This is a genomic window from Pseudomonas sp. NFX15, from assembly GCF_049132105.1.
Taxonomy (GTDB): Bacteria; Pseudomonadota; Gammaproteobacteria; order Pseudomonadales; family Pseudomonadaceae; genus Aquipseudomonas.
Window position 1 is genome coordinate 117,844 of sequence record NZ_JAFMPV010000005.1, and the last position, 112,589, is coordinate 230,432.

Sequence of the window (112,589 nt, forward strand, 5' to 3'; positions counted from 1 at the left end):
GTTCCGGCGTTCGCCACTGCACCGGCGCTGCTGTTCGTCGCCGTGTTGATGACTTCCGGCCTGGCCGAAGTAGATTGGGACGACATCACTGTCGCCGCGCCGGTGGTAATCACCGCGCTGGCCATGCCGTTCACCTATTCCATCGCCAATGGCATCGCCTTCGGTTTCATTTCCTGGACCGCCATCAAGCTGATGTCCGGTCGCGGCCGTGAGCTGAACCCGGCACTGGTGATCCTGTCGGTCCTGTTCGTGATCAAGTTGGGTTGGTTCAACGCATGACTTTTGATTCCCAGGCCTACGCCGTTCAGCTCGAAGAAAAGGTCACGCGACTGCGGGACCTGCTGGCCCCGTTCGATGCACCGGAGCCGGCCGTATTCGATTCGCCGCTGCAGAATTTTCGCCTGCGCGCCGAGTTCCGCCTGTGGCGCGAGGCCGGTGAGCGTCACTACGCGATGTTTTCCCAAGAAGACAAACGCACACCGATCCTGATCGACGAGTTCCCGATTGCCAGCCTGCGCATCAATGAATTGATGCCCAAGCTCAAGGCTGCTTGGCAAGCCAGTGCGCCCCTGAGCCACAAGCTGTTCCAGGTGGAGTTCCTGACCACCTTGGCCGGCGACGCGATGATCACCCTGTGCTACCACCGCCCGCTGGACGAGCACTGGCACGCAGCGGCGTCGAAACTGGCGGCCGACCTGAATGTCAGCATCATCGGCCGCTCCAAGGGCAAGCGCGAAGTCATCGGCCACGATTATGTGGTCGAGAAGCTGGACGTCGGCGGCCGAACCTTCAGCTATCGCCAGCCGGAAGGCGCATTCACCCAGCCTAACGGCATTGTGAACCAGAAGATGCTCAACTGGGCATACGATGCACTGGGCGACCGCACCGATGACTTGCTGGAGTTGTATTGCGGCAACGGCAACTTCACCCTGCCGCTCGCCACCCGCGTGCGCAAAGTGCTGGCCACCGAAATCAGCAAGACCTCGGTCAACGCTGCACTGAGCAACCTCAGCGAAAACGCCGTGGATAACGTCACGTTGGTGCGTTTGTCAGCCGAAGAGCTGACCGAAGCCCTGAACGAAGTGCGCCCGTTCCGCCGTCTGCACGGCATCGACCTCAAGCGCTACGAGTTCGGAAGCGTGTTCGTCGACCCGCCGCGCGCCGGCATGGACCCGGACACCTGCGAGCTGGCTCGGCGCTTCGACAACATCCTGTACATCTCCTGCAACCCGCAGACCCTGGCGGCCAACATCGCCCAACTGCACGACACCCACCGCATCACCTGCTGCGCGATGTTCGACCAGTTCCCATGGACCCATCACATGGAGTCCGGGGTGATGTTGACCCGGCGTTGATTTGCATCTGCAACACACAAAAAGCCGTCCTCGTGACGGCTTTTTGGGCATTTATTGATTTTCTGGGGGGCATCTACCGCGCTGAAGAGCGAAAGCGTCCGATCACCGCACACAAAGCGCCGGTGTGTTCCTCCTTCAATTGACCTTATTAACCACCTGGTACATTTTACCTCCACAGGTCGAAACCATCGGCCGATACCAACAATAAAAAGTGGAGAAACGCGATGTCCCCCATTGTTCTGGTGCTCAACGGCCCGAACCTGAACCTGCTCGGCACCCGTGAACCGGAGACTTACGGTCACGAAACCCTGGCAGACATCTCGGCCTTGTGCGGGCGCGCCGCTGAAGAGTTCGGCCTGGCGGTGGAGTTTCGCCAGACCAATCACGAAGGCGAGCTGCTCGACTGGATTCACGCCGCCCGTGGCCGTTGCGCCGGGATCGTGATTAATCCGGCGGCATGGACTCACACCTCGGTGGCAATCCGCGATGCGCTGGTCGCCAGCGAACTGCCGGTGATTGAGGTCCACCTGTCCAACGTCCACGCCCGCGAACCTTTTCGCCACCACTCGTTCGTTTCCGCCATCGCGACTGCTGTGATGGCCGGCTTCGGCAGTCACGGCTATCGCCTGGCACTGGAACATTTGCGCCACCGTTTGCAGGGGTGATCGCCGTGACTCACAACCACGTGATTTTGGCCGGGCTGATCGGCGCCGGCATCCAGGCCTCACGCACGCCAGCCCTGCACGAGCATGAAGGCGACGCCCAGGGCTTGCGCTACGTGTATCGGCTGATCGACCTCGATCAATTGCAACTCGACAGCACCGCCCTGCCCGACTTGCTGACGGCGGCCGAGCGCATGAACTACACCGGCTTGAACATCACCTTCCCGTGCAAGCAGGCGATCATCCCGCTGCTCGACGAATTGTCGCCGCAGGCCCGCAGCATCGGCGCGGTCAACACCGTCGTGCTCAAGGATGGCAAACGCATCGGTCACAACACCGATTGCCTGGGCTTTGCCGAAGGTTTCCGCCGCGGCCTCGAAGGCGTTGCCGTCGAACGAGTCGTGCAGATGGGGGCCGGCGGTGCAGGTGCCGCGGTCGCCCACGCGCTGTTGAGCGAAGGCGTTCAACTGCTGAGCATTTTTGACGTGGACATCCGCCGTGCCCAGGACCTGGCCGACAACCTCAATCAGCATTTCGGTGCGGGCCGTGCCATCGCCGGGTATGACCTGTGGAGCACGATGGCCCAGGCTGACGGCCTGGTGAACACCACGCCGATGGGCATGAAAAAGCTGCCGGGCATGCCGGTGCCGGTCGAGCTGTTGCGGGCAGAACTATGGGTCGCGGAGATTGTTTATTTCCCGCTTGAAACCGAACTGTTGCGCAATGCCCGCGCCCTCGGTTGCCGGACGCTGGACGGCGGCAATATGGCGGTGTTTCAGGCGGTGAAGGCGTTCGAGTTGTTCAGCGGCGTAATGCCGGATGCGCGGCGGATGCTGGCGCACTTTCAGAGTATGAAAGCCTGACGAACTGTAGGAGCCGGCTTGCTGGCGAACCAGACGACGCGGTGTGTCAGTTGAGCCGCCTTCGCTGGCAAGCCAGCTGCTACAAGATGTTCACAAGTCCTGTAGGAGCCGGCTTGCTGGCGAACCAGGCGACGCGGTGTCTCAAGCCTGCAAGTAACGCAATACCGACTCGCAGATCATCTCGCGATGACGCTGCTTGATACCTTCGTCCGGCAAGTCGATCTGGAAGATCTCGCCCACGGTATGGCGGTTCGAGACGCGATAGAAGCAGAACGAACTGATCAGCAGATGCACGTCCAGCGCCACGAGCCCGGCGCGGAACACACCCTCTTCAACACCTCGACGCAAGATCACATCAAGGGAATCGAGAACGGTATTGTTCATTGCCCTGATCGCCTCGGAGCGCTTCACGTACTCGGCATTGTGGATGTTTTCGATGCTGACGATACGCACGAAATCGACGTTGCGATCGTGGTGATCGAAGGTAAATTCCACCAGGCGCCGAATGGCCTCCACCGGCGCCAGCTCGGTCAGGTGCAGGCGGCTTTCGGTGTGGCGGATATCGCCGTAGAGCTTCTCCAGCACCTCGACATAGAGCTGCTCCTTACTGCCGAAGTAGTAATAGATCATGCGCTTGGAGGTGTGGATGCGCTCGGCGATGGCATCGACACGCGCCCCGGAAAGGCCTTGCTGGACGAACTCGACGATCGCCTCTTGCAGGATGTTTTCGCGGGTTTTTTCCGGGTTGTTCTTGCGACTCTTGCGCGGCTCGACAACAGGTTCGATGGGGGCTGCGGAGAGTTCTGAGGTCATTGTCATTGCGGGCTCACGGCCATCACTGCACAGGCTGGCGATTATGGGCCGAGCGACTCGGTGAAGGAAGTCGCTCGGCCCACGTTTAATCCCCGCGGTTACGAAATTCCTACAACTTCGTCTGACGCACCGCGCCGCTGCGGGATTTGGCCATGGCCGTCAGGCGCACCGCCACGTTGGCCGCACCGTAACCGCCATAGCCGTTCTTGCGCTGGATTATTTCGAAGAAGAACCGCCCTTCGAACGGCTCGGTGTACACATGGAACAGCTCGCCGCCCTGGGCATCGCGGTCGTACAACACATTGTAGTAGGCCAGTTCGCTGAGGAACTCATCGTCGAAATCGAAGCGCGCCGCCAGGTCATCGTAGTAGTTGAGCGGGATATCCAGCAGCGGCACGCCCGCCTCTTTGGCCCGGCTGACCTGGGCAAAGATGTCGTCGCAATCAAACGCAATGTGATGCACACCGCAGCCGCGATAACTCGACAGCGCGTGAGAGATCGCGGTATTGCGGTTTTCGGAAATGTTCAGCGGCAGGCGGATCGAACTGTCGCGACTGCGCAATGCACGGCTCTTCACCAGGCCATACGGATCGGGCAGCACCACTTCGTCATCGGCCTCGAAATCCAGCAGGCTTTTGTAAAACAGCACCCAGCTGTCGAGGCTGTCGGCCGGCAGCGCCATGGCCATGTGATCGATGCGCTTGAGACCACCGCCGGTCGCCACGTCCGGGAACAGGTTGAAGTCGGTGCCGTAGACGTCGGCGCGTTGATCCACCAGATAAATCAGGCTGCCATCCGGCGCCCGCACGGCCGCCAGTTCCAGTTCGTTGGGGCCAACCAGTCCGCGATACGGCTGGCCCTTGAAGGCGACGGCACGCGCCAATGCGCTCGGGCTGTCCTTGACCCGCAAGGCGGTGGCACACAATGACGGACCGTGGGCCTCGAAAAAACTGTGGCCGAACGAGTAAGGCTCGGCGTTGAGGATCAGGTTGATATCGCCCTGGCGCATCAGGCTCACGCTCTTGGAACGATGCTGCCCGGCCTTGACGAAACCCAATTGCTCCAGCCAGTGGCAGAGCTTGGCGCCAAGGCTTTCGTCGACGGCGAATTCGAGAAACTCGATGCCGTTGTACTCACTGGCCTTGGGCGTTTCGAACAGAATCTCTGGGTGCGGCGCCGGCTTGGCTTCCCGGGCCAGACGCTCGCGGGTTTTCTCTTCGAGGTACAGCAACGAGCGCAAACCGTCGGCTGCATTGGCCCGTGGCGGCGCGGCGCGGAAGCCGTCGTTGAAGATTTCCAGCGACAAAGGACCGGTGTAGCCGCTCTGGAGGATCGGCGCGAGGAATCCCGGCAAATCGAACTCGCCCTGCCCCGGGAAACAACGGAAATGCCGGCTCCACTCCAGCACGTCCATGGCCAGGATCGGAGCGTCGGCCATTTGCACGAAGAAGATCTTGTCGCCGGGAATCTCGGCAATAGCGCTCGGATCGCCCTTGAGCGACAGGGTGTGAAAGCTGTCCAGTAACACGCCAAGGCTTGGGTGATCGGCCTGACGCACGATGTTCCACACCTGTTGCCAGGTGTTCACATGCCGGCCCCAGGCCAGTGCTTCGTAACCGATGCGCAGGCCACGTGCCCCGGCGCGTTCGGCCAGCAGACGCAGGTCATCGACTAAAATCTGTTCATCGCCCACAGATTCGGCCGAGGCATTGCTGCACACCAGCACCAGGTCCGTGCCCAGTTCCTGCATCAGGTCGAACTTGCGCTCGGCGCGCTCCAGGTTGCGCGGCAATCGATCGCGGCGGCAGCCCTCGAAATCGCGGAACGGTTGAAACAGGGTGATGGCGATCCCGAGATCAGCACACCGCTGTTTAATTTCCCGCGGGCTACCGTCGTAGTAGAGAAGGTCGTTCTCGAAAATCTCCACACCGTCGAAACCGGCGGCGGCAATGGCGTCGAGTTTTTCCGGCAGGGTACCGCTCAAGGACACGGTGGCAATGGAACGCTGCATGTTTCGACTCCCGGTGGAGGCTTCGGCTACAGGGAATTGCGCCGCTTTTAAAAGAGTGAGCCGATTATTGAGCCGGTGGGTCCGTTGGGCAATTCAAAGTGTACTACCCGGTTAGTTTTGTGTTCGATTATCGAACACAATGGCCTTCAGCGAATTGACGATTTTTTGTCCACTGCCCAACATCGACTGCACATTGAGTCCGGATACACACCACCGGCCGCGATGTTAAAAACACCAATAACAAATTCAAAAACGGGTGGTACAGATGATTCCTTCCCAAAGCTCACGCATGGCTGCGGCCATGAGCGTCACTGCCGGCGGCATCGGCGATAAAATCCGCGGCGCCATGGCAGTCGGCAAAACCCGTTGGGGCATGCTGGCGCTGGTGTTTTTCGCCACCACCCTGAACTACATCGACCGCGCCGCCCTCGGCGTCATGCAGCCAATCCTGGCCAAGGAAATGAGCTGGACGGCGATGGACTACGCCAACATCAACTTCTGGTTCCAGGTCGGCTACGCCATCGGCTTCGTGCTGCAGGGCCGGTTGATCGACCGGGTTGGCGTCAAGCGCGTGTTCTTCTGCGCCGTGCTGCTCTGGAGCCTGGCGACCGGGGCCCATGGCCTGGCCACCTCGGCGGCGGGTTTCATGGTCTGTCGTTTCATCCTCGGCTTGACCGAAGCGGCCAACTACCCGGCGTGCGTGAAGACCACACGGCTGTGGTTTCCGGCCGGCGAGCGTGCCGTGGCTACCGGGATTTTCAACGCCGGGACCAACGTCGGTGCGATGTTCACCCCGATGCTGTTGCCGCTGATCCTCCACACCTGGGGCTGGCAAGCGGCATTCCTGTGCATGTCGGCCCTGGGCGGGATCTGGCTGGTGTGCTGGGCCCTGAAGTACTTCAACCCGGAAGACCATCCGCGCGTCAAACAGTCGGAGCTGGATTACATCCAGAACGAAGTCGAGCCGGAACAAACCCGCGTGCCGTTCTCGAAAATCCTGCGCATGCGCGGCACCTGGGCCTTCGCTCTCGCTTACTCGATGACTGCGCCAGTGTTCTGGTTCTACCTGTACTGGTTGCCGCCGTTCCTGAATCAGCAATACAACCTGGGCATCAATGTGACCCAGATGGGCATTCCGCTGATCATCATCTACCTCACTGCCGACTTCGGTAGCGTTGGCGGCGGCATCCTCTCCTCGTTCCTGATCGGTCGTGGAATCAACCCGATCAAGGCGCGGTTGATGTCGATGCTGCTGTTCGCCTGCTGCATCATCGGCGTGATCATGGCCGCCGGCTCCAGCAACCTGTGGGTCGCGGTGTTTGCCATCTCCCTGGCCATCGGCGCGCACCAGGCCTGGACCGCCAACATCTGGAGCCTGGTGATGGACTACACGCCCAAGCACATGATGAGCACGGTATTCGGCTTCGGCGGCATGTGCGCGGCGATTGGCGGGATGTTCATGACCCAGTTGGTCGGCCATATCCTGACCGTCACTAACAACAATTACACGGTGCTGTTCACCCTGATCCCGGCGATGTATTTCATTGCCCTGACCTGGATGTACTTCATGGCACCGCGCAAGATCCCTACCGTCACCGAGTAAATTTCTTCCCGCCCTGTAGGAGCGAGCTTGCTCGCGAAGGCAGTACGTCAGTCACATCAATGTTGAATGACAGTCCGTCTTCGCGAGCAGGCTCGCTCCTACAAGTCCCTCATCTCCGACCTTTCAGCGACGGCTCTGCTGCCACGCCGCCGCCAGCCCACTGCAACAGATCACGGCGATACCAAGCACGGTGGTCAATGTCGGTGTGTGGGAAAACAGCAACCAACCCAGCAGGCCGGCAAAGATGATCTGGCAGTAACTGAACGGCGCCAGTAATGCCGGCGCCGCGAGGCGGAAAGCCTGGGTCAGGAACAGGTGTGCCGTCATGCCGCAGGTTCCCAGCGCCAGCATCATCGCGCCATGCACCAGGCTCGGTGTCTGCCAGAAGAATGGCACCAACGCACTCATCACCAGCGTGTTGCACAAGCCGGCGAAGAAGTTGCTGGTGGTCGGGCTGTCGATCTCGCTGAGCTTGCGCGTCAGCAGTTGATAGAAGCAGAAAAACAGCGCCGAACAGAACGGCAGCAACACGGCCGGGGTAAACAGGTCGCCGCCGGGGTGAACGATGATCAGCACGCCGATGAAACCGCAAATCACCGCCAGCCATTGCCCGCGTGTCACACGCTCCTTCAGCAGCGGCACCGATAACGCCGTGACCAACACCGGAGCCAGGAAGTTGACCGACGTGGCCTCGGCCAGCGGGATGTACATCAACCCCGTGGTAAAAAACAGACTGGTGCCCAACAGGCACAGCGCCCGAATCAACTGCAGCAAGGGCCGTTTGGTTCGCAACACCCGCAACCCGGATTGCGGCAGGAAAATCCCGGCCATCAACAAGGTGTGAACCATGTAACGCGCCCAGACCACCATGACAATCGGATAAAAACCGGACAGGTACTTGGAAAAGGCGTCATGGCTGGAAAACAGGAATGTCGCGACAACGATCAGCAAAATCCCTTTGAAGGGCTGATTGACGCCGGAAAGCGGAGTACTGCTGGGCGACGTCAAGACGAAGTCCTTTTTATGAAGGGAGACGATGTTTGAATAATTTAGAATCCAGTTCCACTTTATGACATTGGCGACCGGCGAAAGTGGGCGAATACCGCACGCTGTTTATTCAAGCAGACATCCCGCTCAACTGAACAACTCTGACGCCTGACTGGCCAATGAAAGCTCCTGGGTGTACCGCAACAGGGTCGGCGCCAACTCATGCAACCGCGCTCCGGGCATGCGTGCGCTCGGCCCGGCGATGCTGAGCACGCCGATCACCCGGTCATCGAGCGGATGACGGATCACGGCGGCAATCGCTGAAGTGCCCACCGCCGAACTTTCCTCGACCCAGGCGTAGCCTTGCTCGCGCGCCAGGCGCAAGCGCTCCAGCAATTCAATGTTCGAACGCGGCGCATTCGGCCCGATCTCCCGCGGCAATTCGGTGCCCTGACGCTCGACCAGCGACAGCGCCTCGGCATCGCTCATGCACGCCAGCCACGCATGCCCGGACGCCGTGTAGAACAATGGCGCATCGCGGCCCATGTCAGGATCGTAACGCAGTCCCGAACGGGCGCCCTGAGACTTGGCGATCCAGACCTGGCGCTCGCCCGAAAGGACCCCGAGGCGCACCAGTTCACCGGTTTCCCCGGCGAGGCGATCAAGCACCGGCTGGACGATATCCGCACCACTGCCGGACAGGTAGCGAAAGCCCATGGCCACCAGTTTGGTCGACAGGTGATAGCGCAAGGTATCCGGATTCTGCCGCACGTAGCCCAGGCGAATGAGTTCGGCGAGCAGCCGGTGCGTCGCACTCTTGGGAATCTCCAGGCGCTCGGCCAGGGTCTGCATCGGCAACCCTTGCGGTTCACCGGTCAGGCTTTCCAACACGCTGAAGACACGTTCGATCTGACTGCCAGCCATGCTCGGCTCCCCCTGAAATTTGGCTGATTCTAGAAGAGAAGCCTGACGAAGCAAAATCCGGAACCAGTTGCGCTACCGGCAGTCTGACGACCGGACTGGCGCCGCTCCCACACAGCAGCAACACTCATCGCACGGAGCTTTACCCCGAACAGAAGAGGAATTCCCACATGCTATGGAAAAAAGGCCGACGCAGCGACAACGTGGTCGATGCCCGTGGCGACGACACGGGTGGCGGTGGCGGCGGGATGCGATTCGGCGGCGGAAAGGGCTTGAGCCTGACGGCTATCCTCCTGATCGTCGGCATCGGCTGGATCACCGGCCAGGATCCACTGCAAATCCTCGGGCAACTGACCGGGCAGGTGGGCCAGCAATCGGCACCGGCCACCAACCAGACGCGCAAGGCGCCGCCAGCCAATGATGAAGGTGCAGAATTCGTCCGCTCGATCCTCGGCGATACCGAGGACACCTGGGGCGCGATATTCCAGCAGGCCGGCCGCCAGTACAAAGACCCGACCCTGGTGCTGTTCAGCAACCGGGTGAATTCGGCCTGTGGCCTCGCCACCTCGGCGACGGGGCCGTTCTATTGCCCGGCCGACCAGAAGGTCTACCTGGACATGGCGTTCTTCCAGGAAATGTCCCAACGCTTTTCCGCCGCGGGCGACTTCGCCCAGGCCTACGTGATCGCTCACGAAGTCGGACACCATGTTCAGACTTTGCTTGGGGTTTCCGCGAAAATTCAGGCAGCCCGCCAACAAGGCCGGCAAATGGAAGGCGACGGCGGTTTGCTGGTGCGTCAGGAACTGCAAGCCGATTGCCTGGCGGGCGTCTGGGCCAACAATGCGCAGAAACGCTTGAACTGGCTGGAACCGGGCGATATCGAAGAAGCCTTGAATGCGGCGAACGCCATTGGCGACGATCGCTTGCAGCAACAGGGCCAGGGCCGCGTGGTCCCGGACTCGTTTACCCACGGTACGTCGGCGCAACGGGTGCGCTGGTTCAAAACCGGTTTCGCTCAAGGCCAGGTAAGCCAGTGCGACACCTTCGCGGCGAAAAATCTGTAAATGAAGAAGTGGTTGTTAGCGGTATTGATCATTAGCGCAGGTGCCCAGGCGGCCGAGCATGAGGTCAAGGAACTGAGCCCGGGGCGATTGCTGTTGAAGGAAGGTGAAATGGCGGTGGGCATCAGTCCTGCGCCGGCACGGATCGAGCGGGTGCTGATCATCCTCCACGGGCGCTTGCGCAACGCGCAGACCTATCTGCAAAGCGGCGAACACGCGGCCGAACTGGCCGGACAGAGCGCAACGACACTGGTGATCGCGCCGCAATTTCTCAATGAAACCGACGTCGCGGCGCACCCGGTGGCCGACACGGTGTTGCGCTGGCAAGGCAATGACTGGATGGCCGGTGGCGAATCCACGGCGCCGTTCCGGCTGAGTTCCTACCAGGCACTGGACGAAATCATCGCCCGACTGGCTGATCGTCAGCAGTTTCCGGACGTGAAGCAAATCGTCATTGCCGGACACTCCGGCGGTGCCCAAGTGGTGCAGCGTTATGCGTTGCTCAGCCACGCGCAGCCCGCGCTCGAAGCGGCCGGCGTGCACGTGCGTTACGTCATTGCCAATCCGTCGTCCTACGCCTATTTCGATGAACGTCGCCCCGTTGCGTTCAGCCATGCGGGGTGCCCGACGTTCAATCGCTGGAAGTATGGGCTGACGGATTTACCGGCCTACGCTGACGGGCAATCGGCCGCACAGTTGCAGGAAAACTACCTCAAGCGTGAAGTCGTTTATCTGCTCGGGCAGCAGGACATCGACCCCAATCACCCGGCGCTGGACAAGCGCTGTGAGGCCGAGGCGCAAGGGCCTTATCGATTGGCGCGCGGGCGCTTTTACTTTGATTACCTGAAGCGGCTGCAACCGCAAGGGTTTAACCAGCAACTGATTGAAGTGCCCGGGGTCGGCCATAACGGCGACGGGATGTTTACTTCGCCGGAAGGGCAGAAGGCTTTATTCGGGCAGTAGGTATCAGGGTGTCTGGATTGACGCCTTCGCTGGCAAGCCAGCTCCTACAGGTAATTCGCAGATCTCTGTAGGAGCTGGCTTGCCAGCGAAGGGGCCCTCAAGCCGACAGCATCTGCCGCAACTCGACACAATCCGCCGCATGCCAATCGGTCAATTCCGGCCACGGGTTGTCCGGCAGATTCACCAACACCGTGCGTGCTCCGGCAGCACGACCACAATCGAGATCAAAACGGTAATCACCGACCATCACCATCTCGCTCGCCGGTACCTTCCACGCCTCTGCCAGTTTCAGCAAACCACCCGGATGCGGTTTCGGCGGGGCATCATCGCGACCCAACACATCCTCCAGCGCAAAGCAGTCGGCCAGGCCAATGGCCTGCAGCGTGACATGCGCCAGCTCCCGGGCATTACGCGTGAGGATGCCCAAACGATAACCGCGCCCGGCCAAATCTCGCACCAACTCCACAGCGCCCGGCGCCGGTTTCGAACCCAGCGCCAGGTCCCGTTCGTGCTCCAGCAACCAGGCATGCTTGGCCGCGGCTTCCTCGGCCGGCAACGCGGCGAGATGAGTCAGGATGTCGTCTTCGGCAGGAATCGCCAACGCCACGCGAATCGCTGCAAAATCGTGCACCGCCACCGTCAGGGTGCCGTCCATGTCGAACACCCAGTGACGCACATCGGCCAGGCTCATGCCCAATCCTTGCGGTGGCGGATCAAACCTTCCTGCGTGACCGAGGCCACCAGTTGCCCGGCGCGGTTGAACACGCTGCCACGGGTGAAGCCACGGGAGTTGCCGGCCCACGGACTGTCCATCGCGTAGAGCAGCCAGTCATCGGCGCGCAGATCCTGGTGGAACCACAGTGCGTGATCGAGGCTGGCGACTTGCATATCCTTGTGCCACACCGACTTGCCATGGGGCTGCATCGAGGTGGTCAACAAGCCAAAGTCCGAGGCATAGGCCAGCAAATACTTATGCAGCGCCGGCGAGTCGGCCAAGGCACCGTCGGCGCGAAACCAGACGTATTTGATCGGGTCGGAGGGCAGCGGGTTGTAAGGGTCTTTTTCGGTCACCGGGCGGAATTCGATCGGCTTCGGACACAGCAGTTTTTCCCGCATGTGCTCGGGGATCAGGTGCGCGCGTTGCTGGGTGATTTCCAGTTCCGACGGCAGGTTTTCCGGACCGACCACTTGCGGCATTTCAGTCTGGTGCTGGAAGCCTTCCTCGTCGTACTGGAACGACGCGCTGCAGGTGAAGATCGGGTGGCCCTTCTGGATCGCCGTCACCCGGCGCGTGCTGAAACTGCCGCCATCGCGCACACGGTCAACCGAATACACCACCGGCAACTTGGCATCCCCCGGACGCAAGAAGTAGCCATGCATCGAATGCACATGGCGCGCCTCTTCAACGGTCTGACTGGCCGCCGACAGCGACTGGCCGAGCACCTGGCCGCCAAACAGCTGGCGAAAACCCAGGTCCTGGCTGCGACCGCGGAACAGGTTTTCTTCGATTGGTTCCAGGCTCAGCAGATCGACCAGATCTTCCAACACTTGGCTCATTCAGACTCTCCTCACGCAAAACAATGCCGCGCAACCTTGGCTGCAACGGTCGATTCGGTTTCTGGCACGGGCCAAGACAATGGCCATTGTAAACGTCTGTGCCCGCTTATCCATGCAGGGTTTGCAACCATTGCTCGCGGCTGATGCGGTACAGCAGGTGCCGACGCAACGGATGACCGGCGTCAAGCCGTGGATGATCGAAGTCGTCGGCCGGGTCGTGATGCATGCCAATCGCCTGCATGACTTTCTCGGACGACAGATTGGATTGCGCCGTGAAGGCCACCACTTCTTTCAGCGGCAAACGGTCGAACCCGCAGCGCAGAGGGTCCAGGCCGCTTCACTGGCGTAACCCAGGCCCCAATGTTCACGCGCCAGGCGCCAGCCGATTTCCGTGGCCGGGGTGAACGGCGCGTCGAAGCCGACCACGCCAAGCCCGGTGAAACCGATAAACTGGCCGGTGTCCTTGCGCTCCAAGGCCCAGAGACCAAAACCATGCTCGGCGAAATGTCCGCGGATTCGCCCGATCAATGATGCACTTTCCAGTCGGCTCAACGGCGCGGGGAAATAGCGCATCACCTGCGGGTCGGCGCACATCGCGGCAAACTCCGGTAGGTCTTCATCGCACCACTGGCGCAACAGCAGTCGTGCACTTTCCAGTTCCAGTATGGGCTCCATCGTGCCCTGCCCCTCCATTTCAATGTCGCCAGTCTACAACGCTGGTAGGATCGTTCTCTCATTCCGATATGAAATGACCATGCCACTGCCGCTGATTTATCACGAAGACTACAGTCCCGAGTTTCCCGCGGATCACCGCTTCCCGATGGACAAGTTTCGCCTGTTGCGCGATCACCTGGTCGACAGCGGCCTGACCCGCGACGCCGACTTGCTGCGTCCTGAACTGTGCCCGGCAGAGATTCTCGCGCTCGCCCATGACCCTTCGTATATCGCACGCTACATGAGTGGCGATTTGTCCCGCGAAGACCAGCGACGCCTCGGCCTGCCGTGGAACGAAGCCCTGGCCCGGCGTACGGTGCGGGCGGTCGGCGGCTCGATATTGGCGGCCGAGCAGGCACTCGAACATGGCCTGGCCTGTCACCTGGCTGGCGGTACACACCATGCGCACTACGACTACCCGGCGGGGTTCTGCATCTTCAATGACCTGGCGGTGATCAGCCATTACCTGCTGGAAAGCGGGCGAGCGAACCGGGTGTTGATCTTCGATTGCGACGTGCATCAGGGCGACGGGACCGCACGCATATTGCAGAACACCCCGGAGGCGGTGACCGTTTCCCTGCACTGCGAGAAGAATTTTCCCGCACGCAAGGCCGAAAGTGACTGGGACATTCCGCTGCCCAACGGCATGGGCGATGCCGATTACCTGAAGGTGGTGGACGATGCGCTCAACTACCTGCTGCCGCTCTACCAGCCAGACCTGGTGCTGTATGACGCCGGGGTTGATGTTCACAAGGACGACGCCTTGGGTTACCTGAAGCTGACCGACGAAGGCGTCGCCGCCCGCGATGAAAGCGTGATGCGCCATTGCCTGGGCCGCGACATCCCGGTGGTCGGAGTCATCGGTGGCGGCTACAGCAAAGACCGCCAGGCCCTGGCGCGCCGGCACGGCATCCTGCATCACAGCGCGCAGCGCGTCTGGCAGTCATCAGGCTGTCACTGAGCTGTGGATGCCTTACCCACAATGCCTGTGGAGCTGCCTGTGGATAACCTGAGTGAAAGGGCCTACAGCCCCTGCCGTGTATGGACCACAGAACGATGATCGTTTTTTAACCAGCAGTTATAAACAACACAAACCCTCTGTAGGAGCGAGCCTGCTCGCGATAGCGGCGGCACATTCAACATCCGTGTGTCTGACACACCGCCATCGCGAGCAGGCTCGCTCCTACAGGGAAGGGTGCTGCTAGAATGCCCGGCTTAACTCAGCCAGACCGCAGTGCACCCCCATGATCCCATCCTCGCCAGCCCTCACCCCTCACGTCGCCATCATCGGCGGCGGCCCTGCCGGTCTGATGGCGGCCGAAGTGTTGAGCCAGGCCGGGATCAAGGTCGACCTGTACGACGGCATGCCTTCGGTGGGGCGAAAATTCCTCCTGGCCGGCGTCGGCGGCATGAACATCACGCACTCCGAAACCTACCCGGCGTTTCTCTCGCGCTACGCCGAACGCGCCCCGCAGATCGCCCCGCTGCTGCGCAGCTTCGGCGCCGAAGCGCTGTGCCAGTGGATTCATGACCTGGGCATCGAAACCTTCGTCGGCAGTTCGGGCCGGGTGTTCCCCACCGACATGAAAGCCGCGCCGCTGCTGCGCGCCTGGCTCAAGCGCCTGCGCGACAACGGCGTGGTTATCCACACCCGCCATCGCTGGCTCGGTTGGGATGAGCGCGGTGGTTTGCGCATCGCCAGTCCGGAAGGCGAAAAAACCGTGCACGCCGACGCCACCCTGCTCGCCCTCGGCGGCGGCAGTTGGTCGCGCCTGGGTTCGGACGGCGCATGGATGCTGCCGCTGGAGCAACACGGCGTAGGACTGGCGCCGCTGCAACCGAGCAATTGCGGCTTCGAAGTGCAGGCCTGGAGCGAGTTGCTGGTCAGCAAATTCGCCGGGGCGCCGCTGAAAAATATCGCCATCGGCCTCAACGACGACGTGCCACGGCTTGGCGAATGCGTGATCACCGCCACCGGGATCGAAGGCAGTTTGATCTACGCCCTGTCGGCGCCGATTCGCGAAGCAATCAACCGACACGGCTCGGCCACGATTCATCTGGACCTGTTGCCCGGCCGGCCTGTGGATAAAGTTCAGGCGGCAATGAGCAAACCCCGGGGCTCACGCTCCATGGCCAAGCACCTGCACAGCCAGTTGGGTATCGACGGGGTCAAAGCGGCGTTGTTGCGTGAACTGACCAACGCCGACTGCTTTGCCGACATGGCCTTGCTGGCCCGAGCGATCAAGGCGTTGCCGATGACACTGGTGAAAACCCGCCCACTGGACGAAGCCATCAGCAGCGCGGGCGGTGTGTTGTTCGAGGCGATGGATGAGCGTTTGATGCTCAAGCAAATGCCTGGCGTGTTTTGCGCCGGGGAAATGCTGGATTGGGAAGCGCCGACGGGCGGCTATCTGCTGACGGCGTGTTTCGCCAGTGGGCGAACGGCGGGGTTGGGGATGGTGGAGTGGTTGCAGCGCAAGGGTTGAAACCGGGGGCGCATCCATCGCGAGCAGGCTCGCTCCTACAAAGGATTCACAATTCCCCTGTAGGAGTGAGCCTGCTCGCGAAGGCGCCCTGACAGACGCCGCCAATATTAAGGCTTGCGCTTACGCGGCCCGGTATTGAACACCGGCACCTTGCGCACAGGCTTGATCGAAGGCTCCGCCGGCGCCACTTCGCCGCTGTCCACCCACTTACCGAGATTGCGCTTGCCACCGCCACCACCGGACACCTTGGGTTTTTTCGGTTTCTTCGGCTTCTTCATCACCTGGCCGCTGGCATCGGTGTCCGGCACACGGTGCTCAGGCTCGAAGTCCGGCTCGTTCTGACGCTTGAGCGTCTGGCGGGTCAGCATTTCGATGGCCGACAACAGATTCACTTCATCGGCACACACCAGGGAAATCGCCTCGCCCGTCGCACCCGCACGGCCGGTACGACCGATACGGTGGATGTAATCCTCGGCGACGATCGGCAAATCGAAGTTGACCACCAACGGCAGGTCTTCGATGTCCAGGCCACGGGCCGCGACATCGGTGGCGACCAGTATCTGCACCTCACTGGCCTTGAACCGGTCCAGCGCACGCTGACGGGTCGCCTGGGGTTTGTCGCCGTGGATACCATCGGCGTTGATGCCCAGGCCCTGGAGCTTTTCCACCAGCGCGTCCACGCCGTTGCGGGTCTTGGCGAACACAAGCACTTGCTTCCACTTGCCCTTGCGCATCAGGTGCACGAACAGTTCCGGTTTGCGCTTCTTGTCCACCGTCACGATCCATTGCTTGACCGTGCTGGCGGCAACGTTGCGCGGGCTGACTTCAATGCTCAGCGGATCGTTGAGCATCTGCCCGGCCAGCAGGCGGATGTCATCGGAGAACGTCGCGGAGAACAGCAGCGTCTGGCGCTTCTTCGGCAGTGCGCGGTAAATGTTCGCCAGCTCCTCGGAAAAGCCGAGGTCGAGCATGCGATCGGCTTCGTCCAGCACCAGGGTTTGCAACTGGTTGAACTTCAGCGCGTTCTGGCGGAACAAGTCGAGCAGGCGACCCGGGGTGGCCACCAGCAGGTCGACGCCGCTGCGCAGTTTCATCATTTGCGGGTTGATGCTGACGCCGCCATACACCGCGTAAGTGCGCAGCGGCAGGTTTTCGGCGTACTGGCGTATGGCTTCGTGAACCTGTTCGGCCAGTTCGCGAGTCGGCACCAGGATCAGCGCGCGGACCGAGTTGGCGGTGACTTTCGGCCCTTCCATGGCCAGCAGTTGCAACAGCGGCAGGGCGAAACCGGCGGTCTTGCCGGTGCCGGTCTGGGCCGCGGCCATCAGGTCACGACCGGCCAGCACCGCCGGAATGGCTTGCGCCTGAACCGGCGTCGGAGTCTGGTAGCCGAGCGTCTCGAGGGAGCGCAGCAAGGGTTCGATCAGGCCAAGGGTGGCGAAAGTCATGGGAGTACCGTAGGAAAAATCAGCGCGGGTTGTTCAAAACAAGTGTGCATAACCAGATGCAATGCCGCGCAGTTTACCCTAATTCACACGGGATTCTGTCGGCACGGCCGTCACCACGGGCTGAATCGGCTGAACCGGCTTACGCCGCCACTGCGGCAGTCCGATCAGCACCACGGCACTGATGATCACCGCCATCGCCAAAGCTTCCTCGATACCGATGGTTTCACCGACGAACACGATGCCCAATAACACTGCCACCGCCGGGTTGACGTAGGCATAACTGGTGGCCGCTGCCGGGCGCACGTGTTTCAACAGGTACATATAGGCGTTGAAGGCGATGATCGAGCCGAACACCGTCAGGTACGCCAGCGCCGCCCAACCTTCGATGGGGGGCATGTTCTCCAGGTGCTCGCCGCTCACGGCGCTGCCGATCAGCAGCACCACGCCGCCCACCAGCATTTCCACGGCACTGGCCATCGCGCCCTGAGGCAACGGCAAATGTTTGCTCCACACCGAGCCGAAGGCCCAGGTCGCCGCCGCGAATATCAGCAACGCCGCGCCCAGCGGGCTCGATTGCAGGTTGGAGCCGAGGTTGAGCATGCCGATGCCGATCAGCCCGAGCACGATCCCGGCCCATTCGAGACGGGTATTACGCGCGCCCCAGAAATAGCCACAAAGCAAGGTAAACAGCGGCACCGTCGCCACCGCCAACGCCGCCACACCCGACGCCACGCCGGTGTGTTCGGCCACGCTGACCGCGCCGTTTCCACAGGCCAGCAACAAGATGCCGATGATCCCGGCGGCTTTCCACTGCGCCCAGGTCGGTGCGGGTGCGCCACGCCAGCGCAGGAAGCTGTACATCAAGGCGCCCGCGATGACGAAGCGAATCCCCGCCAGCAGCAGTGGCGGCCAGTATTCCACGCCGATGCGAATCACCAGGTAGGTCGAGCCCCAAATCACATACAGCGCGAAGAAGGCAGCGATCAGCGGTAAGGGAAAGCGACGTGGGCCAGGCATGGGGAAGCTCGCAGGCAGTACAAGAGAACAGCTATTCTAGAAAGGCCAACGGCGGAAAATAAGTTACAAAACCTGTTTATCGCACCAGTACACTTTTCAAAACACGGAGATTCCCGCGATAAACCGTGTTTTCGAAAGCCAGTCATTTTCAGGAGTCGCCCCATGGACAAATACGACCGCATGTTGCTCAGCGCCCTGCTGGAAAACGGTCGCGCGTCCTACGCCGACCTGGCGCGCAAAGTGAATCTGTCTGCACCGGCGGTGGCCGAGCGCGTAGCCAAGCTCGAGGCCAGCGGCGTGATCACCGGATATCAGGCGAAGGTCGACATGGCCAAACTCGGCCTGCCGATCCAGTGCGTGATCGAACTGCGCCTGAACCAGCACGGCAATCAGAAAGCCTACGACGACCTGATCAAAATCCCGCAATTGACCGAGTGCCATCGGGTGACCGGCGATCCGTGCGTGATCATGCAGGCAGCGGTGGGCTCGATGCCGGAGTTGGAGGAATTGATCAACCGGATTGCCACGTTCGGCTTCAGCAAGACGTCGATCGTGTTGTCCAGTGCCATCGAGAAGCGGGTGCCGTTGGGGCATATCGAAAGCAACGGCAATAGATGACCTGCAGGAGCTGGCTTGCCAGCGAAGGCGGATTCACATTCCAACACAAGTGTTGGCCGATCCGACGCTTTCGCCGGCAAGCCGGCTCCTACAGGGGGTTTGCGGTGTTTTCAGAATCCGCGATAGCGCTTGAGGTGCTCGCCCACTTTCGCCGCCGGGACTTTCTGCAACTTGCACAGCAGGTCGTGGGACAACTCGCGCAGGCCGTGCTTCTGGCGCAGTTCTTCGGCTAGGTGCGCCGTCAGGTTGGCCGCCATCTCGGCATCGGCCATGGCCCGGTGGGCCTTGCCGGTGTGGGGCAGGTTGGCAAATGTGGTCAGGGTGCCGAGCTTGTGGTTCGGCGCGGCCGGCATCAGGCGGCGGGCCAACAGCAGCGAACAGGCGAAATTCTGCAAGCGGGTGCGCTTGATCCGCCCCAATTCGAAGTCCCAGAACTTCTGGTCGAACGCCGCGTTGTGCGCCAGCAACGGCGTGGTACCGACGAATTCATTCACTTCGTTCATCACCTGCTCCGCCGACGGCGCGGTGCGCAGCATGGCGTTGCTGATGCCGGTGAGTTGCTCGATGAAGGCCGGGACACGCACGCCGGCGTTCATCAGGCTTTGGTAACGCTCGACGATGCGCCCCTGTTCAAGGATCACCACGGCGATTTCCGTGGCCCGGCAGCTGCTGCTCGGGGAGATCCCGGTGGTTTCAAAGTCGATGACTGCGATGCGTTCCAAACCTGGTTCAACTCCGTAAAAATCAATTCTTGAGCAGCAACGCGCCTTCGATCGGCACGTAGCGGCTGGCGGCGCGGATCAGCGAGTTGGCGGTCAGGCCCGGCACGCCGTAGGCCACCGCTTGGACGCCGTGCTTGCTGATGATGCGTTCGAGCAGCATGTCAAAATCGCCGTCGCCAGAGGCCAGCACGATTTCGTCGACGTGATCGGCAGCGTCCATGATGTCGAGGGTGATGCCCACGTCCCAGTCGCCCTTGGCCGAACCATCACTGCGCTGGATGTACGGCTTGAGCTTCACGGTGAACCCGAGGTTGCGCAGGATCTGCTGGAACTGCTGCTGCTTGCTGTCGCCCCGATCGATGGCGTAAGCGTAGGCTTCGACGATCTCGCCCTGTTTGCTGATGTCAGCCCACAGTGCGGCATAGTTGAAGTGACAACCATAGGCCTGACGCACGGTGTAGTAGAGGTTTTGGACGTCGGCGAACACTGCGATTTTTTTCACCGGTTTTCCTCAAGGCTGAATCAGGCCCCAGGCCCGAAAAGGCGCCCAGTATGCCAGCCTCGAGGATTGTTCCGCGAATAATCGGCTATGTGGCAAGGGAGCCGGCTCCCTTGCCACAGATGGCTTAGACGAAGGAGTCGTCGTCACCACCGAAGAACGATGAGCTGTCATCGCTGTAGTCGGCGTCACTGAAGCCGCCCTGATTGTTGCCGTCGTAGTCGTTACCGGCCATGCGCTGGTCATCGCCCCAGCCGTTGTTGCCCTGGTCGTTGACCTGGGCCGGCTCTTCCTTGATGACTTCGACGATTTCCGGCTGCTGGTTGTGGTGGAACAGGCTGCTGATGCCTTGTGCCAGCATCACGCCACCCGCCACGCCGGCAGCGGTTTTCAGCGCACCACCGAGGAAGCTGCTGCCGGCGGCTGCCGGCGCTTGTGGTGGTGGGGCATAACCTTGCTGTGGATAGTTTTGCGGCGGGGCGCCGAAGTTCTGTTGGGGCGCTGGCGCACCGAACGACGAACGGCCCGGCTCACGCCAGCCACCGCTCGAGGGCGGCGCGCTCTGGGTGGGCGCTGGCTGCGGCTCACGCGGGCTGCCGCCGAAGATGCTCGACAAGAAACCACCGCTGCTAGGGGCCGGCGCTGCGGTCTGTGACTTGGCCTGTTGCAATTCGGCCTGCAACTGCTGGACTTGCTGGGTCAGTTGCTGATTCTGTTCATTGAGGCTCTTGATCGCCGCCTCTTGCACCAGAATCGCCTGGGTCATGAAATAACCGGCCGCGGGTTGGCGCACCAGGTGTTCCTTGATCCGCGCCTCGGCCTGGGCGTCGCGCGGGGCTGAGTCCGTTTCGGCCTGTTGCAGCCGGGAAAACAGTCCATCGATCAGGGTTTGTTCGTCGTTGTTCATGGCGACCTCGTAGATTGCCGGGGGAAATCGTTGCCCTTTCCCAGAGAGGATAAGGTACCCGACCTTAATGGAGCCTGAAACACCATGTTTCAATGTCCTTTACCGAACGTTTACGTTTGCTTACGCCTGCACATCATCGGTTACAGTGTGTTACTGCTTATGACCGTGATGCCAAACGATGAATCCGTTAGATGTACTGCGTGACTCCCTGTATTTCTTCAAGCGCAATCTGGGCCAGATCGTGCAGCTGTGCCTGCCGCTGGTGATCCTGGAAGCGCTGCTGCAACAAGTGGTCGACCACACCACCGAGCCGGACAGTTTCCCCGGCATCAGCGTGATCGTCGGCCTGCTGGTGTACCCGCTGTACACCGCCGCGCTGATACTGTTTCTCGATGCCCGCAGCCGGGGCGAGTCGCCCAGTAACCGCGACTTGCTGGCGAGGGCGGCGAGCCTGTGGCCACGCTTCGCCCTGCTGACCGCGCTCAATACCGTGCTGATCCTGCTGGGCCTGTCGCTGTATTTCCTGCCGGGCATCTACCTGATGGTGGCGCTGGCCTTCAGTGAATACCTGCTGGTGCTGCGCGGCCTGGCACCGCTGGCCGCCATGAAGGAAAGCCTGCGCCAGACCCGCGGCCATTTCCTGCGCATCCTGCTGTGCATCCTGTGTGTGATGGGGCCGCTGTGGCTGCTCAAGGGGGCAACGCTGGCGGCGTATCCGGAGCCGCAAAACCCGGTGATTTCGGTCCTGATCGACAGCGCCCACAGTTTCTTGCAGCTATTCACCAGCGTGGTGTTGTTCCGTCTGTTCATGCTGATCAATCCGCTGCCCGAAAAAAATGACAGCGCGCTCTGACCTTGGGCGCAACCCTCGCTCTCGGGTATGCTCGGGAACAATTTTGTAACACCAATAAGCCGAGCCATGACCCGTCTACTGCGCTACACCCTGCTGGGCCTGTTGATCGTGATCGGGCTGATCGTCGTGATGATCTACAGCCTGACCTGGCGCCCCGACGCCAAGGAAGTGCTGCCGGTCAGTTGCAATGCCCAGGCACCGACGCTGGTGCCCGGGCAAGCGCTGAAGGTGATGACCTGGAACGTCCAGTACCTGGCCGGCAAGCGCTACGTGTTCTGGAATGACCTGGCCGCCGGCACAGACGAACGTCCCACGCCGGAAGACATGGCCTTTAGCCTCGACGAAGTGGCGCGGGTGATTCGCGACGAACAACCGGACATCGTGCTGCTGCAGGAAGTGGACGACGACGCCAAGGCCAGCGATTACCAGCACCAGCTCAAACTGCTGCAGGAACGGCTCGCCGACTTATACCCCTGCACCGTCAGTGCCTTCGACTGGAAGGCCGATTTCGTACCCGATCCGCACATCTTGGGCAGTGTCGGCCGGCAACTGGCGACCCTGAGCCGTTACCAGATCGAGCACGCCCAGCGGCTGCAACTGCCGGTGACGTCAGGCAACCTGATCAGCCGCCCGTTCAAACCCAAGGATGCCTTGCTGGTGAGCTATTTGCCCCTCAGTGATGGCGGGCAGATCGCCGTGCTTAACACGCACCTGGACCGCGCGACCGAGGCCGACGACGGCTTGCAAAGCCAGGTCAACGCCGTGGCCAGGATCCTCGACAAATACGAAGGCCGTGGCACGCCGTGGTTGATCGGTGGGGACTTCAACTTGTTGCCGCTGGGCCAGTATCGACGCCTGCCCGACAACCAGCGCACGCCCTACTCCGCCGACAGTGCCTTGCACGTGCTGTGGGACAAGTACCCGATGATCCCGACCAACAACGAGGCCGGCGGCATCGACCGCGAGCGCTGGCTGACGCACTACCCGAACGATCCCGGGCTGCACGGCCCGGACCGGACCGTTGACTACCTGTTCTACAGCCCACGGATCAAACGGGTCGAAGCGCAAGTCCGGCAGGACGATACATTGCGCATCTCCGATCACCTGCCGGTGATTGCACGGTTCCTGTTGCCGGCTGCGCCGTAGTTTCGAATCAACACAAAACCTTGTAGGAGCTGGCTTGCCAGCGAAGAGGCCAGCACATCCAGCATCAATGTCGTGTGTTACACCGCTTTCGCTGGCACGCCAGCGCCTACAGGGGGTGTGCATTTTCGGGTTAATGCACCTCTTCCAGATCGTTATGCAGCAACCCGAAGATCTCACGCTTCATCTCGATGAACGAGCGCTCCATGACCATGTCCAGGTTGCGTGGGCGTTCGATCGGCACATCGAGGATCTGCTTGATCCGCCCGGGCTTGGCCCCCATGACATAGACCCGGTCGCCGAGCAGGATCGCCTCGTCGATGTCATGGGTCACGAACAGCACGGTCTTCTTGCTGTTGCCCCACACCCGCAGCAACAACTGCTGCATTTGCAGGCGCGTCTGGCTGTCGAGGGCGCCGAAGGGTTCGTCCATCAGCAAAATCTGCGGGTCGTTGGCCAAGGCGCGGGCGATGGCGACGCGCTGCATCATGCCGCCGGACAACTGCTTGGCGTAGTTATCGGCAAAGCCGCTCAGGCCCACTTCATTGACGTAGTAATCGACGATGTCCTTGCGCTGTGCCGCCGGCATGCCGCGCCGCTTGAGGCCGAACTCGACGTTCTGGCGCACGGTCAGCCACGGGAACAGCGTATAGCTCTGGAACACCATGCCGCGATCGGCGCCCGGGCCTTCCACTTGCTGGCCGCCGACGTAAATCTCGCCGGAGGTCGGTTCGGCGAGACCGGCGGTGAGGTAAAGCAGGCTCGACTTGCCGCAACCCGACGGCCCGACCAACACCGCGAATTGCTGGTCCGGCACTTCGAACGACACTTCTTCCAACGCGGTAAACGTACCGCCATCGGGTTTCTTGTAACGCAGGCTGACCTTGTCCACTTGCAGTCGAGGCGCGCTCACCGGGGTTGCCTGAGGGGTAGCAAAACGATGAGTGGCGGCGGTTACTGAGCCCATGCGGTGATCCTCAGGCGAAGGAAACGGAACAGTTGATCGGTGACCAGGCCCAGCAGGCCGATGATCGCGATGGCGAGGAAAATCACATCCACCTGGAAGCCACGCATGGCCTTGAGGCTCAGGTAACCCAGGCCACTGGAAGCGGCAACCAGTTCAGCCACCACCAGGTACGTCCAGGCCCAACCCATGGTCACGCGCAGGGTATCGAGCACCCCCGGCAATGAGGCTGGGGCGATGACATGCAGCACCGCATCACGACGGTTCGAACCCAAGGTGTAGGACGCGTTGATCAGGTCCTTGGAGATGCCTTTGGACACGTCCGCGATCATCACCAGTTGCTGGAAGAACACGCCGAAGATAATCACCGAGACGCGCTGCTCCAGACCGATGCCGATCCACAGGATGAACAGCGGCACGAACGAGGTCACCGGCAAGTAGCGGATGAAGTTGACCATCGGCTCGAGGAACGCCTGGACGATGCGGAAGCTGCCCATCAGCAACCCCAGCGGCACGGCCACCAGGGACGACACGATGAAGCCGACCATCACCACTTCGACGCTGGCCCACACATGCTGGCCGAGGGTGCCGTCGCGACCCAGGCGCACGGCGGCCTCGACCACCGCGCCCGGCGTCGGCAGGAACATGCCCGGGACCACGCCGCCGTAGGACAACCCGGCCCACAGGCCGACCAACAGCACCCAGGCCAGGCCGCTCGCGCTCCAGATCACCGAGACCGGCAAACCGGTCTTGGGCGTGATGCAGCGGCTCAGCCATGAATTGCGCTTGAACATGCAGCCTCCTAGAGCGGGGTGACGAAGCGGTTGTCGATCAGGTCGTCATTGCTGACGTTGTAAGGTTTGCCTTGCAGCTCGCTGGCGGTCTCGTTGGCCAGTTTGATCAGCGGCGCGCTGTCACCCGGCTTGCCCGGTGCGCCCAGCAGTTTTTCGCTCATGGCCTGATCGTAGAAACGCACGCCCTGGGCGGCTGCTTCCAGTTCCTTCGGATCGGCCAGGTAACCACCGACGCCCTTGGCCATGATTTTGTAGGCTTCCTGTGGATGCTCCTTGGTGTACTGCACGGCTTTGTACAAACCAGCCACCAGTGCTTTGACGTCTTCCGGTTGTTTTTCGATGACGGTGCAGTTGAGCGCAACCACGTCGACGATCACCCCCGGCGTGCTGCTGCTGTCGATCAGCACCTTGCCTTGCTTCTTGTCGCGGACCATCGACAGGTGCGGTTCCCATGTCACGGCGGCCGGTACGCGACCGGCAATGAACGCGGTGGCGGCATCGTCGGCCGTCATGTTCTGCACGGTGATGTCGCTCATTTTCATGCCGTTCTTTTTCAGCAGGTACGACAGCCAGAACTGCGAAGTCGAGCCTTCGTTGACCGCCACGGCCTGGCCCTTGAGCTCTTGCAGGCTCTTGACGTCCTTGCCCACCAGCACGCCGTCGCCGCCATGGCTGTCATCCAGCGCAGCCACAGCCTTGAAGCAGAATTGCGGGCGGTACTTGAGCACTTCGTCGATGGTCGACGCCGAGCCGGACAACTCGCCGGAGGCTTGTGCGGCCATGTACATCGCCGCTTCTTCGACCACCGGCAACTCGACGGTCAAACCGTTTTCCTTGAAGTAGCCCAGGTCCTGGGCCAGGTACAGGGTGCCGTAGCCGACCCAGGTGGTATGACCGATGGACAGGGTGCCGGCCTGGGCGCTGGTAGCGACCGTCGCGGCGATGGCGGTAATCGCCAGTGGATGGGCAACGCGGGTAAGCAAGGACTTGATCATGGAGCACTCCCAAAGCTGTTGATTTAGTTTTGTCATGGGCAGTACGGCGAGCCCTGAATCGGCTGCGACCTGTGGTCTCTGGAGGACCCTTCGGCGGGCAGCATTCGGCGGGCTGGCAAGATCGATGGTGGCCCAAGGACGGGCTCAGGAAAATGAGGAAATATGTGGATGCGAGTGATGAAAAAACTGCTTAGCGCGCACTGCTAAAAGGCGGCAATGGCGAAGATGCACAAGGTCAGTGCAAGGCATGAAAAATGTGTTGAATCGGCCATAGCATTCGCGAGCAAGCCCGCTCCCACAGGGGATCCGTGTCAGACACAAATCCAATGTGGGAGCGGGCTTGCCCGCGAAGAGGCCCGCAAAAACGCAACAAAGTCAGAGCCGGCCGTATTCCTGCGCCGTACGATCCATCGCCTTCAACGTCTTGGCAATCAACTCGTCAACCTCTTCACGACTGGCAATCAACGCCGGCGCCATGATCATCCGACCCAAGGTGGAACGAATGATCACCCCCTCCTCGAAACCAATCGTACGGCAGCGCCAGGCGATGTCGTTCTCGTTGGCAAAACGCTTGCGGGTGTCTTTGTCTTCGGCCAGTTGCAGCGCCGCGACCATGCCGGTGCCCTGGATATCCCCCACCAGCGGATGCTTGCCGAACACTTCGCGCAGGCACTGTTGCAGGTACGGGCCGATGTCGTCCTTGACCCGCGTCACCACGCCTTCATCGCGCAGGGCCTTGAGGTTGGCAATCGCCACCGCCGCCGCCACCGGGTGCCCGGAATAGGTCAGGCCGTGGGCGAATACACCGCCCTGCTCGACCAGCACCGAGGCCATTTTCTTCGACAGGATCAAGCCCCCCATAGGGATGTAGCCCGAGGTCAGACCCTTGGCGATGGACAGGGTGTCCGGCTCGAAACCGAAGTACTCGTGGGCGAACCATTCGCCGGTGCGACCGAAGCCGCCGATCACTTCATCGGCGCACAGCAGCACGTCGTACTGACGGCAGATGCGCTGGATTTCCGGCCAGTAGCTTTCCGGTGGGAAGATCATGCCGCCAGCCCCCTGGAACGGTTCGGCAATAAAGCCTGCAACCTTGTCGGCACCCAGTTCGAGAATCTTCGCTTCCAGTTGCTGCGCGGCGCGCAGACCAAATTCGGCCGGCGTCAGGTTGCCTTCGTGGGCGAAGAAGTACGGCTCGTCGATGTGCTCGATGTCCGGAATCATGCCGCCCATTTCGTGCATGAATTTCATGCCGCCCAGCGCCGTCGCGGCCAGGGTCGAACCGTGGTAACCGTTCCAGCGGCCGATCATGATTTTCTTCTCGGGCTTGCCGAGTACCTGCCAGTAACGACGCACCGTGCGGATCAACACCTCGTTGGCTTCGGAACCGGAATTGGTGTAGATCGCGTGGCTGTAGTGACCCGGCAACAGGCTGAACAGCAGCTCGGATAACTCGATCACTTGCGGGTGAGTGGTGTGGAAAAACATGTTGTAGTACGGCAGTTGTTCCAACTGCTGGCTCGCCGCCAAGGCCAGGTCCTTGCGCCCGTAACCGAGGTTGGTGCACCACAGCCCGGACATGCCGTCGAGGTAACGTCGGCCGTCGTTGTCCCACAGGTGCAGGCGCTCGCCACGGACCATCACCCGTGGCCCCTCGTCGTTGAGGGCTTTCTGATCGACGAATGCGTGGATGTGGTGCGCAGCGTCGGCGGCCTGGTAGTCGCGGGTGTCACGTGGGGTGGTCATCGCCAGTTCTCCGTTTTGTTATCAGCGCAATTGAAACCAGGTGGTCTTCAACTGGGTGTATTTATCAAATGAGTGCAACGACAGGTCGCGGCCAAAACCCGATTGCTTGCCGCCGCCAAAGGGTACGGTCACGTCCAGCGCATCGACGCTGTTGACCGACACGGTGCCCGCTCGCAATTGTCGCGCCACCCGGTGGGCGCGATTGAGGTCGTCGGTCCACAGCGAAGCCGCCAGACCGTAGACGCTGTCGTTGGCCAATTGCAAGGCGTGGGCTTCGTCGTCGAACGCAGTGACGGCCAGCACCGGGCCGAACACCTCATCGCGAAACAGCGGCATGTCCGGCATCACGCCGGTGAAAATGGTCGGCTGGATGAAGTTGTCCGAGCCGTTGAAAATCGCCTGCCGACCGCCACAAACCTTGGTCGCGCCCTGCTGTTCAGCCTGCTGGATGAACTTCATGATGCGCGCGGTCTGACGGCTGTCGACGATGGCCCCGGCGGCGCTCGACGGGTCCAGTGGATCGCCCGGCAACCAGCGCTCGGCCTGGGCCTTGAGGCGTTCGACGAACGCATCGTGGATCGAGCGCTGCACCAGCAACCGCGAGTTGGCCGAGCAGACTTCGCCCTGATTGAAAAAGATACCGAACGCGGCTTTCTCGGCCGCCAGATCCAGGTCCTGACAATCGGCGAACACCAGGTTCGCACTCTTGCCGCCGCACTCCAGCCACACCTGCTTGAGGTTCGACTGAGCCGAGTACTGCATGAAATATTTGCCGACTTCGGTCGAGCCGGTGAACACCAGGCAATCGACATCCGGGTGCAGGCCGAGGGCTTTGCCGGTCTGCTCGCCGAGGCCCGGCAACACGTTCAGTACACCGGCCGGAATACCCGCCTCCAGCGCCAGCTCGGCCAGACGCAAGGCGGAAAACGGCGATTGTTCGGCGGGCTTGAGGATCACCGAGTTACCGACGGCCAGGGCCGGGGCGAGTTTCCACGCGGCCATGTCCAGCGGGAAATTCCAGGGCACCACGGCCGCCACCACGCCGAGGGCTTCGCGGGTGATGGTCGCCAATACGTTCTGCGCACTCGGCGCGACCTGGTCGTAGAGTTTGTCGAGGCTTTCGGCGTACCAGCGAAACACGCCAGCGGCACCGGGCACGTCGATGTTGTAGGCGTCCGCAACGGGCTTGCCCATGTTCAATGAATCGAGCAGCGCCAGTTCTTCACGGTGTTCGAGGATCAATTCAGCCAAACGCAACAGCACCTGTTTACGTTCGGCCGGCGAACGTGCCGCCCAGGTGCCCGCTTCAAACACTTGCCGCGCATTGCGCACCGCCGCGTTCACGTCGTCTTCGCCGCAGGCGGCCACGTTGGCCAGGCATTGCGAGGTGGCGGGGTTGATCGCGGCGAAAGTCTGCCCCGACTGCGCCGCACGGCGCTGGCCGTCGATCACAGCCTGGTCGGGAAACCGCAGGGAAGCGGCCTTGCGTTGCCAATACTCAAGCTCGAACACGTTCAGATGCTCCGATGGACATTCTTGTGTATTGGATAGTCGCTCAGGCCCGAGCGGTGGAAAACCAGTAAAAATGTGTTCGCAGGCCAAGAAAAAACTACGTAGCCAATCTCCCTTCTGGCGCCGCATGTGGTTATTGTTCAAGCACAACAAATCGCTGCCCGAGCGGATAGGGGTGGCGCGCAAATTGCCTGGATGCCTGATTCGTTCTCCCCCGAGGTTTGCTGTGGCTGCCTACAATCTGCGTCAACTGAAATACTTCATCACCACCGTCGAGTGCGGCAGCGTCGCCGAGGCCTCGCGCAAGCTGTACATCGCCCAGCCTTCGATCTCCACGGCCATCAAGGGGCTGGAAGACAGCTTCGGCGTACAACTGCTGATCCGCCACCACGCCCAGGGCGTGTCGTTGACGCCCAGCGGTGCACGCTTCTACCGCAAGGCCCAGGAACTGCTGCGCATGGCCAAGGAGTTCGAACAGAACGCCCTGGCCGACAATGACGTGGTGTCCGGGCAGATCGATATTGGTTGCTTTGAAACCGTTGCGCCGCTGTACCTTCCGCAATTGATTGCCGGGTTTTCGGCGTTGTATCCGGGGGTGGAAATCCGTATCCGCGATGGCGAGCAACAGGAGTTGGTGCAAGGCCTGACGTCCGGTGCCTTCGACCTGGCGATCCTCTATGAACATGACCTCGACGGCACCATCGAAACCGAACCGCTGATGCCGGCGCAACGGCCTTATGCGCTGCTGCCGGCGGATCACCGTTTTGCCCAGCAGGCGCAGGTGTCGCTGCGGGACCTGTGCCTGGAGCCGATGATTCTGTTGGACGTGCAACCGAGCCGGACGTACTTCGTCAGTCTGTTTGAAGAACTGGAGCTGACCCCGCGCATTGCCTTCAGCTCCCCTTCCATCGAGATGGTGCGCGGGATGGTGGGCCAGGGGTTCGGTTTCTCGATCCTGGTGACCAAGCCGCACTCGGAGTGCACCTACGACGGGCAGAAAGTGGTGTGCGTGGACATCGCCGAAAACGTCACCGGCTCCGGGCTGGTAGCGGCCTGGCTCAAGCGCGGGCAACTGACCAAACCGGCGCAGTTGTTCGCCGATTATTGCCGCGAACAACTCACCGCCAAATCCGAACGCACACACACCCACCTGTAGGAGCTGGCTTGCCAGCGAAGGCGTCATCAAGGCTGATGCAAGTCTCAAGGGCCTCTTCGCCGGCAAGCCGGCTCCTACAGGGTATGAGGTGTTCAGTTTATTTACGGGGCTTGATGCGTGCGGTGGCTTCGGCCACCAGCGGATCATCCGGCCAATAGTGCTTGGGATAGCGCCCCTTCAAATCCTTCTTCACCTCGGCGTAGGTGCTGCGCCAGAAGTTGGCCAGATCCTGAGTCACCTGCACCGGTCGCCGCGCCGGTGACAGCAAGTGCAGCTTGACCACTTGCCGCCCCCCGGCGATTCGCGGGGTCTCGGCCAGGCCGAACAGCTCCTGCAAACGCACCGCCAGAATCGGTGGCTGCTCGCTGTAGTCAAGACGAATCGACGAACCCGACGGCACGCTCAAATGATGTGGCGCCAGCTCGTCCAGCCGCTGCGGCAGCGGCCATGGCAGGAGGTTGCGGACGATGCTCGACAAGTCCAGATTGGCGAAGTGACTGAGCCGCGACACCTTGCCCAGATAAGGCATCAGCCACTGCTCAAGCTGTTTGAGCAACGCAGCATCGCCCACATCCGGCCATTCGCTTTCACCTTTGCTGCTCATGTCCAACTGGCGCAACAACGCGACCCGCGCCTGCCACTGGCGCAACTCCGGGGTCCACGGCAACAGCTCCAGACCTTTACGCCGCACCAGGTTCACCAGCGCCTGACTGCGCGCCGTTTCGTCGAGGCCCGTCAGTGGCTCGCGGCTGAGGATCAGCTCCCCCACCTTGCGCTGACGCTCGGCCCGCAGCACGCCTTCTCGCTCATCCCAATCCAGTTGATCGACGCAGCGCACCTGCTCGGCCAGCACCGAATCGAACAGCGCCGGATCGAAGTCCGTGGCCAGGTAAATCCGCTCCTCACGCTGGCCCTGACGACTGCCCAGATCGGCGATCACCAGCCACGGCTGTTTCATCAGGCTGTCGGCCTCGGCGAACAGCGCAGCGCGACCGTTGGCCAAGCGATATTCCGCGCCACCGGGGCGCCGTTGCTGGGCGACGCGGTCGGGATAGGCCAGCGCCAGCAACGCGCCGAGCCAGCGCGGGTGATCCGGGTCGCTGACCGGCTGCGATGCCTTGCCGCGCAGATAACCACGATACTGCCGCGCCAGTTGTCGTGCCCGTTGCACGCCACCCTGAGCCCCGCGTGCGGCGCGCTCTTCACCCGACAGCAGCACCAATCGGCTGTGCAAATCCGCTCCGGCGCCGCGCAAGATATCGCGCTCACCGAGCAACGCCGCGACGTCACAGGCCATGTCCGCCAACCCCAGCGCCTGTCCACGCAGCAGCAAATGCGCGATACGCGGATGTGCCGGCAGCTCAGCCATGGCCTGACCGTGACGGGTCAGTGCCTCGCCGTCCAAAGCGCCCAAGCGTTCCAGCAAATCCTGGGCCTGTGCATAAGCCGCTGCGGGAGGCACGTCGAGCCACACCAATTGCCCGGGTGTCACACCCCAACGATCCAACTGCAAGGCCAGACCGGCGAGGTCCGCCGAGAGGATTTCGGCACTGCCATAGGCCGCCAGTTGCTCGTGCTGATCCTGGGACCACAGGCGATAACACACGCCAGGCTCCAGCCGCCCTGCCCGGCCCGCACGCTGAGTGGCGCTGGCCTTGGAAATGCGCTGGGTGTCGAGGCGGGTCATACCGCTGCCGGGGTCGAAACGCGGCACCCGCGCCAGCCCGGCATCGATCACCACCCGCACGCCGTTAATGGTCAGGCTGGTTTCGGCGATGTTGGTGGCCAGCACCACTTTGCGCTGGCCCGCCGGGGCCGGATCGATGGCGGCCCGTTGCGCGGCCAGGTCCAGTTCACCGTGCAACGGGCAGAGCAGAACCTGCGGGTCATCACCCAACGCATCGGCCAATTGCTGATGCACGCGGCGAATCTCCGCCTGCCCCGGCAGGAACACCAGCACGCTGCCGGTCTCATCGTTCAAAGCCTCAAGGATGGTCTGCACCAAGCGCGGCTCGATGAACTCACCGGGCTGGAACGGCCGCCCCCAACGCATCGCCACCGGGAACATGCGCCCTTCACTGCGCAGGATCGGTGCGTCGTCGAGCAGCCCGGACAGGCGTTCGCCTTCCAGCGTGGCCGACATCAAGAGGATTTTCAGCGGCTGATCGTCACGGAACAGTTCACGGCCATTGAGGCTCAGGGCCAGCGCCAGATCAGCGTCGAGACTACGCTCGTGGAACTCGTCGAAGATCAGCAGGCCCACGCCTGCAAGCGACGGGTCATCCTGCAAGCGCCGGGTGAGAATGCCTTCGGTGACCACTTCGATGCGAGTATTGGGGCCAACCTTGCTGTCGAGCCGAATGCGATAGCCCACGGTGTCGCCGACCTTTTCCCCCAGCTCGCTGGCCAGGCGTTCCGCCGCGGCACGCGCGGCCAACCGGCGCGGTTCAAGCATCAGGATGGTCTGCCCGGCCAGCCACGGCTCGTTGAGCAAGGCCAAGGGCACGCGGGTGGTTTTACCGGCGCCGGGCGGAGCTTCGAGCACGGCTTCGTGGCGTGCAGCGAGGGCTTCACGCAGGGCGGGTAAAACTTCATCAATCGGCAAAGAAATCATGCTGGCTCCAAAACAGAGCGGCGAGTATAACGGCGAACTGCGTGGCGTTAATCACGGTCCTAATTCATACCAACGACGTTTCGTTTCGAGATTACCCAGGAGATTCATATGCGTGCTCCCTTTCGCCTGATTGGCGGTGTTCTGGTCGCAACCTTGCTGACTCAAGTGACGGCTTGCGGTTCGATCTTCTACCCGGACCGTCGCGGCCAGATCGACGGCAAGATCGACCCGGCCATCGCCGCGCTCGACGCCGTGGGCCTGCTGTTCTATATCATCCCCGGCCTGATCGCGTTTGCGGTGGACTTCGCCACCGGCGCGATTTATTTCGAGCCGGGCAAGACCGCCCAGATCGACCCGCAAAAACTCAAGGATGCCATCGGTCCCGACGGCAAGGTCGATAACCGCAAGTTGCAGACTATTCTGGAAAGCGAACTGGGCCGCAGCTTCCCGCTGGACGATCCACGCCTGATCCAGAGCAAAGGCAGCGCGCAGCAACTGGCGATGTTCGGTCTGCAACCCGCCGCGTAATGGGTGCCTTCAAAGGACAAACCGCACTGATGACCTCCAGTTCCGAACACGCCCGCCTGCTGCGGCTGGCGACCCGCGCCTCGGTGGCGGTGGCGTGCACGCTGATCGTCGCCAAAGCCATCGCCTGGTGGCTGAGCGGCTCGGTGAGCATGCTCGCCGGGCTCACCGACTCGGCGCTCGACGGGATAACGTCGATGCTCAATCTGCTGGCGGTGCACTACGCCTTGCGCCCGGCCGATGACGATCATCGCTACGGGCACGGCAAGGCCGAGTCGCTTTCGGGCATGGCCCAGGCGCTGTTCATTGGCGGCAGTGCGGTGCTGATTGCCTTGCAGGCCTGGCACCGGCTCAAGCACCCGGAACCGGTCGGTGCACCGTGGATCAGCATCGGCGTGATTGTGTTCTCGCTGGCACTGACCGCGGCGTTGCTGACGTTGCAACACCGGGTGATCAAGGCCACCGGTTCCAACGCGGTACGCGCCGACTCGTTGCACTACCGCTCGGACATGATGCTCAACGGCAGCATTCTGGTCGCGCTGGTCCTGGCCGGGTTTGGCTGGGATCAGTTCGATGCCTGGTTTGGCCTGGGGATCGCCGCCTACATTCTGTGGAGTGCAATGCAGATCGCCCGGGAGAGTTTTGCGGTGTTGATGGATGAAGAACTGCCGCCGGATGTCAGCCAGCACATGCTGGAACTGGCGTGCAGCGTGCCCGGTGTGTTGGGCGCGCATGACTTGCGCACGCGGATCTCCGGTAACCAGTGGTTTGTGCAATTGCATCTGGAGCTGCCGGGGGAGCTGACGCTGTCAGTCGCCCACGGCATCAGCGATCAAGCCGCCGAGGCCATTCACAACGCTTACCCACGAGCCGAAGTGCTAGTGCACGCCGACCCGCAGGAAGTGGTGAAAGCCGCCAGGGTTCAGTAACTGACCTGATAACCGCGGCTGCTCAGGCAGTTACCCTGGGCCTGTCGGTAGGCTTGCACCACCGACGGGTCTGGCTGGTAGGTGGCGGTGCGAGGGTCGAGACCACTCTGCTGCACTGCGTACTGATAACACTCGTAACCATCGCGACTGACCTGCTCCGGCGACTGGCCGTTGGCCGGGTACGCCTCCACGTCATAACCATTGCTGGCGCCCGGTGGCTGCTGTTGCGGTTGCGCCTGCGGCTCGCCCTCCGGCGGTTCGACCACGACGTAATCCTGAGTGCTTTCCTGATAGGCGTAGTACGAGCCCGCCGCCAGGAACAACATCGCGCCACCGATCCACACCTGCTGGGCGTAATCGGGCAGGTAGCTGACGCGAATCCCCCGTGGCGGCTCTACCACCACATAACGCGGGCCCAACGGGCGATACCAGTAGCCACCGGAATAGAAGTAATCCATGCCACGGTACGGCACGCGGTAGTCGCGTTCGGGGAAACGGTCGATCACCTGGCCGGGACGATACCGCGGTCCCGAGCCCCAGCCATTGCCGTGCCCTTCAGGGCGGCCTTGCCAGTGATTGTCGTTGTTGGGGGCGCCGGTGTAGCCATTCCAGTGCGGGTTGTTATCGTTGCGGTGCGGCTGGTCCTGGTAATGACCGCGTTGCGGTTCCTGGGTCTGGCGCACGGTATCCGGACGAGGCTGAATCGGCAGGTCATTGGCCGGCAACTGCGGCGGTGGTGGCGGTGAGCGCACCCGGCTGTTGTAGTCCGGCGCCGGATGGTTGTTGTTCTGCCATTGACCGTTGTTCTGATGCGGGTTCTGGCCGTTGTGTTCGTACTGACGATTGTCATTGTTCTGCGGGCGTGGCTGATTCTGCTGCTGACCGTTTTGCGGGTGCGGCTGATTGTTGCCACCATGGCCCTGATTGTTGCCCTGATGCCCTTCCTGGCCGTGTTGTCCACCGTCGGGACCCCGGTTTTGTGGCTCATCGGCCATTGTTTGCGCAGTGACACTGACACACAGCAAACCAACACCGGCCAAACGCCAGATGCGCGAATTCATGCTTTTCCTCGTTGCGGGTAAGGGCCTGTACGTAAGACTGGGAAAGCACCGGCCGGTTCTGCAACAGGTTATCAGTCGCGCAACTTATTTATTAAGGGTCGGGGGAAAAATGACGGCAAGAAAAAGGGGAGACCCGTCGGCCTCCCCTTGGAGAACTTCGTCCTGGCTCGACGCTTGTGGCGCCGGCTCACCTCACGCCGTCTTCTGGACAGTGTGTAGCTCGGGGGCCGGCACATCCCCGGTGGGGGTGGCGGCCGCGACTGGCCTGATTGGGCGAGTCGCAGTGGACTGTTTGTCCGAGCAGTGATTCTGGTGATAAGAATAGGCCGGTGACGCCGGCAGAGGATTGCGAAGATTGCTGAATTAAACATCACTTGCGCAATTTTTAACCCTGGATAGATAATCTGTCGCAATAGTTAAGACAAAGGACTGAATGATGAGCAAGCTCGACCGTTACGACCTGAGTATTCTGGCGGAATTGCAGCGCGATGCGCGCATCTCCAATCAGGAGCTGGCCGAGCGCATCGGCCTGTCGCCTTCGCCATGCTCACGGAGGGTCAAGCAACTGGAAGACGACGGCTACATTTCCCGTCAGGTCGCCCTGCTCGATCGCAAAATGCTCGGCTTGAGCCTGACCGCCTATGTGCTGATCGGCATGGACCGGCACACACCGGAGCGTTTCGAAAATTTCGAGCAGGCCATCCGGACCCTGCCCCAAGTGCTCGAATGCAGCCTGGTGACCGGGATGGATGCCGACTATCAACTGAAAGTCGTGGTGCCGGACATGGATCACTACCAGAAGCTGCTGCTGGGGCATTTGACCCGTATTGAAGGCGTGACCAGCGTGCGGTCGAGTTTTGTGCTGAATCAGGTGTTGAACAGTACTGAACTGCCTTTGACTCATTTGCGCAGCTAAGTACGCCTTCGCTGGCAAGCCAGCTCCTACGGGTTTTGTGTCAGCCACACGATAGCGGTTAATGCAAAACCTTGTAGGAGCTGGCTTGCCAGCGAAGAGGCCCGCACAGGCGACCCATGACTGCGACACACCGACGCAGGTCAATACGGATCGCAGCCTGCGAGGCGTATAATCCTTGCGCCCTTTTAGCCGCGCCTGCGCCGGAGAACTTCGATGGATCCTGCCGTTTTTGAAGAGTGGATGATGACCGGCCTGGTCACGATCCTGATCATTTTCATGGGTTTCATCGTCTGGGATCTGGCGAAGAAGTCCAAGGCCGGGCGTTTCGGCTCGATGATTCTGTTTTTTGTGCTGGGCCTGGGCGTGGCCGCATTCATCATCAAGAGCGTGGTGATCGGCCTGATCGAATCCGGCGCCTTATAAGCGCGCTGGCACTTCTTTCCACTGGCCCTGATCGAGCCCTTCGATCGTCCAGTCGCCAATCCTGACCCGCACCAGGCGCAAGGTTGGCAACCCGACCGCTGCCGTCATGCGCCGCACCTGCCGGTTGCGCCCCTCGCGAATCACCAGTTCCAGCCAGCTCGTCGGCACGCTTTTGCGAAAACGTACCGGCGGGTTGCGTGGCCACAACTCGGGTTCGTCCAGTTGCCGTGCCTCGGCGGGCAACGTCATGCCGTCGTTCAATTCGACGCCGTCACGCAAGCGCTGCAATTGCTCTGCGCTCGGCTCACCTTCGACCTGCACCCAATAGGTCTTGGCCAGTTTGTGTTTCGGATCGGCGATTCGCGCCTGCAACTGGCCGTCGTTGGTCAGCAGCAGCAAGCCTTCGCTGTCGCGGTCCAGTCGCCCCGCCGGATAAATACCCGGTACATCGATGTAATCCTTGAGCGTCGCGCGCCCTTCGCCGTCGCTAAACTGCGTCAGCACGTCGAACGGTTTGTTGAACAGGATCAGTTTCGGCTCGGTCGGTGGTGCCTTGGCGACACGACGCGGGGCCGATGGGGAGGGTTTCGCGCCGGGGCGACGGGAAACGGGGCGTTGAGGCGGACGAGACATGAGCAAGGAACATCTAGCGGTCAGGGCTGCCAATGCTAGTGCCCCAACCGCCAAATGACCACGACTAACCGTTAGCGGAACGGCGGCTCGTCGAAGCTGCGCAGTTTGCGCGAGTGCAGCGAGTTGAGTTCGGTGCGCAACAGATCCACCGCCTCGATACCGATCTTCAAGTGCTGGCTGACCGCACGCTCGTAGAAGGCGTTGGCCGAACCCGGCAACTTGATTTCACTGTGCAGCGGCTTGTCCGAGACGCACAGCAACGTGCCGTACGGCACCCGCAAGCGATAACCTTGCGCGGCGATGGTGCCGCTTTCCATGTCCACCGCCACGGCGCGGGACAAGTTGATCAGTGGGCGTTCCTGGGCCCAACGCAGCTCCCAGTTGCGGTCGTCGTAGGTCAGCACGGTGCCGGTGCGCAGGCGCTTCTTCAGTTCGTCGCCCTTCTCGCCGGTGACGTTCGCCGCCGCTTGCTGCAAGGCCATCTGCACTTCGGCCAGCGCCGGAATTGGAATGTTCGGCGGCACCACCCGGTCGAGAATCCCGTCGCGACGCATGTAGGCGTGGGCCAGCACGTAGTCGCCAATGGTCTGCGACTGACGCAGGCCACCGCAGTGACCGATCATCAGCCAGCAATGCGGACGCAGCACGGCGAGGTGGTCGGTGATGTTCTTGGCGTTGGACGGGCCGACGCCGATGTTCACCAGCGTCACACCGTGGCCGTCGCTGGCGATCAGGTGATAGGCCGGCATCTGGTAGCGGTGCCAGACCACGCCCGCAGCAATCGCCGAGGCTTCGCCGTGATCCATGCTCTTCTCGATGATCACGTTGCCCGGCAGCACCATGCGCACGAAACGCGGGTCTTTGCGCAGCTGTTCCAGGCCATGGACGATGAACTGGTCGACATAGCGGTGATAGTTGGTCAGCAGGATCCACGGCTGCACATGCCGCCAGTCGCTGCCGGTGTAATGCACCAGGCGGCGCAGGGAGAAGTCCACGCGCGCGGCATCGAACAGCGCCAGGGGCAACGGATCGGTGTTTTCCCAATCGTACAAACCATCGGCGATGCCGTCGGTCGCGGCCGACAGGTCGGTGCTCGGAAACACCCGCGCCAGCACGGCAGCGGTGACGCCGGAACCCGCCAGCTCATCGCCCTGCTCGACTACATATGGGTACGGGATGTTCTGCTCGCTGACACCGACTTCGACGGTCACGGTGAAGTCGTGCATCAACGGCACTAGCTGTTCCAGCAGGTATTTACGGAAAGCCGACGGATGGGTGACGGTGACGCTGTAGGTGCCCGGCAGCTGGACCTTGGCGTACGCACGAGTGGTCTGCGGGACTTCGCCCTGGCAGTGGTAGGTCAGGCGCAGTTCGGGATAACGAAACATCGAGCGCTGTTCGGCATCAGGCTCGACGCGGTCCTTGAGGTAGCGCTTGAGCGCCTGGCTCAGCGCGGTGGTTGCACGATTGTGCAAGAGTGCCAGCCGATCCACGGCTTGCTCGGCGGTTTGAACGACAATAAAAGCTTCGGTCACGATCAGCATCCTGTGTTCTGACTTGCAGGCCTTCATCTTGCCTGCATCGTCGCTTCACGGGAACAGTGGCATTGAGTATGTACACACAACAATTGTAGGAGCGAGCCTGCTCGCGATAGCGGTCTGTCTGACACATCAGTATTGAATGTGCCACTGCTTCGCGAGCAGGCTCGCTCCTACAGGAGGCCGGTGTTGTTTAGAAGCCTTGCGGGGTTGAGCGGGCGACGATGGCTTCCACGTCCAGGCCGCGTGGCAACGCGCCGTAGACTCGACCGCCGCCATTCAGACGGCTGGCGATGAAGGCATCACTGACAACAGCGTTACCCGCCTCCAGCAACAACTTGGCCTGCAACCCCAACGCAATGTCCTCGGTCAGTTGCCGGGCACGGTACTGAATGTCGCTGGTATCCTTGAAGGCCGCCTGCAATTGACTGATGTGTGCCGCCAGGCGCTTGTCGCCATGCCCATCGCCCAATTCGCTGAACAATGCATCAAGCACCCCCGGCTCTTTCGACAGGGCGCGCAGTACGTCGAGGCACTGCACGTTGCCGGAGCCTTCCCAGGTCGAATTCACCGGCGCCTCGCGGTACAGCCGCGGCAGGATGCTGTCTTCGACATACCCCGCACCCCCCATGCATTCGGCCGCTTCGTTGATCATCGCTGGCGCCCGTTTGCAGATCCAATACTTGCCCACCGCCGTCACCAGCCGGGCGAACCTGGCTTCCTGCGAATCGTCCAGATGATCGAGTGCCCGGCCCATGCGCAGGCTCAAGGCCAGGGCGGCCTCGCTTTCCAGGGCCAGGTCCGCCAATACGTTCTGCATCAACGGCTGTTCGCTGAGCAGCTTGCCGCCCACCGAACGGTGCGCGCAGTGATGGCTGGCCTGGGTCAGCGCCTGGCGCATCAGCGAACTGGAACCGACCATGCAATCGAAACGGGTCATGGCGACCATCTCGATGATCGTCGGCACGCCTCGGCCCTCTTCACCGACCATCCAGGCCAGTGCGCCGCGAAACTCCACTTCGCTGGAGGCATTGGAGCAATTGCCGAGCTTGTTCTTCAGGCGTTGGATATAGAACTGATTGCGCGTGTCGTCCGGGCGATGGCGCGGCAGCAGGAAACAGGTCAGGCCCTTGTCGGTTTGCGCCAGCGTGAGAAACGCGTCGCACATCGGCGCCGAGCAAAACCATTTGTGCCCCACCAGTTCATACGCCTGGCCCGGACCACTGGCACCGACCGGATAGGCTTTGGTCGTATTGGCGCGCACGTCGGTGCCGCCCTGCTTCTCGGTCATGGCCATGCCGATGGTGACCCCGGCCTTGTGGGCCATGCCGACGTTGCGCGGGTCGTATTCGGTGGCGAGGATTTTCGGCAGCCACTGTTCGGCCAGGTCCGGTTGCAGGCGCAGGGCCGGAACGCTGGCGAAGGTCATGGTCAACGGGCAGCCACTGCCGGCTTCGGCCTGGCTGTGCAGATAGGACATAGAGGCGCGGGCGACATGGGCGCCGTCCTGCGGGTGCGCCCAGGGCAGCGACGTCAGGCCATGCTCGACCGCGGTGCGCATCAATTGGTGGTACGCCGGATGAAACTCCACCAGGTCAATGCGATGACCAAACCGGTCATGGCTGTTGAACACCGGTTTGTTCTGATTGGCCAGGAACCCGGCTTCCATCAACGGGCCACCGGCCAGCGCGCCGTAGGCGTCGATCCGCGATTCGGCCCAACCGGCCCCGAAGCGCCGCGACCATTCCTGCAACGGCAAGTCGATTCGGTACAGGTTGGTGCCGTCCAGTGACGGTGGCTGGTTGGTGACTTCGTGGGTTTCGGCGAACTGATGCAGGTTCATGGCGGGGCTCCTTTGGTCGGCCAAGGGGATTTCAGTTAAGCACTGCCCCTCGATCGATCAAAGTGTCATATCCGCCTAATTGTCGGCGCTTTCGCCCTGTTGCGAGCAGAGTACACGGCGATAGAGCGCGGCCTGCAAGTCTTCGAATTTCACCGGTTTGCTCAAGTAATCGATCAACGCCCCGGTCGGGCAGCGTTCCCGGTCACCGCTCAGGGCAATCATGAACAACGGCAGTTCGGCATACCTTGGCAACTCGCGGATGCGGCAGCACATTGACTCACCGTCTTGCAGCGGCAACTGACAATCGACCAGCACCGCGTCGAATACTTCGCGCTGCAAGAGATCGAGCGCCACCTCGGCGTTGTCCGCCGTGCGCACACGGAATCCCAGCTTGAGCAACATGCCGCGCATCACCAATTGGCTGATGCTGTTCTCATCGATCAGCAGCACGGCACAGTCCTGAGGCAAGCGCAGGCGCGGGAAGTCCCGGGGCATCAGGGGCGTCACCGGACGCTCCGCCGCCGGCAACTCGACCTCGACATCCAGCTGGAAACGGCTACCACGGCCAGGTTCGGAGCGATGGGTCAGGCGTCCGCCGAGCAATTCCACCAGTTGCCGGCAGATGGCCAGGCCAACGCCAAGGCCGCCGTATTCACGGGTCATCGAACCATCGAGCTGGAAGAACCGCTGGTACATCGTCGCTTCGCCCAGATCGGTGAAACCGATGCCGGTGTCGATCACGGTAAAGGTCAATGCCAAGCGGTCGGGCTCCATCGCCTTGCCGGTCACGCGCAACGCCAACCCCCCGACCCGGGTGAACTTGACGGCGTTATCCAACAGGCATTCCAGGCACTGTGCGATCTTGATGTTGTCACCGTGCAGGCGATCCGGAACGCCGGACGCGACATCGATCTTGAAGTCCAGCGATTTGCTTGAGGCATTGCCCTCAAACTGGGTGCGCAGCGCCTCGATCATTGCACGCAAACTGAAGGTGCCTGCCGAGGCCTTGAGCTTGCCGGCCTGCAATTCGGTGAGGGTAAGGATGCCGTTGACCATGCGCATCATGTCCCGCGCCGACCCCGAAGCCGTCTGCTGGTACTGCTCGAGTTCCGGGTCCATGTCGACCGTTTGCATCAGCTCCAGCGAACCGATCACTCCATTCATCGGGGTGCGCAGCTCGTGGGTCAGGGTGGCGAGGAATTCGTCCTTGAGCTGGTTACTGCGCGCCAGTTGTTGGTTGAGAACCTCAAGCTTCTGGCTGGCATCGAACAGGGTTTGCGCCTGTTGCTCGCGCATGGCGTTGATGCGGTCGGCCAACGCCAGGGACAACAGCGCCACTTCAATGGCCGAGCCGATCTGGCTGGCGTACATGGTCAGGAACACATTCGGCAGGTAGCCCAGCACCATTAGCGTATTGACGATGCCGCCAAGCAAAAACGCCGACCAGGCAATGATGAAGTACCGCGCGACGCGCAGGCCGCGCAGCCAGGCAAAGATCCCGGCGGCAAAAATCACCACGGTGAACGTCAACGCCAGCGCCGTGGCCAAGCGCAGGGCCAGGGCGTAACTGGTCATCAAGGACAGCCCGACCACCAGCGCACCGAAAGCCACCAGCGCCAGCAACAAACGGTCGAGCCAGCGACTGTGGGTGGCCATTTGCAGGAAACTGCGGGCGAACTGGCTGCCGAACAACCCCGCACAGCCGATAAAAAACGGCGTCGCAGCGTTGGCCCACCACGGGTTGTCGGGCCAGAAATACTGCACCGCCGCACCGTTCACCGACAGCTGATACAAGCCGAACGAGGCGATATAGAAGATGTAGTAGAGGTAACTGGTATCGCGCACGCTGAGGTAGATGAACAGGTTGTAGACCAGCATCCCCAGCAGCACGCCGTAGATCAGCCCCAGTACGTAGAGGCGCACGGGCTGCTCTTCGAGGTAGGCGGTGCTTGACCATAAGGTGACCGGCGCCTGGATCGAGCCTTCGCTTTGCAGGCGCAGGTACACGGTTTCGGCCTGGTCAGGTTTGAACGTCAGGTCGAACAAGTAGTTGTTCTGGCGAATCTCGCGGCTGGCGAACGGCGTGGCATCGCCGGTCTGGCGAATCAACTGATAGTTGCCGGCCGCATCGGGCAGGTAGAGGTCCAGATGGTCGAGGGGGGGATAGGCCAGTTCCAGCAGCCAGCTGCGTTGCGCGGCTGGATCGGTCGGGCGGTAATGCAGGTCGATTTTCAGCCAGAACACCGAACGCGAGTAACCCGCGTTGAGGGTGTCCTTGTGGTGCGGCATGAAGTTGCCGGCCGCCGCTTGCGCGCGGATGTCCGCGATGGTCGCCTGACCGCCGGCGTCTTCATAGACTTGCAGGGATCGGCCCAAGGGCAGGCTTTGAGTGAACTCGTCAAATTCGACGGCGTTTGCCAGGAGGGGCAAACACAATAGCAACATCAGCAGATAGCGCATTGAAGCCCCAGCGTGGCCTGTCCGGTTCTGTCAGCTAGCCCCCCATTCCCTTTGAGCAGACGTAAAACCGGTATCACCTGTTATTGATTTGGATCCACTCTAGCATAGCCGTTGACGGCCAATAAACACCATTGAATTCTTTCCTACAAAGGCTCTAGAACGGGCGTTCCAGAGCAGCTCTGGGAAGGCATTTTGTGGTTGGCAAGTCACTGTGGCGAGGGGGCTTGCCCCCGTTCGACTGCGCAGCAGTCGTCAATCCGGTCGACCCAGATGAACCAAACTGATTATTGGGGCCGCTTCGCGACCCAACGGGGCAAGCCCCTCGCCACAATGTGTCGAACAACCGCACTGGCACAACACCCGAAAAACAGGTTTGGTGGTAAGCTCGCGCACCATGAATATCTACAGCTCTCGCCCCGTTGTCCTCTGTCTCTCCGGCCACGACCCAAGTGGTGGCGCCGGCTTGCAGGCAGATATCGAAGCCCTGCTCGCCCAGGGTTGCCATGCGGCTCCGGCCGTCACCGCCCTGACCGTGCAAGACACGGTCAATGTCACTGACTTCCGCGTCCTCGACCGTGAGTGGGTACTGGCACAGGCCAATGCCGTGCTCAACGATTCTGAAGTCGCGGCAGTCAAACTGGGCATGCTCGGTTCCCTGGAAATGGTCGACACCGTCGTCGAACTGCTTTCAGCACACCCGCACTTGCCCGTGGTTTGCGACCCGGTGCTGCGCGCCGGTGGCGGCGGACGCCTGGGCAAGGACGAAGTCGGCTACGCCATGCGCGAACGCCTGCTGCCCTTGTCGATCATTGCGACCCCCAACCTCCCTGAAGCCCGTATCCTCGCCGAACTGCCCGAAGGCACCGCGGACCAGTGCGCAGAAAAACTCCTGCCGTACGTCAAACACCTGCTGATCACCGGCGGCCATGGTGACGAAACCGAAATCCACAACCGCCTTTACAGCCGCGACGGCCTGCGCGAGACCTTTACCTGCCAGCGCCTGCCCGGCAGCTATCACGGTTCCGGTTGCACCTTGGCCAGTGCGCTGGCCGGTCGTCTGGCCCAGGGCGAAAACCTCGCCAGCGCCGTACAGACCGCGCTTAACTACACGTGGCGCACCCTGCGTGACGCCGAACAACTGGGCAAAGGCCAGTTTGTGCCACGTCGTTTGCCACTGGATTTCTGCTCGTAACTTCTATGTGTATGCGCTGAGGCTTGTTCGATGAAACTACGTGGCCTGTACGCCATTACCGACAGCCATTTGCTGGACGGCAAGTTGCTCAAGTACGTGGAGGCGGCGCTGGAAGGCGGCGTCACCCTGCTGCAATACCGCGACAAGAGCAGCGACGAGGCCCGTCGCCTGCGTGAGGCCGAGGCCCTGCGCGAGTTGTGCGAACGCTACAAGACCCGCTTGATCATCAATGATGACGCCGAGCTGGCCGCACGCCTGAATGTCGGCGTGCACCTGGGCCAGACCGACGGCCCGTTGTCGCCTACCCGCGCACTGCTCGGTTCCAAGGCGATCATCGGTTCGACCTGTCACGCGCAACTCGAACTGGCCGAACAAGCGACCAAGGAAGGCGCAAGCTACGTCGCCTTCGGCCGCTTCTTCAATTCGAACACCAAGCCCGGCGCACCGACCTGCAGCCTCGACCTGCTCGACCAGGCACGCCAGCAATTGCACCTGCCGATCTGCGCGATCGGTGGCATCACCCTGGATAACGCCGCCCCGCTGATCGCCCACGGCGTTGATCTGCTGGCGGTGGTGCACGGCCTGTTTGGTGCCCAGAGCACCGCTGAAGTGACCCGTCGTGCCCGCGCCTTCAACGAACTGCTTTCCATTTAATCAGCCTAAACTCTGAGAACCCGATCATGTCCCGTTCCGAAACACTGTTTGCCAATGCCCAGAAACACATTCCCGGTGGCGTGAACTCGCCCGTGCGCGCCTTCAAGAGCGTCGGCGGCACACCGCTGTTCTTCAAGCACGCCGAAGGCGCCTATGTCACCGACGAAGACGACAAGCGCTACGTGGATTACGTCGGTTCCTGGGGCCCGATGATCCTCGGCCACAGCCACCCGGACGTGCTGGACGCGGTACGCAAGCAGCTGGAACACGGTCTGTCCTACGGCGCCCCGACCGAGATGGAAACGCAGATGGCTGACCTCGTCTGCTCGCTCGTGCCGTCGATGGAAATGGTGCGCATGGTCAGCTCCGGCACCGAAGCGACCATGAGTGCCATTCGCCTGGCCCGTGGCTTCACCGGCCGCGACAGCATCATCAAGTTCGAAGGCTGCTACCACGGTCACTCCGACAGCCTGCTGGTCAAGGCCGGTTCCGGCGCTCTGACCCAAGGCATACCGAGCTCGGCCGGCGTGCCGGCAGCATTCGCCAAACACACCCTGACCCTGCCGTTCAACGACATCGACGCCGTTGAAGCCATGCTCGCCGAAGTCGGCCAGGACGTGGCCTGCATCATCGTCGAGCCGGTGGCCGGCAACATGAACTGCGTACCCCCGGCTCCGGGCTTCCTCGAAGGCCTGCGGACCCTGTGCGACAAGCATGGCGTGGTGCTGATTTTCGACGAAGTGATGACCGGTTTCCGCGTCGCCCTCGGCGGTGCCCAGGCGCACTACGGCGTGACCCCGGACCTGACCACCTTCGGCAAGATCATCGGTGGCGGCATGCCAGTCGGCTGCTTCGGCGGCAAGCGCGAAATCATGCAGCGCATCGCCCCGCTGGGCCCGGTCTACCAGGCCGGTACCCTGTCCGGTAACCCTTTGGCGATGGCCGCTGGCCTGACCACTCTGCGCCTGATCAGCCGTCCTGGCTTCCACGCCGAACTGACCGACTACACCACGCGCCTGCTCGACGGCCTGCAGCAGCGCGCCGATGCGGCGGGCATTGCGTTCGTCACCACTCAGGCGGGCGGCATGTTCGGCCTGTACTTCAGTGGCGCTGACGACATCGTCACCTTCGATGACGTGATGGCGAGCGACGCGGCCCTGTTCGGTCGTTTCTTCCACTTGATGCTCGAAGGTGGCGTGTACCTGGCACCGAGCGCATTCGAAGCCGGCTTCACCTCGATCGCTCATGGCGAAGCCGAGTTGAAGCTGACCCTGGACGCCGCCGAACGCGCCTTTGCCGCCTTGAAGTAACGCTGTACCGCTGACGTTGGCCATAACCAGCGTCAGCTTTCACCTACACGCCCGCCTGCATTCCTGCACTTTCAGCAAAAATCCCCTGTAAAACCGGTGATATATTTCCCGCGCAGCAGAAAAACGAGTAAAGACTTTGTAAGGTTGGCCCTGCTTATTTCATAATGCGCGCTTATTGGATCCCTCGATGGGTCCGCGCGCCCTTCAGAGGTAAGTCGATTCCCATGAACCGCACCGGCCGCACCCTTGCACTGGGCTGCCTGTTGCTTCTTCAGCCCCTGCTCGCGCACGCACAAGCAGGCGGCAACTCGTTGTTGATCCCAGCGATGGGTCGCTGCACCCTCAATACCCAGCCGCAAGACCTGGCACAAGCGCTCGCCGCCTGCCAGAAAGCGTCGGATGAAGGGGATGCACAAGCGCAATACGAGTTGGGTGAGTACTACTACGAAGGCAAAACCACGCCGCGCGACCTCAATCAAGCCCTGAGCTATTTCGAGAAGGCGTCGTTGCAAGGCCACGCCCAGGCGCAATTCAAACTCGGCACCATGTTCTTTCACGGCGAAGGTGTGCCGGCCAATAACGTCCAGGCATATATTCTGCTGAAGATGGCGGCGGTCAATGGCGACGAAGATGCGCTGGATACCGCGGATGAAGTCACCGAGAAGATGCCCCGCGAGGAACTCGAAGTCGCCACCCAGGTGCTTGGGCAAATTTTCCGTAAATACCTGATGGAATTGCAAAGCGCCGACGGCCGTACGCCGTTCGCGCCACTGCCCTGACTAATTGTTTCGGCGCATTCGCCGGCAAGCCAGTTCCTACAGGTACACGCGGTCCTTGTAGGAGCTGGCTTGCCAGCGAATGCCGCGACTCGATTCCAAATCTTACTTCTCAGGCATCGGCATCGGGAACGGCATGACATTGCCGACCGCGCCACGGGCTTCGCTGATTTTCGGAGTGCCCAGTCGTTCGACTTCGTCGATACGCACGATCGAATGCATCGGCACAAAGCTGCGCACCACGCCCTCGAACTGAGCCTTGAGCTTCTCTTCGCTCGGATCGACGACCACCTGCGTGCGCTCGCCAAAGACGAACTCTTCCACTTCCAGGAAGCCCCACAGATCACTTTGATAGATCTGTTTGGCGTACATTTCGAACACCTGGCCCTGGTTGAGGAAAATCACCTTATAGATTGGAGCTTCACGTTTGGTCATGGTGGGCGGGTAACACATCAGGGTAAAAATGAGGGCGCGAACTATAGCACGTCCGCCGGACGCACAGCGGTAGGAACCGCGGGACATGTTCCCTATAATGCGCGGTTCTTTGAATCAGGTGATGACTCTTTCCATGGCCAAGAAGCTTTACATCGAAACCCACGGTTGCCAGATGAACGAGTACGACAGCTCGCGCATGGTCGATCTGCTGGGCGAACACCAGGCCCTGGAAGTCACCGCCCGAGCCGAAGACGCCGACGTGATCCTGCTCAACACCTGCTCGATCCGCGAACGCGCCCAGGACCGCGTCTACTCTCAGCTCGGCCGCTGGCGCGAGCTGAAATTGGCCAATCCGGACATGGTGATCGCCGTCGGCGGTTGCGTGGCCAGCCAGGAAGGCGCCGCCATCCGTGATCGCGCGCCGTACGTCGACGTGGTCTTCGGCCCGCAGACCCTGCACCGCCTGCCGGAAATGATCGACGCCGCGCGCACCAGCAAACTGCCGCAAGTCGACGTTTCGTTCCCGGAAATCGAAAAGTTCGACCACTTACCCGAGCCCCGCATCGACGGCCCGAGCGCTTACGTGTCGGTGATGGAAGGTTGCAGCAAATACTGCACGTTCTGCGTAGTGCCCTACACCCGCGGCGAAGAAGTCAGCCGACCGTTCGACGACGTGCTGGCCGAGATCATCCACCTGGCGGAAAACGGCGTGCGCGAAGTGACGCTGCTGGGGCAGAACGTCAACGGCTATCGCGGCACCACCCATGACGGGCGCCTGGCTGATCTGGCCGAGCTGATCCGCGTGGTGGCAGCAGTCGATGGCATCGACCGCATCCGTTACACCACCTCGCACCCGCTGGAGTTCTCCGACAGCCTGATTCAGGCCCACGCCGACGTGCCGGAGCTGGTCAAGCACCTGCACCTGCCGGTGCAATCGGGCTCGGACCGCATCCTCGCGGCGATGAAGCGCAACCACACCGCGCTGGAGTACAAATCCAAGCTGCGCAAACTGCGCGCAGCGGTGCCGGGGATCTGCATCAGCTCGGACTTCATCGTCGGCTTCCCGGGCGAGACGGAGAAAGACTTCGAACAAACCATGAAGCTGATTGCCGACGTCGGTTTCGACTTTTCCTACTCGTTCGTCTACAGCCAGCGCCCGGGCACCCCGGCCGCCGACTTGGCCGACGACACCCCCGAAGCGCTGAAGAAAGAACGCCTGAATGCGCTGCAACATCGCCTGAACCAGCAAGGTTTCGAGATCAGCCGACAAATGGTCGGTTCGATCCAGCGCATCCTGGTAACCGATTACTCGAAAAAAGACCCGGGCGAGCTGCAAGGGCGGACCGAGAATAACCGTATCGTCAACTTCCGCTGCGACAATCCGACCCTGATCGGCCAGTTCGCGGACGTGCACATCGATGCCGCGCAGCCGCACTCGCTGCGGGGTTCGCTGATCCAGTAACACAAACATTCGGTAGGAGCTGGCTTGCCAGCGAAGAACGATTATGCGGTGGTACTGACAGACCGCAGCGCCCCCTTCGCCGGCAAGCCGGCTCCTACAGAATCGATGTGCGACAGGCCGAGTCATTTAAGAGCTTTCGCACCCACGCCACTGGCGTTATCCTTGATTTCATCTCAATTGCCCCAGGGCGGCTAAATACGACCTTGAACGCACCCATCGAACCACATCGTTTCATCCTCGAGCCCTTTGAAGCTCGCCGCTTCGCCAATCTGTGCGGGCAATTCGACGAGCACTTGCGCCTGATCGAACAGCGCCTGACCATCGAGATCCGCAATCGCGGCAACCAGTTCGAGCTGATCGGCGAACCCAAACACACCTCCTCCGCGGAAAACATCCTGCGCCGGCTGTACCGGGAAACCAAGGGTACCGAGCTGTCGCCGGACATGGTCCACCTGTTCCTGCAGGAATCGGCCGTCGAGCAGTTGGACAACCACTCCCCCGCCGAAGCCTCCGTCGCCCTGCGCACCAAGAAAGGCATGATTCGCCCTCGCGGCTTGAATCAGCTTCGCTACGTGAAGGAAATCCTCGGTAACGACATCAACTTCGGCATTGGCCCGGCCGGCACCGGTAAGACCTACCTGGCGGTGGCTTGCGCGGTGGATGCCTTGGAACGCGAGCAGATTCGCCGCATCCTGCTGGTGCGCCCGGCGGTCGAAGCGGGTGAAAAGCTCGGCTTCCTGCCCGGCGACCTCTCGCAGAAAATCGACCCGTACCTGCGCCCGCTGTACGACGCACTCTACGAAATGCTCGGCTTCGAATACGTCGCCAAGCTGATCGAGCGCCAAGTGATCGAAGTCGCGCCGCTGGCCTACATGCGCGGCCGGACGCTGAACAACAGTTTCATCATCCTCGACGAAAGCCAGAACACCACGGTCGAACAGATGAAGATGTTCCTGACCCGGATCGGCTTCGGCTCCACGGCGGTCATCACCGGTGACATCACCCAGGTCGACCTGCCACGCGGCACCAAATCCGGACTGCACCACGTAATCGAAGTGCTCAAAGATGTGCCGGGCATCAGCTTCACCCACTTCCAGCCCAAGGACGTCGTGCGCCATCCATTGGTGCAGCGGATTGTCGAAGCCTACGAGCGCTTCGAGACCAAGGCGGCCGATGATGCAGCCGCCAAGGATAGCCGCCGCGATGCTTGAGCTTGACCTGCAAATCGCTACCCAAGCGCCAGCCCCCAGCGAAGCCGAGTTCCGCCAGTGGTGCGAACTGGCTTTGCGCCAGCGCACCGCCGACTCCGAGATGACCATTCGCCTGGTCGACGAAGCCGAAGGCCGCGAGCTGAACCACACCTGGCGGCAAAAGGATTACGCAACTAACGTCTTGTCATTCCCGGCCGATGTGCCCGATGAGTTTCTCGACATCCCGCTGCTGGGCGACCTGGTGATCTGCGTGGCCGTGGTCGAGCGTGAAGCCGCCGAGCAAGGCAAGGCACTCAATGCCCATTGGGCACACCTGGTGATTCATGGCTGCTTGCATCTATTGGGTTACGACCATATTGATGACGAGGAAGCCGAGGAAATGGAAGCACTGGAACGAACGTTGCTTGCTGAACTGGGCTTTCCCGATCCGTACGCGGACGACGAAACCAACGTATCTCCTAACGAAACAACAAAGGATTCAGAGTAATCGCTATGAGCGAAGATCGATCGAGCAACGGGCAGAAGTCTTGGCTGGGTAAGCTCACCCAGGCTTTTGCCCACGAGCCGAAAAACCGCCAGGAGCTGCTGGAGCTGCTGCGCGACGCACACCAGAACAAACTGTTGGACAGCGAAGCGCTGGCCATCGTCGAAGGCGCAATCCAGGTGGCTGACCTGCAAGTCCGGGACATCATGGTCCCGCGCTCGCAAATGGTCAGCATCAAGGCGACCCAGACACCCCGCGAATTCCTGCCAGCCGTGGTCGACTCGGCCCACTCCCGCTACCCGGTGATCGGCGAAAGCCACGATGACGTGATGGGCGTGTTGCTGGCCAAGGACTTGCTGCCGCTGATCCTCAAGGAGAATGGCGACAGTTTCAACATCAAGGACCTGCTGCGCCCGGCCACCTTCGTGCCCGAGTCCAAGCGCCTTAACGTGTTGCTGCGCGAGTTCCGCGCCAACCACAACCACATGGCCATCGTCATCGACGAGTACGGCGGCGTGGCGGGCCTGGTGACCATCGAAGACGTGCTGGAACAGATCGTCGGCGACATCGAAGACGAACACGACGTCGAAGAAGACAGCTACATCAAGCCACTGCCGAGCGGTGACTTCCTGATCAAGGCCCTGACGCCGATCGAGAACTTCAACGAGTTCTTTGACAGCGAGTTCTCCGACGACGAGTTCGACACCGTTGGCGGGCTGGTGATGAGCGCGTTCGGGCATTTGCCAAAACGCAACGAAATCACTGAAATCGGCCCCTACCGTTTCCGCATCCTGAACGCCGACAGCCGTCGGATTCACTTGCTTCGCCTGACGCCCATTGCTCGCTAAGGATTGAAATGCGCTGGACAACCCGCCCCGGCTGGCCCGGTAACCTGCTGGCCGTGGCGGCCGGTGCAATCACCACCCTGGCCCTGGCGCCGTTCGATATCTGGCCATTGGCATTGCTTGCCGTCGGTCTGTTCTATGCCGGCCTGCGTGAGCTGAGCCCCCGCCAAGCCTTGGGTCGCGGCTGGTGTTTCGGCTTCGGCCTGTTCGGCGCGGGCACCAGCTGGATCTACTACAGCATCCACCATTTCGGCGGCGCCTCGGTGCTGCTGGCCGGTTTCCTGATGCTGATCTTTACGGCGGCGATTGCCTGGTTCTTCGCCCTGCCCGCCTGGCTCTGGGCGCGTTGGTTGCGCCGCAACGAGGCGCCGCTGGCCGATGCCATGGCGTTCGCGGCATTGTGGGTTGTCCAGGAAGCCTTCCGCGGCTGGTTCCTGACGGGTTTCCCGTGGCTGTATTCCGGTTATAGCCAGCTCGACGGCCCGCTGGCCGGGCTCGCCCCCCTCGGCGGGATGTGGCTGATTTCCTTCACCCTGGCCCTGACGGCCGCGTTGATCTACAACGGCCTGCGCCTGGTGCGTACGGGCCGCAAAGGCTTTATCGCGGCCGGCGTATTGCTGCTGGTCGGCCCGTGGCTGATCGGCATGGCGCTCAAGCATCATGCCTGGACCACCCCTTCAGGCCCGCCGCTGAGCGTCGCGGCCATTCAGGGCAATGTCGAGCAAAGCATGAAATGGGACCCGGCGCAGGTCAACGCGCAACTGGCGCTGTACCGCGACATGAGTTTCAGCTCCAAGCGAGTCGATCTGCTGATCTGGCCAGAAACGGCGATCCCGGTGCTCAAGGAGTCCGCCGAGGGCTACCTGAACATGATGGGCAACTTCGCCGCCGAGCGTAAATCGGCATTGATCACCGGCGTCCCGGTGCGCATGGAAGTGCGCCACGAGAAGCGTTTCTTCAATGGCATCACCGTGACCGGTGAAGGCGACGGCACTTACCTGAAGCAAAAACTGGTGCCGTTTGGCGAATACGTTCCGTTACAGGACATGCTGCGCGGGCTGATCGCCTTCTTCGACTTGCCAATGTCGGACTTCGCCCGCGGCCCGGCCGAACAGCCATTGCTGCAAGCCAAGGGTTATCAGATCGCGCCATTCATCTGCTATGAAGTGGTCTACCCGGAGTTCGCCGCCAGCCTGGCCGCCCGCAGCGACCTGCTACTGACCATCAGCAACGACACCTGGTTCGGCACCTCCATCGGCCCGCTGCAACACCTGCAAATGGCACAGATGCGCGCGCTGGAAGCCGGCCGCTGGATGATCCGTGCCACCAACAATGGCGTGTCCGGGCTGATCAACCCGTTCGGGCAGATCACCGACCAGATCCCGCAGTTCGAACGCGGCATCCTGTACGGCGAAGTGGTGCCGATGCACAACCTGACGCCGTACCTGCAATGGCGTTCGTGGCCACTGGTCATCGTTTGCGTGTTGCTTTTTGGCTGGGCCTTGATTGCCAGCCGAATGGCCAAGACCGTCTGACCCGACACCGCATAAACCTGTAGGAGCTGGCTTGCCAGCGAAGGCGATGGTTGCCGTGGCACCGCTTTCGCTGGCAAGCCAGCTCCTACAGGGTGTGGGTAGACTTTCGGTTATTGGTAGAAAAGCGAATACCCGACCTGCCCCACCGCCTCATTCAACAACTGCCCGTTCTGCCAGATCGCCTTGTACTCCGGCATCCAGCCGCCCAGCGGTCGCGCATTGTCTCCTGCGAGAAACCCGACCGGCGCGGCCACTACGTCAAAGCCTGCCTTGCGAAAACTCCAGAGCGCACGCGGCATGTGTGCCGCTTGTGTCACGACCACCACACGCTTGATGCCTTGCGGCAACAACAGTCGGGCCGTGAACTGCGCGTTTTCCCAAGTGGTGCGGCTCTCGCCTTCCTGCCAGCGCACCGTCACGCCGAAATCATCGCGCAGCGAGTCGGCCATGATCTGCGCCTCGCTCGGCGGTGTGCCGTAATGCAAACCGCCGCTGGTCAGCAGTGGCAGGCCAGAGGCCTTGGCCAGGCGTGCCGCAAAGCGCTGACGCTCAAGGCCAATGCCCGTCGGCTGGTCACTGCCCCAGGCGATGTCACCGCGCTCACGGCCGGAGCCGAGCACCACGATGGCGTCTGCGCGCTGGCCCAGGGTTGCCCATTCGTCGCGCACCAGCGGCGGCTCACGCTCGAGCAATCCGGCACTCCACTGCACGACCACCGGCAGGCTCATCAGCCATAAGCCACCCAGCCCCAGGGCAAAGCACACGCCGGCCAGCCGCGGCCTTGAGCGACGCAACCACCAGGCGAGCAACAGCAGCAGCAAGAGAATGCCGGGCGGCAACAGCAATTGTTTGACGAAATAACGAAAAGGCATCGAGCATCTCCTGGAGATGCCCGAAGCCTAAGTGGGTTGGCGCGATACGACAATCAATACACAAGCACTATGCTTCATGGAGCATGTGCTACGCCCTATTTGAACTGCAAAGACCGGACCTTTACCGCGTCTCTACCGGGAACCTTGTCCTTGAGCCAGATGATCTTGGCCGAACGTGGTGCATCAAGTTGCTTGATAGCTTCAGACAAGCATCCGTGTGTCTCACGCTCACTGCGATCCAGATACGCCTTGACCAGTGCAAACTCTGCGGGGCTCAGGCCACGCAGCTCCAGTTCCAAGGGGCGTTCGTCGCGCAGGCGGCCAGCGGTTTTAGCCGCTTCCAGGGCCATGCCCAGACGATCGATCAGTCTTTCGTACAGCTCCGGTTTTGTAGCTTTTCGCTGTGACTCAACCATCCCTCACCTCATTGGAAGATAAGACCTACTCCCCAGTTAGAGCTTAGCTTCCATGAACAAACCGGCTGAACGCCGCGACCAACGGCCCTCGCAGCCATTTTTGCCGGATACGCGGCAGCAATCAGGGTTTCCCTCGGCGGAGCGCGGTCATGTATGCTACGGCGCTTCCTGTAACTCCACTTCCAGCTCGGTTGGGCAGCGAAAACGCCATTGCGGCGAGATCAGCGTCCAGCGATGCATTGAAGAGGATTAGGCCACCCCTATTCAGTTCAAAAGTAGCCATGCACGAACAATATCAGCCCCGTGAAATCGAAGCCGCCGCCCAGTCGTTCTGGGACGAGCAAAAGTCCTTTGAAGTCAGTGAACAGCCAGGCAAGGAGACTTACTACTGCCTGTCGATGTTCCCTTACCCCAGCGGCAAGCTACACATGGGGCACGTGCGCAACTACACCATCGGCGACGTGATCTCCCGCTACCAGCGCATGCAAGGCAAGAACGTCCTGCAACCAATGGGTTGGGATGCCTTCGGCATGCCGGCGGAAAATGCTGCGATGAAAAACAACGTAGCGCCCGCCAAGTGGACCTACGAAAACATCGCCTACATGAAGTCCCAGCTGCGTAGCCTGGGCCTGGCGGTGGATTGGTCGCGCGAAGTGACCACCTGCAAGCCGGACTACTACCGCTGGGAACAATGGCTGTTCACTCGCCTGTTCGAAAAAGGCGTGATCTACAAGAAAAGCGGCACCGTGAACTGGGACCCGGTCGACCAGACCGTCCTGGCCAACGAGCAAGTGATCGACGGTCGCGGCTGGCGCTCCGGCGCGCTGATCGAAAAGCGTGAAATCCCGATGTACTACTTCAAGATCACCGCCTACGCGGATGAGCTGCTGGAGAGCCTCGACGAACTGACTGGCTGGCCTGAACAGGTCAAGACCATGCAGCGCAACTGGATCGGCAAGTCCCGCGGCATGGAAGTGCAGTTCCCGTACAACGTCGATTCCATCGGCGAAGCCGGCACCCTGAAAGTCTTCACCACCCGTCCGGACACTCTCATGGGAGCGACCTACGTCGCCGTGGCCGCCGAGCATCACCTGGCCTCCCTGGCCGCGCAAAACAATCCTGAGCTGCAAGCGTTCATCGCTGAATGCAAGGGCGGCAGCGTCGCCGAAGCCGACGTCGCCACCCAGGAGAAAAAAGGCCTGCCGACCGGTCTGTTCGTCGAGCACCCGCTGACTGGCGAAAAACTGCCGGTATGGGTCGCCAACTACGTGCTGATGCACTACGGCGATGGCGCGGTAATGGCCGTACCGGCCCACGACGAACGTGACTTCGAATTCGCCCACAAGTACAACCTGCCGGTCAAATCGGTGGTGCGCACCAGCACCGGTGACAGCAACCCGGCCCCGTGGCAAGACGCCTACGGCGAGCACGGCACGCTGATCAATTCCGGCGAGTTCGACGGCCTCGATTTCGCCGGCGCCTTCGACGCCATCGAAGTCGCGCTGATCAAGAAAGAGCTGGGCGCCTCGCGCACCCAGTTCCGCCTGCGCGACTGGGGCATTAGCCGTCAGCGCTACTGGGGCTGCCCGATCCCGATCATCCACTGCACCACCTGCGGTGACGTGCCGGTGCCGGAAGATCAACTGCCTGTGGTGCTGCCGGAAGACGTCGTACCGGACGGCGCCGGTTCGCCTTTGGCGCGCATGCCCGAGTTCTACGAGTGCAGCTGCCCGAAATGCGGCGCACCGGCCAAGCGCGAAACTGACACCATGGACACCTTCGTCGAGTCCTCGTGGTACTACGCTCGCTATGCCTCGCCGCACTTCGAAGGCGGCCTGGTGGAAAAATCCGCGGCCGACCATTGGTTGCCGGTGGATCAGTACATCGGCGGTATCGAACACGCGATCCTGCACCTGCTCTATGCGCGCTTCTTCCACAAGCTGATGCGCGACGAAGGCCTGGTGAGCTCCAACGAGCCCTTCAAGAACCTGCTGACCCAGGGCATGGTGATCGCCGAGACTTACTACCGTCGTGAAGCCAACGGTGCCTACACCTGGTTCAACCCGGCGGATGTCGAACTCGAGCGTGACAGCAAGGCCAAGGTCATCAGCGCCAAGTTGAAAGCCGACGGCTTGCCGGTGGAAATCGGCGGCACCGAGAAGATGGCCAAGTCGAAGAACAACGGCGTCGACCCACAGTCGATGATCGACCAGTTCGGCGCAGACACCTGCCGCCTGTTCATGATGTTCGCCTCGCCACCCGACATGAGCGCGGAATGGTCCGACTCCGGCGTCGAAGGCTCGCACCGCTTCCTCAAGCGCGTCTGGCGCCTGGCCCAGGCACACGTCACCCAGGGCCTGCCGGGCAAACTGGACATCGCCAGCCTGACTGACGAGCACAAAGCCGTGCGCCGCTCGATCCACCTGGCCATCAAGCAAGCCAGCCAGGACGTCGGCCAGAACCACAAATTCAACACCGCCATCGCCCAGGTGATGACGCTGATGAACGTACTGGAAAAGGCCGCCCAGGCCACCGAACAAGACCGCGCGCTGGTTCAGGAAGGCCTCGAGACCGTGACTCTGCTGCTGGCACCGATCACGCCGCACATCAGCCACGAGCTGTGGAATCAACTGGGTCACGCCGATCCTGTGATCGACGCCGGCTGGCCGGTGGTGGATGACAGCGCGCTGGTACAGGACAGCCTGCAACTGGTGATCCAGGTCAACGGCAAGCTGCGCGGCCATATCGAAATGCCGGCCAGCGCCAGCCGCGAGGAAGTCGAAGCGGCTGCCCGCGCCAACGAGAACGTGCTGCGTTTCGTCGACGGCCTGACCATTCGTAAAGTGATCGTAGTGCCCGGGAAACTGGTCAATATCGTCGCCAGTTAATTGGATCAGGCGCCGGGTCAGCCTGGCGCCATGTAAAACCTTTCGGGCCGCCTGATCGGCCCCCATGGTTTCAAGGGGAGCAACAAGATGATCAAACGCAATCTGCTGGTGATGGGCCTCGCGGTTCTGCTGAGCGCCTGCGGTTTCCAGCTGCGTGGCACCGGTACCAACGAACTGGCGATCAAGGAACTCGACCTGAGCGCCCGTAACGCCTACGGCGAAACCGTGACCCAACTGCGCCAGGTACTGGAAGGCAGCGGCGTCAAGGTCTACACCGGTGCACCTTACAAACTGGTGCTGACCGATGAGCAGGAAAGCCAACGCATCCTCAGCTACGCCGGTGCCGGCCGTGCCGGTGAATACCAGGTCACGACAGTGCTGAACTACGACATCCGTGGTCGCGGCGACCTGCCACTGATCAGCGACAAGCTGCAAGTGGAAAAAGTCTTCATGCATGACGGCAACAACCTGGTGGGTTCCGACCAGGAAGCCGCCACGGCTCGCACGGAAACCCGTCGTGAAATGATTCAACGCATGATGCTGCGCCTGCAACAACTGACCCCGACCCAACTGGATCAGTTGCAGCAGACGGCCGAAGCCAGGGCCAAGGCCGAAGCCGCGGCACTGGAAGCGGCACAGAAGGCTGAAGCGCAAACGCCGCGTCAGTCGCCCATCGAACTGCCGAAGCAGTAAGACTTACGGGGCGCTCAGGCGCCCCGTTCGCCCTTTCTTATGAAGCTCGCCCCCGCCCAACTCGCCAAACACCTGCAAGGTGCCCTCGCGCCGGTCTACATCATCAGCGGCGATGACCCGTTGCTGTGCCAGGAGGCCGCCGACGCGATTCGCGCCGCCGCTCGCCAGCAAGGCTTCGATGAACGCCAGGTGTTTGCCGCCGACGCCAATTTCGATTGGGGTACATTGCTGCAAGCCGGTGCCAGCATGTCGCTGTTCGCCGAAAAGCGCCTGCTGGAACTACGCCTGCCTTCGGGCAAGCCCGGGGACAAAGGTGCCGCCGCACTGATCGAATACTGCTCGCGCCCGGCCGACGACACCGTTCTGCTGATCAGCCTGCCGAAACTCGATGGCAGCGCGCAGAAAACCAAGTGGGGCAAGGCACTGGTCGAAGGACAGCAGACCCAGTTCGTGCAGATCTGGCCGGTCGATGTTGCCCAGTTGCCAGGCTGGGTTCGTCAGCGCCTGTCCCAGGCCGGACTTTCCGCCAGCCAGGACGCTGTTGAACTGATCGCGGCGCGGGTCGAAGGCAACTTGCTGGCGGCCGCCCAGGAAATAGAAAAGCTCAAGCTGATGGCCGAAGGCGGCCAGATCACCGTCGAAACCGTGCAGGCGGCGGTAGCCGACAGTGCGCGTTTCGACGTTTTCGGCCTGACCGATGCGGTCCTCAATGGTGAGGCTGCCCACGCGCTGCGCATGCTCGAAGGGTTGCGCGGCGAAGGTGTCGAACCGCCGGTGATCCTCTGGGCCCTGGCCCGTGAGTTGCGCCTGTTGGCCAATATCTCGCTGCAATACAGCCAGGGCACGCCGCTGGACAAGGCTTTCAGCCAGGCCAAACCGCCGGTCTGGGACAAACGCAAACCGCTGATGAGCAAAGCCCTGCAACGCTACTCGGCGCAACGCTGGGCCCAACTGCTGCTCGAAGCGCAGCGCATCGACGCACAGATCAAGGGCCAGGCGGCGGGTTCGCCGTGGATGAGCCTGAGTCGGTTGACGTTGTTGATGGCAGGTCAGCGCCTGACCCTGCCCGCTGAATAACCCCCGCCCCCTGTAGGAGCGAGCTTGCTCGCGAAAGACTTGAGGGCGCTGCGTTAAATCAGAATGCCTGCGTTATCGTTAACGACCTTCGCGAGCAAGCTCGCTCCTACAGGGGGCGGCGTTTTTTTCAGACGGACCGGGACTGGACAGCCTTTCAACTTCGGCCGATGATTCTCCTCGCAAAATCCACTCACTTGCGAGCAATCACCATGAGCAAAAAGCCGTCCCGACACGGCCCCAACAAGGCCAAATCCATCATTGCCCAGCCACTGTTCCGCAGTCGCCAGGAGCGCCCCGCCAAGGGCAAAGGCAGTTATCGCCGCGAAGCCTTCCAGTCTGACAGCTGGGAGGCTTCTTACTTTCTGGCCGCGTAAAGCAGAACACCCCCTCGTCATGTTAAGGTCTGTACCTGATTCGTATTCCCTGGACCCGTGCATGCCCTTTTGTCTTCCCCGTCGTTGGCACCTGCGCCAATTGATCGCTGCCTCCAGCCTCGTTTTGCTTGTCGCCTGCGCGGAAAAACCGACCGCCGCCGACGCCCAGCCGCTTCAGACGTCTCCCGTCGCCACCGCCCCGGCGGTCGTTCCACCTGTGGTTCCGACCGGTGAGAACCTCGACATTCAGCCGACCCAGACCTTCGCCGAATGGCAAGCAGGTTTCCGCAAGGACGCCCTGGCCGCCGGTATCCGCGCCGACGTGTTCGACCGCGCCTTCGCCAATGTCAGCTTCGATGACAGCGTGATCCGCGCCGACCGCAGCCAACCGGAATTCGCCAAACCGGTGTGGGAATACCTCGACGGCGCCCTGTCGCCGCTGCGGGTGCGTAAAGGCCAGTCGCTGATCAACCAATACGCCGACATCCTGCAAAGCATCGAGCAGCGTTACGGCGTTGATCGTCAGGCGCTGGTGGCCGTGTGGGGCATGGAAAGCAACTTTGGCCAGTTCCAGGGCAACAAGTCGGTGATCAACTCGCTGGCGACCCTGGCCTATGAAGGCCGTCGTCCCGGCTTTGCCCAAGCGCAATTGATCGCCGCCCTGCAAATCCTCCAGCAAGGCGATATCGAACCCGAGAAAATGCTCGGATCCTGGGCCGGTGCCATGGGCCAGACCCAGTTCATCCCGACCACCTACAACACCCATGCCGTAGATTTTGACGGCGACGGGCGCCGCGACATCTGGGGCAGTTCGGCCGATGCCCTGGCCTCGACCGCGCACTACTTGCAAAGCTCGGGCTGGCAGAGAGGCCAGCCATGGGGTTTTGAGGTCCAGCTGCCGAGCGGCTTCGATTACGTGCTGGCCGATGGCACGATTCGCAAGACTGTCGCTGAATGGCGGCAACTGGGGATCACCTTGCCCAACGGTCGCCAGGCTCCGGCCGGCTCCGAACAACTGTCCGCCGCCCTGCTGCTGCCGGCTGGTTACCGCGGCCCGGCATTCCTGGTGCTCGATAATTTCCGGGCGATCCTCAAGTACAACAACTCGTCGTCCTACGCCCTGGGGGTGAGCCTGCTGGCAGAGCGCTTCAACGGTGCAGGCCTGATCAGCGGCACGTGGCCCAAGGATGACCTGCCGCTGAGCCGTACCGAGCGGATCGAACTGCAGAACCTGCTGAGCGCACAGAGTTACGACGCTGGCACCGCCGACGGGATCATCGGCGCCAACACTCGCAAGGCGATCCGCAGCGCCCAGCAGTCGTTTGGCTGGCCGGCGGATGGCTACCCGACGCACAAGTTGCTCGAAGGGTTGCGTAGCCGCTAACAGCATCGCGAGCAGGCTCGCTCCTACAGTGGTTTGTGTCGCTCACAAGTCCATTGTAGGAGCGAGCCTGCTCGCGAAGACTGACGTTCAGGCAATGAACATCTACTGCCTGAGCACCACATCCTGCTCCAACATCAATTCCTGATTCCCCGCATCCAGCCGCACCAGCGCCCCCATGGGCAACGTCAGGTTCGGATCGCAATGCCCGCTGCGCCAGCCGGACAACACCGGAATCTTCAACGGCTCGAAGGTCTGCTTGAGCAGCCTGTTCAGCGCCGCCCCCTCAACCCCCGCCACATCCCCGACCAACACGCCTCGCAACTTGTGCAACGTGCCCGCCAGCCGCAACTGGGTCAGCAGCCGGTCGATGCGGTACAGCGGCTCGTTGATGTCCTCGATCAGCAGAATGACGCCCTCGGCATCGATCTCGTAAGGCGTGCCCATCGTCGCCGCAATCATCGCCAGGTTGCCGCCGAGCAAGCGCCCATGTGCCACGCCAGGCTCAATCGTGGTCAACGGGTAGGCCACCGGATGCGCCAGCACCGAGCCTGCGCTCACCTGCCCGCGCAGCATGTTGAAGAAGGAAGACTCAGTCGGCTTCTGCCTGTTGCCCAGCAGGTCGGCATTGAGCAGCGGCCCATGAAAGGTCACGAACCCTGCATAGCGGCTGATCGCCACATGCAGCGCAGTGATGTCGCTGTAGCCGACGAACGGCTTGGCGTTGTCACGCAGCAAGCTGAAATCGATGCGATCGAGCAGCCTCGGCGTCCCGTAGCCGCCGCGCAGGCAGATGATGGCATCCACCTCGCTGTCAGCGAAGGCCGCGTGCAGGTCATTGAGCCGCACGTCGTCGCTACCCGCCAGATAACCATCCTTCTCGTAGACCCCGGGGAACACTTTCAACGCATAGCCCCGGGCGCGCATCCAATGCGCGGCTTTGTCGGTACCCAGGGGCGCGGGACCCGCGGGCGCAATCACGCCGATCACCCCTTGCGAGGGCAGCGCCGGTACGGGCGCGTGAGGACATAACATCTGGGTCGGTCGAACGGTCATCCGTGAATCTCCCTGCGTAAACACTTCAGCACACAGTAGTCAGGAACGGGGACAAACAGAAGAGGGTCAGTCGCCCCGCAGGTTGCAGGAAAAAGCCGCGATTGCCGTAGACCAGGCAAAAAAACGCCCGCAAGGCAGACTGCCGTGCGGGCGACTTTCATTGCACGGGTCAATCAGGACGACATCAGCTCGGCCTTGACCAGCTTGGCCTGTTCGTCGGCATGGTACGAGGAACGCACCAGTGGCCCGGAGGCCACGTTCTTGAAGCCCATCTTGTAGCCTTCCTCGGCGAACCAGGCGAAGGTGTCCGGGTGCACGAAACGCTGCACCGGCAAGTGGCTGCGGGACGGTTGCAGGTACTGGCCGAGGGTCAACATGTCGATGTCGTGCTCGCGCATGCGCTTCATGACTTCGATGACTTCTTCGTCGGTCTCGCCCAGGCCCAGCATCAGGCCGGACTTGGTCGGAATGTGCGGCATCATCTGCTTGAAGCGTTGCAGCAGGGTCAGCGACCACTGGTAATCGGAACCCGGACGCGCAGCCTTGTACAGGCGCGGCACGGTTTCCAGGTTGTGGTTGAACACATCCGGTGGCTCGGCAGCGGTGATTTGCAGGGCGATGTCCATGCGGCCACGGTAGTCCGGGACCAGGGTCTCGAGTTGCACGTTTGGCGACAACTTGCGGATTTCGCGGATGCAATCGGCAAAGTGCTGGGCACCGCCATCACGCAGGTCGTCGCGGTCTACCGAGGTGATCACCACGTACTTCAGGCGCAGGTCGGCGATGGCGATGGCCAGGCTTTGCGGCTCGTTGACGTCCAGTGGCTTCGGGCGGCCGTGGCCGACGTCGCAGAACGGGCAACGACGGGTGCAGATATCACCCATGATCATGAAGGTCGCGGTGCCACCGGAGAAGCACTCGCCCAGGTTCGGGCAGGACGCTTCTTCGCACACGCTGTGCAGTTTGTGTTTGCGCAGCAGGGCCTTGATGCGGTCGACTTCCGGCGACACCGGGATACGCACGCGAATCCAGTCCGGCTTCTTCGGCAGTTCGGTGGTCGGAATGATCTTCACCGGGATGCGTGCAACCTTCTCGGCGCCGCGCAGCTTGACGCCGGCTTCAACCTTGGGACGCGGGGCCGGGCGCTCGGAGACATCGAGCGTCGGGATCATGGTTTGCACTGCATCAGTAGTCATATCAGTCGATTCCGCCCGTGAGGGTCGTCTGCTCAGCATAGTCGAGGTGTTTGACGAGCTGCGCGCGCAGCCGGGCACTTACCTCGGCAAATTCAATCGATCCTGCGTGATCGCTCAGCTGGGTCATCGCCAGCCCGGCGTAACCGCAGGGATTAATCCGTCGAAACGGTTCCAGGTTCATGTCCACATTCAGGGCCAGGCCATGAAAGGAACAACCGTGGCGGATCCGCAGACCCAGGGAAGCGATTTTCGCCCCGTCGACGTAGACACCCGGAGCATCGGGCTTGGCCGCGGCGGTGACGCCGTAGCTGGCCAGCAGCTCGATCAGGCATTGTTCCATCCGGCTGACCAGATCGCGCACGCCAAACCCCAGCCTGCGCACATCCAGCAGCAGATAAGCCACCAACTGGCCGGGCCCGTGATAGGTCACCTGCCCCCCACGGTCGACCTGTACCACCGCAATATCACCGGGCAGCAGCAGGTGTTCGGCCTTGCCGGCCTGGCCTTGGGTGAACACAGGCGAGTGTTCCACCAGCCAGATCTCGTCGGCAACGTCGGTGCCGCGTTCGTTGGTAAAGCGTTGCATGGCATGCCAGACCGGCTCGTAAGCCATCTGGCCGAGCTCGCGAAAGCCCAGCGTGCCAGACATCACAGCACCATGTGCACGAAACCGGTAGCGCGCAGAAAGCTGTTGATGTTGTACAGCTGATCCTGGTCGGTCGCGACGATGTGCAACTGAATGGTGGTGTATTTGCCGTTGCTGCTTTGACGCTCATCGACACGCTCATCATTGATCGTCGCGTACTTCTTGACGATTTCGATGATCTTGTCTTTGTTGCCGGCACCCGTATCGCAGATCACCTTAACCGGGTAATCAACCTGGGGAAATTCGATCTTTGGCGCCTTTACTTCGGTATCGGTCATGGCGTAACGGCCTCGTAAGCGTAAGCCGTGGCGACGGGCATGGCCCCATGCTGGATCAGCGCAGGGCCCTGCAGGTGCACACTAGATTCAGTTGAACAGGCTGTAGAAGAATAGACGGATGCTATCCCACATGCGGCGGAAGATACCACCTTCCTCGACGGCGTCCAGAGCGATCAGATCAGCGCTGTGCACCACTTTGTCGTCCAGTTTCACCTCGACTTTACCGATCACGTCGCCCTTGGCGATTGGCGCGACCAGTTGCGGGTTCATGGTCATGCTGGCAGCGAGCTTTTTGAGCTGGCCTTTTGGCAGGGTCATGGTCAGGTCTTCAGCCAGGCCGGCCTTGACCTGGTTGGTCGAACCCTTCCAGACCGGCGCCTGGGCCAGCTCGGTGCCCTTCTGGTAGAAGGTCTGGGTTTCGAAGAAGCGGAAACCGTAAGTCAGCAGCTTCTGGGTTTCGGCGGCACGGGCCACTTCGCTGTTGGTGCCGAACACCACGGCGATCAGGCGCATGCCATCACGTACGGCCGAGGACACCATGCAGTAGCCGGCTTCGTCGGTGTGGCCGGTCTTCAGGCCATCAACGGTCTTGTCGCGCCACAGCAGCAGGTTGCGGTTGGGTTGCTTGATGCCGTTCCAGAAGAACTCTTTCTGCGAGTAGATCGCATAGTGAGCCGGGTCTTCGTGGATGATCGCGCGAGCCAGCACTGCCATGTCGTGAGCCGACGAGTAGTGCTCGGGGTTCGGCAGGCCGGTCGGATTCATGAAGTGGGTGTTGCTCATGCCCAGGTCGGCAACCGTCTTGTTCATCAGGTCGGCGAACGCGTCTTCGCTGCCGGCGATGTGCTCGGACAGTGCAACGCTGGCGTCGTTACCCGACTGGATAATGATGCCGTGCAGCAGGTCGCTGACGGTGACTTGCGAGCCCACCTTGATGAACATCCGCGAGCCGCCGGTACGCCAGGCGTTTTCGCTGACGGTCACCGGGTCGTTTTCACCAATCTGGCCACGACGGATTTCCAGCGTCGCGATGTACGCGGTCATCAGCTTGGTCAGGCTGGCCGGTGGCAGACGCTGGTCACCGTTGTTCTCGACCAGCACGTTGCCGCTGCTGGCATCCATGAGCACATAGGCCTTGGCGGCCAGTTGCGGTGGCGAAGGCATCATCTCGACCGCGAACGCGGCAGGTGAGAGAAGCAGCGGGACTAGCAGGAACAGGCGTTTGGCAAAGGTGGTGATGTTCATCCGTCTCTCGAAATCGCTAATGGAAACTGCCCAAGGGCAAAACTAATCAAATAACCTTCTAACGGGTTATCACGTGTTCAGTTGCAAACTCCAGTCACCCTTGCCGGGCTTTTGTTCTTCAACGAGTCAGCAACCTGGTCCGCCCCCCAACTGCAAGCGAACCGTCAATCAAGTTCTACGTATTACTCAGTCACGACACTGGGCGAACCGAGGTTGGCCATGCGCACGCTGTTCTGCACCTGCGCGATTTCACCCGGCGATCCGATCGGGCCCAGGCGAACCCGGTGCAGGGTCTGCTGATTGCGCACGATCGAGCTGATGAACACCGGAGCGCTCACCATCCCGCTGAGCTTCGATCTCAGGAGTTCTGCAGCGTCCGGGTTGGCGAACGCGCCCACCTGCAGATACTGGCCAGAGGCTGGTACAGAAGCGTTTTTTTTTGCATCGAGCTGAACGGGCACCACCGCCGCGGCGTGTTGCTGTGGCGGCGGTGTCCATTGTTCGACGGTGCCGGCCGAGGCCGTGATCACCGGGGCGCTATTCTGCGCGACTTGAGGCTCGTTGAGCATCAAAGGCGCCGGACGGCCTTTCGCCGCCCAATACGCTTGCGGGTCGATGCCCTCGACCTTGACCCGGGCGGTGCCGATTTCGGCATAACCGAGCTTCTTGGCGGCGGCGTAGGACAAATCGATGATCCGGTCCGAGTAGAACGGCCCGCGGTCGTTGACCCGCAGGATCACGCTCTTGTTGTTGTCCAGGTTGGTCACCCGGACGTAACTCGGCAGTGGCAATGTCTTGTGTGCGGCACTCATGCCGTACAGGTCATACACTTCGCCGTTGGCGGTGTTCTGGCCGTGGAACTTGGTGCCGTACCAGGACGCCGTACCCGACTGCACGTAGGTCTTGGACTCTTGCAGCGGGAAGTAGGTCTTGCCCAGCACGGTGTACGGGTTGGCCTTGTACGGGCCGGTGTGCAGGGTTGGCGTGGCGTCCGGAATGCGCGACACATCGACATCCCACCACGGCGCACCGTCTTTGTGGGCGCGGTTGATGTCCAGGCCCGGTTGCGCGCGCACAGCCGTCGACGAGGTCTTCTGCGTGGGTGCGCGGCTGGTCGAACAACTGGCGACCAGCACCGCCAACCCGGCGAATGCCATCAGCTTCAGGGGTTTACTCATAGGCAATGCCCGCATTACTTGACGCCCCGTGCTTGGACCAGCTGTTCAGACAGTTGATGTACGGCCATGGCGTACATCACGCTGCGGTTATAACGCGTGATCGCGTAAAAATTCTTCAGGCCCATCCAGTATTCGGGGCCATTGTCGCCTTCCAGGCGGAAAGCGGTCACCGGCATATCATCGCGCAGCGCATCATGACTTGACCACCCCAAGGCTCGCAACTCCCCGACGGTTTTCGTCGGCTCGATTCCCGTGGTCAACCCTTCGTCGACCTGGTCGCCACGGACATCCGCGCGGCTGACTACCGGCTCGCCGGCGACCCAGCCATGGCGCTTGAAGTAACTGGCGACGCTGCCAATGGCATCGTCCGGGTTGGTCCAGATGTTGATGTGGCCATCACCGTCGAAATCCACCGCATAGGCGCGAAAACTGCTCGGCATGAACTGCGGCAGGCCCATGGCGCCGGCATAGGAGCCTTTGAGCGTCAACGGATCGACCTGTTCTTCGCGGGCCAGCAGCAGGAATTCACGCAATTCCTTGCGGAAAAACTCGGCACGGGGAGGATAGTCGAAACCCAGGGTCGACAACGCATCGATCACCCGGAAATTACCGGTATTACGTCCGAAAAAGGTCTCAACACCGATGATCGAGACGATCACCTGCGCCGGTACGCCGTATTCCTGCTCGGCACGGGCCAGCACCGCTTCGTGCTGGCGCCAGAAGTCCACACCACGGGCAATGCGCGCGTCGGTGATGAACATCGGGCGATATTCGCGCCACTGCTTGACCCGCTCGGCGGGCTTGGAGATGGCGTCCAGAATCGACTGTTTGCGCTCGGCTTCGCGGAACACCCCCATCAGTTGCTCACCGGCGAAACCGTAGTCGCGGGTCATTTCACCGACAAACTCGGCCACCTGGGGTGAGCCTTCATAGTCGCCAGCCAACGCTTCCTGCACGCTGCCAAGGATGCTTACCAGGCCGACCCACGGCGCGTATCGAGTCGCCCAGCCACGCATTACTTGCATTGAAAATTTCACCTTATTCAAACCTGCGCGATCCACTTGCGATGGGTATGGATCGACATCAAAACCCCAAACGCTGACAGCAGTGTCACCAGCGAAGTTCCTCCGTAGCTAATGAACGGCAACGGCACCCCCACCACCGGCAACAGGCCACTGACCATACCGATGTTGACGAAAACATAAACAAAAAACGTCATGGTCAGGCTGCCCGCGAGCAACTTGCCGAACAATGTCTGGGCCTGGGCGGTAATCACCAGGCCGCGGCCGATCAGCAGCAGGTAGATCAACAACAGCGCGCAGATGCCGACCAGGCCGAACTCTTCGCCCAATACGGCAATGATGAAGTCGGTGTGGCTTTCCGGCAGGAAGTCCAGGTGCGACTGGGTGCCGAGCAACCAGCCTTTGCCGAACACGCCGCCGGAGCCGATCGCTGCCTTGGACTGGATGATGTTCCAGCCGGTACCCAGCGGATCGCTCTCCGGGTCAAGGAATGTCAGGATCCGCTGCTTCTGGTAGTCATGCATGATGAAGAACCACATGGCGACCGCCACGGGGATGGCGGCGGCCAGCACGCTGAGGATCCAGCGCCAGCGCAAGCCGCCCATGAACAGCACGAACGCGCCGCCGGCGAGGATCAGCAGCGAGGTGCCGAGGTCCGGCTGGCGCACGATCAAGATGAACGGCACGCCAATCAGCATCAGGCTGATGCCCACGTGCTTGAGTTGCGGTGGCAAAGTGCGTTTGGACAGGTACCAGGCAATGGTTGCCGGCATCAGGATTTTCATGAACTCCGAGGGCTGGAAGCGGATCACCCCGGGAATGTTGATCCAGCGCGTGGCGCCCATGGCGTTGTGGCCCATGACATCCACCACCACCAGCAACAGCACACCGATCACATACCCGACCGGCACCCAACGGGCCATGAAGCGCGGTTCGAGCTGGGCGATGACGACCATCGAGACCAGGCCGATGCCGAACGAAGTGGCCTGCTTGGCCAGCAGGTCCCAGCTCTTGCCACTGGCCGAATACAGCACGAACAGACTGCCGGCGGCCAGCGTCAACAGCAAAATCAGCAGCACGCCATCGATGTGCATGCGTTGCAACAGCGTCGCGCGACGACGCATCACATCCTCACTGGAGAGCATGCGATCAAAATTATTCATCACGGGCGGTAGCCTCCGCGCTAGTAGGGCTGGCGTATTCGGCTTTGAGGTGACCGCTCGGGTCGAGCAACCAGGCGTCCATGATCTGGCGCACCACTGGCGCGGCGACGCCGGAGCCGGATTCACCGTTCTCGACCATCACCGCCACCACGATCTGCGGATCGTCTGCCGGGGCGAAACCGACGAACAAGGCGTGGTCGCGATGGCGTTCCTGAACCTTGGAGCGGTCGTACTTCTCACCCTGCTTGATCGCGACCACCTGGGCCGTACCGCTCTTGCCGGCAATGCGGTACTGCGCACCGATCGCCGCCTTGCGCGCGGTACCGCGGGCGCCGTGCATTACTTGTTGCATGCCGTGGTTGACCTTGGTCCAGTCTGACGGGTCGCGCAGGATGATGTCCGGCATCGGGTTCTGGTCCACCGGTTTCTCGCCTTCGATGGTCTTGGCCAGGTGCGGACGGTTCCAGATGCCTTTGTTGGCCACCAGTGCCGTGGCCTGGGCCAACTGCAACGGGGTCGACTGCATGTAGCCCTGACCGATCCCGAGAATCAACGTTTCGCCCGGGAACCATGCCTGGCGGCGGGTTGCGCGTTTCCATTCGCGGGTCGGCATCAGGCCCGGCGATTCCTCGAACATGTCCAGGGACACCTTCTGGCCGATACCGAACTTGGACAGGTACGACGACAACCGATCGATCCCCAGCTTGTGGGCCAGGTCATAGAAGTAGGTGTCGTTGGAACGCATGATCGCCGTGTCGAGGTCCACGTAGCCGTCGCCGGTACGGTTCCAGTTACGGTACTTGTGATCGTAGTTGGGCAGCATGTAGTAACCGGGGTCGAACACACGGGTCGATGCCGTCACCACGCCGGAGTCCAGGCCGGCAATCGCCACCGCAGGCTTGATGGTCGAGCCCGGTGGGTAGAGACCGCGCAGCACGCGGTTGAACAGCGGCCGATCGATGGAATCGCGCAGTTCGGAATAGGCTTTGGAGCTGATGCCGGTGACGAACAGGTTTGGATCGAAACTCGGCTGGCTGACCATCGCCAGCACCTCGCCGGTCTTCGGGTTCAGGGCCACTACGGCACCACGACGACCGCCGAGCGCGGTTTCGGCGGCTTCCTGCAACTTGATGTCCAGGCTCAGGACGATGTCTTTGCCGGAAACCGGTTCGGTGCGCTTGAGCACCCTTAATACCCGGCCCCGGGCGTTGGTCTCGACTTCTTCGTAACCCACCTGGCCATGCAGCTGCGGCTCATAGAAGCGCTCGATGCCGGTCTTGCCGATTTGATGGGTACCGCTATAACTGACCGGGTCCAGCGACTTCAGCTCTTTCTCGTTGATCCGCCCCATGTAGCCCACCGAGTGCGCAAAGTGCGCGCCCTGCGGGTAGTGACGAACCAGTTGCGCAACCACTTCCACGCCGGGCAGGCGGAACTGGTTCACAGCAATGCGTGCAATCTGCTCTTCAGTCAGCTCGAACAGGATCGGCACCGGCTCGAACGGCCGGCGCCCCTGGCGCATGCGCTTCTCGAAGATCACCCGGTCCTCGGGCGTCAGCTCCAGCACTTCGACGATCACGTCGAGCACTTGCTGCCAGTCGCCGGAGCGCTCGCGGGTCATGCTCAGGCTGAAGCTGGGCCGGTTGTCGGCAATCACCACGCCATTGCGGTCGTAAATCAACCCACGGGTGGGCGGAATCGGCTGCACATGGACGCGGTTGTTCTCCGACAGGGTCGAGTGATACTCGTACTGGATCACCTGCAGGAAATACAGGCGGGCGATCAGCACGCCAATCAGCGTGACCACCGCAATGGCCCCGAACACGACGCGGCCACGCACCAGACGGGCGTCTTTTTCGTGGTCCTTGATGCGGATCGGCTGGGACATGAGGGCAGAATTACTTGTGGTAAGGGTGACCGGACAGCACGGTCCAGGCACGGTACAACTGTTCGCCGATCAGGATCCGCACCAGCGGGTGCGGCAAGGTCAGCGGCGACAACGACCAGCGCTGGTCAGCCCGGGCACAGACTTCCGGCGCCAGCCCTTCGGGGCCGCCGACCATGAAGTTGACGGTGCGCGAGTCCAGCCGCCAGCGATCGAGCTCGACCGCCAGTTGCTCGGTGCTCCAGGGCTTGCCGTGGACTTCGAGTGTGACCACGCGCTCGTTCGGCCCGACCTTGGCCAGCATGGCTTCGCCTTCCTGACGGATGAAGCGGGCCACGTCGGCGTTCTTGCCACGGGTGTTAAGCGGTATTTCCACCAGTTCGAGCGCCAGCTCGGACGGAAGACGCTTGGCATATTCATGCCAGCCTTCTTCCACCCACTTGGGCATGCGTGAACCGACGGCGATCAGTCGCAGTCGCACAGCAGTCCCTTATTCCTGGTCTTTGTTGAGCTTGGTGAAGTGCTCGTGACCGACTTCAGGGCTGTGGTGCTTGCCATCGGCCGCACGGCTCTGCTCGGCACCTTTCCACAGGCGCTCCAGGTCGTAGAACTGGCGAGCGTTGGAGGTCATCATGTGAACGATGACGTCGTCCATGTCCAGCAGCACCCAGTCGCTGTCGCCCTTGCCTTCTTCACCCAGCGGCTTGATGCCCAGGGCTTTGACGGCTTCGCGAACCTTGTCCAGCATCGCGCCGATCTGGCGGTTGGAGGTACCGGTAGCGATGATCATGAAGTCGGTGATGCTCTGCTTGTCGCGAACATCGATGACCAGCACATCCTGGGCCTTGACGTCTTCCAGGGCGGCTACGGCGATCTTGACCAGCTCGTCGCCCTTAGGCGGCTCGGCGGCGAGGACCTTCTCCGGCAGCGGGGCGCTCTTGAAAGTGCCTTTGCGTTTAACTTTGCTTTCGTTGTTGCTCGTCATATAAAACTCGTTTTGCTCGTTTGTTCGGGGCTTCGGTACACGTTGTTGCCACGTGTCTTGAAGCACTCCTATTCAGTTCGACGCACGGTAGAGACCGTGCGCATCGATGTAGGCCAGGACCGCGTCGGGCACCAGGAAACGTACCGACTTACCGCTGGCCAGCAGTTGACGGATCTGGGTGGCGGATACCGCGAGCGGTGTCTGCCAGACGAATGCAATCTGTCCGCTCGGCCCCTTGAGGGCCAGCGGGTCGCTCACCGAGCGCGCTGCCAGCAGGTTGCGCAAGGCATCCGGCGGTTCGCTGTCGGCATCCGGGCGTTGCAACACCAGGATATGGCAATGCTGGAGCAACTCTTCCCAGCGGTGCCAAGTGGGCAGGCCGCAAAATGCGTCCCAGCCCAAAAGCAGAAAAACCTGGGTCTCGGCGGGCATTTCGGCGCGCATCAACTCCAGGGTATCAATGGTGTAGGACGGTTTATCCCGCTGCAATTCGCGGTCGTCCACCACCAACGGCGCCACACCGGCCACCGCACACTCGACCATCGCCAGACGGTCTTGCGCCGACACCTGCGGCGTATTCCGATGGGGCGGCCTGGCACTGGGTGTCAGGCGCAACTCATCGAGTGTCAGGGTTTCGGCAACTTCCAGCGCACCGCGCAAATGGCCGATGTGCACCGGGTCAAACGTACCGCCCAGCACGCCAATGCGGCGAGGCGCTGGCTCGCTGGCGGTGACCGGGGCTGACGGGTCGAAGTCGCCCAAGTCAGGCCGGCTCCTGTCCGCGCAACTGCCCGTCGCCGACCACGATGTACTTCTCGCAGGTCAGGCCTTCGAGACCCACCGGTCCGCGGGCGTGCAGCTTATCAGTAGAAATGCCGATCTCGGCACCCAATCCGTATTCAAAACCATCGGCGAAGCAGGTCGGGGTGTTGATCATCACCGACGAGGAGTCGACTTCAGCCACGAAACGCCGGGTGTCGCCCTGGTGTTCGCTGACAATCGAATCGGTGTGGTGAGACCCGTAATGGTTGATGTGCTCGATAGCCTGGCCCAGCCCATCGACCACACGGATCGACAGAATCGCCGCCAGGTATTCGGTGCTCCAGTCCTCTTCGGTAGCGGCCACGGCATCGATGATGGCCCGGGTGCGCTCGCAGCCACGCAATTCGACGCCTTTTTCGCGGAACTGGGCGGCCATCGCCGGCAGGAAATCCTTGGCAACGGCTTGATCGACCAGCAAGGTCTCCATTGCGCCGCAAATGCCATAACGATAGGTCTTGGCGTTGAACGCGATGCGCTGGGCCTTGGCCAGGTCGGCGTGCTCACTCACATAGACGTGGCAGATGCCGTCCAGGTGCTTGATCACCGGGACGCGGGCGTCACGACTGACGCGCTCGATCAGGCCACGGCCGCCGCGCGGCACGATGACATCGACGTATTCAGGCATGGTGATCAGCGCGCCGACCGCCGCGCGATCCGTGGTTTCGACCACTTGCACCACGGCGGCCGGCAGATCGGCCTCGGCCAGGCCGCGTTGAATGCAGGCGGCGATGGCACGATTGGAATGAATCGCCTCGGAACCGCCACGCAGGATGGTCGCGTTGCCGGACTTCAGGCACAGGCTCGCCGCGTCGATGGTCACGTTCGGCCGCGACTCATAGATGATCCCGATCACGCCCAGCGGCACGCGCATCTTGCCGACCTGGATACCGGACGGGCGAAAGCTCATTTCGCGGATTGCGCCGACCGGGTCCGGCAGCGCGGCCACCTGGCGCAGGCCGACGATCATGCCGTCGATGCGCGCCGGGGTCAGCGCCAGGCGTTCAAGCAGGGCCGGCTCCAGACCATTGGCGCGACCCGCGGCCAAGTCCAGTTCATTGGCCGCGGTCAGCTCGGCGCGAGCAGCGTCCAGCGCATTGGCGGCGGCCTGCAGGGCGCGGTTTTTCTGCGCGGTGCTGGCACGGCCGATCACGCGGGAAGCTTCGCGGGCAGCGCAACCCAGGCGGGTCATGTAGTCAAGAACGGACTCAGTCATGGTCTGGCGTGGTCTTTGATTAGGGCTTGGTAAAGAGTAAAGCGGCAGATTATAGCTGTCGCGCCCACCGACTAACAGCGGTGACGGGCGGATGGTCGAAATGGAGGGTGATTTGCTGGTGTTCAGCTGGAATTAAGCTGTGAATTGTTATCATCACGCCTCCTTCAGTCCTGATTAGCGCCGCAATCATGTCCAACCTGACAGTTCGCGCCCCGGCAATACCCCTGCCCACCGCGCTTGCAGACGCCTTTTTCGACCGTGACGCCCAGGTCCTGGCCCAGGATTTATTGGGCAAGGTCATCCGCCATCGCGTTGGCGACTTGTGGCTCAGCGCCCGGATCATCGAGACCGAAGCCTATTACTGCGCGGAAAAAGGCAGTCACGCGTCCCTCGGCTACACAGAAAAGCGTAAGGCCTTGTTTCTGGATGGTGGCCATATCTATATGTATTACGCCCGGGGCGGCGATTCCCTGAACTTCAGTGCCCAGGGGCCGGGGAACGCCGTGCTGATCAAGTCCGCCTATCCTTGGGTCGATGATTTGAGCGGTCCTGCAAGCCTGGCGCAGATGCTGTTGAACAACCCCGACGCACAGGGCCGCCCTCGCCCAGCTCAAAAACTCTGCGCCGGGCAAACCCTGCTGTGCAAGGCGCTGGGCCTGAAAGTGCCGATGTGGGATGCCAAGCGCTTCGATCATGAGGTGATGCTGGTGGAAGACGTTGGTCAGTCGCCCGCTCACATCCTCCAGACCACCCGCCTGGGCATTCCCCACGGGCGCGATGAACATTTGATGTACCGCTTTGTCGACAGTGCTTACGCAGCGTATTGCACGCGCAATCCGGTGCGCCGGGGGCAGGTCGAAGGGCGCGACTATTTTGTATTGCCGTAAACCCTTGTAGGAGCGGGCTTGCCCGCGAAGATGGAGTGTCAGGCGATTCTGATATCGACTGAACGGACCTCTTCGCGAGCAAGCTCGCTCCTACAGGGTTTTGCGGTGTTTTGAACATTCAATGGAGTGGTTTTTTATGGGCCAATGGCTCGACAGCGTGACCGGTTGGTTGACGGTCAACCCGCAATGGCTGGCGGCGGCGATTTTTGTGGTGGCCTTTGTGGAGTGCCTGGCGATTGCCGGGTTGATCGTCCCCGGCACGGTGTTGCTGTTCGCCGTTGCAGTGTTGGCCGGCAGCGGGGCATTGCCGCTGAGCGAAACCTTGCTGCTGGGTTTCCTCGCTGGGGTGTTGGGCGACGTCGTTTCGTATTTCCTCGGACGGCACTTTCATCAGAACATTCGCCGCCTGCCCGGCTTGCGCCATCACCCGCAATGGATCGCCGGGGCCGAGACCTATTTCCAGCGCTACGGCATCGCCAGCCTGCTGGTCGGGCGTTTTATCGGGCCATTGCGGCCGATGCTGCCCATGGTCGCCGGCATGTGCGACATGCCGTTCCCACGTTTCATTGCCGTCAGCCTGCTGGCCGCTGCCGGCTGGTCGGTGGCGTACCTGTTGCCGGGCTGGGCCACTGGCGCAGCCATCCGTTTACCGTTGCCAGAGGGTTTCTGGCTGCAGGCCGGTATCGTGGCCGGTAGCATCGCCGTGATGGTCGGGCTGAGCGCGACCAGTAGCCTGCGCCAGCATCGCCGGGCCACGGTGTTGATTGCTGGCATGAGCTTTTTGCTTTTGGTAGCGCTGTTTATCGGCTACCCGTACCTGAAAGCGCTTGATCAAGGCGTGATGACACTGGTGCAGGAACACCGCAGCCCGATGCTCGACGAAGTGGCGGTGGTGTTCACGCTGATCGGCGAATTTCGCAACATGCTGCTGTTCAGCGCACTGTTGACCGGCTTGTTGCTGCTGATGCGTCAATGGCGCCCGGCAATCTTCGCCGCCAGCACCTTGCTCTGCACGGCATTGGCAAACACCGCGACCAAACATTTCTTTGCTCGCGTGCGCCCCGAGGTATTGAGCGAGCCACTCACCAGCTACAGCATGCCCAGCGGCCATGCGTCAGGTTCTTTTGCGCTGTTCCTGACGTTGGCGGTGCTGGCCGGCCGCGGGCAACCGCCGAGGATGCGCCTGACCTGGCTGCTGCTGGCGTGTTTGCCGGCCTTGGCGATTTCCTTGTCACGGGTGTACCTGGGCGCGCACTGGCCGACCGATGTCATGGCCGGCGCGATGCTGGCAACGTGCGTCTGCGCCGCCAGCCTGTGGCTGATTCAGCGCAAGGAGCCGCTCAACGGCCTGCCACCCCGGGTCTGGTGGCTGGTGCTGCCAGCACTGCTGGCGTTGTTCGGGTTCTTCGTGCTGCGGCACTTGCCGCACACGATGTTGCGGTACGCGTACTGAGAAAAATCTACGTCAGGCAAACAACTCGCCCTGCAACTCATCCAGCAACGCCTGAATCGCATCCAGTCGTTGCTGGGGATCGTCGAGTTGAAGCAGGTCGATCTTGTCCAGCTCGGCGAAGGGCAACAGGTACGCCAACTGGTTGGCCAATGACTGTTGGCCGGTGGCTTCAGTGCCCATGTTCAACGCTTCGACCATTGGGTGCTCGGCCAGGGCCTTGAGCAGCGCTACCAGATCGGCGTCCTCGTCCTGCAACGGTTGTTCAGGTTCATCCTCCAGCCACTCGACGTCGGCGACGGTCAACTGATCGCGCTGAACGTCCGTTCGCAAGACATGGAAACGCCGCCCGCCCTGAACGCGAATCCCCAGCAGGCCGTTGTCCTGCTGCTTGAAGTCGGTGATCAGCGCCTCGCACCCGACCAGGGCGTACCCGGCCGGTGCGATCCCGACCTCTTCGCCATCAAGGATGCACACCACGCCGAAACCGCCGCCCTGCTTCATGCAGCGGCCGATCATGTCCAGATAGCGTGCCTCGAAAATCTGCAAATCGAGGATGCAGCCTGGAAACAGCACCGTGTTCAGCGGAAAAAGCGGCAGACTCATAGACATTTCCTTACACCACCATCGACACCGCCAGCGGCAGGAGCACCGCCGTGGCCACACCCATCAAGCTCATCGCCAGCGCCGCAAAGGCGCCGCACTCTTCACTTTCCTGCAACGCCACTGACGTGCCAACCGCGTGGGCCGTCATGCCCAGCGCCATGCCCCTGGCCTCCGGGCTGTGCACACCGAGCCGAGTCAGCAGGGCCGGGCCGAAAATCGCCCCGATCACACCGGTGATCAAGACGAATACCGCGGCCAGCGCCGCGACGCCGCCGATCTGCTCAGCCACCAACATGGCGATTGGCGAGGTCACCGACTTCGGCGCCATGGTCATCAGGATCATGTGCTCGGCACCGAACCACCAGCCGAGCAACACGCCCATGCCCGTGGCCACCACCCCGCCTATCACCAGCGTAGTAAATATCGGCCAGAACAACTGCCGAATCCGTCGCAGGTTGAGATAGAGCGGCACGGCCAGGGCGACGGTGGCCGGGCCGAGCAGGATGCTGAGAATCTCAGTGCTCTTGCGGTACTCGGCGTAGGTCAGGCCACAACCCACCAACACGCCGATCACCAGCAACATGGAGACCAGCACCGGTTGCAAAAAGATCCAGCGGGTTTTCTCGAATGCCGCCAGCACCAGTTGATAGGCACCCAGGGTGATACCGATGCCGAACAATGGATGATGGATCACCGACGTCCACGCGCCGTGCCAGTCGAAGATCATTGGACCTCCTCAGGCTGAGCGTGACGCTTGACCATGCGCTGCATCAGCACCCCGGCGAACGCCATCGACAGCAGAAGCGACAGGACCAAAGCACCGACAATTGCCCAGAAATCAGCGGCGATGTCAGCGGCATACACCATTACGCCCACGGCCGGCGGCACCAGCAACAGCGGCAGGTAGCGCAACAGGCTGCTGGCCGCCTGGTTCAGCGGCTCGCCCACCTGGCCGCGACAGATCAGGTACACCAGCAACAGCAGCAACCCCACGATCGGTCCCGGCAACACCGGCAAGAACAAATGATTGAGCGCAGTGCCGAGCAATTGGAACAGCACCAGCCATGTCAGGCCCCGTAACAACATCAAAGATCTCCCGCAAAATCCGTCACCCGCATTGGCCCGGGCATTATAAGCACGCCTGCGCTATAGATCGGCATTCGCCAAAAGCATGGTCAGTTGACCGCAGCGTTTGGTCATGTTGATCTAAAGTGGTAAGCCGGGAGGTCGAATCCCTCGCACCCAAAACTATAAAACCGATGAACCCCAAGGAGAGTCTCAATGCCCTATGTTCCAGTTGCAGAGCTCAACGATTATGTCGGCAAGGAACTTGGACGTTCCGAATGGCTCACCATCGATCAGGACCGCATCAACCTGTTCGCCGAAGCCACAGGGGACTATCAGTTCATCCACGTCGACCCGGTCAAGGCCGCGCAAACGCCGTTTGGCAGCACCATCGCCCATGGTTTCCTGTCGTTGTCACTGATTCCGAAACTGATGGAAGACATCCTCGTCATGCCCGAAGGCCTGAAGATGGTGGTCAACTACGGCCTCGACAGCGTGCGCTTCATCCAGCCGGTCAAGGTCAATTCGCGGGTGCGGCTCAAAGTCGACCTGACCGAAGTGATCGAGAAGAAACCCGGCCAATGGCTGCTCAAGGCCACCACGACCCTGGAAATCGAAGGTTCGGACAAACCGGCGTATATCGCCGAGCCCCTGTCCCTGTGCTTCGTCTAAACCTTCCCGGATGCGAAGCAGCTCACGCTGTTTCGCGCCCTCTGCCGGTACCTCGCCCTATATAAGGGCCCATAGCTGCGGCATACTCCCTCGCCTAATTGCCCGGAATCCGCTATGCGCCCACTCGCCCTCCTTGCCTTGACCCTGACGCTCACCGCCTGCGGCAACGGCGAATCGCCTTTGCCCCCTGACGCCCGCCTGCCGGATGGCGGACGCTATCGCGGTGACCTGGTCAATGGCTTGCTGCAAGGCAAGGGGCGCATCGACTACCCGAACGGCAGCTGGTACGCCGGCGAGTTCGACAAGGGCCAGTGGCACGGCCAGGGCGAATGGCATGGCAGCAATGGCGAGGTCTATCGCGGGCAATTCAGCCAGGGGCTGTTCGAAGGTCAGGGGGCACTGACCACCAACGCGAGCAGTTACACCGGCGGTTTCAAGGCCGGCCGGCGCGACGGCGAAGGTACCCTCAAAGAAAACGGCATGAGCTACCGCGGAGAGTTCAAGGCCGATCAATATTCTGGCCTCGGCCGCCTGGAACTCGAAGACGGCAGCGCCTACCAGGGCCAGTTCGCCCACGGCAAACCCAATGGCGAAGGCCAACGCGGCGACGGCAACGGCAATCAGTTCACCGGCCACTTCGTCGACGGCCAGTTGGAAGGCAACGGCACCTTCAACAGTGCCGACGGCGATATCTACGTCGGCAGCTTCAAGAACAACCAATTGCACGGCAAGGGCCGCTACGAGAACGCCGACGGCGACGTCTGGCTGGGCCAGTTCAAGGAAGGTTCGCTGAACGGCAAGGGCGAGTTGATCGGCTCTGACGGCAGTCACTACATCGGCCAGTTCAGTGATTGGCGTTTCTCCGGCCAGGGCCGCCTGAACCTGCCCGACGGCAGTTTTTACACCGGCCAGTTCGACAACGACAGTTACCAGGGGCGCGGCACGCTGGTGCTGACCGACGGCGCCGTACTCAGCGGCACTTGGATCAACGGCCAGCGCGTACGCGACGCTGAAGGCAAATTGCTGCCGGACACCCTTGAGCTCGGCCTGTTGGCCCAGGGGCACCTGCTCGACACCGCGCTGGCCAACATTCCGCCTTCGACCCCGGCAGTGGAGCTGTATGCGCTGACCCTCGGCGGCGACGGCAAGCAAAGCGTGTTCCTGCGCGAGTCCGACTACGTCGCCAATATGCTCACCACCCGTTTCGGCGCCTACGGCCAGATTCGCCTGGTGAACCATCGCGACCACCTCGCCGACCGCCCGATGGCAACCCGGGAAAACCTGCGCCGCGCCGCCCAGACCCTGGCCGAACGCAGCGGCCCGGAAGACCTGATTTTCATCTACCTGACCAGCCACGGCACCAGCGAACATGAACTGGTGCTCGACCAGCCGCGCATGGAACTGGCCGACCTGCCCGCCGACGAAATGGCTGCGGTCCTCGCACCGCTGAAGAACCGCGACAAGATCATCGTGATCTCGTCCTGCTATTCCGGCGGCTTCATCCCCGCCCTCAAGGATGAGCGGACCCTGATCATGACCGCGTCACGGGCCGACCGCGTGTCCTTCGGTTGCTCCGAGGAAGCCAACTTCACCTACTTCGGCGACGCCTTGTTCGCCCAGGCGCTGAACCAGACCGACGACCTCGAACAGGCCTTCAAACTGGCCAAGGCCACCGTCGCCGAACGCGAGCTGGCCGATGGCTTCGAAGCCTCCGAACCGCAGATCTGGGCACCGAAAACCGTCCTTTCGCATTGGCAACTGTTGCGCAAGCAGCAGGCGCGAAAAGCACTGCAAAGTGTTTCGATTGAAAGCAGGGATGCAAACAGCAACTAAGCTGACAGTATCAAGGGGGAAACACTATGTACTTGACGCCTCAGCATGTGCTGCTCGCCGGTGCCACCGGTTTGACCGGGGAACACCTGCTTGATCGCTTGCTCAACGAACCAACGATTTCGCGGGTATTGGCGCCGTCACGCCGGCCTTTGGCCAAGCATCCCCACCTTGAAAACCCGGTCGGCGACCCGGCGGTATTCCTTCCACAGCTCAACGGCCGCATCGACATCGCCTATTGCTGCCTGGGCACCACCATCAAACAGGCGGGCTCGGAAGAGGCGTTCCGCGCCGTGGACCTGGACATGGTCGTGGCCTTTGCCAAACGCGCACGAGAAATGGGCGCACGGCACCTGATCGTGATCAGTGCGCTGGGCGCCGATCGCCGATCCTCGATTTTCTACAACCGGGTCAAAGGCGAGATGGAGCACGCATTGCGTGCGCAAGACTGGCCTCAACTGACCATTTGCCGACCGTCGCTGTTGCTGGGTGATCGCGTTGAACCGCGACTGGGCGAGAAAGTCGCCGGCCCGCTGTCTCGGCTGATCCCTGGTAAATACCACGGTATAGAGGCTTGCCAATTGGCCCGTGCGATGTGGCGCCTGGCGCTGGAAGAGCAGGATGGCGTGCGGATTGTCGAGTCGGATGAGTTGCGCAAGTTAGGCAAATAGACCGAGGACCTGTGGTGAGGGGGCTTGCCCCTTCACCACAAAAGCCCGTGTAGTGTTCTGCTACAACCCACCCGTCGCCTGATAACTCACACCAATCACCGTCAGCAACGACAACGGCAATAACAGCGTATCGAGCAATGCACTCGCCGGCAGGTCGACGCCCGGGTAGCTCGGCGCTTCGGCGCCGAAACGGTCCATCGCGCAACACCCACCATTCATCGCGTACACATCCAGGCGAGTTCCCGAGTAGACAATCGGCGCCCCGGGCTTGGCCGCATCGAGGGTACGTGCGGTGGCGCAACCGACCAGTTGCAGCGCGAGCACCATCACCAGCAGCTTATTCATCACTGGTCAGATGATGCTCGCCCCAGCGCGGCAGCATGTCTTGGGGAATGTTCAGCAGGTTGAGAATCCGCGCCACGACAAAATCGATCAGGTCGTCGATGGTTTGCGGCTGATGATAAAAGCCTGGCGAGGCCGGCAGGATCGTCACGCCCATGTTCGACAACTTGAGCATGTGCTCCAGGTGAATGCTCGAATACGGCGCTTCGCGGGGCACCAGGATCAACTGCCGACGTTCCTTGAGCGTTACATCGGCGGCGCGTTCGATCAGGTTGTTGCAGGCGCCGGTGGCGATGGCTGACAAGGTGCCCGTGGAACACGGCACTACCACCATAGCCGCTGGCGCGCCGGAACCCGAGGCCACTGGCGACATCCAGTCTTCCTTGCCGTACACCCGAATCTGCCCGGCGGCAGCGCCGGTGTATTCGGTGAGGAAGGCCTGCATCATCTGCGGCTTGGCCGGCAGCGTGACATCGGTTTCGGTGGCCATCACCAGTTGCGCAGCCTTGGAGATCAGGAAGTGTACTTCGCGGTCTTCCCGCACCAGGCAGTCGAGCAGGCGCAAACCGTATTGCGCGCCTGACGCGCCGGTCATCGCCAGGGTAATGCGCTCCGGACCGTGGTTCATTTGAGCGCCTCGGCCAGTTTGCCGTGCAGGCCGCCGAAACCGCCGTTGCTCATGATCACCACGTGAGTGCCGGGCTGGGCCTGGCTCTTCACGCGCTCGATGATGCCTTCCAGGGAATCGCTGACAATCGACGGCACGGTACACAACGCCGCGGTGCCGGCCAGGTCCCAGCCAAGGTTGGCCGGGGCGTACCAGATAACCTGATCGGCATCGACCACGCTTTCCGGCAAGCCGTCACGGTGCGCGCCGAGCTTCATGGAGTTGGAGCGCGGCTCGATGATCGCGATCAACGGTGCATCGCCAATGCGCTTGCGCAAACCATCCAGCGTGGTGGCGATGGCAGTCGGGTGATGGGCGAAGTCGTCATAAATGGTGATGCCACGGACTTGCGCGACTTTCTCCATCCGCCGCTTCACGCTCTTGAACGCGCTTAACGCGGCGATGCCCATGGAAGGCACCACACCAACGTGGCGCGCGGCCGCCAGGGTCGCCAGGGCGTTGGCGACGTTGTGCTGGCCGGTCATGTCCCACTCGACCACACCCTGTACCACGCCGTCGAACAGCACTTCGAACTTCGAGCCGTCTTCACTGAGCAGCTTGACCTGCCACTGACCGCCAGCCCCGGTGGTTTGCACCGGTGTCCAGCAACCCATCTCGATCACACGCTGCAGGGCCGGCTCCGTGGTCGGGTGAATCACCAGGCCTTCGCTCGGGATGGTCCGCACCAAGTGATGGAACTGCCGCTCGATGGCCGGCAGGTCCGGGAAGATGTCGGCGTGATCGAACTCGAGATTGTTCAGGATCGCCGTGCGTGGGCGGTAGTGCACGAACTTGGAGCGCTTGTCGAAGAACGCGCTGTCGTACTCGTCGGCTTCAATGACGAAGAACGGCGTATCGCCCAGGCGCGCCGACACCGAGAAATTCTGCGGCACGCCGCCGATCAGGAAGCCCGGCGCCATGCCCGCGTGTTCCAGCACCCAGGCCAGCATGCTGCTGGTGGTGGTCTTGCCGTGCGTCCCGGCCACCGCCAACACCCAACGCCCTTGCAGGACATGATCGGCCAGCCATTGCGGGCCGGACACGTAAGGCAGGCCCTTGTTCAGCACATATTCCACCGCCGGGTTGCCCCGCGACATGGCGTTGCCGATCACCACCAGATCCGGGGCCGGATCGAGTTGCGCCGGGTCGTAGCCCTGGGTCAATTCAATGCCCTGGGCCTCCAGTTGGGTGCTCATCGGCGGATAGACATTGGCATCGGAGCCGGTCACGTGATGGCCAAGCTCTTTGGCCAGAACCGCCATCGAACCCATGAAAGTGCCGCAGATACCCAGAATATGAATGTGCATAGTCGACCTCGTAAAACATGGCCGCAGGTTAGCGTAGGGAGGGGAAAATCGCACCTTGTGTTTCGATTTGTGCCCAGCGCAAAACCTGTAGAAGCTGGCTCGCCGGCGAAGGCGGTCTTGAAATTGCCCTCGCCGGCAAGCCGGCTCCTACAGGTTGTTGTGGCGTTTAGCGGGCAATCCCGTGCTTTCGCAGCTTTCTGTAAAGCGTGTTGCGGCTGACCCCCAACTGCTCCGCGGTATGCGTCATGTGCCAGCGCGTTTGCTCCAGCGCCGTGAGCAACGCCAGCCGCTCGGCATCCTCCAGCGGATGCTCCGAGGTCGCGTCGAGCGTCGGCACCCGCGGTTGCGCCTGGCGAATCATGGCCGGCAAATCGTCCACACCGATCCGCCCGTCATCGCACAACGCCGCCAACGTACGCAGCACATTGCGCAACTGCCGCACGTTGCCCGGCCAGGCAAACCCCAGCAACGCCTCACGCGCCGGGCCGTCAATCACTAGGGTTTCCCCGGCCGCTTCTTCGGCCAGCAGAAAATCGAGCAAGCGGGATTTATCGCTGCGCTCGCGCAGCGGCGGCAAGGCGACCTCTAGCCCGTTGAGGCGGTAATACAAGTCCTCGCGAAAACTGCCGTCCTGCACGCGATCCAGCAAGTGGCGGTGAGTGGCACTGATGATTCGCACGTTGACCGGCTCCGGCTCGCCGCCGATCGGTACTACCTGTCGGTCTTCCAGCACCCGTAGCAAACGGGTTTGCAGGGCCAGGGGCATGTCGCCGATTTCATCGAGGAACAACGTCCCGCCATCCGCCTGCTGCAGCTTGCCGCGCATGCCTTCCTTGCGTGCGCCGGTGAAGCTGCCGCCGCGATAACCGAACAACTCGCTTTCGATCAGGCTTTCGGGAATGGCCGCGCAATTGAGGGCGACGAAGGCTTTTGCCGCGCGCTGGCTGGCCTGGTGCACGGCTTTGGCGAACGCCTCCTTGCCGGATCCAGTTTCGCCGTTGATCAACAGCGGCACATCGCGCTCATACACGCGCAAAGCCTTGCGGAAGTCCGCCTGCAAGGTCGCGTCGTCCAGGCAAATGCCCGACACATGCGGCGCAGGTGCAACTTTGGGCGCCGGCACCATCGGCGTCGGCAATGGTCGCCGCGCTTCACCGCGCAATACTGCGAACAGCTTGCGACCATCACGGGTGCGCAGCGGCCAACTGGCGGCGGCATGGGTGCTCGCGCGTCCGAGCAGTTCATCGAGCGAGCAATCGAAAAACGCCTCCACCGGCTTACCCAGCAAGCCACCGCGAATGTGTCCCAGCAAATTCAGCGCGCTCTGGTTGACCGCGCAAATGCGCCCTTCTCCGTCAAAGGCCAGCAAGCCTTCGCTGAACAAGCCAACGGATTCGGCCTGTAAGTGAAAACGCAGCAACCATTGATTGTCGAAGCAGCGCAGGAAGTAGCAGCTCTCGATCATCTTCGCCGACAGATTGACCAGCGCCATGGTGTGGAACTGGCTTTGTCGTGACACATCGGGCCGCGCCGACGACACGTCGAGCACCGCGAGCAATTCGCCATGAGGGTCGAAGACCGGGCTTGCCGAGCAAGTCAGGCCGGTGTGCCGGCCGCGAAAATGTTCGTCCTGATGGATAGTCAGCGACTGGCGCTCCACCAGGCAGGTGCCAATGCCATTGGTGCCTTCGCAGGCCTCGCTCCAATCGGCACCGAGCCAGAGCCCCGCGCGCTCGAATATTTGCCGCTCGGCCGGCGCAGTGACACAGTTGAGGATCACGCCACGGGCATCGGTGAGCAACACCGCATGGCCGGCCCCGGAGAGTTGCTGGTGCAGGCTGGTCATTTCATTGCCGGCGATGTGCAGCACTTGCTGCAGGCGCTCGCGGCTTTCCAGTACGCGGCCATGCTCCAGCACTGTCGGCGCGATGCTCAGGGCCGGGTCGAGGTGATAGTCCTCAAGGCAACGCAACCAGGAACGGGCAATGGACGGATCGCTGCCCGGCCCGTGCAAGTGGGCCTTGCCCTGGGTGACGGTCAGGACTTGCTGGGCATGGCGACTCAAATGATTGTCGTGCATTTCTTATTATTCTCCCCGAGAGCGGTGCCACCCTTTAGGAATGGAGCCCACCTTGTGGCGAGGGGGCTTGCCCCCGTTCGGCTGCGCAGCAGTCGCAAATCCGTTGTACGCGATGAAGCTGGGAAGTTGAGGGCATTTTTCGGGGCTGCTTCGCAACCCAAACGGGGGCAAGCCCCCTCGCCACAGAAAGCCCAGTCACACTCAGCAAGTACCGAGCATCCTCCAGCCTAGCCTGCATTGCAATGCTGGCAAGACCGGTCGGTCACAGGCTGTGCCATAAACGGTACAAAGTGTCACCGGGGCTGTACCGTTAGCGTCACAGCCGCCACCCACCCGTCTGACACAAACCGCCCAAGACCTTGATTTACCTGAGCTGCAAGGCACTGGCCCGGCCCTTGCTCTACGCTTAAAGCAAGCGCACATGCGCGACTCCCTATAAGCACAAAAGCAAGGAGAGACCACCATGCGTTACGCTCACCCCGGTACTGAAGGCGCTATCGTTTCGTTCAAGAGCAAATACGGTAACTACATCGGCGGCGAGTTCGTCGCGCCTGTTAAAGGTCAGTACTTCACCAATACCTCGCCAGTGAATGGCCAACCGATTGCCGAATTCCCCCGCTCCACGGCCGAAGACATCGACAAGGCCCTGGATGCTGCCCACGCGGCTGCCGACGCGTGGGGCGCCACTTCTGCCCAGGCGCGCTCGCTGGTCCTGCTGAAAATTGCCGACCGCATCGAACAGAACCTGGAAACCCTGGCGATTACCGAATCCTGGGACAACGGCAAAGCCGTTCGCGAAACCCTCAACGCCGACATCCCGCTGGCCGCCGACCACTTCCGCTACTTCGCCGGGTGCATCCGCGCCCAGGAAGGCAGCGCCGCCGAGATCGACGGCAACACCGTGGCCTATCACATCCATGAACCGCTGGGCGTGGTCGGGCAAATCATCCCGTGGAACTTCCCGATCCTGATGGCCGCCTGGAAACTCGCCCCGGCACTGGCTGCCGGTAACTGCGTGGTGCTCAAGCCTGCCGAGCAAACCCCGCTGGGCATCACCGTACTGGTCGAACTGATCGGCGACCTGCTGCCACCTGGCGTGTTGAACATTGTGCAAGGCTATGGCAAGGAAGCCGGCGAAGCACTGGCCACCAGCAAGCGCATCGCCAAGATTGCCTTTACCGGCTCGACACCGGTCGGTTCGCACATCATGAAATGCGCAGCGGAAAACATCATTCCGTCCACCGTGGAGCTGGGCGGCAAGTCGCCGAACATCTTCTTCGAAGACATCATGAAGGCCGAACCCTCCTTCATCGAAAAAGCCGCCGAAGGCCTGGTACTGGCGTTCTTCAACCAGGGCGAAGTCTGCACCTGCCCATCCCGTGCGCTGGTGCAAGAGTCGATCTATGACGACTTCATGAAAGAAGTGATGAAAAAAGTCCTGTCGATCAAACGTGGCGACCCGCTGGACACCGACACCATGGTCGGCGCACAGGCGTCCGAACAGCAATTCGACAAGATCCTTTCGTACCTGGAAATTGCCAAGGGCGAAGGGGCCGAACTGCTGACCGGCGGCAAGGTGGAAAAACTCGAGGGCAACCTGGCGAGCGGGTATTACATCCAGCCAACCCTGCTCAAGGGCACCAACAAAATGCGTGTGTTCCAGGAAGAAATCTTTGGCCCGGTGGTGAGCATAACCACCTTCAAGGACGAAGCCGAAGCCCTGGCCATCGCCAACGACACCGAGTTCGGCCTGGGCGCCGGCCTCTGGACTCGCGACATCAACCGCGCCTATCGCATGGGCCGCGCCATCAAGGCCGGTCGTGTGTGGACCAATTGCTACCACCTGTACCCAGCCCACGCCGCGTTCGGCGGCTACAAGAAGTCCGGCGTCGGCCGTGAAACCCACAAGATGATGCTCGATCACTACCAGCAGACCAAAAACCTGCTGGTGAGCTACGACATCAATCCGTTGGGCTTCTTCTAACCGTGTAACGACTATTCGCCGGCAAGCCGGCTCCTACAGAAACGCATGTCCCTCTGTAGGAGCTGGCTTGCCAGCGAAGGCGCCCCCACAGACTCCACGAACAAGGCCTGGCCGCTCTGGCACAGGCCTTGCTCGCAATTGCTTCCTATAGTTTATTGCAAGATTAATCGCCCAAGATTGCACCGACGCCGAGCCACCAGACGGGCGCTGCCTTATCCAAGTGTAAATACATTCCCTGTAGGAGTGCGCCTGCTCGCGATTGCATCACTGCGGTATAAGTCTAAAGGTTGGCTCCCGTTGCCTGCATCGCGAGCAGGCTCGCTCCTACAAAAGCAGATTGCAGTAATAAATGGAGGACATCGCCCCATGGCCGCATTCGTCCATACCGTCGGCGCCCAGACCTACCGTTTCGACGGCCTCAAGGAAGTCATGGCCAAGGCCAGCCCGGCACGTTCCGGGGACTTCCTGGCCGGCGTCGCCGCGCTCAATGATGGCGAGCGCGTGGCCGCGCAAATGGCCCTGGCCGATATTCCGCTGCAGCACTTCCTCCAGGAAGTGCTGATTCCCTACGAGTCCGATGAAGTCACCCGACTGATCATCGACACCCATGACCAACAGGCCTTCGCCGTGGTCAGCCACCTGACCGTGGGCGGTTTTCGCGACTGGCTGCTCAGCGATGCGGCCGATGAACCGATCCTGCGTGCCCTCGCCCCAGGCCTGACCCCGGAAATGGTCGCGGCCGTGTCGAAGATCATGCGCGTGCAGGATCTGGTGCTGGTGGCGCAGAAAATCCGCGTGGTCACACAATTTCGCGGCACCCTGGGCCTGCGCGGACGCCTGTCCACGCGCCTGCAACCCAACCACCCCACCGACGAGCCGGCGGGCATTGCCGCGAGCATTCTCGACGGCCTGCTGCACGGCAACGGCGATGCGATGATCGGCATCAACCCGGCCACCGACAGCATCGCGTCCATCTGCGCCATGCTGGAAATGCTCGACGCGATCATCCAGCGCTACGAGATCCCGACCCAGGCGTGCGTGCTGACCCACGTCACCACCTCCATTGAGGCCATCAATCGCGGCGTGCCGCTGGACCTGGTGTTCCAGTCGATTGCCGGCACCGAAGCGGCCAACGCCAGTTTCGGTATCAACCTCAACATTTTGCAGGAAGGCTACGACGCGGGCCTAAGCCTCAATCGCGGCACGCTCGGGCGAAACCTGATGTATTTCGAAACCGGCCAGGGCAGCGCGCTGTCGGCCAACGCCCATCACGGCGTCGACCAGCAGACCTGCGAAACCCGTGCTTACGCCGTGGCCCGGCATTTCAAGCCGTTCCTGGTGAACACGGTCGTCGGCTTCATCGGCCCGGAATACCTGTACAACGGCAAGCAAATCATCCGCGCCGGCCTCGAAGACCATTTCTGCGGCAAGCTGCTGGGCGTGCCCATGGGCTGCGACATCTGCTACACCAATCACGCCGAAGCCGACCAGGACGACATGGATACCCTGCTGACGCTGCTGGGCGTGGCCGGGATCAACTTCATCATGGGCATTCCGGGCTCTGACGACATCATGCTCAATTACCAGACCACGTCGTTCCACGACGCGCTTTATGCCCGCCAGACCCTTGGCCTGAAGCCTGCACCGGAATTCGAACAGTGGCTGGCAAAAATGGGCATCTTCACGCAAGCGGACGGCAGAGTGCTCTTCGGCGACAACCTGCCGCCAGCCTTTCGGCAGGCTTTGGCGCAACTGGGATGACGATAGACATGGAAAAACTGCCCTTCGATCCTCACAACCCATGGCTGGAACTGCGCCGTCTGACGCCGGCGCGGATTGCCCTGGGCCGTACCGGCACCAGCATTCCAACCCGCGCACAGCTGGACTTCCAGTATGCCCATGCGCAGGCGCGGGATGCCGTGCACCTGCCGTTCGATCATCCTGCCCTCCGTGCGCAACTGGCCGAGCGCGGTCGCGAAAGCCTGCTGCTGCACAGTGCGGCAACAGATCGCAACACGTACCTGCAACGCCCCGATCTGGGGCGAAAACTCAGTGATGCCTCGGCGCAGACCCTGCGTGACGTTGCTGCGGCCCATCCGGGCGGTGTGGACCTGGTGATCGTGGTCGCTGACGGCCTGTCGGCGCTGGCGGTTCATCGCCATACCCTGCCGTTTCTGGCGCGTCTCGAAGCGCAGATGGCCGACGACGACTGGTCCGTCGCCCCCGTCATGCTCGTGGAACAGGGCCGGGTAGCGGTCGCTGACGAAATCGGTGAGTTACTCGGCGCCAGGATGACCGTGATCCTCATCGGCGAACGCCCTGGCCTCAGCTCCCCGGACAGCCTGGGTTTATATTTCACCTACAATCCCAAGGTCGGCCTGACCGATGCCTACCGCAATTGCATCTCCAATGTCCGGCTCGAAGGCTTGAGCTACGGCATGGCGGCCCACCGTTTGCTGTATTTGATGCGCGAAGCCTGTCGGCGGCAGCTGTCGGGGGTCAATCTCAAGGACGAAGCCAAGGTTCAGACACTGGACTCGGAGACTGGCGCCGACATGAAAGGTAATTTCCTGCTCGGCCCGCCGGATGCCTGAACCGCTTCCGCATTGCACATTCGTACCAATTTCAGGCAGGATCGTGGCGCGGCCGCCAAGGGTTTCCCATCGCCGTCAGAGACGCAAGACAGCCACTTGAAGACGAGACCTACCATGCGGATTATTCAAGCGACCCTCGAACACCTGGACCTGTTGACCCCGTTGTTCGTCCGATATCGCGAGTTTTATGGTTCCCTGCCGTACCCGGACTCGTCCCGTGCGTTCCTCGAAAAACGCCTGCGTCGCAAGGAGTCGGTGATCTATCTGGCGCTGTCCGATGACGACAGCAACAAGCTGATGGGTTTCTGTCAGCTGTACCCAAGCTTTTCATCGCTGTCGCTCAAGCGCGTGTGGATCCTCAACGACATCTACGTCGCCGAGGACGCCCGCCGCCAATTGGTGGCCGACAACTTGATCCGCACCGCGAAAAAAATGGCCAAGGAAACCAATGCCGTGCGCATGCGTGTTTCCACCAGCAGCCACAACAAAGTCGCGCAGGCCACCTACGAGTCCATCGGATTCAAGGAAGACACTGAATTCAAGAACTATGTGCTGCCGATCAGCGACGAACTTTGAAGCGTCTGAATTTGTAGGAGCGAGCTTGCCCGCGAAGACGGCTTCACATTCAACATTGATGTTGATTGATACGGCGCTTTCGCGAGCAGGCTTGCTCCTACAGGGACCGATAAAAGCCATCGGTCAGCCACGACATCCCTCGCTACAATCTCGACGCGATTTTCACCTCTCGCCTCGTATAATCCCGACCTCCCCGGCATGTAAGAAAAACTACACCCGTCTGTAGTCTTACCCGAAGTTATCCGCACAGGCCTGCCGAGTTGGGCCATTTACCACAGGTGCTTTCATGGATTTCAACCTGATCGACATTGTCCTGCATCTCGATGTCTACCTCGACATGCTCGTAACCAACTACGGGGCCTGGATCTACGCCATTTTGTTCATGGTGATCTTCTGTGAAACGGGCCTGGTAGTGATGCCATTCCTGCCGGGCGATTCCCTGCTGTTCATTGCCGGCGCAGTGGCTGCCGGCGGCGGCATGGACCCAGTGCTGCTCGGTGGCCTGTTGATGCTGGCGGCGATCCTGGGCGACAGCACCAACTACATCATCGGACGAACGGCGGGTGAAAAACTGTTCAGCAATCCGAACTCGAAAATCTTCCGGCGCGATTACCTGCAACAAACCCACGATTTCTACGACAAGCACGGTGGCAAAACCGTGACCTTGGCGCGTTTCCTGCCGATCATTCGCACCTTTGCACCGTTCGTCGCCGGTGTCGGCAAAATGCCCTATCCGCGCTTCTTCGCCTTCAGTGTGCTGGGCACTATCCTGTGGGTCGGCGGCCTGGTGACACTCGGTTATTTCTTCGGCAACGTGCCATTCATCAAGAAAAACCTGTCGTTGCTGATTGTCGGCATCATCCTGCTGTCGCTGGTGCCGATGATCATTGGCATCGTGCGCTCCCGGCTTGCCAATTCGAGTTCCAAAGCCGAATCGCGCTGACCGATGGGTTTTTTCAGCACCTGGCGTCGCCAGCGAATCCTGGCCAAGCACCCGATTGCCGATGACATGTGGCAACGGGTGCGCCATCACCTGACGTTTCTCGACGGCATCAGCGCCGTCGAAGACCAATGGCTACGCGAAGCGTGTGTGCTGTTTCTCGACGACAAACACCTGACCACCCTCCCCGGTGTCGAACTGCATCAGGAACAACGCCTGTTGCTGGCCGCCCAGGCGCAATTGCCGTTGCTGAACCTTGGCGACCTGAACTGGTATCAGGGTTTTCATGAAATCATTCTCTACCCCGACGACTTCCTGAGCCCCCAGCGGCATCGCGATGCCAGTGGCGTCGAGCACGAATGGGACGGTGAGCACAGCGGAGAAGCCTGGCAGCAAGGCCCGATCATCCTCGCCTGGCCGGGCGTGATGGCCAGCGGTGGCTGGGAAGGCTATAACCTGGTGATCCACGAACTGGCGCACAAACTCGACATGCTCAACGGTGTTGCCAACGGCCTGCCGCCGCTACACCCCGACATGCGCGTCAGCGACTGGGCCAGGGTCATGCAGGAGGCCTACGACGACCTCGACCGGCAACTGGAGCGCAATCCCGATGCCGAAACCGCCATCGACCCGTATGCCGCCGAAAACCCGGCCGAGTTCTTTGCCGTCACCAGCGAATACTTCTTCAGTGCCCCGGATTTGCTGCACGAGGCTTATCCACAGGTGTACGAGCAGTTGAAGCTGTTCTATCGCCAGGACCCGCTGGGAAGGCTCAAGCAACTTCAGGCGCATGACCCGGTCTATCAGCCACACCAGTGAGCGCCATACAACGTCTGGTACGTAGCGTCGACACGGGAATATGCCTATAATCGCCGCCACTTTTTGGTCAATCCGGCCAAGTGTTTTTGGTCAACTAACGGGGGCAACGCCCAATGAGCTACAGCAAGATTCCGGCTGGCAAAGACCTGCCGAACGACATCTACGTCGCGATCGAGATTCCGGCCAACCACGCGCCGATCAAATACGAAATCGACAAAGACAGCGATTGCCTGTTCGTTGACCGTTTCATGGCCACCCCAATGTTCTACCCGGCCAACTACGGTTATATTCCCAACACCCTGGCTGACGACGGTGATCCCCTCGACGTGCTGGTCGTGACCCCTTACCCGGTTGCACCAGGTTCGGTGATCCGCGCCCGTCCGGTCGGCATCCTGAACATGACCGACGACGGCGGCGGCGACGCCAAGGTCATCGCAGTCCCACACGACAAGCTGTCCCAGCTGTACGTCGACGTGAAGGAATACACCGACCTGCCTGCCCTGCTGATCCAGCAGATCGAGCACTTCTTCGCGAACTACAAGGATCTCGAAAAAGGCAAATGGGTGAAGATCGAAGGCTGGGCCGGTGCAGACGCCGCCCGCGAAGCGATCACCAAGTCGGTTGCTGCCTATAAAGGCTAAGCACCGCTGCACGCTAAAAGCGGCAAGCGACAAGAAAAACCCCGGTTGATCCGGGGTTTTTTGTGGGCGCTTGAAAAGCGCCATCCAAACATATTGTTTAACTCTCCGCACTTCGGTTTTTACGTGTTTAATTTTCCTCAAACACGTCTTACATCAAGTCGTAAATTTCCCGCGAAATTTGAACGGTCCGTTTATTCAAAGCCTTACCCGCCGCCAGTAGACTCCTGTTTATGAAAAAGAACACTAGCGGCCCACGCTTCAAAATGCTGCTCGAAGCAGCGAACATCACGACCACCGGATTTGCCGAATTCCTGGATACGGCTCCGCAGAATGTGCATAACTGGTACACCCGCGGTGTGCCCGCCCACTGCATGGAAGAGGTGGCCCGAAAACTGTCCGTCAACCGCGACTGGCTGAAAACCGGCGAAGGTCCCAAGGATGCCAAACACCTGCGCCTGCTCGACGAGTCGGGAAACCTATTCGATGCCCAGACCATCCGCGGCATCTATACAGTCGTCGAACCCATTGATATCGAACTGCCGTTCTTCAAAGAGGTGGTCACGGCACCGGGGTCCAGCAAAACCCACGTCATCAAGGACTCTGACCAATCCATCCGCCTGCCCCGCAGCCACCTCGACTCGCTGGAAATCAACCACGCCGACGCGATTTGCGCCCTCATGAGCGGCAACAGCATGGGCGAGAAAATTGAAGACGGCTCGACCCTGGCAATTGACCGTGGCCTGACACAGATTATCGACGGTGAAATCTACGCCATCGAACACGACGGCATGCTGCGCATCAAGTACCTGCATCGCCTGCCAGGCAACTCCCTGCGCCTGCGCAGCCACAACCGCGCCGAATACCCGGATGAAATCTTCAGGGCCGCGCAAATCGAAGAACAGAACATCAGGGTGCTGGGTTGGGTCTTCTGGTGGTCGACCCTGAACAAACGGCGACCGGCGGTGCCGTTTCTATAAGCCCTCAGAACGCCTATCGGCCACCCACCTTGGTGGCCAAGTGTGAAGAGGGACAGGAAGACACGGTGCAACCACTGACTACGGCGCAGGTGACGGTGACGGTGACGGTGATTACCGAGGAAGGCACGCCGAGTGAAAAGATGGAGACGTTCCTGGTGCCGATGCGGGCGGTGGGGGAATTGACCTTGGTGAAATCGTTTAGTTATCCGTGAGAAAGAGTGACCGCAGTGCTGCGACTAATCCGGATAAGGGGCTGCTCACTTTCGTACAGGCATTAAAAAGCCGGCTTGTGGCCGGCTTCTCGGGGACTGGCTTGGATCATTTTTGGTAAACCGCGCCAGCCTTCAAAACGTACACCCGGATCTTGCGTCCGGCTGTGGGACCTGGGGAGAAAATCATCTGCCAGGTCGGTGCGATCAGAGCCGCTGGGCGGGTTGATGCGCAAATGTGGGGCGCAGCATACGCAGGTTTGACGCAAATTCCCAGTGGGAAACGCCCGGCAGAGCGCCCTCGCCACAGTTTTTTCCACCCTGATATTGCATCAACAAACACCCCGCTCATTTGCCCATGAACCCCCTATCTGCTAGTGTCGCGCCGGTTTAACGTCAACCGGAAATCGCCGCCATGGCCCGCAAAAAAGCTGCACTGGATTTCGAACAATCCCTCGCCGACCTGCAAACGCTGGTGGAGCGTCTGGAGAATGGCGAATTGTCGCTGGAGGACTCGCTGGCCGCTTTCGAGCAAGGCATCGGTCTGACCCGCGATTGCCAGGCGGCGCTGGCCCAGGCCGAGCAGAAGGTTCAGGTACTGCTCGAGCGTGATGGCGAGTTGGCCGAGGAACCCTTCGACGCGGATCAGCCAGAATGATTGCAGCGTACTCGGCAACCAGCCAGGCCCGCGTCAATACGGCCCTGGAAACCTTGTTCACGGCGCCTAGCCCGGAGCTGGCGCGGCTGTACGAGGCCATGCGCTACAGCGTGATGAATGGCGGCAAACGCGTGCGCCCGCTGCTGGCCTACGCCGCGTGCGAAGCATTGGGCGGCCAGGCCGAGCAAGCCAACGGCGCGGCTTGTGCGGTAGAACTGATCCACGCCTACTCGCTGGTGCATGACGATTTGCCGGCGATGGACGACGACGATCTGCGTCGCGGCCAACCCACCACCCACAAGAAATTCGATGAAGCCTGCGCGATCCTCGCGGGCGACGGCTTGCAGAGCCTGGCTTTCAGCGCCCTGCTCGACCCGCGCCTGAGCACGGCGGATGCCGAAATTCGTCTGCAAATGGTCAGCGCCCTGGCACGGGCGGCAGGCCCGGCGGGCATGGTTGGCGGTCAGGCCATCGACCTCGGTTCGGTAGGCCTGAAGCTCGACCAGAAAGCCCTGGAGTACATGCATCGGCACAAGACCGGCGCGTTGATCGAGGTCAGCGTCAAGCTCGGCGCGCTGGCCAGCGGCCGCGCCGAGAAAGACGAGCTCAAGTCCCTGCAGACTTATGCACAGGCCATCGGCCTGGCCTTCCAGGTGCAGGACGACATCCTCGACGTCGAAAGCGATACCGAAACCCTCGGCAAACGCCAGGGTGCCGACATTGCCCGGGATAAACCAACCTACCCGGCCCTGCTCGGCCTCGACGCCGCCAAGGCCTATGCCCTGGAACTGCGTGACCAGGCGCTGCACGCGCTGCGACCGTTTGACGCGGCTGCCGAGCCATTGCGTGACCTGGCCCGGTATATCGTCGATCGGCGCAGCTGACGGCGAATCCGCCAAAAAAGACCAACGCGTGGGCAGGGGGCGAAGCATCAGGTAAACTGCCGCATCTTTTATACCTATAACGATTCGCCTGATGCCCACGACGTTTCATGAGATTCCCCGCAAGCGCCCGACCACGCCCCTGCTCGACCGCGCGAACACGCCGGACGGCCTGCGCCGGTTAGGCGAAGCCGAGCTGGAAACACTGGCCGATGAGTTGCGCCTGGAATTGCTCTACACGGTCGGCCAGACCGGTGGGCATTTCGGTGCCGGGCTGGGCGTGATCGAGCTGACCATCGCGCTGCATTACGTCTTCGACACCCCGGATGACCGGCTGGTGTGGGACGTGGGTCATCAGGCTTATCCGCACAAGATCCTCACCGGTCGTCGCGAGCGCATGGGCACCCTGCGCCAAAAGGACGGCATCGCCGCTTTCCCGCGTCGTTCCGAAAGCGAGTACGACACCTTTGGCGTCGGTCACTCCAGTACCTCGATCAGTGCCGCGCTGGGCATGGCGATTGCCGCCCGCCTGCAGAACAGTGATCGCAAGGCCATTGCGGTGATCGGCGACGGTGCGTTGACCGCGGGCATGGCGTTCGAAGCGCTGAACCATGCGCCGGAAGTGGACGCCAACATGCTGGTGATTCTCAACGACAACGACATGTCGATCTCGCGCAACGTCGGTGGCTTGTCGAATTACCTGGCGAAGATCCTTTCCAGCCGCACTTACGCGAGCATGCGTGAAGGCAGCAAGAAAGTCCTGTCGCGCCTGCCCGGCGCCTGGGAAATCGCCCGCCGCACCGAAGAATACGCAAAAGGCATGCTGGTACCCGGCACGCTGTTCGAAGAGCTGGGCTGGAACTACATCGGCCCGATCGACGGCCACGACCTGCCGACCCTGATCGCTACCCTGCGCAACATGCGCGATCTGAAGGGCCCGCAGTTCCTGCACATCGTCACCAAGAAAGGCAAAGGCTTCGCCCCGGCGGAAGTCGACCCGATCGGTTACCACGCCATCACCAAACTCGAACCGCTGGACGCCCCGGCCGTCGCGCCGAAAAAGGCCAGCGGGCCGAAATACTCCGGTGTGTTTGGCGAATGGCTGTGCGACATGGCAGCGGCGGATCCACGTCTGGTCGGGATCACCCCGGCGATGAAGGAAGGCTCGGACCTGGTGGCGTTCAGCGAACGTTTCCCGCTGCGCTACTTCGACGTGGCGATTGCCGAGCAGCACGCCGTGACCCTCGCGGCCGGCATGGCCTGCGAAGGCGCCAAACCGGTGGTGGCGATCTATTCGACGTTCCTGCAACGCGGCTACGACCAGTTGGTGCATGACGTTGCAGTGCAGAATCTCGACGTGCTGTTCGCCATCGACCGCGCCGGCCTGGTGGGCGAAGACGGCCCGACCCACGCCGGCAGCTTCGACCTTTCGTACCTGCGCTGCATCCCCGGCATGCTGGTGATGACCCCGAGTGACGAAAACGAACTGCGCAAGATGCTCACCACCGGTCACCTCTACGAAGGCCCGGCGGCGGTGCGTTACCCGCGTGGCAATGGCCCGAACGCGACCATCGAGAAAGACCTCGAGCCGATCGAGATCGGCAAGGGCGTGATTCGTCGCCAGGGCAGCAAAGTCGCCCTGCTGGTGTTCGGCGTGCAACTGGCCGAAGCCCTGAAAGTCGCTGAGACGCTGGACGCGACCGTGGTCGACATGCGCTTCGTCAAGCCGCTGGACGAAGCGCTGGTTCGCGAAATGGCCGCCAGTCACGAGTTGCTGGTGACCGTCGAAGAAAACGCGATCATGGGCGGCGCCGGTGGCGCGGTCAGCGAATTCCTCGCTCGCGAGAACATTCTCAAGTCGATGCTGCACCTGGGCTTGCCGGACCTCTACGTCGAACACGCCAAGCCTGCGCAAATGCTGGCCGAGTGTGGCCTGGACGAAGCCGGAATCGAGGCGTCGATCCGCGAGCGCCTGCAACGGCTCAACCTCTAAATCCCATCCCCTGTAGGAGCCGGCTTGCCGGCGAAGGCGTCCTTATGGACGCCAAAAGCTTCGCTGGCAAGTCGGATCGCCGCACCGCAGCTCCTACAAGGACCGCACCGTCCTTGAAACACAAGAATTGACCATGAATTTCTCTCGTCTGGCCCTGACACTGACCCTGTTGCCGGCTGGCCAACTGCTGGCCGACACCTTCGAACGCGACCAGGCCCTGAAACTGCCCGAGGTGCTGATCAGCGCCAACCGCCAAGTCGAAGCGCGCAACGACAGCAGCGCTGCCAACACGGTGTTTACCCGCGAAGACATCGACCGCCTGCAACCGGACAGCGTCACTGACCTGCTGCGCCGGGTGCCGGGCGTGCAAGTCTCGCAGACGGGCGGGCGCGGCAGCCTTCCGGGCGTGTACATCCGCGGTACCCAGTCGGCGCAGAGCCTGGTGTTGGTGGACGGCCAGCGCATCGGCAGCTCGACCTCCGGCGACAGCAACCTGCAACACATCAACATCGAACAGGTCGAGCGCGTGGAAGTGCTGCGCGGTTCCCGCTCGGTGATTTATGGCAGCGATGCGATTGGCGGGGTGATTCAGATCTTCACCCGCCGAGGCGGCGAGCAAGGCCTGCAACCGCGTTTGCACATGGGGTTTGGCAGCAACCAGACCTGGGAACGCAGCCTCGGGTTGTCCGGTGGTGACGAGAAAACCCGCTTCAACCTCGGCGCCAGCCTGGATGAAACCGCCGGGATCAACCGCACCCATGAGTCGTACCCCAGCGACGGCGACCATGACGAATACCGCAACAAGTCGTTCAGCCTGAGTCTGAGCCACGCGCTCAGCGATGACGTCGAGATCGGCGGCAACGTGCTGGATAACCGCGGCAAAAGCGAGTTCGACAACCCGTTCGGTCGCTTCGACATGAACACCTTCGAATCGGTGCAGCAACAGCCCTACAGCGACTTCAACGTGAGCAGCTTCAGCAGCTATGTCGATGCACGGGTCAACGACCTGTGGAAAACCCGCATTGATGTCGGCCACAGCGAAAACCGCGAGAAGACCCTCGACAAGCTCAGCGATGAACGTACCGTGTTCAACACCTATCGCGACTCGGTGACCTGGCAGAACGACCTGACGCTCAACGAGCGCAACAGCGTGATGCTGGGCGGCGACTGGTATGAAGACCGGGTCAACAGCAGCACCGCATTCGACGAAGACAGCCGCTGGAACCGCGCGGCGTTTATCCAGCACCGTTATCGGGCGGACAGTTTCTCCACGGAGCTGGGTCTGCGCCACGACGATAACCAGCAATTCGGCAGCCAGAACACCTGGAGCGGTACCTTCACCCTGCCGCTGAACCCGGACAACGAAGTGTTGCTCTCCTACACCGAAGGCTTCCGCGCACCGACGTTCAACGACCTGTATTACCCGGACTTCAGCAACCCGCACTTGAAGCCTGAAACCTCGAAAAGCTATGAGCTGCAATGGCGCAGCCAGTTGACCGAGAACAGCCGGCTGGAAACTTCGCTGTATCGCACCGACCTGGAAGACGCGATCATCTTCGGCAGCAACTCGCGCCCGGAGAACGTCGCCTCGGCGCGGATCAACGGCTTTGAAGCGACGCTCAAGCAGGACCTGTTCGGCTGGCAAAGCAATCTTGGCGTGGCGATCATCGACCCGCGTGATCGCGACACCGGCCATACCCTCGCCCGTCGTGCGCGGCGTACCTTGAGCTGGGACATGGACAAACAGTTCGACCGCCTCGGCCTTGGCGCCAGTTGGCAAGCGATCAGCAGCAGCTTCGACGACCTGAACAATCAGCAACCGCTGGGGGGTTATGCGTTGTTGGGGCTGCGCAGCAGTTGGGCGCTGGATCGTGAAATCACCCTGGAGCTGAAGGTCGATAACCTGCTGGACAAGGGTTACAGCCGGGCGTTGTACAGCTTTGAAGGAAGCGAGTACGGGTATCGCGAGGAAGGTCGAGCGTGGATGTTCGGGGTGACGTGGACACCGGGGATATAAAGCCAGACTCGATCATTTGTGGCGAGGAGGCTTGCCCCCGTTCGGTTGCGCAGCGACCGCAATCAGGCTGATGTCGCATGCCTGATGAAACATCATTCTAAGACTTGGGGCTGCTTCGCAGCCCAACGGGGGCAAGCCCCCTCGCCACAGGTCAGCGGTTCGGCTGAAGAAGCTGGCACAACTTGGCCGTCGCCTCGATCATCTGCCCACTCGGTCGCTCCAGGCCTTTGTCGGTCACCCATCGCAATTGCCCTTGCGCCACCGCCGCGACCTGCGGCCACGCTTTCCAGGCATCAAGCTGCGCCTGATCGCTGGCCAGGATCACCTCGGGATTGCGCTGCAACACGGCTTCCACACTGACCTGCGGTGCCGGCAGTTTCTGGTCGGCAAATACGTTATGGGCACCACACACCTCCAGCGCATCGCTGATGATCTGTTCGCCGCCGACGGTATACAACGGCCGGTCCCAGACCTGATAGAACACCCGCAACGGCTGATCCCGACGATAACGTTGACGCAGTGCCTCCAGCCTCTGGCGCAAGTCACTCGCCAATGAAACGCCGCGCTCAGGCCGGCCGAGCTGGTCGGCAATGGCTTCGATTTGCGCGGTGAGCTGCTCCAGGCTGTGAGGTTCGGCCACGTAGGTGGGAATGTTCAGCCGCTTGAGCTGATCCCTCTGGGCCGGGCCGACACTGCCGGGCCATAACAGCAACAGATCGGGCTTGAGGCTGAGCAGGCGTTCCATGTCCAACTGGCCATAGCGGCCAACCGAGGGCAAGTGCTTGAGTTCGGCCGGTCGCTCACCGGCGTCCAGCACGCCGACCAGCAGGTCGGCCGAACCCAGTTCAACGACGATTTCAGAGAGCGACGGCGCGAGGCTCACGACCCGTTGCGCCGCGATGGCCGAGCCACTGATGGCCAGCAGGAACACCGCCAGCCAGGTTGCGCGCATCAGCCGAGTTGACGCGGAATACGGTAGAGGTAGAACAGCACGGCGGTTGACAGTGCCAGCAACATCAGCGGCACCGCTTCGAGACCGACGAACACCGCCAGCGCACCGATCCAGGCCGGTAGCCCGGCGGCAAGGAACGCCGTGCGCCGCTTGGCGGCCAGGCTGATCCATGCGGCGGGTTCTTCAGGGGTATCGAGGGCTTTCTGGGTCGCGATCAGTGCGTGTTTGTAGGCGCCAAAAAACTTCAGGCTGACAAACATCGAAGCGACGCCGGCGATGAACAGTGGCATCGCCAACACCGGCAGGATGGCTTCGGTCTGACCGAACACGGCGTTGATCACGAACAGCGGCAACAAGGCCAGCGCCAGGTATTGCCACCAGTTGACGGACAGTCGCCGCCGCACCTGACCGCGGGTCACGCCCGGTCGGCCTCGCCCTGGTGCTCGTTGCCCATCATGTGGTCGAGCTTGCTGGCCTTGGTCGCCAGGTACAGGCGGTTGTGCGGGTTGTGGCCGGTGTGCAACGGCACGCGCTCGGCGACCACGATACCCATGTCGGTCAACGCTTTGACCTTGCGCGGGTTGTTGGTCATCAGGCGCAGGGACTTCACGCCCAGGTGCTCGAGCATCGGCAGGCACATGGCGTAGTCACGCTGGTCGGCGGCAAAACCCAGGCGCTCGTTGGCTTCAACGGTATCGGCGCCACCGTCCTGCAGCTCATAGGCGCGGATCTTGTTCAAAAGGCCAATGCCCCGGCCTTCCTGACGCAGGTACAACAACACGCCACGACCTTCGCGGGCGATGGCCTGCAGGGCGGCCTCCAGTTGCGAGCCGCAGTCGCAACGCTGGCTGAACAGGGCATCGCCCGTCAGGCATTCGGAATGCAATCGGCCGAGTACCGGGGCACCGTCGTCGAACTCACCCAGGCTCAGCACAACGTGCTCGCGGCCGGTGGCTTCGTCGAGAAAGCCGTGCATGGTGAATTGCGCAAAAGGCGTTGGCAGCTTGGAAGCGGCGACAAAAACGACAGGCACCGGTGTGCTCCTGTTCTAAAAGTCTGAAGATTCGCAGAGCCGGCATTGTAACAGCAGGTTCTGGAGGACGCTTAGGCTGAATTATCGGCGATAACTATCAAAAAGTTTGATATCGGCGGCGCTGCAATCCCTGTAGGAGCGAGCTTGCTCGCGAAGGCATCGTGTCAGTCGATAACATTGTTGCCTGACAGACCGCTTTCGCGAGCAGGCTCGCTCCTACAAGTGGCCCCGCCGATCATGGGGTTTGCGCCGTGTTCGACTCAAACGGGTAAGGCTGTTTCCAGCGCTCGAAGATCGGTTTGAGTTCGCCGCTTTTGACCAGTTGCTCCATGCGCTGATCGAACAGGGCCATCAAGCTGCGCGCTTTCGGAGTCTTGGCGAAACACAGGAACAGCGGCAACTCGGCGATATGGGTGCTGCGCAATTGCCCAGAATCCTTGGCCAGTTTGCGCACGTAATCGACTTCGGTCAGGGCATCGATGTAGAAGTCGGCGCGGTTATGAGCCAGCATCGAAACGATGCCGGTTCGACGCTGCACTTCAGCAAAGTGCTGCACATTAGGCAGGTAATGCTGGTAATCGTAGCCACGGACCCAGGCCAGACGATAATTGCCCAGGGTTTGCACCGTCGGCACCGGGCTGCTCGCCAGGCCAAGGGCATAGATATGATCGGTGTCGAAGTTCCAGTGCGGGTAAAACACGCCCTCGGATTCGTCACGATAAGAGCCAACACAGGCGTCGACTTCGCCACGCTCGGCCAGGCCCAGCGAGCGTATGTAAGGCTCCGTGCGAATGTCGACCTTGACCCCCGCCGGCTCAAACACTTGCCGCAGCACGTCCCAGGCCAAACCGTGGCCGTCCGCGGCGGTGTAGTCTTCCCAGTCTTCGCTGGCCAGGTGAATCACCGACGGCGGCGCAACCAGATCGCCTTCTGCCTGGGCGAGCGCGCACATCGCCGCGAACGCCAGCACCATCAATCCTCGTAGAACCATCCCTGCTTCCCCCGATTAACAGCTCTCCTGATCAACGCCTTCATCATCCTTCAGATCAGGCGAAAAAATGCACCAGGCCTTGCATCGCCAACCACGCAAATACCCCGGCCAGGACGTCGTCGAGCATGATCCCGACACCTCCATGCACGTGCCGGTCAATCCAGCGAATCGGCCAGGGCTTGAGGATATCGAAGAAGCGGAACATCAAGAAGCCCGCCAGCAACCACTGCCAACCTTGGGGCACCAGCCACAGGGTGATCCACATCCCGACCATTTCGTCCCAGACGATGCCTTCGTGGTCGTGCACTCGCAAATCGTCGGCCACTTTGCCGCACAACCAGAAGCCGAACAGCATGGTGATGCCCAGCATCAGCCAGTAACCCCAGTCGGGCAGCATCTGCCACAACGGGATAAAGGGTAGCGCAACTAACGACCCCCACGTGCCAGGCGCCTTTGGCAAGGTGCCCGAGCCGAAGCCGAACGCCAGGAAATGCCAGGGATTACGCCAGACCGACGGCGGAACGTTTTCTGCCGGGACCTGTTTGGGGTGATCTGTCACGGTGACTCCCGAAAATGTTGATAACCCCGGGTTTGCGGGGTGATGTCTTGGCCATCGGCGTCCAGCAGCTTCACGCCCTGCCCCGGCACCACCTGCCCGATTACATGAATCGGCCAGCCGTCCGCCTGCAATAGCGGCAACTCGACGGACGGTAGGGTAAAGGCCAGGACGTAATCATCGCCACCGCTCAGGGCTGCAACTTGCGCGTCCGTTTGACCGAGGAAGGCGACCAGCGCGCTGGACAGTGGCAGGCGATTGCGCTCGACATCAATACCGACCTTTGAGGCCAGGGCGATGTGCCCGCAATCGGCGAGCAGACCGTCGGAAATGTCCAGCGCTGACGTCGCCTTGCCGCGCAGTGCCTGGCCCAAACCGAGCTGGGGTTGCGGCGACCAGTAATGCGCCAGCAAGGGCTCGGCAATGCTCGCGGCGGCCGTGCGTTGGCCAAGCACCAGCGGCAAGGCACCGGCCGCATTGCCCAGGTCGCCGCCCACGCACAGCAGATCGCCTGGTTGCGCGCCACTGCGAGTCAGCGCCTGGCCGGCCGGCACACGGCCGAACACGGTCATGGTCAGGCTCAGCGGCCCACGCGTGGTGTCGCCACCCACCAAGGCCACGCCGCAGCTTTGCGCCATCAGGTTCAACCCACGGGCGTAGGCTTGCAGCCAATCGGCGGTCACCGTCGGCAAGGTCAGGGCAAGGGTAAAGGCGATTGGAGTGGCGCCCATGGCGGCCAGGTCGCTGACCGCAACGGCCAGCGAGCGCTGACCGAGCAGAAACGGATCGCAAGGGTCGGCAAAATGCACACCAGCCACCAGCGTATCGGTAGAAATCGCCAGCTGTTCCCCGGGAGGAACCGCCAGCAAGGCGCAGTCATCGCCAATCCCGAGGGCAACGCCTTCGCCGCCCTGCGCACAAGGCGCGGCGGCGAAAAAATTGCGGATCAGCTCAAACTCGCCCATGGCGCAGACAAGAGGTCCAAGCGCGGATTAGCGCTTGAACGCCTTGACTTCAGCTTCACGCAGGCGCGGGGCCAGCTTGTCGAGCACACCGTTGACGAACTTGTGGCCATCGGTGGAACCGAAGACCTTGGCCAGTTCGATACCTTCGTTGATCACAACGCGGTACGGCACGTCGACGCGCTTGAGCAGCTCCCAGGTGGACAGGCGCAAGACCGCCAGTTCAACCGGGTCCAGTTCGTCGATGGTCAAGTCCAGGCATGGCGTGAGCGCGGTGTCGATCTCGGTCTTGAACTGCGGAACCCCGTGCAGGATCTCGCGGAAGTACGCGCCGTCGACATCGCTGAAATCGTTATCGACCCGGAACTGCGCTTCGATCTCGTTCAGCGACTGCTTGGCCATGTGCCATTGGTACAGCGCCTGGGTCGCGAGCTGACGGGCTTCACGACGCTTGACGCTTTTCGATGGCTTGCCGGCATCCGCAGGCTTTGGATCGCGCGGGTTGAAACGATCGCTTTCGTCGCTAATCACTTGGCCTCCAACTGCGCCAGCAGGCTGACCATTTCCAGAGCGGACAGGGCAGCTTCAGCACCTTTGTTGCCGGCCTTGGTGCCGGAACGTTCGATGGCTTGCTCGATGGAATCAACGGTCAGGACGCCAAAGGCAACCGGAACGCCGAACTCCATGGACACCTGGGCCAGGCCCTTGGTGCATTCGCCCGCCACGTATTCGAAGTGCGGAGTACCGCCACGAATGACCGCGCCCAGCGCGATGATTGCCGCGAACTCGCCCTTCTGAGCGACTTTTTGCGCAACCAGCGGGATTTCGAAGGCGCCAGGCGCGCGGATGATGGTGATGTCGCTTTCGCTCACGCCGTGGCGAACCAGGGCATCAACGGCACCGCTGACCAGGCTTTCAACGACGAAACTGTTGAAACGGCCCACTACCAAAGCGTAGCGGCCTTTAGGGGCGATGAAGGTACCTTCGATGGTCTTCAGGGTCATTCGTCAGATCTCTTAAAGAGCCGGGACGCGTCTCGTACGCGCCCCTCAGTGATATTTGTACCGCGAATTCAGGGCCGAAACTGCCGGTCATTATTCGGAGGGCACGTATTCTACAACTTCCAGATCGAAACCGGATATCGCATTAAATTTCATCGGTGCCGACATCAGGCGCATTTTACGTACGCCCAGGTCACGCAGGATCTGCGAACCGGCACCCACGGTGCTGTAGGTGGTCGGTTTTTTCACCGCCAACTGATCAGCCGTTTCGCGGATGTGCGCCAGCAACACGTCGCCATCGAGCGGGTGCCCGAGCAACAGCACCACACCGCTGCCGGCCTCGGCCACCGTGGCCATGGCGGCGCGCAGGCTCCAGCGGCCCGGTTGCTTGACCATCAGCAAGTCGCGCAGCGGGTCCATGTTGTGCACGCGAACCAGGGTCGGTTCTTCGGCGCAAATGTTGCCCAGGGTCAGGGCCATGTGCACGTCGCCTTCCACCGAATCACGATAGGTCACCAGGTTGAATTGGCCCAGTTCGCTGTCCAGTGGCTGCTCGGCAATCCGCTGAACGGTACGTTCGTGGATCATCCGGTAGTGAATCAGGTCGGCAATGGTGCCGATCTTGATGTCGTGTTCGGCGGCAAAGGCTTCCAGTTCAGCGCGACGGGACATGGTGCCGTCATCGTTCATCACTTCGCAGATCACGCCGCTCGGCTCGAAACCGGCCATGCGCGCCAGGTCGCACGCCGCTTCGGTGTGGCCGGCGCGGGCCAGCGTACCGCCGGCCTGGGCCATCAGCGGGAAGATGTGGCCGGGGCTGACGATGTCGTCAGCCTTGGCATCACGGGCGGCAGCCGCTTGCACGGTGCGCGCACGGTCGGCGGCGGAAATGCCGGTGGTCACGCCGGTGGCGGCTTCGATGGACACAGTAAACTTGGTGCCGAAACCGGAACCGTTGCGCGGCGCCATCAGCGGCAGCTTGAGCAGTTCGCAACGCTCGCGGCTCATCGGCATGCAGATCAGGCCACGGGCGTGCTTGGCCATGAAGTTGATGTGCTCGGGCTTGCAGCATTCGGCGGCCATGATCAGGTCGCCTTCGTTCTCGCGATCTTCGTCATCCATGAGGATGACCATCTTGCCTTGGCGGATGTCTTCAACCAGTTCTTCGATGCTATTGAGCGCCACAAGGCACCCCCTTGAGTCAGGATTTTAGGTAGCCGTTGGCGGCCAAAAAGCTTTCAGTGATGTTACTGGAGGTCGGTTCCGCAGCCTTGTCGCCCAGCAGCAAGCGCTCCAGGTAACGGGCCAGCAAGTCCACTTCCAGGTTCACCCGGCGACCCGGCTGGTACGACGCCATGATGGTCTCGCTCAGGGTGTGCGGAATGATGGTCAGCAGGAATTCGGCGCCATCGACCGCGTTCACGGTCAGGCTGGTGCCGTCGACGGTGATCGAGCCTTTATGGGCGATGTACTTGGCCAGTTCTTTTGGCGCGCGGATGCGAAATTCCACGGCACGTGCGTTTTCGGTACGGGCAACCACTTCGCCCACGCCGTCAACGTGGCCGCTGACCAGATGCCCGCCGAGGCGCGTGGTCGGGGTCAGGGCTTTTTCCAGGTTGACCGGGCTGCCGCTTTTCAGGTCGTTCATGGCGGTGCAGTCGAGGGTCTCGCGACTGACATCGGCTGCAAAACCGTTGCCCGGCAATTCAACCGCGGTCAGGCACACGCCGTTGACCGCGATGCTGTCGCCCAGTTTGACGTCGCTCAAGTCGAGCTTGCCGGTTTCGACATGAACCCGCACATCACCGCCCTTTGGGGTCAATGCACGAATACTGCCGATGGATTCGATGATGCCGGTAAACATGGGGTTCTCCTCGAGAACAAGGCCAGCGCTATAACGTTGGCCGAGAATTATACGCTCGCTGCTGGCGAAGGAATGGCAGTGACTCGCCAGTCATCGCCAACCGCACGAATGTCAGTGATTTTGAGTGCCGGTGCATCCTTCATTTGCGCGAGCGGCCAGTCCAGCAGCGGCCGTGCCGAGGAGCCCAAAAACTTGCCGGCGATGAAAATCTGGAATTCATCCACCAGGCCCTGTTGCGCAAAAGCACCTGCCAGACGCGGACCGGCCTCGACCAGCACTTCATTGACGCCACGGGCAGCAAGTTCGACCAGCAGTTGACGCAGGTCGACCTGACCGTCCAAGCCCGGCACGATCAGGCACTCGGGACCGTTGGCATACTGTTCTTCCACCGCCATACAGGTCGCGACCAATGCCGGGCCAGCCTTGAAGAACGGCGCATCCAGCGGCACTCGCAGCCGACCGTCGATCAGCACACGCAGCGGCGGACGGCTCATGGCCAGGGCGGTTTGCCCGGCGTCCAGGCCCAACTCATCGGCGCGTACGGTCAAGCGTGCATTGTCTGCCAGCACCGTATCGGCGCCGGTCAACACCACGCTGGCCTGGGCGCGCAGGCGTTGCACCGCCGAACGCGCGGCCGGGCCGGTGATCCATTGGCTTTCGCCGCTTTGCATGGCGGTTCGACCGTCAAGGCTCATCGCCAATTTGACCCGCACGAACGGCAAGCCGTGTTCCATGCGTTTCAGGAAGCCCTGGTTGAGCTGGCGCGCCTGGCTTTCCAGCACACCGCTCTCGGTGGCAATGCCGGCCTGGGCCAGGCGTTGCAGGCCGCGACCGGCGACTTCCGGGTTCGGGTCCTGCATCGCCGCGACCACCCGGGCCACACCGGCGTTCACCAGCGCATCGGCACACGGTGGCGTGCGGCCGTGGTGGCTGCACGGTTCCAGCGTCACGTAGGCGGTAGCGCCACGGGCCTGTTCACCGGCCGCGCGCAAAGCGTGGACTTCGGCGTGGGGCTCGCCGGCGCGCTCATGCCAGCCTTCGCCGACAATCTGCCCGCCCTGCACGATGACGCAACCAACCCGCGGATTGGGATGCGTCGTGTAATGCCCTTTGCGCGCCAGTTCCAGGGCACGGGCCATGAAATGGGCGTCGAGGATGGCTTGTTCGGTTGGCGTGGTCATTCTTTCACGGGCTCACGGGCCAGGCGATCGATCTCTTCGCGGAACTCGTTGAGGTCCTGGAAGCGGCGATACACCGAGGCGAAACGAATGTAGGCGACTTCGTCGAGCTTTTGCAGCTCGGCCATCACCAGCTCGCCGACCACGAGGGATTTGACCTCGCGTTCGCCCGTGGCGCGTAGTTTATGTTTGATGTGCACCAGCGACGATTCCAGGCGCTCGACACTCACCGGGCGCTTTTCCAGCGCGCGCTGCATGCCGGCGCGGAGTTTTTCTTCGTCGAACGGCTGGCGACTGCCGTCGGTTTTGATCAGGCGCGGCAACACCAGTTCAGCCGTCTCGAACGTCGTGAAGCGTTCGCCGCAGGCCAGGCATTCACGCCGGCGGCGCACCTGTTCGCCCTCGGCGACCAGACGCGAGTCGATGACCTTGGTGTCGTTGGCACCGCAGAAGGGACAGTGCATGGTGGCAGGCAACAAAAAAAGGGAGGGCCATGGTAGCGCATCCCGGTGGCAAGACAAGCCATAGGGTTTGCGGTATACAGTCGGGCTATACCGCCTGATCCATGGACACCATCTTGCCGGAGCCGCAAATGTCGCTAAGACCGCTCGTTTTACTCAGTGTTTTCAGCCTGCTGGTGGCTTGCGGCAGTGATGCACCCAAGCCCCAGCCGCCCACGCCGGGCCCCGCGCCGCAGCAAGCGCAGAAAAAAGCCCGGGAAGCGGCCGACCTCGGCCCGCTGCCGGCGTATCAGCGCGAGTTGAGCGGCACCCTGCAGGGCGTGCCGGCCGGTGCCGAAGTCGAACTGGCGCTGCTGGTGATCGACGAAAAGGACCGCCCGCAACAATTGCTCGCCAGTTCCAGCCTGATCGGCAACAACCAGGTGCTGCCGTTTCACCTGCGCTTCAACCCGGATTCTTTCCCGGCCGGCGCGCGCGTTGAACTGCGTGGCCGCGCCAGCCAGTCCGGGCAGTTGATCCTGCATTTGCCGTCGCAGGTGATTACCCAGCCGACCACCCAGGCCCTGGGCCAACTGCAATTCGTCAAAGCCCCATGAGTGCACCGCTCGACCTGCAACGGGCCTTGGTTGAACTGCTCGGTGATGCGCAACTGGTAGCCTGCCCATTGCCGGAAACCGACCTGAAACTGTGGTTGATCGACGGCGACATGGACCGCGCCTTCAGCCCGGAAGAAACCCGGCGCATCCTGCATGAGCCGCCGTACTGGAGCTTCTGCTGGGCCAGCGGCCTGGCCGTGGCTCGCTACCTGGCGGCCAACCCGCATTGGGTCGAAGGCAAGCGGGTACTGGATTTCGGCGCCGGCTCCGGGGTGGCGGGGATTGCCGCCCTAAAGGCCGGGGCGCTGGAGGTGGTGGCCTGTGACCTTGACCCGCTGGCGATTGCCGCGTGCCGGACGAATGCCGAGCTCAATGACGTACAGCTCAATTACTCGACGGACTTTTTTGCCGAGGCGGATCGTTTCGACCTGATTCTGGTGGCAGACGTACTGTACGACCGGGCGAACCTGCCGCTGCTCGATGAGTTTCTCAGTCGCGGGCGGGAGGCGTTGGTGGCGGATTCCCGGGTACGGGATTTTCGCCATCCGCTGTACGAGCGCATCGAAATGCTCGAAGCCATGACCTTGCCCGACCTGGCCGAACCCCATGAGTTTCGGCATGTGAGCCTGTACCACGCGCAGCGCGGCTAAACGCTTCGCGAGCAGGCTCGCTCCTACAATGGAATGCGTTCCCCCTGTAGGCGCAGGCTAGCCAGCGAAGGCGCCCGGTCAGGCAATGCACCTCTCACGGCTACCCCGCTTCCGGCCGCCCCCCACCAAGCCGTATAGTTGTCCTATTCACGCTTCTACGAGATTGCCCATGAGTCAGCAAACGCCGTACATCTTCGACGCCACGACTGCCGATTTCGACCAGTCGGTGATCGAGAACTCATTCCACAAACCGGTGCTGGTGGATTTCTGGGCCGAATGGTGCGCGCCCTGCAAAGTGCTGATGCCGATGCTGCAAGGCATTGCCGAGAGCTATCAGGGTGAGTTGCTGCTGGCCAAGGTCAACTGCGACCTCGAACAAGACATCGTCGCCCGCTTCGGCATCCGCAGCCTGCCGACCGTGGTGCTGTTCAAGGACGGCCAGCCGGTCGATGGTTTTGCCGGTGCACAACCGGAATCCGCCGTCCGCGCCCTGCTCGAACCCCATGTACAGATGCCGCCACCGGCCGCCGCCGATCCGTTCGAGCAGGCTCAGGCGTTGTTCGACGACAGCCGCTTTGCCGATGCCGAAGCCTTGCTCAAAGTGATCCTGGGCGAGGACAACACCAACGCCAAGGCGTTGATCCTGTACGCCCGCTGCCTGACCGAACGCGGTGAGCTGGGCGAAGCACAGGCCGTTCTGGATGCGGTCAAGAGCGACGAACACAAGGCTGCACTGGCCGGCGCCAAGGCGCAGATCAAGTTTCTCGGCCTGGCCAGGGACTTGCCAGACGCCGCCGATCTGAAGGCGCGCCTGGCGAAAGATCCACAGGACGATGAAGCGATCTATCAACTGGCGATCCAGCAATTGGCCCGCCAGCAATACGACGCCGCGCTGGATGCCTTGCTCAAGCTGTTCATCCGCAACCGCAGCTACAGCGAAGGCTTGCCGCACAAGACCTTGCTGCAGGTGTTCGAGTTGCTCGGCAACGATCACCCGCTGGTCAGCACCTACCGCCGCAAGCTGTTCGCCGCCCTCTACTAACTGCAAGTAGGAGCTGGCTTGCCAGCGAAAGCGGTCTATCAGCCACATAACTGTGGCTGACACGCCATCGCGAGCAGGCTCGCTCCTACAACAGCCAGCGGTAAAGCGGCGTATCCCCGCCGCTCTCCACCTTCACCTCCGGGCTATGGCGTAAGCGCACAAGCAAGCGTTTGCCCGCCACCGCGCTGCCGGTCAGTCCCTCGAGTTGATCGAGCAGGTCCGGACCGCTGAGTTGCCCTGCCTTGCGCAACAAATCCCGGGCGACCTGCCACAGCGCATCATCCTGATTCAGCGGTTTCGCCGCTGGCGCGCTGGCCTCGACTTTTTCCACCTGCAACTGCGCACCCAGCCGTGCCCAATCACTGTCATCCATCTCCAGCGTCAAATCCACCGGCCAGTCGCCGATGCTTCCGCGAATTCGCAACATGGGTCTGCTCCCGCTTTTTTATTGCGCTCATGCTCACATGGGACTTGTGCAACGCCAAGCAGGCAGTCAAACTCTCTCCGCTTACGTTATAAGATTACATAACAAATTGTTCATTTTACTTTTCGGAGACTCGCCATGCGCCGTTTGCTTCTCGCTGTGCCGTTTGCCTTGTTGCCGCTGGCTTTCGCCCAAGCCGCCGACGAACCCGCTCACGAACATGGCAGCCTGGGTGCCCACGAGCACGGCGTAGGCCGGCTGAACGCGGCGCTGGACGGCAAAACCCTGGAGCTGGAACTGGACAGCCCGGCGATGAACCTGGTGGGTTTCGAGCACGTCGCCAGCAGCGATGCCGACAAAGCCAAAGTCGCAGCAGCCCGTGCTGTGCTCGAGCAACCGCTGACCTTGTTCAACCTGCCGAAAGCCGCCGGTTGCGCGGTGGAAAACCAGGAACTGGAAAGCCCGTTGTTCGGCGACAAGCCCGATGCCGACGATGATCACGATGAAGACGCCAAGGACGAAGACGGCCACGAGCATCACCACGAGCACAGCGAAATCCACGCCCGCTATGAGTTCACCTGTGCCACCCCGACGGCCCTGAAGAACCTGGACCTGGCGAATATTTTCAGCCGTTTTCCGGCGACCCAGAAAATTCAGGTACAACTGATCGGCCCGAGCGGGCAGCAAGGGACGGAAGTGACCGCCAAGGCTGCCAGCCTGAAATTCTGAATCCACTGAAGATCCCCTGTAGGTGTGGGCTTGCCGCGAAGGCGTCGTATCAGTTTGCATCCATGTTTGCGACAGACCGCATTCGCGGGCAAGCCCGCTCCTACAGGTATTCGAAACCCATGAAGTTGGCGCTATGACCCAAGCACTCATCGAACTGTCCGACCTGGGCTTCAGTTGGCCCGGTCATCCGCCGCTGCTGGACATCCCGGCGTTTCGCCTGGAGCGCGGCGAAACCCTGTTTCTCAAAGGCCCCAGCGGCAGCGGCAAGACCACCCTGCTCGGCCTGCTCGGCGGTGTGCAAAAGCCTGACCGTGGCAGCATTCGCCTGCTCGGCCAGGAACTGACGCAACTCTCGGCCGGCGCCCGCGACCATTTCCGCGTCGATCACACCGGCTACATCTTCCAGCAGTTCAACCTGCTGCCGTTTCTGTCGGTGCGTGAGAACGTCGAACTGCCCTGCCACTTCTCGAAGCTACGCGCCGAGCGGGCGAAACAACGCCATGGCAGCGTCGACAAAGCCGCCGCCACCCTGCTCGCCCACCTGGGCTTGAAGGATGAAAACATCCTCAGTCGCCGCGCCGACTCACTGTCGATCGGCCAACAACAACGGGTCGCCGCTGCCCGCGCGCTGATCGGTCAACCGGAACTGGTGATCGCCGACGAACCGACCTCGGCCCT

The 112,589-nt window shown here is 61.6% G+C and carries 110 protein-coding genes and 3 pseudogenes (2 of these 113 only partly in view); 54 read left to right on the forward strand and 59 right to left on the reverse strand.

The window, feature by feature from the left end; all coding sequences use genetic code 11:
* The 4 genes from J1D76_RS07525 to J1D76_RS07540 all read left to right on the forward strand — a co-directional run.
* A protein-coding gene (locus J1D76_RS07525; RefSeq protein ID WP_421137735.1) for an NCS2 family permease crosses the window boundary here: on the forward strand, positions 1–279 show its 3' end. Its footprint begins 1,017 nt before the window's first position; only the last 279 of its 1,296 coding nucleotides appear in the window; its start codon lies beyond the left edge, outside the window; it ends in the stop codon at positions 277–279.
* Positions 276–1,355, forward strand: a complete 1,080-nt coding sequence (gene trmA / locus J1D76_RS07530) for a tRNA (uridine(54)-C5)-methyltransferase TrmA (protein WP_421137736.1) — start codon at positions 276–278, stop codon at positions 1,353–1,355. The genes J1D76_RS07525 and trmA overlap by 4 nt, the downstream gene beginning before the upstream one ends.
* 224 nt (positions 1,356–1,579) lie before the next feature.
* Positions 1,580–2,020, forward strand: coding sequence for a type II 3-dehydroquinate dehydratase (gene aroQ / locus J1D76_RS07535; RefSeq protein WP_421137737.1), 441 nt, complete (start codon positions 1,580–1,582; stop codon positions 2,018–2,020).
* A 5-nt stretch (positions 2,021–2,025) separates the two neighbouring features.
* On the forward strand, positions 2,026–2,880 hold the full coding sequence (locus J1D76_RS07540) for a shikimate dehydrogenase (RefSeq protein WP_421137738.1): 855 nt from the start codon (positions 2,026–2,028) through the stop codon (positions 2,878–2,880).
* Between the two features lie 141 nt (positions 2,881–3,021).
* On the opposite strand, the gene J1D76_RS07545 is transcribed toward J1D76_RS07540, so the two are convergent.
* Both J1D76_RS07545 and quiC read right to left on the reverse strand, forming a co-directional pair.
* Positions 3,022–3,699, reverse strand: a complete 678-nt coding sequence (locus J1D76_RS07545; RefSeq protein WP_421137739.1) for a TetR family transcriptional regulator — start codon at positions 3,697–3,699, stop codon at positions 3,022–3,024.
* Between the two features lie 103 nt (positions 3,700–3,802).
* Positions 3,803–5,704: a 3-dehydroshikimate dehydratase QuiC gene (gene quiC / locus J1D76_RS07550; protein WP_421137740.1), complete on the reverse strand. Its 1,902-nt coding sequence runs from the start codon at positions 5,702–5,704 to the stop codon at positions 3,803–3,805.
* A gap of 265 nt (positions 5,705–5,969) precedes the next feature.
* Between quiC and J1D76_RS07555 the strand changes: the two genes are divergently transcribed.
* Positions 5,970–7,307, forward strand: a complete 1,338-nt coding sequence (locus J1D76_RS07555) for an MFS transporter (RefSeq protein ID WP_421137741.1) — start codon at positions 5,970–5,972, stop codon at positions 7,305–7,307.
* A gap of 123 nt (positions 7,308–7,430) precedes the next feature.
* Here the strand turns inward: J1D76_RS07555 and J1D76_RS07560 are convergent, their stop codons facing one another.
* Both J1D76_RS07560 and J1D76_RS07565 read right to left on the reverse strand, forming a co-directional pair.
* Positions 7,431–8,315, reverse strand: coding sequence for a DMT family transporter (locus J1D76_RS07560; RefSeq protein ID WP_421137742.1), 885 nt, complete (start codon positions 8,313–8,315; stop codon positions 7,431–7,433).
* A 126-nt stretch (positions 8,316–8,441) separates the two neighbouring features.
* Positions 8,442–9,218 (reverse strand): IclR family transcriptional regulator, encoded by a 777-nt coding sequence (locus J1D76_RS07565; protein ID WP_421137743.1) that lies wholly within the window; start codon positions 9,216–9,218, stop codon positions 8,442–8,444.
* Between the two features lie 167 nt (positions 9,219–9,385).
* On the opposite strand from J1D76_RS07565, the gene J1D76_RS07570 reads away from it, so the two are divergent.
* Both J1D76_RS07570 and J1D76_RS07575 read left to right on the forward strand, forming a co-directional pair.
* Positions 9,386–10,279 carry a neutral zinc metallopeptidase gene (locus J1D76_RS07570; RefSeq protein WP_421137744.1) on the forward strand — a complete coding sequence of 298 codons (894 nt, stop codon included), beginning with the start codon at positions 9,386–9,388 and terminating at the stop codon, positions 10,277–10,279.
* Positions 10,280–11,239 carry an alpha/beta fold hydrolase gene (locus J1D76_RS07575; protein ID WP_421137745.1) on the forward strand — a complete coding sequence of 320 codons (960 nt, stop codon included), beginning with the start codon at positions 10,280–10,282 and terminating at the stop codon, positions 11,237–11,239.
* A gap of 97 nt (positions 11,240–11,336) precedes the next feature.
* Here J1D76_RS07575 and J1D76_RS07580 read toward each other — a convergent pair whose 3' ends face one another.
* The 3 genes and pseudogenes from J1D76_RS07580 to J1D76_RS07590 form a co-directional block, all read right to left on the reverse strand.
* On the reverse strand, positions 11,337–11,930 hold the full coding sequence (locus tag J1D76_RS07580; protein WP_421137746.1) for an HAD family hydrolase: 594 nt from the start codon (positions 11,928–11,930) through the stop codon (positions 11,337–11,339).
* The gene (tesB, locus tag J1D76_RS07585) at positions 11,927–12,796 is read right to left on the reverse strand and encodes an acyl-CoA thioesterase II (protein WP_421137747.1); all 870 of its coding nucleotides are present in this window, start codon (positions 12,794–12,796) and stop codon (positions 11,927–11,929) included. The genes J1D76_RS07580 and tesB overlap by 4 nt, the downstream gene beginning before the upstream one ends.
* A gap of 106 nt (positions 12,797–12,902) precedes the next feature.
* Positions 12,903–13,471: pseudogene (locus tag J1D76_RS07590) on the reverse strand (GNAT family N-acetyltransferase).
* Between the two features lie 79 nt (positions 13,472–13,550).
* On the opposite strand from J1D76_RS07590, the gene J1D76_RS07595 reads away from it, so the two are divergent.
* Positions 13,551–14,471 carry a histone deacetylase gene (locus J1D76_RS07595; protein WP_421137851.1) on the forward strand — a complete coding sequence of 307 codons (921 nt, stop codon included), beginning with the start codon at positions 13,551–13,553 and terminating at the stop codon, positions 14,469–14,471.
* Positions 14,472–14,754: 283 nt separating this feature from the next.
* Entirely contained in the window at positions 14,755–15,996 is a 1,242-nt protein-coding gene (locus J1D76_RS07600) for a TIGR03862 family flavoprotein (RefSeq protein WP_421137748.1), read from the forward strand.
* Between the two features lie 107 nt (positions 15,997–16,103).
* Here the strand turns inward: J1D76_RS07600 and J1D76_RS07605 are convergent, their stop codons facing one another.
* Together J1D76_RS07605 and yedA are read right to left on the reverse strand one after the other, a co-directional pair.
* Positions 16,104–17,444, reverse strand: a complete 1,341-nt coding sequence (locus J1D76_RS07605) for a DEAD/DEAH box helicase (protein WP_421137749.1) — start codon at positions 17,442–17,444, stop codon at positions 16,104–16,106.
* A gap of 78 nt (positions 17,445–17,522) precedes the next feature.
* Complete coding sequence (yedA, locus tag J1D76_RS07610; protein WP_421137750.1) at positions 17,523–18,461, reverse strand: drug/metabolite exporter YedA; 939 nt, start codon at positions 18,459–18,461, stop codon at positions 17,523–17,525.
* A gap of 162 nt (positions 18,462–18,623) precedes the next feature.
* Here yedA and J1D76_RS07615 point away from each other — a divergent pair, with 162 nt between their 5' ends.
* The gene (locus tag J1D76_RS07615) at positions 18,624–19,079 is read left to right on the forward strand and encodes an Lrp/AsnC family transcriptional regulator (protein ID WP_421137751.1); all 456 of its coding nucleotides are present in this window, start codon (positions 18,624–18,626) and stop codon (positions 19,077–19,079) included.
* A 110-nt stretch (positions 19,080–19,189) separates the two neighbouring features.
* Here J1D76_RS07615 and J1D76_RS07620 read toward each other — a convergent pair whose 3' ends face one another.
* The 3 genes from J1D76_RS07620 to J1D76_RS07630 form a co-directional block, all read right to left on the reverse strand.
* Positions 19,190–19,801 (reverse strand): PolC-type DNA polymerase III, encoded by a 612-nt coding sequence (locus J1D76_RS07620; RefSeq protein WP_103396515.1) that lies wholly within the window; start codon positions 19,799–19,801, stop codon positions 19,190–19,192.
* 22 nt (positions 19,802–19,823) lie between these two features.
* Positions 19,824–20,303: an NYN domain-containing protein gene (locus tag J1D76_RS07625; protein ID WP_007990686.1), complete on the reverse strand. Its 480-nt coding sequence runs from the start codon at positions 20,301–20,303 to the stop codon at positions 19,824–19,826.
* 124 nt (positions 20,304–20,427) lie between these two features.
* Complete coding sequence (locus J1D76_RS07630; protein WP_421137752.1) at positions 20,428–21,207, reverse strand: DUF2076 domain-containing protein; 780 nt, start codon at positions 21,205–21,207, stop codon at positions 20,428–20,430.
* Positions 21,208–21,385: 178 nt separating this feature from the next.
* Between J1D76_RS07630 and J1D76_RS07635 the strand changes: the two genes are divergently transcribed.
* A complete protein-coding gene (locus tag J1D76_RS07635; protein ID WP_421137753.1) occupies positions 21,386–22,060 on the forward strand; it encodes a YciC family protein in 675 nt (224 codons plus the stop codon).
* A gap of 66 nt (positions 22,061–22,126) precedes the next feature.
* Positions 22,127–23,206, forward strand: a complete 1,080-nt coding sequence (locus tag J1D76_RS07640; protein WP_421137754.1) for an endonuclease/exonuclease/phosphatase family protein — start codon at positions 22,127–22,129, stop codon at positions 23,204–23,206.
* A 130-nt stretch (positions 23,207–23,336) separates the two neighbouring features.
* Here the strand turns inward: J1D76_RS07640 and J1D76_RS07645 are convergent, their stop codons facing one another.
* From J1D76_RS07645 to J1D76_RS07665, 5 genes are all read right to left on the reverse strand, one after another.
* Positions 23,337–24,170 carry an ABC transporter ATP-binding protein gene (locus J1D76_RS07645; protein ID WP_421137755.1) on the reverse strand — a complete coding sequence of 278 codons (834 nt, stop codon included), beginning with the start codon at positions 24,168–24,170 and terminating at the stop codon, positions 23,337–23,339.
* Entirely contained in the window at positions 24,158–24,961 is an 804-nt protein-coding gene (locus tag J1D76_RS07650) for an ABC transporter permease (protein WP_007975817.1), read from the reverse strand. Before J1D76_RS07650 ends, J1D76_RS07645 begins: the two co-directional genes overlap by 13 nt.
* An 8-nt stretch (positions 24,962–24,969) precedes the next feature.
* A complete protein-coding gene (locus tag J1D76_RS07655) occupies positions 24,970–25,956 on the reverse strand; it encodes an ABC transporter substrate-binding protein (protein ID WP_421137756.1) in 987 nt (328 codons plus the stop codon).
* A gap of 375 nt (positions 25,957–26,331) precedes the next feature.
* Positions 26,332–27,702, reverse strand: coding sequence for an aspartate aminotransferase family protein (locus J1D76_RS07660; RefSeq protein WP_421137757.1), 1,371 nt, complete (start codon positions 27,700–27,702; stop codon positions 26,332–26,334).
* Positions 27,703–27,723: 21 nt separating this feature from the next.
* On the reverse strand, positions 27,724–29,214 hold the full coding sequence (locus tag J1D76_RS07665) for an aldehyde dehydrogenase (protein WP_421137758.1): 1,491 nt from the start codon (positions 29,212–29,214) through the stop codon (positions 27,724–27,726).
* Between the two features lie 226 nt (positions 29,215–29,440).
* Between J1D76_RS07665 and J1D76_RS07670 the strand changes: the two genes are divergently transcribed.
* Positions 29,441–30,370 (forward strand): LysR substrate-binding domain-containing protein, encoded by a 930-nt coding sequence (locus J1D76_RS07670; RefSeq protein ID WP_421137759.1) that lies wholly within the window; start codon positions 29,441–29,443, stop codon positions 30,368–30,370.
* Between the two features lie 97 nt (positions 30,371–30,467).
* Here J1D76_RS07670 and hrpB read toward each other — a convergent pair whose 3' ends face one another.
* Positions 30,468–32,984, reverse strand: a complete 2,517-nt coding sequence (gene hrpB / locus J1D76_RS07675; RefSeq protein WP_421137760.1) for an ATP-dependent helicase HrpB — start codon at positions 32,982–32,984, stop codon at positions 30,468–30,470.
* Between the two features lie 108 nt (positions 32,985–33,092).
* Between hrpB and J1D76_RS07680 the strand changes: the two genes are divergently transcribed.
* Together J1D76_RS07680 and J1D76_RS07685 are read left to right on the forward strand one after the other, a co-directional pair.
* Entirely contained in the window at positions 33,093–33,512 is a 420-nt protein-coding gene (locus J1D76_RS07680; RefSeq protein WP_421137761.1) for a polyribonucleotide nucleotidyltransferase, read from the forward strand.
* A 29-nt stretch (positions 33,513–33,541) separates the two neighbouring features.
* Positions 33,542–34,438 (forward strand): cation diffusion facilitator family transporter, encoded by an 897-nt coding sequence (locus tag J1D76_RS07685; RefSeq protein ID WP_421137762.1) that lies wholly within the window; start codon positions 33,542–33,544, stop codon positions 34,436–34,438.
* On the opposite strand, the gene J1D76_RS07690 is transcribed toward J1D76_RS07685, so the two are convergent.
* The gene (locus tag J1D76_RS07690) at positions 34,432–35,499 is read right to left on the reverse strand and encodes a DUF6515 family protein (RefSeq protein ID WP_421137763.1); all 1,068 of its coding nucleotides are present in this window, start codon (positions 35,497–35,499) and stop codon (positions 34,432–34,434) included. The genes J1D76_RS07685 and J1D76_RS07690 overlap by 7 nt on opposite strands.
* Before the next feature lie 436 nt (positions 35,500–35,935).
* On the opposite strand from J1D76_RS07690, the gene J1D76_RS07695 reads away from it, so the two are divergent.
* Together J1D76_RS07695 and J1D76_RS07700 are read left to right on the forward strand one after the other, a co-directional pair.
* Positions 35,936–36,415: an Lrp/AsnC family transcriptional regulator gene (locus tag J1D76_RS07695; protein WP_056855781.1), complete on the forward strand. Its 480-nt coding sequence runs from the start codon at positions 35,936–35,938 to the stop codon at positions 36,413–36,415.
* Between the two features lie 213 nt (positions 36,416–36,628).
* Positions 36,629–36,838, forward strand: coding sequence for a DUF2788 domain-containing protein (locus J1D76_RS07700; protein WP_122838947.1), 210 nt, complete (start codon positions 36,629–36,631; stop codon positions 36,836–36,838).
* On the opposite strand, the gene J1D76_RS07705 is transcribed toward J1D76_RS07700, so the two are convergent.
* From J1D76_RS07705 to J1D76_RS07720, 4 genes are all read right to left on the reverse strand, one after another.
* A complete protein-coding gene (locus J1D76_RS07705) occupies positions 36,833–37,471 on the reverse strand; it encodes a pseudouridine synthase (protein WP_421137764.1) in 639 nt (212 codons plus the stop codon). The genes J1D76_RS07700 and J1D76_RS07705 overlap by 6 nt on opposite strands.
* Positions 37,472–37,542: 71 nt before the next feature.
* Positions 37,543–39,042, reverse strand: coding sequence for an AMP nucleosidase (amn, locus tag J1D76_RS07710; protein WP_421137765.1), 1,500 nt, complete (start codon positions 39,040–39,042; stop codon positions 37,543–37,545).
* 160 nt (positions 39,043–39,202) lie between these two features.
* Positions 39,203–40,852, reverse strand: coding sequence for an acyl-CoA dehydrogenase family protein (locus tag J1D76_RS07715; protein ID WP_421137766.1), 1,650 nt, complete (start codon positions 40,850–40,852; stop codon positions 39,203–39,205).
* A 75-nt stretch (positions 40,853–40,927) separates the two neighbouring features.
* Positions 40,928–43,312 carry a 7TM diverse intracellular signaling domain-containing protein gene (locus J1D76_RS07720; RefSeq protein WP_421137767.1) on the reverse strand — a complete coding sequence of 795 codons (2,385 nt, stop codon included), beginning with the start codon at positions 43,310–43,312 and terminating at the stop codon, positions 40,928–40,930.
* Positions 43,313–43,706: 394 nt separating this feature from the next.
* Here J1D76_RS07720 and J1D76_RS07725 point away from each other — a divergent pair, with 394 nt between their 5' ends.
* The 4 genes from J1D76_RS07725 (at position 43,707) to J1D76_RS07740 (ending at position 47,247) form a co-directional block, all read left to right on the forward strand.
* Complete coding sequence (locus J1D76_RS07725; RefSeq protein ID WP_421137768.1) at positions 43,707–44,504, forward strand: hydroxymethylpyrimidine/phosphomethylpyrimidine kinase; 798 nt, start codon at positions 43,707–43,709, stop codon at positions 44,502–44,504.
* A gap of 30 nt (positions 44,505–44,534) precedes the next feature.
* On the forward strand, positions 44,535–45,158 hold the full coding sequence (gene thiE, locus J1D76_RS07730; RefSeq protein WP_421137769.1) for a thiamine phosphate synthase: 624 nt from the start codon (positions 44,535–44,537) through the stop codon (positions 45,156–45,158).
* Positions 45,159–45,184: 26 nt separating this feature from the next.
* Positions 45,185–46,468 (forward strand): glutamate-1-semialdehyde 2,1-aminomutase, encoded by a 1,284-nt coding sequence (hemL, locus tag J1D76_RS07735; protein WP_421137770.1) that lies wholly within the window; start codon positions 45,185–45,187, stop codon positions 46,466–46,468.
* A gap of 224 nt (positions 46,469–46,692) precedes the next feature.
* Positions 46,693–47,247, forward strand: coding sequence for a tetratricopeptide repeat protein (locus J1D76_RS07740; protein WP_421137771.1), 555 nt, complete (start codon positions 46,693–46,695; stop codon positions 47,245–47,247).
* Positions 47,248–47,349: 102 nt separating this feature from the next.
* On the opposite strand, the gene J1D76_RS07745 is transcribed toward J1D76_RS07740, so the two are convergent.
* Entirely contained in the window at positions 47,350–47,679 is a 330-nt protein-coding gene (locus tag J1D76_RS07745; RefSeq protein WP_003185742.1) for a DUF1820 family protein, read from the reverse strand.
* A 133-nt stretch (positions 47,680–47,812) separates the two neighbouring features.
* Between J1D76_RS07745 and miaB the strand changes: the two genes are divergently transcribed.
* From miaB to lnt, 5 genes are all read left to right on the forward strand, one after another.
* Positions 47,813–49,141, forward strand: coding sequence for a tRNA (N6-isopentenyl adenosine(37)-C2)-methylthiotransferase MiaB (gene miaB, locus J1D76_RS07750; protein WP_421137772.1), 1,329 nt, complete (start codon positions 47,813–47,815; stop codon positions 49,139–49,141).
* 203 nt (positions 49,142–49,344) lie between these two features.
* A complete protein-coding gene (locus J1D76_RS07755; RefSeq protein WP_421137773.1) occupies positions 49,345–50,352 on the forward strand; it encodes a PhoH family protein in 1,008 nt (335 codons plus the stop codon).
* Positions 50,345–50,839, forward strand: a complete 495-nt coding sequence (gene ybeY / locus J1D76_RS07760; protein WP_421137774.1) for an rRNA maturation RNase YbeY — start codon at positions 50,345–50,347, stop codon at positions 50,837–50,839. Before J1D76_RS07755 ends, ybeY begins: the two co-directional genes overlap by 8 nt.
* 5 nt (positions 50,840–50,844) lie before the next feature.
* Positions 50,845–51,684 carry an HlyC/CorC family transporter gene (locus tag J1D76_RS07765; protein WP_027924283.1) on the forward strand — a complete coding sequence of 280 codons (840 nt, stop codon included), beginning with the start codon at positions 50,845–50,847 and terminating at the stop codon, positions 51,682–51,684.
* A gap of 8 nt (positions 51,685–51,692) precedes the next feature.
* Complete coding sequence (lnt, locus tag J1D76_RS07770) at positions 51,693–53,216, forward strand: apolipoprotein N-acyltransferase (RefSeq protein ID WP_421137775.1); 1,524 nt, start codon at positions 51,693–51,695, stop codon at positions 53,214–53,216.
* Between the two features lie 110 nt (positions 53,217–53,326).
* Here the strand turns inward: lnt and J1D76_RS07775 are convergent, their stop codons facing one another.
* Both J1D76_RS07775 and J1D76_RS07780 read right to left on the reverse strand, forming a co-directional pair.
* Positions 53,327–54,088 (reverse strand): YdcF family protein, encoded by a 762-nt coding sequence (locus tag J1D76_RS07775; RefSeq protein WP_421137776.1) that lies wholly within the window; start codon positions 54,086–54,088, stop codon positions 53,327–53,329.
* A gap of 95 nt (positions 54,089–54,183) precedes the next feature.
* Positions 54,184–54,504, reverse strand: a complete 321-nt coding sequence (locus J1D76_RS07780) for a hypothetical protein (protein WP_421137777.1) — start codon at positions 54,502–54,504, stop codon at positions 54,184–54,186.
* A 281-nt stretch (positions 54,505–54,785) separates the two neighbouring features.
* Between J1D76_RS07780 and leuS the strand changes: the two genes are divergently transcribed.
* The 5 genes from leuS (at position 54,786) to J1D76_RS07805 (ending at position 60,920) form a co-directional block, all read left to right on the forward strand.
* Positions 54,786–57,392 carry a leucine--tRNA ligase gene (gene leuS / locus J1D76_RS07785; RefSeq protein ID WP_421137778.1) on the forward strand — a complete coding sequence of 869 codons (2,607 nt, stop codon included), beginning with the start codon at positions 54,786–54,788 and terminating at the stop codon, positions 57,390–57,392.
* Between the two features lie 87 nt (positions 57,393–57,479).
* Positions 57,480–58,085 (forward strand): LPS assembly lipoprotein LptE, encoded by a 606-nt coding sequence (lptE, locus tag J1D76_RS07790; protein ID WP_421137779.1) that lies wholly within the window; start codon positions 57,480–57,482, stop codon positions 58,083–58,085.
* A 39-nt stretch (positions 58,086–58,124) separates the two neighbouring features.
* Entirely contained in the window at positions 58,125–59,162 is a 1,038-nt protein-coding gene (gene holA, locus J1D76_RS07795; RefSeq protein ID WP_421137780.1) for a DNA polymerase III subunit delta, read from the forward strand.
* Positions 59,163–59,371: 209 nt separating this feature from the next.
* A complete protein-coding gene (gene arfA / locus J1D76_RS07800) occupies positions 59,372–59,536 on the forward strand; it encodes an alternative ribosome rescue factor ArfA (protein WP_421137781.1) in 165 nt (54 codons plus the stop codon).
* Positions 59,537–59,597: 61 nt separating this feature from the next.
* On the forward strand, positions 59,598–60,920 hold the full coding sequence (locus J1D76_RS07805) for a lytic murein transglycosylase (protein ID WP_421137782.1): 1,323 nt from the start codon (positions 59,598–59,600) through the stop codon (positions 60,918–60,920).
* Positions 60,921–61,022: 102 nt separating this feature from the next.
* On the opposite strand, the gene J1D76_RS07810 is transcribed toward J1D76_RS07805, so the two are convergent.
* The 13 genes and pseudogenes from J1D76_RS07810 to J1D76_RS07870 all read right to left on the reverse strand — a co-directional run bounded on the left by J1D76_RS07810 (position 61,023) and on the right by J1D76_RS07870 (position 73,606).
* Entirely contained in the window at positions 61,023–61,973 is a 951-nt protein-coding gene (locus J1D76_RS07810; RefSeq protein WP_421137783.1) for a S66 peptidase family protein, read from the reverse strand.
* 173 nt (positions 61,974–62,146) lie between these two features.
* Positions 62,147–63,145, reverse strand: a complete 999-nt coding sequence (lipA, locus tag J1D76_RS07815; protein ID WP_421137852.1) for a lipoyl synthase — start codon at positions 63,143–63,145, stop codon at positions 62,147–62,149.
* 25 nt (positions 63,146–63,170) lie between these two features.
* On the reverse strand, positions 63,171–63,818 hold the full coding sequence (gene lipB, locus J1D76_RS07820) for a lipoyl(octanoyl) transferase LipB (protein ID WP_421137784.1): 648 nt from the start codon (positions 63,816–63,818) through the stop codon (positions 63,171–63,173).
* On the reverse strand, positions 63,818–64,093 hold the full coding sequence (locus J1D76_RS07825; RefSeq protein ID WP_103396544.1) for a DUF493 domain-containing protein: 276 nt from the start codon (positions 64,091–64,093) through the stop codon (positions 63,818–63,820). The genes lipB and J1D76_RS07825 overlap by 1 nt, the downstream gene beginning before the upstream one ends.
* An 87-nt stretch (positions 64,094–64,180) precedes the next feature.
* Positions 64,181–65,338 (reverse strand): D-alanyl-D-alanine carboxypeptidase family protein, encoded by a 1,158-nt coding sequence (locus tag J1D76_RS07830; protein WP_421137785.1) that lies wholly within the window; start codon positions 65,336–65,338, stop codon positions 64,181–64,183.
* Positions 65,339–65,520: 182 nt separating this feature from the next.
* Entirely contained in the window at positions 65,521–66,531 is a 1,011-nt protein-coding gene (locus tag J1D76_RS07835) for a septal ring lytic transglycosylase RlpA family protein (RefSeq protein WP_421137786.1), read from the reverse strand.
* Complete coding sequence (gene mltB, locus J1D76_RS07840; protein WP_421137787.1) at positions 66,531–67,541, reverse strand: lytic murein transglycosylase B; 1,011 nt, start codon at positions 67,539–67,541, stop codon at positions 66,531–66,533. The genes J1D76_RS07835 and mltB overlap by 1 nt, the downstream gene beginning before the upstream one ends.
* Before the next feature lie 17 nt (positions 67,542–67,558).
* Entirely contained in the window at positions 67,559–68,662 is a 1,104-nt protein-coding gene (gene rodA, locus J1D76_RS07845; RefSeq protein WP_421137853.1) for a rod shape-determining protein RodA, read from the reverse strand.
* A gap of 31 nt (positions 68,663–68,693) precedes the next feature.
* A complete protein-coding gene (mrdA, locus tag J1D76_RS07850; protein WP_421137788.1) occupies positions 68,694–70,589 on the reverse strand; it encodes a penicillin-binding protein 2 in 1,896 nt (631 codons plus the stop codon).
* Between the two features lie 10 nt (positions 70,590–70,599).
* Positions 70,600–71,067, reverse strand: a complete 468-nt coding sequence (gene rlmH / locus J1D76_RS07855; RefSeq protein ID WP_007937439.1) for a 23S rRNA (pseudouridine(1915)-N(3))-methyltransferase RlmH — start codon at positions 71,065–71,067, stop codon at positions 70,600–70,602.
* Between the two features lie 117 nt (positions 71,068–71,184).
* A pseudogene (gene rsfS, locus J1D76_RS07860) lies at positions 71,185–71,571 on the reverse strand (ribosome silencing factor); the annotation flags it as partial.
* A 72-nt stretch (positions 71,572–71,643) separates the two neighbouring features.
* Positions 71,644–72,333, reverse strand: a complete 690-nt coding sequence (gene nadD, locus J1D76_RS07865) for a nicotinate-nucleotide adenylyltransferase (RefSeq protein WP_421137789.1) — start codon at positions 72,331–72,333, stop codon at positions 71,644–71,646.
* 1 nt (position 72,334) lies between these two features.
* Positions 72,335–73,606 carry a glutamate-5-semialdehyde dehydrogenase gene (locus J1D76_RS07870; RefSeq protein WP_421137790.1) on the reverse strand — a complete coding sequence of 424 codons (1,272 nt, stop codon included), beginning with the start codon at positions 73,604–73,606 and terminating at the stop codon, positions 72,335–72,337.
* Positions 73,607–73,794: 188 nt separating this feature from the next.
* Here J1D76_RS07870 and J1D76_RS07875 point away from each other — a divergent pair, with 188 nt between their 5' ends.
* Both J1D76_RS07875 and J1D76_RS07880 read left to right on the forward strand, forming a co-directional pair.
* Positions 73,795–74,493, forward strand: coding sequence for a DNA-3-methyladenine glycosylase (locus tag J1D76_RS07875; RefSeq protein ID WP_421137791.1), 699 nt, complete (start codon positions 73,795–73,797; stop codon positions 74,491–74,493).
* Between the two features lie 136 nt (positions 74,494–74,629).
* The gene (locus J1D76_RS07880; protein ID WP_421137792.1) at positions 74,630–75,946 is read left to right on the forward strand and encodes a bifunctional DedA family/phosphatase PAP2 family protein; all 1,317 of its coding nucleotides are present in this window, start codon (positions 74,630–74,632) and stop codon (positions 75,944–75,946) included.
* A 12-nt stretch (positions 75,947–75,958) separates the two neighbouring features.
* On the opposite strand, the gene J1D76_RS07885 is transcribed toward J1D76_RS07880, so the two are convergent.
* From J1D76_RS07885 to J1D76_RS07895, 3 genes are read right to left on the reverse strand one after another with little or no spacing between them, the layout of a single operon-like run.
* A complete protein-coding gene (locus J1D76_RS07885; RefSeq protein WP_421137793.1) occupies positions 75,959–76,549 on the reverse strand; it encodes an LON peptidase substrate-binding domain-containing protein in 591 nt (196 codons plus the stop codon).
* Positions 76,550–76,559: 10 nt separating this feature from the next.
* Positions 76,560–77,276 (reverse strand): LrgB family protein, encoded by a 717-nt coding sequence (locus J1D76_RS07890; protein ID WP_421137794.1) that lies wholly within the window; start codon positions 77,274–77,276, stop codon positions 76,560–76,562.
* On the reverse strand, positions 77,273–77,635 hold the full coding sequence (locus tag J1D76_RS07895; protein ID WP_421137795.1) for a CidA/LrgA family protein: 363 nt from the start codon (positions 77,633–77,635) through the stop codon (positions 77,273–77,275). The genes J1D76_RS07890 and J1D76_RS07895 overlap by 4 nt, the downstream gene beginning before the upstream one ends.
* A gap of 195 nt (positions 77,636–77,830) precedes the next feature.
* On the opposite strand from J1D76_RS07895, the gene J1D76_RS07900 reads away from it, so the two are divergent.
* From J1D76_RS07900 to J1D76_RS07910, 3 genes are all read left to right on the forward strand, one after another.
* The gene (locus J1D76_RS07900; protein WP_421137796.1) at positions 77,831–78,286 is read left to right on the forward strand and encodes a MaoC family dehydratase; all 456 of its coding nucleotides are present in this window, start codon (positions 77,831–77,833) and stop codon (positions 78,284–78,286) included.
* Positions 78,287–78,400: 114 nt separating this feature from the next.
* On the forward strand, positions 78,401–80,119 hold the full coding sequence (locus J1D76_RS07905) for a C13 family peptidase (protein ID WP_421137797.1): 1,719 nt from the start codon (positions 78,401–78,403) through the stop codon (positions 80,117–80,119).
* Between the two features lie 26 nt (positions 80,120–80,145).
* Positions 80,146–80,787 (forward strand): oxidoreductase, encoded by a 642-nt coding sequence (locus J1D76_RS07910; RefSeq protein ID WP_421137798.1) that lies wholly within the window; start codon positions 80,146–80,148, stop codon positions 80,785–80,787.
* 60 nt (positions 80,788–80,847) lie between these two features.
* On the opposite strand, the gene J1D76_RS07915 is transcribed toward J1D76_RS07910, so the two are convergent.
* From J1D76_RS07915 to J1D76_RS07930, 4 genes are all read right to left on the reverse strand, one after another.
* Positions 80,848–81,132, reverse strand: a complete 285-nt coding sequence (locus J1D76_RS07915; RefSeq protein WP_421137799.1) for a YceK/YidQ family lipoprotein — start codon at positions 81,130–81,132, stop codon at positions 80,848–80,850.
* The gene (gene ubiX / locus J1D76_RS07920) at positions 81,125–81,757 is read right to left on the reverse strand and encodes a flavin prenyltransferase UbiX (protein WP_421137800.1); all 633 of its coding nucleotides are present in this window, start codon (positions 81,755–81,757) and stop codon (positions 81,125–81,127) included. The genes J1D76_RS07915 and ubiX overlap by 8 nt, the downstream gene beginning before the upstream one ends.
* On the reverse strand, positions 81,754–83,103 hold the full coding sequence (mpl, locus tag J1D76_RS07925; protein WP_421137801.1) for a UDP-N-acetylmuramate:L-alanyl-gamma-D-glutamyl-meso-diaminopimelate ligase: 1,350 nt from the start codon (positions 83,101–83,103) through the stop codon (positions 81,754–81,756). Before mpl ends, ubiX begins: the two co-directional genes overlap by 4 nt.
* 166 nt (positions 83,104–83,269) lie before the next feature.
* Complete coding sequence (locus tag J1D76_RS07930; RefSeq protein WP_421137802.1) at positions 83,270–85,183, reverse strand: sigma-54-dependent Fis family transcriptional regulator; 1,914 nt, start codon at positions 85,181–85,183, stop codon at positions 83,270–83,272.
* Positions 85,184–85,646: 463 nt separating this feature from the next.
* On the opposite strand from J1D76_RS07930, the gene J1D76_RS07935 reads away from it, so the two are divergent.
* The 13 genes and pseudogenes from J1D76_RS07935 (at position 85,647) to J1D76_RS07995 (ending at position 99,472) form a co-directional block, all read left to right on the forward strand.
* Complete coding sequence (locus J1D76_RS07935) at positions 85,647–87,167, forward strand: aldehyde dehydrogenase family protein (RefSeq protein WP_421137803.1); 1,521 nt, start codon at positions 85,647–85,649, stop codon at positions 87,165–87,167.
* A gap of 366 nt (positions 87,168–87,533) precedes the next feature.
* Positions 87,534–88,928: an ethanolamine ammonia-lyase subunit EutB gene (locus J1D76_RS07940; RefSeq protein ID WP_421137804.1), complete on the forward strand. Its 1,395-nt coding sequence runs from the start codon at positions 87,534–87,536 to the stop codon at positions 88,926–88,928.
* Between the two features lie 8 nt (positions 88,929–88,936).
* On the forward strand, positions 88,937–89,761 hold the full coding sequence (gene eutC, locus J1D76_RS07945) for an ethanolamine ammonia-lyase subunit EutC (protein ID WP_421137805.1): 825 nt from the start codon (positions 88,937–88,939) through the stop codon (positions 89,759–89,761).
* Positions 89,762–89,875: 114 nt separating this feature from the next.
* Positions 89,876–90,337, forward strand: coding sequence for a GNAT family N-acetyltransferase (locus J1D76_RS07950; RefSeq protein WP_421137806.1), 462 nt, complete (start codon positions 89,876–89,878; stop codon positions 90,335–90,337).
* 286 nt (positions 90,338–90,623) lie between these two features.
* Positions 90,624–91,280, forward strand: coding sequence for a DedA family protein (locus J1D76_RS07955; protein ID WP_421137807.1), 657 nt, complete (start codon positions 90,624–90,626; stop codon positions 91,278–91,280).
* A gap of 3 nt (positions 91,281–91,283) precedes the next feature.
* Positions 91,284–92,096, forward strand: a complete 813-nt coding sequence (locus J1D76_RS07960; RefSeq protein WP_421137808.1) for a zinc-dependent peptidase — start codon at positions 91,284–91,286, stop codon at positions 92,094–92,096.
* A gap of 113 nt (positions 92,097–92,209) precedes the next feature.
* Positions 92,210–92,737 (forward strand): inorganic diphosphatase, encoded by a 528-nt coding sequence (gene ppa / locus J1D76_RS07965; protein WP_007990564.1) that lies wholly within the window; start codon positions 92,210–92,212, stop codon positions 92,735–92,737.
* A 230-nt stretch (positions 92,738–92,967) separates the two neighbouring features.
* Positions 92,968–93,714, forward strand: a complete 747-nt coding sequence (locus tag J1D76_RS07970; protein WP_421137809.1) for a S24 family peptidase — start codon at positions 92,968–92,970, stop codon at positions 93,712–93,714.
* Positions 93,715–93,758: 44 nt separating this feature from the next.
* Positions 93,759–93,926: pseudogene (locus tag J1D76_RS07975) on the forward strand (DUF2135 domain-containing protein); the annotation flags it as partial.
* A gap of 412 nt (positions 93,927–94,338) precedes the next feature.
* Complete coding sequence (locus J1D76_RS07980; protein ID WP_007970180.1) at positions 94,339–94,581, forward strand: exodeoxyribonuclease VII small subunit; 243 nt, start codon at positions 94,339–94,341, stop codon at positions 94,579–94,581.
* Positions 94,578–95,465, forward strand: a complete 888-nt coding sequence (gene ispA / locus J1D76_RS07985; RefSeq protein ID WP_421137810.1) for a (2E,6E)-farnesyl diphosphate synthase — start codon at positions 94,578–94,580, stop codon at positions 95,463–95,465. The genes J1D76_RS07980 and ispA overlap by 4 nt, the downstream gene beginning before the upstream one ends.
* A gap of 91 nt (positions 95,466–95,556) precedes the next feature.
* The gene (gene dxs / locus J1D76_RS07990) at positions 95,557–97,455 is read left to right on the forward strand and encodes a 1-deoxy-D-xylulose-5-phosphate synthase (protein WP_421137811.1); all 1,899 of its coding nucleotides are present in this window, start codon (positions 95,557–95,559) and stop codon (positions 97,453–97,455) included.
* Positions 97,456–97,588: 133 nt separating this feature from the next.
* Positions 97,589–99,472, forward strand: a complete 1,884-nt coding sequence (locus J1D76_RS07995; protein WP_421137812.1) for a TonB-dependent receptor domain-containing protein — start codon at positions 97,589–97,591, stop codon at positions 99,470–99,472.
* 151 nt (positions 99,473–99,623) lie between these two features.
* Here the strand turns inward: J1D76_RS07995 and J1D76_RS08000 are convergent, their stop codons facing one another.
* The 12 genes from J1D76_RS08000 to nrdR form a co-directional block, all read right to left on the reverse strand.
* The gene (locus J1D76_RS08000; protein WP_421137813.1) at positions 99,624–100,424 is read right to left on the reverse strand and encodes a cobalamin-binding protein; all 801 of its coding nucleotides are present in this window, start codon (positions 100,422–100,424) and stop codon (positions 99,624–99,626) included.
* Positions 100,424–100,843: an MFS transporter gene (locus tag J1D76_RS08005; RefSeq protein WP_421137814.1), complete on the reverse strand. Its 420-nt coding sequence runs from the start codon at positions 100,841–100,843 to the stop codon at positions 100,424–100,426. The genes J1D76_RS08000 and J1D76_RS08005 overlap by 1 nt, the downstream gene beginning before the upstream one ends.
* Positions 100,840–101,457, reverse strand: a complete 618-nt coding sequence (gene ribA, locus J1D76_RS08010) for a GTP cyclohydrolase II (RefSeq protein ID WP_421137815.1) — start codon at positions 101,455–101,457, stop codon at positions 100,840–100,842. Before ribA ends, J1D76_RS08005 begins: the two co-directional genes overlap by 4 nt.
* Positions 101,458–101,692: 235 nt before the next feature.
* Complete coding sequence (locus J1D76_RS08015; protein WP_421137816.1) at positions 101,693–102,448, reverse strand: substrate-binding periplasmic protein; 756 nt, start codon at positions 102,446–102,448, stop codon at positions 101,693–101,695.
* A 55-nt stretch (positions 102,449–102,503) separates the two neighbouring features.
* Positions 102,504–103,007 carry a phosphatidylglycerophosphatase A gene (locus J1D76_RS08020; protein WP_421137817.1) on the reverse strand — a complete coding sequence of 168 codons (504 nt, stop codon included), beginning with the start codon at positions 103,005–103,007 and terminating at the stop codon, positions 102,504–102,506.
* Complete coding sequence (gene thiL, locus J1D76_RS08025) at positions 103,004–103,969, reverse strand: thiamine-phosphate kinase (protein WP_421137818.1); 966 nt, start codon at positions 103,967–103,969, stop codon at positions 103,004–103,006. Before thiL ends, J1D76_RS08020 begins: the two co-directional genes overlap by 4 nt.
* A gap of 27 nt (positions 103,970–103,996) precedes the next feature.
* Positions 103,997–104,497 (reverse strand): transcription antitermination factor NusB, encoded by a 501-nt coding sequence (gene nusB / locus J1D76_RS08030; protein ID WP_056728930.1) that lies wholly within the window; start codon positions 104,495–104,497, stop codon positions 103,997–103,999.
* Positions 104,494–104,970: a 6,7-dimethyl-8-ribityllumazine synthase gene (gene ribE, locus J1D76_RS08035; RefSeq protein ID WP_003228649.1), complete on the reverse strand. Its 477-nt coding sequence runs from the start codon at positions 104,968–104,970 to the stop codon at positions 104,494–104,496. The genes nusB and ribE overlap by 4 nt, the downstream gene beginning before the upstream one ends.
* Positions 104,971–105,060: 90 nt before the next feature.
* Positions 105,061–106,152 carry a bifunctional 3,4-dihydroxy-2-butanone-4-phosphate synthase/GTP cyclohydrolase II gene (gene ribBA / locus J1D76_RS08040; protein ID WP_421137819.1) on the reverse strand — a complete coding sequence of 364 codons (1,092 nt, stop codon included), beginning with the start codon at positions 106,150–106,152 and terminating at the stop codon, positions 105,061–105,063.
* A gap of 16 nt (positions 106,153–106,168) precedes the next feature.
* Positions 106,169–106,831 (reverse strand): riboflavin synthase, encoded by a 663-nt coding sequence (locus J1D76_RS08045; protein ID WP_008033746.1) that lies wholly within the window; start codon positions 106,829–106,831, stop codon positions 106,169–106,171.
* A gap of 47 nt (positions 106,832–106,878) precedes the next feature.
* The gene (ribD, locus tag J1D76_RS08050; RefSeq protein WP_421137820.1) at positions 106,879–108,012 is read right to left on the reverse strand and encodes a bifunctional diaminohydroxyphosphoribosylaminopyrimidine deaminase/5-amino-6-(5-phosphoribosylamino)uracil reductase RibD; all 1,134 of its coding nucleotides are present in this window, start codon (positions 108,010–108,012) and stop codon (positions 106,879–106,881) included.
* Complete coding sequence (nrdR, locus tag J1D76_RS08055) at positions 108,009–108,473, reverse strand: transcriptional regulator NrdR (RefSeq protein WP_003228656.1); 465 nt, start codon at positions 108,471–108,473, stop codon at positions 108,009–108,011. Before nrdR ends, ribD begins: the two co-directional genes overlap by 4 nt.
* A gap of 128 nt (positions 108,474–108,601) precedes the next feature.
* On the opposite strand from nrdR, the gene J1D76_RS08060 reads away from it, so the two are divergent.
* The 3 genes from J1D76_RS08060 to trxA all read left to right on the forward strand — a co-directional run bounded on the left by J1D76_RS08060 (position 108,602) and on the right by trxA (position 110,758).
* Positions 108,602–109,066 (forward strand): YbaY family lipoprotein, encoded by a 465-nt coding sequence (locus tag J1D76_RS08060; RefSeq protein ID WP_421137821.1) that lies wholly within the window; start codon positions 108,602–108,604, stop codon positions 109,064–109,066.
* Positions 109,063–109,716, forward strand: a complete 654-nt coding sequence (locus J1D76_RS08065; RefSeq protein ID WP_421137822.1) for a class I SAM-dependent methyltransferase — start codon at positions 109,063–109,065, stop codon at positions 109,714–109,716. Before J1D76_RS08060 ends, J1D76_RS08065 begins: the two co-directional genes overlap by 4 nt.
* A gap of 169 nt (positions 109,717–109,885) precedes the next feature.
* Positions 109,886–110,758, forward strand: coding sequence for a thioredoxin (trxA, locus tag J1D76_RS08070; RefSeq protein ID WP_421137823.1), 873 nt, complete (start codon positions 109,886–109,888; stop codon positions 110,756–110,758).
* Between the two features lie 85 nt (positions 110,759–110,843).
* Here the strand turns inward: trxA and J1D76_RS08075 are convergent, their stop codons facing one another.
* The gene (locus J1D76_RS08075; RefSeq protein WP_421137824.1) at positions 110,844–111,185 is read right to left on the reverse strand and encodes a hypothetical protein; all 342 of its coding nucleotides are present in this window, start codon (positions 111,183–111,185) and stop codon (positions 110,844–110,846) included.
* 135 nt (positions 111,186–111,320) lie between these two features.
* On the opposite strand from J1D76_RS08075, the gene J1D76_RS08080 reads away from it, so the two are divergent.
* Positions 111,321–111,911 carry a DUF2796 domain-containing protein gene (locus J1D76_RS08080; protein WP_421137825.1) on the forward strand — a complete coding sequence of 197 codons (591 nt, stop codon included), beginning with the start codon at positions 111,321–111,323 and terminating at the stop codon, positions 111,909–111,911.
* A 133-nt stretch (positions 111,912–112,044) separates the two neighbouring features.
* Positions 112,045–112,589, forward strand: the 5' portion of a protein-coding gene (locus tag J1D76_RS08085) for an ABC transporter ATP-binding protein (RefSeq protein WP_223499976.1). The gene runs 166 nt beyond the window's last position; 545 of the gene's 711 nt are visible here — the first part of the coding sequence; the start codon lies at positions 112,045–112,047; its stop codon lies beyond the right edge, outside the window.

Coding starts and splice junctions, on each gene's coding strand:
- J1D76_RS07570 (WP_421137744.1), top strand. CDS start 9,386: ATGCTATGGAAAAAAGGCCGACGCAGCGACAACGTGGTCGATGCCCGT.
- J1D76_RS07930 (WP_421137802.1), bottom strand. CDS start 85,183: ATGCACGACAATCATTTGAGTCGCCATGCCCAGCAAGTCCTGACCGTC.
- ribE (WP_003228649.1), bottom strand. CDS start 104,970: ATGACCCTGAAGACCATCGAAGGTACCTTCATCGCCCCTAAAGGCCGC.
- J1D76_RS07805 (WP_421137782.1), top strand. CDS start 59,598: ATGCCCTTTTGTCTTCCCCGTCGTTGGCACCTGCGCCAATTGATCGCT.
- J1D76_RS07745 (WP_003185742.1), bottom strand. CDS start 47,679: ATGACCAAACGTGAAGCTCCAATCTATAAGGTGATTTTCCTCAACCAG.
- nrdR (WP_003228656.1), bottom strand. CDS start 108,473: ATGCACTGTCCCTTCTGCGGTGCCAACGACACCAAGGTCATCGACTCG.
- J1D76_RS07955 (WP_421137807.1), top strand. CDS start 90,624: ATGGATTTCAACCTGATCGACATTGTCCTGCATCTCGATGTCTACCTC.
- J1D76_RS07555 (WP_421137741.1), top strand. CDS start 5,970: ATGATTCCTTCCCAAAGCTCACGCATGGCTGCGGCCATGAGCGTCACT.
- trmA (WP_421137736.1), top strand. CDS start 276: ATGACTTTTGATTCCCAGGCCTACGCCGTTCAGCTCGAAGAAAAGGTC.
- J1D76_RS07655 (WP_421137756.1), bottom strand. CDS start 25,956: ATGATCAAGTCCTTGCTTACCCGCGTTGCCCATCCACTGGCGATTACC.
- J1D76_RS08000 (WP_421137813.1), bottom strand. CDS start 100,424: ATGCGCGCAACCTGGCTGGCGGTGTTCCTGCTGGCCATCAGTGGCTCG.
- J1D76_RS07715 (WP_421137766.1), bottom strand. CDS start 40,852: ATGAACCTGCATCAGTTCGCCGAAACCCACGAAGTCACCAACCAGCCA.
- thiE (WP_421137769.1), top strand. CDS start 44,535: ATGAAACTACGTGGCCTGTACGCCATTACCGACAGCCATTTGCTGGAC.
- mltB (WP_421137787.1), bottom strand. CDS start 67,541: ATGCAAGTAATGCGTGGCTGGGCGACTCGATACGCGCCGTGGGTCGGC.
- J1D76_RS07765 (WP_027924283.1), top strand. CDS start 50,845: ATGAGCGAAGATCGATCGAGCAACGGGCAGAAGTCTTGGCTGGGTAAG.
- thiL (WP_421137818.1), bottom strand. CDS start 103,969: ATGGGCGAGTTTGAGCTGATCCGCAATTTTTTCGCCGCCGCGCCTTGT.
- J1D76_RS07650 (WP_007975817.1), bottom strand. CDS start 24,961: ATGTTCAAGCGCAATTCATGGCTGAGCCGCTGCATCACGCCCAAGACC.
- dxs (WP_421137811.1), top strand. CDS start 95,557: ATGCCCACGACGTTTCATGAGATTCCCCGCAAGCGCCCGACCACGCCC.
- holA (WP_421137780.1), top strand. CDS start 58,125: ATGAAGCTCGCCCCCGCCCAACTCGCCAAACACCTGCAAGGTGCCCTC.
- miaB (WP_421137772.1), top strand. CDS start 47,813: ATGGCCAAGAAGCTTTACATCGAAACCCACGGTTGCCAGATGAACGAG.
- trxA (WP_421137823.1), top strand. CDS start 109,886: ATGAGTCAGCAAACGCCGTACATCTTCGACGCCACGACTGCCGATTTC.
- J1D76_RS08080 (WP_421137825.1), top strand. CDS start 111,321: ATGCGCCGTTTGCTTCTCGCTGTGCCGTTTGCCTTGTTGCCGCTGGCT.
- J1D76_RS08060 (WP_421137821.1), top strand. CDS start 108,602: ATGTCGCTAAGACCGCTCGTTTTACTCAGTGTTTTCAGCCTGCTGGTG.
- J1D76_RS07980 (WP_007970180.1), top strand. CDS start 94,339: ATGGCCCGCAAAAAAGCTGCACTGGATTTCGAACAATCCCTCGCCGAC.
- J1D76_RS07775 (WP_421137776.1), bottom strand. CDS start 54,088: ATGCCTTTTCGTTATTTCGTCAAACAATTGCTGTTGCCGCCCGGCATT.
- ybeY (WP_421137774.1), top strand. CDS start 50,345: ATGCTTGAGCTTGACCTGCAAATCGCTACCCAAGCGCCAGCCCCCAGC.
- J1D76_RS07600 (WP_421137748.1), top strand. CDS start 14,755: ATGATCCCATCCTCGCCAGCCCTCACCCCTCACGTCGCCATCATCGGC.
- J1D76_RS07995 (WP_421137812.1), top strand. CDS start 97,589: ATGAATTTCTCTCGTCTGGCCCTGACACTGACCCTGTTGCCGGCTGGC.
- J1D76_RS07660 (WP_421137757.1), bottom strand. CDS start 27,702: ATGACCACCCCACGTGACACCCGCGACTACCAGGCCGCCGACGCTGCG.
- J1D76_RS07780 (WP_421137777.1), bottom strand. CDS start 54,504: ATGGTTGAGTCACAGCGAAAAGCTACAAAACCGGAGCTGTACGAAAGA.
- J1D76_RS07910 (WP_421137798.1), top strand. CDS start 80,146: ATGTACTTGACGCCTCAGCATGTGCTGCTCGCCGGTGCCACCGGTTTG.
- J1D76_RS07575 (WP_421137745.1), top strand. CDS start 10,280: ATGAAGAAGTGGTTGTTAGCGGTATTGATCATTAGCGCAGGTGCCCAG.
- aroQ (WP_421137737.1), top strand. CDS start 1,580: ATGTCCCCCATTGTTCTGGTGCTCAACGGCCCGAACCTGAACCTGCTC.
- J1D76_RS07695 (WP_056855781.1), top strand. CDS start 35,936: ATGAGCAAGCTCGACCGTTACGACCTGAGTATTCTGGCGGAATTGCAG.
- amn (WP_421137765.1), bottom strand. CDS start 39,042: ATGAAGGCCTGCAAGTCAGAACACAGGATGCTGATCGTGACCGAAGCT.
- J1D76_RS07740 (WP_421137771.1), top strand. CDS start 46,693: ATGAACCGCACCGGCCGCACCCTTGCACTGGGCTGCCTGTTGCTTCTT.
- ribD (WP_421137820.1), bottom strand. CDS start 108,012: ATGACCACGCCAACCGAACAAGCCATCCTCGACGCCCATTTCATGGCC.
- J1D76_RS07640 (WP_421137754.1), top strand. CDS start 22,127: ATGACCCGTCTACTGCGCTACACCCTGCTGGGCCTGTTGATCGTGATC.
- J1D76_RS07705 (WP_421137764.1), bottom strand. CDS start 37,471: ATGTCTCGTCCGCCTCAACGCCCCGTTTCCCGTCGCCCCGGCGCGAAA.
- J1D76_RS07680 (WP_421137761.1), top strand. CDS start 33,093: ATGCGTGCTCCCTTTCGCCTGATTGGCGGTGTTCTGGTCGCAACCTTG.
- J1D76_RS07615 (WP_421137751.1), top strand. CDS start 18,624: ATGGACAAATACGACCGCATGTTGCTCAGCGCCCTGCTGGAAAACGGT.
- J1D76_RS07725 (WP_421137768.1), top strand. CDS start 43,707: ATGAATATCTACAGCTCTCGCCCCGTTGTCCTCTGTCTCTCCGGCCAC.
- J1D76_RS07895 (WP_421137795.1), bottom strand. CDS start 77,635: ATGTTGTTACGGGGCCTGACATGGCTGGTGCTGTTCCAATTGCTCGGC.
- J1D76_RS07630 (WP_421137752.1), bottom strand. CDS start 21,207: ATGAACAACGACGAACAAACCCTGATCGATGGACTGTTTTCCCGGCTG.
- J1D76_RS07685 (WP_421137762.1), top strand. CDS start 33,542: ATGACCTCCAGTTCCGAACACGCCCGCCTGCTGCGGCTGGCGACCCGC.
- J1D76_RS07880 (WP_421137792.1), top strand. CDS start 74,630: ATGGGCCAATGGCTCGACAGCGTGACCGGTTGGTTGACGGTCAACCCG.
- J1D76_RS07565 (WP_421137743.1), bottom strand. CDS start 9,218: ATGGCTGGCAGTCAGATCGAACGTGTCTTCAGCGTGTTGGAAAGCCTG.
- J1D76_RS07935 (WP_421137803.1), top strand. CDS start 85,647: ATGCGTTACGCTCACCCCGGTACTGAAGGCGCTATCGTTTCGTTCAAG.
- J1D76_RS08045 (WP_008033746.1), bottom strand. CDS start 106,831: ATGTTTACCGGCATCATCGAATCCATCGGCAGTATTCGTGCATTGACC.
- lnt (WP_421137775.1), top strand. CDS start 51,693: ATGCGCTGGACAACCCGCCCCGGCTGGCCCGGTAACCTGCTGGCCGTG.
- hrpB (WP_421137760.1), bottom strand. CDS start 32,984: ATGATTTCTTTGCCGATTGATGAAGTTTTACCCGCCCTGCGTGAAGCC.
- tesB (WP_421137747.1), bottom strand. CDS start 12,796: ATGAGCCAAGTGTTGGAAGATCTGGTCGATCTGCTGAGCCTGGAACCA.
- J1D76_RS07690 (WP_421137763.1), bottom strand. CDS start 35,499: ATGAATTCGCGCATCTGGCGTTTGGCCGGTGTTGGTTTGCTGTGTGTC.
- yedA (WP_421137750.1), bottom strand. CDS start 18,461: ATGCCTGGCCCACGTCGCTTTCCCTTACCGCTGATCGCTGCCTTCTTC.
- J1D76_RS07870 (WP_421137790.1), bottom strand. CDS start 73,606: ATGACTGAGTCCGTTCTTGACTACATGACCCGCCTGGGTTGCGCTGCC.
- J1D76_RS07890 (WP_421137794.1), bottom strand. CDS start 77,276: ATGATCTTCGACTGGCACGGCGCGTGGACGTCGGTGATCCATCATCCA.
- J1D76_RS08075 (WP_421137824.1), bottom strand. CDS start 111,185: ATGTTGCGAATTCGCGGAAGCATCGGCGACTGGCCGGTGGATTTGACG.
- rodA (WP_421137853.1), bottom strand. CDS start 68,662: ATGCGTCGTCGCGCGACGCTGTTGCAACGCATGCACATCGATGGCGTG.
- lptE (WP_421137779.1), top strand. CDS start 57,480: ATGATCAAACGCAATCTGCTGGTGATGGGCCTCGCGGTTCTGCTGAGC.
- J1D76_RS07700 (WP_122838947.1), top strand. CDS start 36,629: ATGGATCCTGCCGTTTTTGAAGAGTGGATGATGACCGGCCTGGTCACG.
- arfA (WP_421137781.1), top strand. CDS start 59,372: ATGAGCAAAAAGCCGTCCCGACACGGCCCCAACAAGGCCAAATCCATC.
- J1D76_RS07940 (WP_421137804.1), top strand. CDS start 87,534: ATGGCCGCATTCGTCCATACCGTCGGCGCCCAGACCTACCGTTTCGAC.
- eutC (WP_421137805.1), top strand. CDS start 88,937: ATGGAAAAACTGCCCTTCGATCCTCACAACCCATGGCTGGAACTGCGC.
- J1D76_RS07645 (WP_421137755.1), bottom strand. CDS start 24,170: ATGGGCTCAGTAACCGCCGCCACTCATCGTTTTGCTACCCCTCAGGCA.
- J1D76_RS07830 (WP_421137785.1), bottom strand. CDS start 65,338: ATGAACATCACCACCTTTGCCAAACGCCTGTTCCTGCTAGTCCCGCTG.
- J1D76_RS07595 (WP_421137851.1), top strand. CDS start 13,551: ATGCCACTGCCGCTGATTTATCACGAAGACTACAGTCCCGAGTTTCCC.
- J1D76_RS07825 (WP_103396544.1), bottom strand. CDS start 64,093: ATGACCGATACCGAAGTAAAGGCGCCAAAGATCGAATTTCCCCAGGTT.
- J1D76_RS07875 (WP_421137791.1), top strand. CDS start 73,795: ATGTCCAACCTGACAGTTCGCGCCCCGGCAATACCCCTGCCCACCGCG.
- J1D76_RS07950 (WP_421137806.1), top strand. CDS start 89,876: ATGCGGATTATTCAAGCGACCCTCGAACACCTGGACCTGTTGACCCCG.
- J1D76_RS07545 (WP_421137739.1), bottom strand. CDS start 3,699: ATGACAATGACCTCAGAACTCTCCGCAGCCCCCATCGAACCTGTTGTC.
- J1D76_RS07960 (WP_421137808.1), top strand. CDS start 91,284: ATGGGTTTTTTCAGCACCTGGCGTCGCCAGCGAATCCTGGCCAAGCAC.
- ubiX (WP_421137800.1), bottom strand. CDS start 81,757: ATGAACCACGGTCCGGAGCGCATTACCCTGGCGATGACCGGCGCGTCA.
- lipA (WP_421137852.1), bottom strand. CDS start 63,145: ATGATCCCGACGCTCGATGTCTCCGAGCGCCCGGCCCCGCGTCCCAAG.
- J1D76_RS07970 (WP_421137809.1), top strand. CDS start 92,968: ATGAAAAAGAACACTAGCGGCCCACGCTTCAAAATGCTGCTCGAAGCA.
- quiC (WP_421137740.1), bottom strand. CDS start 5,704: ATGCAGCGTTCCATTGCCACCGTGTCCTTGAGCGGTACCCTGCCGGAA.
- ispA (WP_421137810.1), top strand. CDS start 94,578: ATGATTGCAGCGTACTCGGCAACCAGCCAGGCCCGCGTCAATACGGCC.
- leuS (WP_421137778.1), top strand. CDS start 54,786: ATGCACGAACAATATCAGCCCCGTGAAATCGAAGCCGCCGCCCAGTCG.
- J1D76_RS07905 (WP_421137797.1), top strand. CDS start 78,401: ATGCGCCCACTCGCCCTCCTTGCCTTGACCCTGACGCTCACCGCCTGC.
- J1D76_RS07835 (WP_421137786.1), bottom strand. CDS start 66,531: ATGCGGGCATTGCCTATGAGTAAACCCCTGAAGCTGATGGCATTCGCC.
- J1D76_RS08065 (WP_421137822.1), top strand. CDS start 109,063: ATGAGTGCACCGCTCGACCTGCAACGGGCCTTGGTTGAACTGCTCGGT.
- lipB (WP_421137784.1), bottom strand. CDS start 63,818: ATGTCTGGCACGCTGGGCTTTCGCGAGCTCGGCCAGATGGCTTACGAG.
- J1D76_RS07915 (WP_421137799.1), bottom strand. CDS start 81,132: ATGAATAAGCTGCTGGTGATGGTGCTCGCGCTGCAACTGGTCGGTTGC.
- mrdA (WP_421137788.1), bottom strand. CDS start 70,589: ATGTCCCAGCCGATCCGCATCAAGGACCACGAAAAAGACGCCCGTCTG.
- J1D76_RS07900 (WP_421137796.1), top strand. CDS start 77,831: ATGCCCTATGTTCCAGTTGCAGAGCTCAACGATTATGTCGGCAAGGAA.
- J1D76_RS08015 (WP_421137816.1), bottom strand. CDS start 102,448: ATGGTTCTACGAGGATTGATGGTGCTGGCGTTCGCGGCGATGTGCGCG.
- J1D76_RS07635 (WP_421137753.1), top strand. CDS start 21,386: ATGAATCCGTTAGATGTACTGCGTGACTCCCTGTATTTCTTCAAGCGC.
- ppa (WP_007990564.1), top strand. CDS start 92,210: ATGAGCTACAGCAAGATTCCGGCTGGCAAAGACCTGCCGAACGACATC.
- J1D76_RS07885 (WP_421137793.1), bottom strand. CDS start 76,549: ATGAGTCTGCCGCTTTTTCCGCTGAACACGGTGCTGTTTCCAGGCTGC.
- hemL (WP_421137770.1), top strand. CDS start 45,185: ATGTCCCGTTCCGAAACACTGTTTGCCAATGCCCAGAAACACATTCCC.
- J1D76_RS07810 (WP_421137783.1), bottom strand. CDS start 61,973: ATGACCGTTCGACCGACCCAGATGTTATGTCCTCACGCGCCCGTACCG.
- J1D76_RS07605 (WP_421137749.1), bottom strand. CDS start 17,444: ATGACTTTCGCCACCCTTGGCCTGATCGAACCCTTGCTGCGCTCCCTC.
- mpl (WP_421137801.1), bottom strand. CDS start 83,103: ATGCACATTCATATTCTGGGTATCTGCGGCACTTTCATGGGTTCGATG.
- J1D76_RS07580 (WP_421137746.1), bottom strand. CDS start 11,930: ATGAGCCTGGCCGATGTGCGTCACTGGGTGTTCGACATGGACGGCACC.
- J1D76_RS07720 (WP_421137767.1), bottom strand. CDS start 43,312: ATGCGCTATCTGCTGATGTTGCTATTGTGTTTGCCCCTCCTGGCAAAC.